92 protein-coding genes, 1 pseudogene and 2 riboswitches are annotated in these 89,762 nt (G+C 40.1%); of the genes and pseudogenes, 69 read left to right on the top strand and 24 right to left on the bottom strand.

What is annotated here, in order from left to right; all coding sequences use genetic code 11:
* From AC3WLU_RS20330 to AC3WLU_RS20300, 7 genes are all read right to left on the bottom strand, one after another.
* A protein-coding gene (locus tag AC3WLU_RS20330) for an IS3 family transposase (protein WP_492597804.1) occupies window positions 1-1,385 on the bottom strand; the annotation gives its coding sequence in 2 pieces (ribosomal slippage) (window positions 1-914 and window positions 914-1,385; 1,386 coding nt annotated over the 2 pieces). This gene is flagged as partial in the annotation.
* 202 nt (window positions 1,386-1,587) lie between these two features.
* Window positions 1,588-1,818 (bottom strand): twin-arginine translocase TatA/TatE family subunit, encoded by a 231-nt coding sequence (tatA, locus tag AC3WLU_RS20325; protein WP_214809697.1) that lies wholly within the window; start codon window positions 1,816-1,818, stop codon window positions 1,588-1,590.
* Window positions 1,819-1,877: 59 nt separating this feature from the next.
* Window positions 1,878-2,081 carry a helix-turn-helix domain-containing protein gene (locus tag AC3WLU_RS20320; protein ID WP_492597803.1) on the bottom strand — a complete coding sequence of 68 codons (204 nt, stop codon included), beginning with the start codon at window positions 2,079-2,081 and terminating at the stop codon, window positions 1,878-1,880.
* 121 nt (window positions 2,082-2,202) lie between these two features.
* The gene (locus AC3WLU_RS20315; RefSeq protein ID WP_492597802.1) at window positions 2,203-3,372 is read right to left on the bottom strand and encodes a ZIP family metal transporter; all 1,170 of its coding nucleotides are present in this window, start codon (window positions 3,370-3,372) and stop codon (window positions 2,203-2,205) included.
* Between the two features lie 16 nt (window positions 3,373-3,388).
* Window positions 3,389-4,405 carry a multicopper oxidase domain-containing protein gene (locus tag AC3WLU_RS20310; RefSeq protein ID WP_492597801.1) on the bottom strand — a complete coding sequence of 339 codons (1,017 nt, stop codon included), beginning with the start codon at window positions 4,403-4,405 and terminating at the stop codon, window positions 3,389-3,391.
* Window positions 4,406-4,871: 466 nt separating this feature from the next.
* Entirely contained in the window at window positions 4,872-7,559 is a 2,688-nt protein-coding gene (locus tag AC3WLU_RS20305) for a heavy metal translocating P-type ATPase (RefSeq protein ID WP_492597800.1), read from the bottom strand.
* An 11-nt stretch (window positions 7,560-7,570) separates the two neighbouring features.
* Window positions 7,571-7,891 carry an ArsR/SmtB family transcription factor gene (locus AC3WLU_RS20300; RefSeq protein WP_363928839.1) on the bottom strand — a complete coding sequence of 107 codons (321 nt, stop codon included), beginning with the start codon at window positions 7,889-7,891 and terminating at the stop codon, window positions 7,571-7,573.
* A gap of 114 nt (window positions 7,892-8,005) precedes the next feature.
* On the opposite strand from AC3WLU_RS20300, the gene AC3WLU_RS20295 reads away from it, so the two are divergent.
* The 6 genes from AC3WLU_RS20295 (at window position 8,006) to AC3WLU_RS20270 (ending at window position 14,406) form a co-directional block, all read left to right on the top strand.
* Entirely contained in the window at window positions 8,006-8,563 is a 558-nt protein-coding gene (locus AC3WLU_RS20295) for a copper resistance CopC family protein (protein ID WP_492597799.1), read from the top strand.
* A 3-nt stretch (window positions 8,564-8,566) separates the two neighbouring features.
* A complete protein-coding gene (locus AC3WLU_RS20290) occupies window positions 8,567-9,664 on the top strand; it encodes a copper resistance D family protein (protein WP_492597798.1) in 1,098 nt (365 codons plus the stop codon).
* 412 nt (window positions 9,665-10,076) lie between these two features.
* On the top strand, window positions 10,077-12,254 hold the full coding sequence (locus AC3WLU_RS20285) for a DNA topoisomerase III (protein WP_492597797.1): 2,178 nt from the start codon (window positions 10,077-10,079) through the stop codon (window positions 12,252-12,254).
* 102 nt (window positions 12,255-12,356) lie between these two features.
* Complete coding sequence (gene mntR / locus AC3WLU_RS20280; protein WP_048687667.1) at window positions 12,357-12,785, top strand: transcriptional regulator MntR; 429 nt, start codon at window positions 12,357-12,359, stop codon at window positions 12,783-12,785.
* Between the two features lie 230 nt (window positions 12,786-13,015).
* Window positions 13,016-13,711: a class I SAM-dependent methyltransferase gene (locus AC3WLU_RS20275; protein WP_492597796.1), complete on the top strand. Its 696-nt coding sequence runs from the start codon at window positions 13,016-13,018 to the stop codon at window positions 13,709-13,711.
* Window positions 13,711-14,406, top strand: a complete 696-nt coding sequence (locus AC3WLU_RS20270; protein ID WP_098864242.1) for an AIM24 family protein — start codon at window positions 13,711-13,713, stop codon at window positions 14,404-14,406. Before AC3WLU_RS20275 ends, AC3WLU_RS20270 begins: the two co-directional genes overlap by 1 nt.
* Before the next feature lie 108 nt (window positions 14,407-14,514).
* Here AC3WLU_RS20270 and metA read toward each other — a convergent pair whose 3' ends face one another.
* Window positions 14,515-15,423, bottom strand: coding sequence for a homoserine O-acetyltransferase MetA (gene metA / locus AC3WLU_RS20265; RefSeq protein ID WP_057277307.1), 909 nt, complete (start codon window positions 15,421-15,423; stop codon window positions 14,515-14,517).
* A 167-nt stretch (window positions 15,424-15,590) separates the two neighbouring features.
* Between metA and AC3WLU_RS20260 the strand changes: the two genes are divergently transcribed.
* From AC3WLU_RS20260 to AC3WLU_RS20220, 9 genes are all read left to right on the top strand, one after another.
* The gene (locus tag AC3WLU_RS20260; RefSeq protein WP_283928745.1) at window positions 15,591-16,124 is read left to right on the top strand and encodes a hypothetical protein; all 534 of its coding nucleotides are present in this window, start codon (window positions 15,591-15,593) and stop codon (window positions 16,122-16,124) included.
* 78 nt (window positions 16,125-16,202) lie between these two features.
* Window positions 16,203-16,679 (top strand): glutathione peroxidase, encoded by a 477-nt coding sequence (locus AC3WLU_RS20255; protein WP_268564077.1) that lies wholly within the window; start codon window positions 16,203-16,205, stop codon window positions 16,677-16,679.
* A gap of 140 nt (window positions 16,680-16,819) precedes the next feature.
* Window positions 16,820-17,665 carry a DegV family protein gene (locus AC3WLU_RS20250; RefSeq protein WP_492597795.1) on the top strand — a complete coding sequence of 282 codons (846 nt, stop codon included), beginning with the start codon at window positions 16,820-16,822 and terminating at the stop codon, window positions 17,663-17,665.
* A gap of 53 nt (window positions 17,666-17,718) precedes the next feature.
* A complete protein-coding gene (locus tag AC3WLU_RS20245) occupies window positions 17,719-18,363 on the top strand; it encodes an HD domain-containing protein (protein ID WP_145504780.1) in 645 nt (214 codons plus the stop codon).
* Window positions 18,360-20,237, top strand: coding sequence for an ABC-F family ATP-binding cassette domain-containing protein (locus AC3WLU_RS20240; protein WP_063575863.1), 1,878 nt, complete (start codon window positions 18,360-18,362; stop codon window positions 20,235-20,237). Before AC3WLU_RS20245 ends, AC3WLU_RS20240 begins: the two co-directional genes overlap by 4 nt.
* A gap of 130 nt (window positions 20,238-20,367) precedes the next feature.
* Entirely contained in the window at window positions 20,368-21,504 is a 1,137-nt protein-coding gene (locus AC3WLU_RS20235; protein WP_492597794.1) for a conserved virulence factor C family protein, read from the top strand.
* A gap of 284 nt (window positions 21,505-21,788) precedes the next feature.
* Window positions 21,789-23,459: a dihydroxy-acid dehydratase gene (gene ilvD, locus AC3WLU_RS20230; protein WP_034311212.1), complete on the top strand. Its 1,671-nt coding sequence runs from the start codon at window positions 21,789-21,791 to the stop codon at window positions 23,457-23,459.
* 173 nt (window positions 23,460-23,632) lie between these two features.
* Complete coding sequence (locus tag AC3WLU_RS20225) at window positions 23,633-24,061, top strand: BrxA/BrxB family bacilliredoxin (RefSeq protein ID WP_057277313.1); 429 nt, start codon at window positions 23,633-23,635, stop codon at window positions 24,059-24,061.
* A gap of 76 nt (window positions 24,062-24,137) precedes the next feature.
* Window positions 24,138-24,917 carry a class I SAM-dependent methyltransferase gene (locus AC3WLU_RS20220; RefSeq protein WP_187049644.1) on the top strand — a complete coding sequence of 260 codons (780 nt, stop codon included), beginning with the start codon at window positions 24,138-24,140 and terminating at the stop codon, window positions 24,915-24,917.
* Here the strand turns inward: AC3WLU_RS20220 and ggt are convergent, their stop codons facing one another.
* Entirely contained in the window at window positions 24,918-26,606 is a 1,689-nt protein-coding gene (ggt, locus tag AC3WLU_RS20215) for a gamma-glutamyltransferase (RefSeq protein ID WP_492597793.1), read from the bottom strand.
* A gap of 436 nt (window positions 26,607-27,042) precedes the next feature.
* Here ggt and AC3WLU_RS20210 point away from each other — a divergent pair, with 436 nt between their 5' ends.
* Entirely contained in the window at window positions 27,043-27,660 is a 618-nt protein-coding gene (locus tag AC3WLU_RS20210; protein ID WP_098864250.1) for a YpjP family protein, read from the top strand.
* 188 nt (window positions 27,661-27,848) lie between these two features.
* On the top strand, window positions 27,849-28,619 hold the full coding sequence (locus AC3WLU_RS20205) for a TerC family protein (RefSeq protein ID WP_492597792.1): 771 nt from the start codon (window positions 27,849-27,851) through the stop codon (window positions 28,617-28,619).
* A 1,121-nt stretch (window positions 28,620-29,740) separates the two neighbouring features.
* Here AC3WLU_RS20205 and AC3WLU_RS20200 read toward each other — a convergent pair.
* Window positions 29,741-29,983: a hypothetical protein gene (locus tag AC3WLU_RS20200; protein WP_048686776.1), complete on the bottom strand. Its 243-nt coding sequence runs from the start codon at window positions 29,981-29,983 to the stop codon at window positions 29,741-29,743.
* A gap of 224 nt (window positions 29,984-30,207) precedes the next feature.
* On the opposite strand from AC3WLU_RS20200, the gene AC3WLU_RS20195 reads away from it, so the two are divergent.
* From AC3WLU_RS20195 to AC3WLU_RS20145, 11 genes are all read left to right on the top strand, one after another.
* Window positions 30,208-30,921: an anthrax toxin lethal factor-related metalloendopeptidase gene (locus AC3WLU_RS20195; protein ID WP_187049642.1), complete on the top strand. Its 714-nt coding sequence runs from the start codon at window positions 30,208-30,210 to the stop codon at window positions 30,919-30,921.
* Between the two features lie 57 nt (window positions 30,922-30,978).
* The gene (locus AC3WLU_RS20190) at window positions 30,979-31,773 is read left to right on the top strand and encodes a thymidylate synthase (protein ID WP_098864252.1); all 795 of its coding nucleotides are present in this window, start codon (window positions 30,979-30,981) and stop codon (window positions 31,771-31,773) included.
* The gene (locus tag AC3WLU_RS20185; RefSeq protein ID WP_034307562.1) at window positions 31,770-32,255 is read left to right on the top strand and encodes a dihydrofolate reductase; all 486 of its coding nucleotides are present in this window, start codon (window positions 31,770-31,772) and stop codon (window positions 32,253-32,255) included. The genes AC3WLU_RS20190 and AC3WLU_RS20185 overlap by 4 nt, the downstream gene beginning before the upstream one ends.
* A 150-nt stretch (window positions 32,256-32,405) precedes the next feature.
* A complete protein-coding gene (gene ilvA / locus AC3WLU_RS20180; RefSeq protein ID WP_034307560.1) occupies window positions 32,406-33,674 on the top strand; it encodes a threonine ammonia-lyase IlvA in 1,269 nt (422 codons plus the stop codon).
* Window positions 33,675-33,867: 193 nt separating this feature from the next.
* Window positions 33,868-34,059 carry a twin-arginine translocase TatA/TatE family subunit gene (gene tatA, locus AC3WLU_RS20175; RefSeq protein ID WP_034307557.1) on the top strand — a complete coding sequence of 64 codons (192 nt, stop codon included), beginning with the start codon at window positions 33,868-33,870 and terminating at the stop codon, window positions 34,057-34,059.
* A gap of 85 nt (window positions 34,060-34,144) precedes the next feature.
* Entirely contained in the window at window positions 34,145-34,891 is a 747-nt protein-coding gene (gene tatC, locus AC3WLU_RS20170) for a twin-arginine translocase subunit TatC (protein WP_034307555.1), read from the top strand.
* A gap of 135 nt (window positions 34,892-35,026) precedes the next feature.
* The gene (locus AC3WLU_RS20165) at window positions 35,027-35,290 is read left to right on the top strand and encodes a DUF2535 family protein (RefSeq protein ID WP_306804680.1); all 264 of its coding nucleotides are present in this window, start codon (window positions 35,027-35,029) and stop codon (window positions 35,288-35,290) included.
* A gap of 226 nt (window positions 35,291-35,516) precedes the next feature.
* On the top strand, window positions 35,517-36,359 hold the full coding sequence (locus tag AC3WLU_RS20160) for a DegV family protein (protein WP_492597791.1): 843 nt from the start codon (window positions 35,517-35,519) through the stop codon (window positions 36,357-36,359).
* Window positions 36,360-36,512: 153 nt separating this feature from the next.
* On the top strand, window positions 36,513-37,103 hold the full coding sequence (locus tag AC3WLU_RS20155; RefSeq protein ID WP_268591209.1) for an SCO family protein: 591 nt from the start codon (window positions 36,513-36,515) through the stop codon (window positions 37,101-37,103).
* Window positions 37,104-37,381: 278 nt separating this feature from the next.
* Entirely contained in the window at window positions 37,382-38,224 is an 843-nt protein-coding gene (locus AC3WLU_RS20150; protein WP_413003513.1) for an SGNH/GDSL hydrolase family protein, read from the top strand.
* Window positions 38,221-38,805 carry a YpmS family protein gene (locus AC3WLU_RS20145; RefSeq protein ID WP_057277322.1) on the top strand — a complete coding sequence of 195 codons (585 nt, stop codon included), beginning with the start codon at window positions 38,221-38,223 and terminating at the stop codon, window positions 38,803-38,805. The genes AC3WLU_RS20150 and AC3WLU_RS20145 overlap by 4 nt, the downstream gene beginning before the upstream one ends.
* Before the next feature lie 54 nt (window positions 38,806-38,859).
* Here AC3WLU_RS20145 and AC3WLU_RS20140 read toward each other — a convergent pair whose 3' ends face one another.
* Complete coding sequence (locus AC3WLU_RS20140; protein WP_413003515.1) at window positions 38,860-39,600, bottom strand: DUF4397 domain-containing protein; 741 nt, start codon at window positions 39,598-39,600, stop codon at window positions 38,860-38,862.
* A 234-nt stretch (window positions 39,601-39,834) separates the two neighbouring features.
* Here AC3WLU_RS20140 and msrA point away from each other — a divergent pair, with 234 nt between their 5' ends.
* A complete protein-coding gene (msrA, locus tag AC3WLU_RS20135) occupies window positions 39,835-40,326 on the top strand; it encodes a peptide-methionine (S)-S-oxide reductase MsrA (RefSeq protein ID WP_371748535.1) in 492 nt (163 codons plus the stop codon).
* A complete protein-coding gene (gene msrB / locus AC3WLU_RS20130) occupies window positions 40,316-40,744 on the top strand; it encodes a peptide-methionine (R)-S-oxide reductase MsrB (protein WP_057277324.1) in 429 nt (142 codons plus the stop codon). The genes msrA and msrB overlap by 11 nt, the downstream gene beginning before the upstream one ends.
* Before the next feature lie 51 nt (window positions 40,745-40,795).
* Here msrB and AC3WLU_RS20125 read toward each other — a convergent pair whose 3' ends face one another.
* Window positions 40,796-41,884 carry an SGNH/GDSL hydrolase family protein gene (locus tag AC3WLU_RS20125; RefSeq protein WP_492597790.1) on the bottom strand — a complete coding sequence of 363 codons (1,089 nt, stop codon included), beginning with the start codon at window positions 41,882-41,884 and terminating at the stop codon, window positions 40,796-40,798.
* Window positions 41,885-42,178: 294 nt separating this feature from the next.
* On the opposite strand from AC3WLU_RS20125, the gene AC3WLU_RS20120 reads away from it, so the two are divergent.
* Window positions 42,179-42,346, top strand: a complete 168-nt coding sequence (locus AC3WLU_RS20120; protein ID WP_063575872.1) for a YjcZ family sporulation protein — start codon at window positions 42,179-42,181, stop codon at window positions 42,344-42,346.
* A 1-nt stretch (window position 42,347) separates the two neighbouring features.
* Here the strand turns inward: AC3WLU_RS20120 and AC3WLU_RS20115 are convergent, their stop codons facing one another.
* Entirely contained in the window at window positions 42,348-42,497 is a 150-nt protein-coding gene (locus tag AC3WLU_RS20115) for a hypothetical protein (RefSeq protein WP_230137084.1), read from the bottom strand.
* A 156-nt stretch (window positions 42,498-42,653) separates the two neighbouring features.
* Here AC3WLU_RS20115 and AC3WLU_RS20110 point away from each other — a divergent pair, with 156 nt between their 5' ends.
* The 21 genes from AC3WLU_RS20110 (at window position 42,654) to AC3WLU_RS20010 (ending at window position 64,901) form a co-directional block, all read left to right on the top strand.
* Complete coding sequence (locus AC3WLU_RS20110) at window positions 42,654-43,628, top strand: S66 peptidase family protein (protein WP_492597789.1); 975 nt, start codon at window positions 42,654-42,656, stop codon at window positions 43,626-43,628.
* A gap of 217 nt (window positions 43,629-43,845) precedes the next feature.
* Window positions 43,846-44,175, top strand: a complete 330-nt coding sequence (locus AC3WLU_RS20105) for a hypothetical protein (RefSeq protein ID WP_034307530.1) — start codon at window positions 43,846-43,848, stop codon at window positions 44,173-44,175.
* A 179-nt stretch (window positions 44,176-44,354) separates the two neighbouring features.
* Window positions 44,355-45,719: an aspartate aminotransferase family protein gene (locus AC3WLU_RS20100; protein WP_063575874.1), complete on the top strand. Its 1,365-nt coding sequence runs from the start codon at window positions 44,355-44,357 to the stop codon at window positions 45,717-45,719.
* 2 nt (window positions 45,720-45,721) lie between these two features.
* Entirely contained in the window at window positions 45,722-46,432 is a 711-nt protein-coding gene (locus AC3WLU_RS20095; protein WP_063577696.1) for a CoA transferase subunit A, read from the top strand.
* Window positions 46,399-47,064, top strand: a complete 666-nt coding sequence (locus tag AC3WLU_RS20090) for a 3-oxoacid CoA-transferase subunit B (protein WP_057277328.1) — start codon at window positions 46,399-46,401, stop codon at window positions 47,062-47,064. Before AC3WLU_RS20095 ends, AC3WLU_RS20090 begins: the two co-directional genes overlap by 34 nt.
* A gap of 9 nt (window positions 47,065-47,073) precedes the next feature.
* Window positions 47,074-48,345 carry a peptidase gene (locus AC3WLU_RS20085; protein WP_098864260.1) on the top strand — a complete coding sequence of 424 codons (1,272 nt, stop codon included), beginning with the start codon at window positions 47,074-47,076 and terminating at the stop codon, window positions 48,343-48,345.
* Window positions 48,346-48,422: 77 nt separating this feature from the next.
* Window positions 48,423-49,271, top strand: a complete 849-nt coding sequence (gene ablB / locus AC3WLU_RS20080) for a putative beta-lysine N-acetyltransferase (protein WP_492597788.1) — start codon at window positions 48,423-48,425, stop codon at window positions 49,269-49,271.
* A gap of 82 nt (window positions 49,272-49,353) precedes the next feature.
* A complete protein-coding gene (locus tag AC3WLU_RS20075; protein WP_063575876.1) occupies window positions 49,354-50,733 on the top strand; it encodes a sigma-54 interaction domain-containing protein in 1,380 nt (459 codons plus the stop codon).
* Window positions 50,734-50,851: 118 nt separating this feature from the next.
* Window positions 50,852-52,255 (top strand): lysine 2,3-aminomutase, encoded by a 1,404-nt coding sequence (kamA, locus tag AC3WLU_RS20070; protein WP_063575877.1) that lies wholly within the window; start codon window positions 50,852-50,854, stop codon window positions 52,253-52,255.
* 1 nt (window position 52,256) lies between these two features.
* Complete coding sequence (locus AC3WLU_RS20065) at window positions 52,257-52,538, top strand: YokU family protein (RefSeq protein WP_063575878.1); 282 nt, start codon at window positions 52,257-52,259, stop codon at window positions 52,536-52,538.
* Window positions 52,539-53,234: 696 nt separating this feature from the next.
* Complete coding sequence (qoxA, locus tag AC3WLU_RS20060) at window positions 53,235-54,176, top strand: cytochrome aa3 quinol oxidase subunit II (protein ID WP_413003525.1); 942 nt, start codon at window positions 53,235-53,237, stop codon at window positions 54,174-54,176.
* Between the two features lie 50 nt (window positions 54,177-54,226).
* On the top strand, window positions 54,227-56,182 hold the full coding sequence (gene qoxB / locus AC3WLU_RS20055) for a cytochrome aa3 quinol oxidase subunit I (protein ID WP_413003527.1): 1,956 nt from the start codon (window positions 54,227-54,229) through the stop codon (window positions 56,180-56,182).
* Window positions 56,173-56,769, top strand: coding sequence for a cytochrome aa3 quinol oxidase subunit III (qoxC, locus tag AC3WLU_RS20050; protein ID WP_413003529.1), 597 nt, complete (start codon window positions 56,173-56,175; stop codon window positions 56,767-56,769). Before qoxB ends, qoxC begins: the two co-directional genes overlap by 10 nt.
* A 2-nt stretch (window positions 56,770-56,771) precedes the next feature.
* Window positions 56,772-57,059 (top strand): cytochrome aa3 quinol oxidase subunit IV, encoded by a 288-nt coding sequence (gene qoxD / locus AC3WLU_RS20045; RefSeq protein WP_057277337.1) that lies wholly within the window; start codon window positions 56,772-56,774, stop codon window positions 57,057-57,059.
* Between the two features lie 941 nt (window positions 57,060-58,000).
* Window positions 58,001-58,243, top strand: a complete 243-nt coding sequence (locus AC3WLU_RS20040; RefSeq protein ID WP_413003531.1) for a YozE family protein — start codon at window positions 58,001-58,003, stop codon at window positions 58,241-58,243.
* A 14-nt stretch (window positions 58,244-58,257) separates the two neighbouring features.
* The gene (locus AC3WLU_RS20035) at window positions 58,258-60,024 is read left to right on the top strand and encodes an ATP-binding protein (RefSeq protein WP_413003533.1); all 1,767 of its coding nucleotides are present in this window, start codon (window positions 58,258-58,260) and stop codon (window positions 60,022-60,024) included.
* A gap of 150 nt (window positions 60,025-60,174) precedes the next feature.
* Complete coding sequence (yodN, locus tag AC3WLU_RS20030; protein WP_034307510.1) at window positions 60,175-60,882, top strand: germination protein YodN; 708 nt, start codon at window positions 60,175-60,177, stop codon at window positions 60,880-60,882.
* 171 nt (window positions 60,883-61,053) lie between these two features.
* Window positions 61,054-61,224, top strand: a complete 171-nt coding sequence (locus tag AC3WLU_RS20025) for a YozD family protein (protein ID WP_064505166.1) — start codon at window positions 61,054-61,056, stop codon at window positions 61,222-61,224.
* A 230-nt stretch (window positions 61,225-61,454) separates the two neighbouring features.
* Window positions 61,455-62,159: a purine-nucleoside phosphorylase gene (gene deoD, locus AC3WLU_RS20020; protein ID WP_034307509.1), complete on the top strand. Its 705-nt coding sequence runs from the start codon at window positions 61,455-61,457 to the stop codon at window positions 62,157-62,159.
* A gap of 280 nt (window positions 62,160-62,439) precedes the next feature.
* The gene (locus AC3WLU_RS20015; protein WP_492597787.1) at window positions 62,440-63,900 is read left to right on the top strand and encodes a lmo1851 family serine protease; all 1,461 of its coding nucleotides are present in this window, start codon (window positions 62,440-62,442) and stop codon (window positions 63,898-63,900) included.
* A gap of 113 nt (window positions 63,901-64,013) precedes the next feature.
* Window positions 64,014-64,901, top strand: coding sequence for an LCP family protein (locus AC3WLU_RS20010; RefSeq protein ID WP_413003535.1), 888 nt, complete (start codon window positions 64,014-64,016; stop codon window positions 64,899-64,901).
* 174 nt (window positions 64,902-65,075) lie between these two features.
* Here AC3WLU_RS20010 and mtnA read toward each other — a convergent pair whose 3' ends face one another.
* The 3 genes from mtnA to AC3WLU_RS19995 form a co-directional block, all read right to left on the bottom strand.
* A complete protein-coding gene (gene mtnA, locus AC3WLU_RS20005; protein WP_440439215.1) occupies window positions 65,076-66,122 on the bottom strand; it encodes an S-methyl-5-thioribose-1-phosphate isomerase in 1,047 nt (348 codons plus the stop codon).
* 14 nt (window positions 66,123-66,136) lie between these two features.
* Window positions 66,137-67,339, bottom strand: coding sequence for an S-methyl-5-thioribose kinase (gene mtnK / locus AC3WLU_RS20000; RefSeq protein ID WP_492597786.1), 1,203 nt, complete (start codon window positions 67,337-67,339; stop codon window positions 66,137-66,139).
* 78 nt (window positions 67,340-67,417) lie between these two features.
* Window positions 67,418-67,571: riboswitch (SAM riboswitch) on the bottom strand.
* A gap of 71 nt (window positions 67,572-67,642) precedes the next feature.
* Window positions 67,643-68,425: a carbon-nitrogen family hydrolase gene (locus AC3WLU_RS19995; RefSeq protein ID WP_369314914.1), complete on the bottom strand. Its 783-nt coding sequence runs from the start codon at window positions 68,423-68,425 to the stop codon at window positions 67,643-67,645.
* Between the two features lie 99 nt (window positions 68,426-68,524).
* On the opposite strand from AC3WLU_RS19995, the gene AC3WLU_RS19990 reads away from it, so the two are divergent.
* From AC3WLU_RS19990 to AC3WLU_RS19960, 7 genes and pseudogenes are all read left to right on the top strand, one after another.
* The gene (locus tag AC3WLU_RS19990) at window positions 68,525-69,697 is read left to right on the top strand and encodes a pyridoxal phosphate-dependent aminotransferase (protein WP_106027686.1); all 1,173 of its coding nucleotides are present in this window, start codon (window positions 68,525-68,527) and stop codon (window positions 69,695-69,697) included.
* 118 nt (window positions 69,698-69,815) lie between these two features.
* Window positions 69,816-69,969, top strand: a riboswitch (SAM riboswitch).
* A 108-nt stretch (window positions 69,970-70,077) separates the two neighbouring features.
* Window positions 70,078-71,310, top strand: coding sequence for a 2,3-diketo-5-methylthiopentyl-1-phosphate enolase (gene mtnW / locus AC3WLU_RS19985; RefSeq protein WP_413003542.1), 1,233 nt, complete (start codon window positions 70,078-70,080; stop codon window positions 71,308-71,310).
* Window positions 71,311-71,316: 6 nt separating this feature from the next.
* Entirely contained in the window at window positions 71,317-71,976 is a 660-nt protein-coding gene (locus AC3WLU_RS19980; RefSeq protein ID WP_057277346.1) for a 2-hydroxy-3-keto-5-methylthiopentenyl-1-phosphate phosphatase, read from the top strand.
* Window positions 71,973-72,602 carry a methylthioribulose 1-phosphate dehydratase gene (locus tag AC3WLU_RS19975; protein ID WP_098864272.1) on the top strand — a complete coding sequence of 210 codons (630 nt, stop codon included), beginning with the start codon at window positions 71,973-71,975 and terminating at the stop codon, window positions 72,600-72,602. Before AC3WLU_RS19980 ends, AC3WLU_RS19975 begins: the two co-directional genes overlap by 4 nt.
* A 24-nt stretch (window positions 72,603-72,626) precedes the next feature.
* Complete coding sequence (locus AC3WLU_RS19970) at window positions 72,627-73,160, top strand: cupin domain-containing protein (protein WP_098864273.1); 534 nt, start codon at window positions 72,627-72,629, stop codon at window positions 73,158-73,160.
* A 428-nt stretch (window positions 73,161-73,588) separates the two neighbouring features.
* Window positions 73,589-74,515, top strand: a complete 927-nt coding sequence (locus tag AC3WLU_RS19965) for a CobW family GTP-binding protein (RefSeq protein ID WP_034307482.1) — start codon at window positions 73,589-73,591, stop codon at window positions 74,513-74,515.
* A 66-nt stretch (window positions 74,516-74,581) separates the two neighbouring features.
* Window positions 74,582-74,728: pseudogene (locus AC3WLU_RS19960) on the top strand (DUF2188 domain-containing protein); the annotation flags it as partial.
* 57 nt (window positions 74,729-74,785) lie between these two features.
* On the opposite strand, the gene AC3WLU_RS19955 reads toward AC3WLU_RS19960, so the two are convergent.
* The gene (locus AC3WLU_RS19955; RefSeq protein ID WP_034307479.1) at window positions 74,786-75,028 is read right to left on the bottom strand and encodes a hypothetical protein; all 243 of its coding nucleotides are present in this window, start codon (window positions 75,026-75,028) and stop codon (window positions 74,786-74,788) included.
* Window positions 75,029-75,139: 111 nt separating this feature from the next.
* Here AC3WLU_RS19955 and yoyC point away from each other — a divergent pair, with 111 nt between their 5' ends.
* From yoyC to AC3WLU_RS19925, 6 genes are all read left to right on the top strand, one after another.
* Window positions 75,140-75,406 (top strand): protein YoyC, encoded by a 267-nt coding sequence (gene yoyC / locus AC3WLU_RS19950; RefSeq protein WP_106027689.1) that lies wholly within the window; start codon window positions 75,140-75,142, stop codon window positions 75,404-75,406.
* A 119-nt stretch (window positions 75,407-75,525) separates the two neighbouring features.
* A complete protein-coding gene (locus AC3WLU_RS19945; RefSeq protein WP_239858334.1) occupies window positions 75,526-76,488 on the top strand; it encodes a YncE family protein in 963 nt (320 codons plus the stop codon).
* Between the two features lies 1 nt (window position 76,489).
* Window positions 76,490-77,176, top strand: coding sequence for a response regulator transcription factor (locus AC3WLU_RS19940; protein WP_034307471.1), 687 nt, complete (start codon window positions 76,490-76,492; stop codon window positions 77,174-77,176).
* Window positions 77,173-78,588 carry a sensor histidine kinase gene (locus AC3WLU_RS19935; protein WP_098185850.1) on the top strand — a complete coding sequence of 472 codons (1,416 nt, stop codon included), beginning with the start codon at window positions 77,173-77,175 and terminating at the stop codon, window positions 78,586-78,588. Before AC3WLU_RS19940 ends, AC3WLU_RS19935 begins: the two co-directional genes overlap by 4 nt.
* 19 nt (window positions 78,589-78,607) lie before the next feature.
* Window positions 78,608-79,045: a FixH family protein gene (locus AC3WLU_RS19930; RefSeq protein ID WP_098185851.1), complete on the top strand. Its 438-nt coding sequence runs from the start codon at window positions 78,608-78,610 to the stop codon at window positions 79,043-79,045.
* Window positions 79,046-79,492: 447 nt separating this feature from the next.
* Entirely contained in the window at window positions 79,493-80,239 is a 747-nt protein-coding gene (locus tag AC3WLU_RS19925; protein ID WP_440439211.1) for a CAP domain-containing protein, read from the top strand.
* A gap of 187 nt (window positions 80,240-80,426) precedes the next feature.
* Here AC3WLU_RS19925 and AC3WLU_RS19920 read toward each other — a convergent pair whose 3' ends face one another.
* Window positions 80,427-80,894, bottom strand: coding sequence for an Hsp20/alpha crystallin family protein (locus AC3WLU_RS19920; RefSeq protein WP_413003550.1), 468 nt, complete (start codon window positions 80,892-80,894; stop codon window positions 80,427-80,429).
* A gap of 158 nt (window positions 80,895-81,052) precedes the next feature.
* Between AC3WLU_RS19920 and AC3WLU_RS19915 the strand changes: the two genes are divergently transcribed.
* Window positions 81,053-81,826 carry an SDR family oxidoreductase gene (locus AC3WLU_RS19915; protein WP_413003552.1) on the top strand — a complete coding sequence of 258 codons (774 nt, stop codon included), beginning with the start codon at window positions 81,053-81,055 and terminating at the stop codon, window positions 81,824-81,826.
* Between the two features lie 62 nt (window positions 81,827-81,888).
* Here the strand turns inward: AC3WLU_RS19915 and AC3WLU_RS19910 are convergent, their stop codons facing one another.
* Window positions 81,889-83,244 (bottom strand): MATE family efflux transporter, encoded by a 1,356-nt coding sequence (locus tag AC3WLU_RS19910; protein WP_063575898.1) that lies wholly within the window; start codon window positions 83,242-83,244, stop codon window positions 81,889-81,891.
* Window positions 83,245-83,542: 298 nt separating this feature from the next.
* The gene (locus AC3WLU_RS19905; RefSeq protein ID WP_194719478.1) at window positions 83,543-84,655 is read right to left on the bottom strand and encodes a mechanosensitive ion channel family protein; all 1,113 of its coding nucleotides are present in this window, start codon (window positions 84,653-84,655) and stop codon (window positions 83,543-83,545) included.
* 192 nt (window positions 84,656-84,847) lie between these two features.
* Between AC3WLU_RS19905 and murG the strand changes: the two genes are divergently transcribed.
* Both murG and AC3WLU_RS19895 read left to right on the top strand, forming a co-directional pair.
* On the top strand, window positions 84,848-85,936 hold the full coding sequence (gene murG, locus AC3WLU_RS19900; RefSeq protein ID WP_306804678.1) for an undecaprenyldiphospho-muramoylpentapeptide beta-N-acetylglucosaminyltransferase: 1,089 nt from the start codon (window positions 84,848-84,850) through the stop codon (window positions 85,934-85,936).
* 52 nt (window positions 85,937-85,988) lie between these two features.
* Window positions 85,989-86,132, top strand: a complete 144-nt coding sequence (locus AC3WLU_RS19895; RefSeq protein ID WP_082609322.1) for a DUF2639 domain-containing protein — start codon at window positions 85,989-85,991, stop codon at window positions 86,130-86,132.
* Between the two features lie 40 nt (window positions 86,133-86,172).
* Here the strand turns inward: AC3WLU_RS19895 and AC3WLU_RS19890 are convergent, their stop codons facing one another.
* The 4 genes from AC3WLU_RS19890 to AC3WLU_RS19875 form a co-directional block, all read right to left on the bottom strand.
* Window positions 86,173-86,856, bottom strand: a complete 684-nt coding sequence (locus tag AC3WLU_RS19890; protein ID WP_492597785.1) for an LrgB family protein — start codon at window positions 86,854-86,856, stop codon at window positions 86,173-86,175.
* Window positions 86,831-87,223 carry a CidA/LrgA family protein gene (locus tag AC3WLU_RS19885; protein ID WP_057277356.1) on the bottom strand — a complete coding sequence of 131 codons (393 nt, stop codon included), beginning with the start codon at window positions 87,221-87,223 and terminating at the stop codon, window positions 86,831-86,833. The genes AC3WLU_RS19890 and AC3WLU_RS19885 overlap by 26 nt, the downstream gene beginning before the upstream one ends.
* Window positions 87,224-87,428: 205 nt before the next feature.
* The gene (locus AC3WLU_RS19880) at window positions 87,429-87,983 is read right to left on the bottom strand and encodes a GNAT family N-acetyltransferase (RefSeq protein ID WP_057277357.1); all 555 of its coding nucleotides are present in this window, start codon (window positions 87,981-87,983) and stop codon (window positions 87,429-87,431) included.
* A 333-nt stretch (window positions 87,984-88,316) separates the two neighbouring features.
* Window positions 88,317-89,096: an undecaprenyl-diphosphate phosphatase gene (locus tag AC3WLU_RS19875; RefSeq protein ID WP_063577700.1), complete on the bottom strand. Its 780-nt coding sequence runs from the start codon at window positions 89,094-89,096 to the stop codon at window positions 88,317-88,319.
* Window positions 89,097-89,304: 208 nt separating this feature from the next.
* Between AC3WLU_RS19875 and AC3WLU_RS19870 the strand changes: the two genes are divergently transcribed.
* On the top strand, window positions 89,305-89,625 hold the full coding sequence (locus AC3WLU_RS19870; RefSeq protein ID WP_057277906.1) for a DUF4870 domain-containing protein: 321 nt from the start codon (window positions 89,305-89,307) through the stop codon (window positions 89,623-89,625).
* Window positions 89,626-89,762 lie beyond the last annotated feature (137 nt).

The raw sequence follows: 89,762 nt of genomic DNA, 5'->3' as shown, positions 1-89,762 counted from the left end.
TTCTTCATTTCTACTATATAAAAAATAGTAGTGTGGACCAATGCCTTGGTCCGCACTACTAACCTTAGTATGTTTTAATTTTGCCTTGATTCGTTTGTGATTATAGTATTCTATATATTTTGCTAGTTCTTGTTTAAAGTGTTCCACACTTTCAAATTCTTTTAGATAAAGAAGTTCCGATTTCATGATACCAAAGAAATTTTCCATAACAGCGTTATCGTAACAATTCCCTTTGCGAGACATACTTTGCGTAATGCCACGTTCCCTAAGGGCATCACGGAATTGTTTCATTTGATAATGCCAGCCTTGATCTGAATGAATAAGGAGAGTATCGTCGTCTGTTAAGCGTTCAAAAGCTTGATCTAACATCGTTGAAATGAGTGAGTAGGTTGGTCTTGAACCGATTGTATACGTAATGATTTCTCCATTAAATAAGTCCAATATCGGCGATACATATAGCTTTTCTCCAAATAATTTAAACTCTGTAATATCCGTAACCCATTTCTCATTTGGTTTTTCAGCTTTGAAATTGCGATCTAAAATATTTAGTGCAATCTTGCCCACAGTTCCTTTGTAAGAGCGATACTTTTTCATACGGACAAGACATTTTAGCCCTAGTTCTTTCATGATACGTTGTACCTTTTTGTGGTTTACTTTGTGTCCGCGATTTCTAAGTTCATCACGAATACGTCGGTAACCAAACCGACCTTCATGTTCATCGAAAACAGATTTAATCAATACTTTCAGTTCTGCATCTGGATCAGGACGACCGAAGTTTTTCACCCAATAGTAATACGTGCTACGCGGAATGTCTGCGAGCTGTATAAGTGCTTTCACCGAGAATGCATTCCTTAATTCATAGACTACTTGTGCTTTGTCTTGTTTGGTGATTTTTCCTTGTTTTGAACTAAGGCATTCAACTTTTTTAAATAGGCATTCTCCATACGTAAACGTTCATTCTCCGCCTGTAATGCCTCTATTGATCCTTCATCGGGTACTTGAGAATTTGATGTCTTATTATTTTTATTTTTCATGGATGGACGCCCCTTTTTCTTTGATTGTAGGGCATCAAATCCTCCTGTTTCATAAGCAATTTTCCATTTTCGAAGTGTTTCATAAGATGGAATATTAAAAATCGCCGCTGTTTCCCTGATAGACGTCCCGTGTTCGTTCATATAATTGAGTACATCTAGTTTAAACTGTGCGGGGTAGGGTGTATAGCGTTTTTCAAAAGCATCAACACCAAAAAGTTCAAATTGTTTAATCCACTGATGGAGTAAACTCGGATGAACACCAGTAGATTTAGCAATAGTTTTTCCTCCCTCATTACCATCCATATATTGTCTAACTGCCTGTATTTTTTCTTCTGAAGAAAATCTCGCCATAAAAAAGCTGCACCTCCAATTGTTAGTTGTGTCTAACAATTGGGGTGCAGTTCATGTAAAGGAGATCGACTTTTTATGTTGGAATTCTTTTAGCGTATAAAATTTTAGAAATAGGCTGTATAGTTTGCTAAGACCGTTTGTAAACGTAATACTTTTTTGTTGATATTTTTAAAAATCAAAAAGCAGGAACAATTTTTAATTCTTAGGCATCACCTGATTTATCCTGCTTCTTTTCAACAGTCGTTAACTCAGGATTTTCCCCTTCTCCTTCTCCTTTATCTTCGTCAGATACTAATCCCTTGGTTGCACCCTTGAATTCAGTTAAAGTACGTCCAAAAGCTCTACCGATTTCCGGCAGCTTTTTAGGTCCAAAAATAATCAAGGCAATGACAAGTATTAAAATTAAACCTGGTATACCTATACTTTGAAACATAATACTTCCCCCAAGTAATTAAATTTTGTAATTCCTTTTAGATCATTTTTAGAATAACTTCAGTAAAAAAACTCGTTTAAATCCATTAAGCCCTGATTTATTTTAATTACCGTTGAAATTTTTGGTCGATAGTTCGGATCGCTACATAATTTTGAAATTGTACCTCTACTTATATTTGATGCTCTTTCTAAATCTAATTCATTTAGGTCTTTTTGTTTATCCACCCATCTACCAAAATTACTTCTTTTTTTCCAAATTCTCATTACCAATTACGCTCCTTTTAATTAGTTTTAGCAGCGTTGGTTAATTTTTAATTCAACAATGTTGAATAGCTCTACCTAGTTCGGGAATTGTTTATGGGTCCAAACAAGATTAAGGCATCCCTTAAAATTTCACGAAAAATGCAGTAAAGTACATGATTAATAGTCCAATCGCGAAACCAGAAAGGTTTAACCATGAAACAGATGCTTCATTATGTTTTCTATGATCTTCAATGAGCATTTTTGTTATTACATAAATTACTTGAAGAATGGCCCCTGCTCCAATACCAAGGAATAAAGCTCCCCAAATTGGTGAGAAGATAAATCCGCCCACCCATGTACCCGCAATGGCGGGTGCACCTGCGATAACTCCAAGTAATAGAAAGTCTCTAAAACGAGGTGTGGCCTTTAATAAAGGAGCAGCGATTCCAATCCCTTCCGTGATGTTGTGAAGGGTAAACCCTACGATTAAAAAGGTTCCTAAAGCAGCTTCACCTAGTGCAAAGGAAGAACCAATTGCCAAACCTTCTCCAAAGTTATGAAGGCCAATTCCGGTAGCCATTAACAAAGCCAGACCAAAAGGGGAATATCCTTTCCTTTCTTGTTTTCTTTGTTGATACTGATCAAAGCCGATCAATAATAAAAAGGTTAAGGAAGCCCCAATTATGACAACCATATTCCCCTGAAAGACAGAAGGTGCTTCTGCACCAATTTCAAATCCATCAGCCAGAGTCCCGACAAATAAGAATAAAAGGAGCCCAACGGTAAGCGCAAGAATCCCATTTATAGATTTTCGTGAGAAACGTTTCATAAATGGATACCATAACAACCCCAATGTGATCGGGACAATTCCAACGTAAAATCCGATTAAGCCGTAATTAAGAAAGTTGCTCCAGGTGGTTTCTGGAGTGAGTGTGGCAGCTGCAATTTCACCTTCCGTGATAATGCCATTCTCTGTGATTAACTTAATGGTATGTGGATCACCTTCCACCCATGGGTAAGAGATGGTCACCTTTCCCTCATCAAATCGTTCAAGTTTTGCTTGAGGAGAGACATTATAATTCCACACGGAATCATTAACCATCACTTGAGAAATCGTTAAGGGTTTAGGTCCGGTATTACTAACAGATAATTCGAAACCGAATTTAGTTACCTTGATGCGTTCAATGTTCAAGACTTCTATCGGTGCTGCAGGATCTTTTTCTACACCTGCTCCATTCATTAGCACCCAACCTAGCACCCCTATAAGTAATACTAACGGTATTAAAACAGTAATTAGCCATTTTCCCTTCATAATTATCCCTCCTTTTTTATTCGACCTCAAAGAATCCCATCCAGCCTAACTCAGCAAATTCACTTACATGGGCATGGAACATATATGTTCCCTTGTATGGAAATCGAACTTCAATAATTCCACGTTCTCCCTGACATTGCATGATCGTATCAGTGAACTGAGAGGGGTTATCGTTTCTCCCGGTTGGATAATACGTAAAGTAATTCGCATGCAAGTGAAACGAATTTAATAAGTCGAATTCTGTTAAATTACTTAGATAGATCCTTACGAGTTGATCTTTTTTGATATTAATAGGGTGATTTATAAATGCGAAGGCATAGCCATTCACCGTATAAAACTCGTTTTCGCCGTCTAAATCCAAATCAAATCCATTCATAACCATGTTTAACTCTAATGCCGGCTCTCTTGGCTTCTTTGGATCAATAATAAAATTACCGTATAAGCCTTTATGAATATGGCGGGCTAGGGGGAGCACATGGCAATGGTAAATTTGTAATCCGTAAGGCTTCGCTTCAAATTCGTACGTGAATTTCTGTCCAGGATAAATAGAAGTTAAACCGTCCATCTCTGGAGGATGAATTCCATGAAAATGAATAGAGTGGGGATGGCTGCCCTGATTAATAAAGTGAAACCGCAAAAGGTCCCCCTCGGTACAACGAAAAGAAGGCCCTGGAATTGTTCCATTATAAGTCCAGCCTGGAAATTTAATTCCTTTGGCAATTTCGATTTCCTTATCAATTGCCACGACTTCATATTCCCGGAGTGTTTGACCGTTGGGCAGCTTGGTAACGTTTCCATAATCAAACTCAGTAAGGAGCCGTTCTGCCATTTTATAACCTGTGGTTTTTGTTTTATCACTCATATTTGCATGATTGGAATGATTGCCATTCTTGTGAGACGAATTATTGGATGCCTGAGCCATAGTTGGAAATTGTGCCATTTTATTTAAGTAATAAGATCCAGCTACTCCAAACGCACCTGCAGTCCCCATCTTTAAAATATCTCTGCGGGAAACCTTTTTCTCATCAGTCATTACTTGACCCCCTTCTAAAAAGTTTCCTTAAGGAAACTTTTTGTTGTATAAGCTATACTTTAAGGTGAGTACAAGTTTGATGTCAACTCTTTTTTCAGAATACTTCGTATACGATGATAAGCAAGTATGGATCTGGAAAGGTGGATGAACTAAGATCCATCCGGACGGTTACAGACGATATATTGCTGCAAAAAGGGTGGAATGGATCTAGCCTATTGTTTATGAGAACTAAACTTTACATCATCAAAAATAGAAAAGAGAGGATTTGTGCATCAATAATTGGTTGCTTCGGCAACCTTTATAAATAAAAGAATCCATTTTGGTCAATCTTTTTTCAAAATGGATTCTAATTTAAGTTAATATGGGGCTCGGGAGGAACTTTTGATCAATCTTTATTTCGAAGATAAAAATAGTATTTTTTATGAAAAAATGAGATGCTTCTTATCAAGAAGCATCTCATTAACATCTATTGTTTAAATTTTAACAATCTTAATGCATTTAAAATAACAATTAATGCAGCACCTGTATCACTTAATACAGCCATCCAAAGTGTAAGCCAGCCAGGGAAGATTAAGACTAATGCAATGACTTTAATAATTACGGAGAACCAAATATTTTGTTTAATAATAGTTAAAGCTTTTCTGCTTAACTTCATTGTATGAGGAAGTTTATCAAGGTTATCAGCCATTAAAACAATATCTGCTGTCTCCATTGCGGTGTCAGTCCCTGCACCGCCCATAGCAATACCTAAATCTGCTGTTGCAAGTGCTGGGGCATCATTAATACCATCTCCAACCATTGCTACCTTATGTCCTTCATTTTGTAATTTCTTTATGGCATCTACTTTATCCTCTGGTAATAAATTTGCAAAATAACGAGTAACATTAGCTTCTGAAGCAATCATTTTAGCAGATCCTTCATTATCCCCGGTCAACATTACTGTTTGGTTAACTCCACTTTGTTTTAATGCTATTAAAGTAGAAGCTGTTGTTTCACGGATGGTATCAGAAACTGCAATTATCCCGATTACTTGATGCTGTGTCCCGATTATAACTACAGTTTTTCCTTTATTTTGTATCTCTTGAACATGATTTTTTACATCATCTAAGGAAACATTCATTTCTTCAAATAGTTTTAAATTACCACCGTAATAAATATTACCATCAATAGTCGCTTGAACACCTTTTCCAACGATACTTCTGAATAGCTCGCCAATTTTAGGCTGAATTCCTTTTTCATTGGCATATCCAACAATTGCTTTGGCTATAGGATGTGTTGAATAATCTTCTAGTGTTAAGGCAATTGAAAGTAATTCATCTTCTGTTACGTGTAAAGTCCTGATTTCTGTGACTTTTGGCTTTCCTTCAGTCAAAGTCCCTGTTTTATCAAATGCAATGGCAGAAATGGCACCAGCTTTTTCTAAGAACGTACCACCTTTAATTAAGACACCGTTCTTCGCAGCGTTCCCAATGGCTGATACGATAGCAACAGGAGTAGAAATCACTAAAGCACAAGGACAAGCTACAACTAACAGTTCGAGTCCCTTATAAAACCAGTCTCCCCAGGTACCAAATCCAAGGAGTGGGGGCAGCAACATAATTGCCAATGCTAAAATAAATACAATAGGTGTATAAACACTTGCGAATTTATCTACAAATGCTTCTGTTGGCGCTTTTTGTTCCTGTGCTTCTTCAACCAAGTGAATAATTTTTGATATGGTGGTATCTTCAACTAACTTAGTCACTTTAATCTCAAGAGAACCATTTTCATTTATAGTTCCTGCGTATACTGTATCACCAATTTCCTTATCTACAGGAATGGACTCTCCGGTAATTGGAGCCTGATTGACGCTTGATTCACCTTGAATGATTTCACCATCTAAAGGAATCTTATCGCCTGGTTTAACAATGATAATGTCACCAATTGTTATTTCTTCAACTGATTTTTTAATTATCTCGGACCCAACTCTGACCCAAGCCTCAGGAGGAGCTAAATCCATAAGATTACGAATTGAATTCCTTGTACGTTCAATTGATTTTGTTTGTAGGAGGTTTCCAATTGCAAATAACCAAACAACGGTAGCTCCTTCAAGCCATTCACCTATTAGAGCAGCTCCAATAGCCGCAGCTGACATTAAAACATTCATATCCAGAGAACGACTTTTTATTGCATAGGATGCACTCTTGACTGGCTTAAATCCACTTATAACCATTGCAATTACATATAGCATAGTGGACATCAATGGAGAAATTCCATTAAATGAGCCGATAAACCCCAGAGCGATTAGTATTCCAGACAAGATTATTAAGCCATTTTCGTTACTTTTGTTAGTCTGTATCGATTTCTTATTTGACTGTAATGAAGCTTTAAAGCCAATTTTAGTAACCTCAGAAATAATATTTTCATCACTATCGGTATGTTCAATTTTCATTTTCCCGGTAGAGAAATTTACACGGACATTTTTAACTGTTGAGAGGGTATTCAAATGGTTTTCTATACTCTTAGCACAACTACCACAGTCCATTCCAGCAATTTCGAACGTTTTTGTATTCCCTTTTTGATCTAAAGGCTCAATAGAATATCCAAGCTTTTTGATTTCACTTTCAATTGGGACAAAAGCATCAAGGTGACTAGCAGCCACCTGCATTTTCGCGGTGCTGTAATTAACCTTTACCTCAGCGATATCCTTCAATATACTTAAACCTTTTTCAATGGTTTTTGCACAAGCCGGACAATCCATTCCGTGAACTCTGTAAGCCATTTTCTCCCCAGAAGGAAGAGAGTTCGAGATTGTCTGTTGTTCATTACTACTACAACAGCTTGTATTCACTAATGTTTCATCTTCTTTAATTGTTGTATTACTGCTACAGCAATTAGTGGTTTCTTGCTTTTTTTCACTTGGAAGGGAAGTGCTGCAACAGTTTATTTTCTCTAATTCTTTATCTTTTTCCTTTGATGTATTACTGCTACAACAACTAGTTTCTGTTTGTATAAAAATAGGTATTGAATTAAAGCTGTTTACTGAATCTTTGTTACTTGAACAACAACTTGTGTTTTCTTGTTTTATTTCTAACTTGGTGGAGCTGCAACAACTATCCGTCCTATTTTCTGTATTTTCGGCATCATTATTTGAATTACAACTTTTGTCAGCCATTTTATGCACTCCTAATCTATATGGCTTTCGCAGCATGCAACGTCATTTTGAACATCTTCCAGTACTACATCAAACATTGCTAATAAATCTCGTATATGCTGATTGCGTAAACTGTAATAGCAGTATTTTCCTTCATTCCTTCCGACAATAATTCCACAGCCCTTTAAGCAAGCAAGGTGTTGTGAAATATTAGACTGGTTCCCCTTAATTTCTTCTACAATTTGAGACACAGTTTTTTCCTGACTTTTTATACTTTCGAGGATTTGTATCCTTGTTTTATTAGAAAATCCATGAATTAGTTTAACCTTCATATCTATATCAGTAATTTGCATATATTTACCTCCTAACATATTAGACAGGACTAATATGTTTTGTTATCATCATATTAGCAGTAGCTAATATGTGTGTCAAATTGATGAATTAAATTTGTAAAAGGAGTATCTGGAATGATAAAAAAAGTATCTTTATTATTTTTATTACTTTTCATCTTATTTTCAAAGCAAGCACTAGCACACACTTCTCTGGAAGACTCAACACCTAAAGATGGTGAAGTAATTACAGAACCCATTCAGGAGTTAACTTTAATTTTTGCGACAAAAGTTGAACAGAACAGTAGAATTAGTGTTTCGAACTCAAACGGTGAATATGTTAAACTAGGAAACTTTGTGATCGAGGAGGAGGAGATGTGGGCTAATTTCCTTCAACCTTTAAAGAATGGAAATTATAAAGTGGACTGGGAGATCATTGGTGCAGATGGACACCCAATAGAAGGAAAGTTTTCTTTTTCAGTAGAGGTACCTAATAATAAAGAAACCGGTGAAACGAAGAGTGATACGGGAGAAGGAGAACCAAAACAAGTAGAAGATAATCAAGAAAACCCCATAAAAAAACCAAAACATGAAGTACAAAGTAACGAATCTTCTTATATAATCCCTTCCGTTATTGGTGCTTTATTTGTCATAGTTGCTGGGAGTTTTCTATGGCTAATGAGGAGGAAGAAATAATAAATGTTAATGATTGGAATCATCAGTGAACCATTATTATATCTTTGTTTTTCCCTATTAATGGGCAGTTTTATCCTTCAGCTTGTACCAAGTGCTTATAGACCAGATATTAACGTCCCTAAAGGTGTATTAATGCTAGCTACAGCCGGTATAGGAATCTTTTCATTTATACCCGTTTTACAAGTGATTTTATATCTTTATCAAGACATTGGGTTTGAGCAAACACTTAAATCGGTACTTTTTACATTTGAAGTGGGAAAAGCCTGGATTTTTACATATTTACTCTCAAATCTATTATTTATTTATATTGTTTGGTTTGATTATCGAAAGAGTCCGCTATATGCATCCATTGGTATTGTCATTACGTCCATATTAATTCTCGCACTAGGTTGGTCTAGTCATGCTAGTTCTATTGAGCAATGGAAAGGATTCCTTGTACACACTATTCATTTTCTAGCTGTATCAATTTGGGCAGGAATTTTATTCGTGGTTAGTTGGGCTTCAAAAGGTCACTTAAATTGGATGAAATTTTTAAGGTGGTTTACACCCGTTGCATTAATTTGTTTCTTTATGACGGTTATATCAGGAATTTTTTTAATGACTGTAGTGATCGATTATAAAGACTATGCAAAATCTTGGATCCTTCCTTATGGACAAGCACTTTTAATTAAACATCTGCTCATTATTCCATTATTGGCCTATGTCTTCATTAATAGCATTTTGATACGAAAAAAAATAAAAAATAGTGATAATTTTAACCCAAGACCTTGGACGAAAGCTGAGAGTTTAATTGTATTTCTAATTTTCTCTGCTACTGCTGTATTAGGGCAACAAGAGCCACCTCATGATATTGAAACAACAATTGGCTCATCAGGACCGTCCATATTATTCGATCTATTATATCAAGGAAATATAACACGCGATTTAGTAATAGTTTTTGGTTTTGAATTTAACAGTGCAATGTTATTAATGTTAGCTTTACCCTGCTTGGGATTAACAATATTGTCTTACATAAAAAGAGCACCTATTCTATTAGGTTTCACAATGAGTGTATTAAGTGTGGTAGCTTTTTATTTATCATTAATGGTAAGCATTCAATAAAATGAATTTAATATTTTATACGATGTGAAATGTGATGAAGAGTAAGAATTCAGGAATGAAATTTGCCGTTATACTCGCTTTTTTATTAATATCAAAAATTTTAAATTTTACATCTAAACAGTGAAAAGCTAGGGAGGGCATTTGTAACATCGCACTTGTTACTTTTATTTATACTCCGATTCCAAAAACTGTGGTGACCATCCATTAGTATTTTTTTGCATATTAATCTGCCTATATTTTTAGAAGGTTTTTATCAACTGACTGAAAACCTCACTCTTCACCGAAGGTAAGCAATCATTTCATGCTTTCTACTATCAGTCCGGTAAAAACGAAGTCATATCTAGCCGATTGTGATAATTAAGGTATAATGATAGGGGAAAGATATTTTGTAACGGATTAGGTGAAGATGATCATGAAGCTAATCATTGCGGAGAAACCAGATCAAGGTTCAACGCTAGCGGCTCAATTTAAAACGAAAAAACAGCAAGGCTATATAGAAATCATGCCGAATGAACTTTTCCCCGATGGAGCTTATGTAACTTGGGCCGTCGGACATTTATGTCAACTTGTTTCGCCGGAAACCTATCATTCAAAATGGAAAAAATGGTCTATGGAAACGTTGCCGATGATTCCTGAGAAATTTCAATATGAAGTGACCCGGCAAAAGGCAAAGCAATTCAATGTTGTGAAGACTTTGCTTAGGAAAACGGAAGTCGATGAAATCATTCATGCAGGTGATGCCGGGCGTGAAGGAGAATTGATTGTACGCAACATCGTTAACTTATGCAATGTCAATAAACCGATGAAACGTTTATGGATATCCTCTTTGACCCCGAAAGCGATTTATGAGGGATTTCAAAATTTGAAGAGCGAAGAAAAAACCAGGCCGCTTTATTATGAAGCGTATACGAGAGCTTGCGCGGACTGGGTTGTTGGAATGAATGCGTCGAGAGCGTATAGTATTTTGTTGAAACAAAGGGGCGTTTCGGATGTGTTTTCAGCTGGAAGGGTTCAGACACCGACTCTTGCTTTGATAGTGAAGCGGGAAATGGAAATTGAGCAATTCAAGTCTGAGCCGTTCTGGGAAGTGTTCGCTGACTTCAAGATGGATGGAAAGAAATATCAGGGAAAATGGCAGCAGAACAATGATCCGAGAATAAAGACTAAAGAAATGGCCGATAAAATTGCCGCCTTTTGCAAGGGTAAGGAAGCTGAAATAGCGGAAATGGATACTGAAAGGAAAGAATTTCAGCCGCCTTTGTTATTTAATCTATCGTCATTGCAAGCTACAGTGAACAAGATTTATAAATATTCACCGAAACAGACGCTTGATATAGTACAAAGTTTATATCAAAAAGGGATCGTTTCTTATCCACGTTCAGATTCCAATTATGTAACGGAGGGGGAAGCCGAAACATTTCCCGATATCTTGCAAAAACTAAGCGGATTTTCAGAATATGAAACCCTGTTTCCTTTGCCACAACCGAACATCATGAATAATAAAAGGTTTGTAAATGAAAAAAAAGTGACTGATCACTATGCCATTATTCCGACGGAGCAGGTAACCGACCCAAAGCGGCTTTCCGCTGAAGAACGGAATATATATGACTTGGTTGTTCGCCGGTTGATTGCGGCCCATTATGAGAAGGCCATTTTCGATTACACCACCATTAAAACGCTCGTCGATAAGCGGGCCGAATTCATTTCTAAAGGCAAGCAGCAGATCCAAGAGGGATGGCGCAAAGTGATTTTCCAAAATAATGACAAGGATGATGATGATATCATTTTGCCGTCCGTTTCCAAAGGGGATACTGGAAATGTCGCCAATATAAAGGTGAAAGAGGGAAAAACCCAACCTCCTAAGCGCTATACAGAGGGTCAGCTAATCACTTTGATGAAAACTGCCGGAAAGCATCTGGATAATGAAGAGTTAGAAAAAGTACTGATGAAAACCGAGGGTCTCGGAACCGAAGCAACTCGGGCTGGCATCATTACCATGCTCAAAGACCGTAAATACATCAATGTCAAAAAAAACCAGGTGTTTGCGACAGATAAAGGAAAAGTGCTGATTACTGCAATCGGGGAGAAAATCCTGGCTTCACCCGAGATGACAGCCAAATGGGAACAGCGTTTGAGGGAAATCGGTGAAGGGAAGGCTTCAGCTGGCGGCTTTATGGAAGCTGTTAAAAAGATGTCGGCAAAAATCATCAGTGATGCCGTGGAATCATCGGAAAACTGGGATTTTCAAGGGCTGGATACCGAGTCGATTCAACGGAGCGGCTCTAAAAAAAGAAGCTCGGCATCTGTGGGCAGCTGTAAACTATGCGGTTCTAAGATTGTCGATAAAGGGGAATTCTATGGATGTGTAAGTTATCAAAAAACAAAGTGTAACTTCACCATCTCCAAAAAAATCCTTAATAAGAAAATCAGTCAAGCAAATATAAAAAAGCTGTTGGCGAGCGGTGAAACGGATCTGATAAGCGGTTTTAAAAAAGGGGAAAAGACCTTTGATGCCATTCTATCGTGGTCCGATGCTGAAAAGAAGATCAGTTTTACTTTCCCGACAGAACAAAACGTCAAGCAAACTTAAGGAAAGACTTCATTAAAGGCGCCCCGAGACTTATATCTTCTTGTTTCGGGGTCGTATATATAGTAAAATTTTTAGATATGCGTTTGAATGGGAGGATTCCGAATGCCTACACCGAGCATGGAGGATTACATAGAACAAATTTATTTACTTATTGAAGAAAAAGGGTATGCAAGGGTTTCCGATATTGCTGAAAATCTTTCCGTCCACCCATCTTCTGTTACAAAAATGGTTCAAAAACTTGATCAGGAAAAGTACTTGATATATGAAAAGTACCGGGGTCTGGTCTTAACCGCAAATGGGAAAAAAGTTGGTAAAAGGCTCGTATACCGCCATGAACTTTTAGAACAGATGCTAAGGTTGATAGGGGTCAAGGAAGAAAATATTTATCAGGATGTAGAGGGGATTGAACACCACCTTAGTTGGAATGCCATCGATAGGATTGGAGACCTGGTTGAATTCTTTGAAGAATCTCCAGACCGTGTCGAGGATTTACGAAAGATACAAAAAAGAAATGAAGAAAATTCAAAATAAGCTGCCGCTGGCAGTTTTTTTTATGTTTTAATATCATCTGTCTTCTTGAGCCGGGCATGGTTCATTTTACAAATAAGGTCTAAAGGGGAGTAATGTTTTAAAAGAGGATTTTTTAATTATGAACAGAATAGCTATAAAGAGGCCCCGGTATTTTGATTCGGGAAAACGAAGTGTTTTTGTGTTTTTCAGTAACTTATTGATTAGGGGTTAAATGGGAGGGTGAATTTCTTATGAATATACATACATGGCATAAAGAGTCGGAAAAGGAATGGGATGTTTTTGCACCTATGTGGGTGAAGAATTCGCAAGAAATGTGGGAAACGGGGAGTCGGAAAAACATCATTCCCTTCTTTTCTGAATATGTGCCTTCGGGATTGAAGGTGGCTGACATAGGCTGTGGAGATGGAGTTGGTTCCTTGAAATTGGCCGAAGCGGGATATGAAGTAACTGGAGTTGATTTATCCAATGTGATGATTGAATTTGCAAAGGGGAAAACCGCTCAACAACCAGGACTTTCTTTCCTGCAAGGGGATTTTTATAATCTTCCATTCAAAGATGAAGAAATGGATGCAGCAATGGTCATTAATTCTTTGGAATATACGGGCGAACCATTAACGGTGATGAAGGAAATCCAACGGGTAATAAAGCCTGGAGGTTATGTCTGTTTTGGAATACTTGGTCCAACAGCTGAGCCGCGAAAAAAATTCAGCTTCCACCGGTTATTGGGAGATGAAGTCATCATGAATACCATGCAGCCGTGGGAATTTGAAAAAATGGCTTTAGAAACGGGATGGAAGGCAGTGGCTGATACCGGCGTTGCAAAGAGAGGGGTGGACTATGCAAAGCTGGGACATTTTTCAAAGGAATTAAAGCAAGCTGTATCGTTCATGTGGCTTTTCCTCCTGCAAAAAGAGGTGGGGAAGTGATGGGGAAGTATCAAATCGATCAATTCGTTGAAAAGACGAAGCAGCAGGATAAAGGGCAAGGATTATTCGAACTTGAAACGGAACGAATCTTGGAGATTAATTTGGAAAAGCAGATCTGGGCAAAAATGGGGACGATGGTTTCTTATCGAGGTCATGTTAAATTCGAGCGGGAAGGCATCTTGGAGCATGGTCTTGGTAAACTCTTTAAAAAAGCCTTAACTGGTGAGGGGGCATCCCTGATGAAAGCGACCGGAAGCGGCAAGCTATACGTCGCGGATCAAGGGAAGAAGATTTCCATTTTACAGTTAAATGGTGAATCGATCTGTGTTAACGGAAATGATTTACTCGCATTTGAGCCGGGGATTTCATGGGATATAAAAATGATGCGGCGCATTGCCGGGTTATTGGCGGGGGGATTGTTCAACGTAAGGCTCGAGGGGAGAGGCATGGTCGCATTCACTTCCCATTATGAGCCTCTTACTTTAATGGTGGAACCTGGGAATCCAGTTTATACCGACCCGAATGCCACAGTAGCATGGTCAGGGGAATTGCAGCCTGAATTCGTAACGGATGTTTCATTGAAGTCGTTTTTTGGAAGGGGAAGCGGCGAATCCGTTCAAATGAAATTCGAAGGACAAGGATTTGTGGTGGTCCAACCTTTTGAAGAGGTATATTTCGGTAATAAGGAATCATGAAACAAACAACCTGAGTCAGATACTCAGGTTGTTTCCCATGATGATCGGATGTGTCTGCCATAAAAAAGCGATTCATTTCAAAGTGAAAGCTTCTTTTTTCTTACCCTTTCAATCCCACTCATAAGGGGTTGATTGGTAGACATAATAGTTCAGCCAATTCGAGAACATCAGGCTGCAATGGCTCTTCCAGCGGTGAAGAGGTATCCTGGTCGGATCGTTATCAGGAAAGTAATTTTCAGGGAGTTGTGTATTGATCCCGCGTTCCCTATCGCGCTTGTATTCTTCACCGAGGGTATCGGCATCATACTCGAAATGGCCGGTAACCATAATTCTTTTTCCATCAACTGAAGCAGCCATCAATACACCAGCTTGATCGGACTGTGCGAGAACCTTCAATTCAGGATGGTTAACTAATTTTTGATAGTCAATATCCGTATAGCGTGAATGAGGGGCCATAAAATAATCATCGAATCCGCGGACTAGATTTTCATTCGGTTCAAGAACCTCATGAGTGTATACCCCAAAGCATTTCTCTGGAAGTTCGTATTTGCCTATTCCATAATGATGGTACAGTGCAGCTTGTGCCCCCCAACAGATATGTAGGGTGGAAGTGACATTTTCACTTGACCAGTTCATGATGCTCTGCAGTTCTTCCCAATAATTAACGTCTGAAAACTCCAGCTTTTCCACTGGAGCGCCTGTAATGATCAAGCCGTCATATTTCTTTGTGCGAATATCATTAAATGATTTATAAAACTGATCTAAATGAAATTTACTTGTGTTCTTTGATTCATGTGTACTTAAGCGCAGGAATGATATATTTACTTGAATGGGAGTATTGCCAAGAAAGCGCAATAACTGGGCCTCCGTTTTTTCTTTTTCTGGCATTAGGTTTAAAATTAATATATTCAATGGACGGATTTCCTGATTGGTAGCTCTTTGCTCATCCATTACGAAGATATTTTCCTGTTCTAAAATTTCCCTTGCTGGCAGTTGTTCCGGAATTCTGATTGGCATGATTAGCCTCCTTCTTCAAAAATCATAATATTTTAATTATATAGAAAATTATTGAATAGAAAAGCTATTTTAATAATTTCTTGTAAATCCCGAAGGAAATGGCCTGGGAATGGTAAAATGGGAAGATCGGAATACATTAACTATGAAGTTGGAGAGGTGTTTGGAGATTGTTTGATCCTACAGCATTTGAAAACATGAAAGTGGTATTGGAAGGAGCGGTTTACGATCGTGACTTCATTGGGGATATATTGGTCATAAACCGTGATGATATAGTGAATCTCTCAACCATGTCCAGATCATATAAGATCGAGATGGAATTGAAAAAAACAAACGCGCCCATTTCCATTAGCGGTGCCATTGAGCTACACGCTTCCCTACATAACCTAAGTTCGGAGTTACTCGATGCAGCTATTGATGATACGCATTCAGGCTGCACGGTCAATATATTCATTTCTTTTCCTAAAAAGCTTGATGATGTGAATGCTGAGCAATTTATGAGTGACCTGGAAAAAATCTGGGGAGATCAGAGAATCATATCAGTGACGACCAGCGAAACGGTCAGTAAAAAAATGCAACCCATTACTTCTTCTATATATAAAATTTCATTTGGAAGGCTTGTAAGAGAGGAGCAAATGGATGATTTGGAAGACATGGTAGAGTATTTGATTCAATCCATTCAAGCAGTGAAGATTCCTGGATGATAGGAAAAGGATTAAAGTTGGTAAACCTACCTTTAAATACGGTAAAATGAATCATCATACTAAAGGGAGAGATCATTCATGTCCATTTACGAATTTGAAGTCAATAAAATCAATGGCGATACCATCTCGCTTGAGGAATATAAAGGGAAAGTGATGATTATAGTGAATACCGCAAGCAAATGCGGTTTTTCGCCACAGTATGATGATTTGCAAAGTCTGTATGTGCAATATAAAGAGGATGGGGTAGTCGTGCTTGGTTTTCCGTGTAATCAGTTTTTGAATCAGGAGCCTGGTGATGATCTGGAAATCGATTCATATTGCAAATTGAATCATGGTGTAACCTTCCCGATGTTTGCAAAAGTGAATGTCAAAGGCAAGGAAGCCCACCCCTTATTCAGCTATCTGACTGAAAATGCTCCTGGAGTGATGGGGTCCAAATCGATAAAATGGAATTTTACAAAGTTCTTGATTGATCGTAATGGAAATATCGTCAGCCGGTTTGCACCTAAAACAAAACCTCTGGAAATGGAAGAAGATATAAAAAAATTAATATGAACTATGAAATCGAGTCCAACGAAAGTTTCTGTTGGGCTCTTTTCTTGAGGTGAGATATTTATTGCATGCATCCGTTTTTAAAAGGGGACAGATGGTTGGGATATTGAATATAATAGAAGACACAAATGAGGGGGGAAACCATGGAACGAATTGCATGGGTAACAGATAGTACGGGAACTTTAGATGAAGAATTATCATTGAATGAACATGTATACATCGTTCCGATGGTCGTCATCATCGATGGGAAGGAATATGAAGATGGCGTCGACCTATTACCTGAGGAATTATACCGGCGGATGAGTGAGGAAAAAATCACGGCAACCACGTCACAGCCCTCGGTCGGCCGATTCCAGGAATTATATAAGGAGCTTGAAAAACGCTATGATCGAATCATAGCCGTACATCTTTCCAGTGAATTGAGCGGGACGGTTTCTGCGAGCAGGCAAGCTGCACAAATGGTCACGATCCCTGTTGACGTTTTTGATACTTTACTTATTTCCTTTCCAATGCTATTAATCTTGAAACGGCTCATGCATTATATTGAAAATGGCGATTCCATCAATGAAGCATTCGTCAAAACGAGAATGTATGCGGATAACCATGAGACCTATGTAATGATAGGCACTTTAGATCAGCTGCATCGGAGCGGCAGGTTAACAAACGCACAGTATATTCTAGGAAGCCTATTGAGCTTTAAACCTATCATTTCAATTGAAAATGGTGTGCTCCATACTAAAGCTAAACCTCGGAACATTAAAAAAGCGGAAAAACAGATCTTCACTGATTTTCGCAGATCAGTCGAAGCGGGAACAGTAAAGGAATGCACCATATTATATGGTGGAGTGTCGGAGCAGGCACGAAAATGGAAAAAGATGATTTCCGAAGAATTCCCTCATGTGTTGATCCATGTATCCCCACTGGGGAGCGCCATCGGGGTGCATACCGGTGAACAGACGATTGGGCTCAGTTGGTTCAATGAAGATTAAAGAACACCATTATTGAGAACCATGGTAAAATAGAAAGGACATGGAGTGGTGAAATGAAACAAACGATGATTGAGTTAACGGAGAAGTATGTATATGACCAATTGAATTCTGATGCCAGCGGCCATGATTGGTTCCATATCGATCGTGTTCGTAAGCTGGCTTTACATATTGCAAAAGAAGAACGAGTAGGAAATGAGTTCATCATTGAAATGGCGGCTCTGCTTCATGATATCCCTGATGATAAACTAAACCAGGAAGCCGATGGGGGCTGGAAAAAGCTTGATGCTTGGTTTGATGAAATAAAGTTGGATATTGATAGTGTTGATGCCATCAAACAGATCATCAATACAATTTCATTTAGTGCAGGGCAGATGAGGCTACCTTCGATAGAGGCTGAAATTGTTCAGGATGCGGACCGCTTGGATGCAATTGGTGCCATTGGCATAGCCAGGACATTTGCATTTGGCGGAAAGAAGGGACAGCTTATGTATGATCCTTCATTGCCCATTAGGGAAAACATGACCAAGAAGGAATACAGGAATGGAAAAAGCTCTTCCATTCATCACTTTCATGAAAAATTATTGCGCTTGCAAGACATGCTTAATACTTGTACAGCCAAGAAGATTGCTAGTGAAAGGCATGAATATATGGTAGGATTTTTAGAGGAATTTAATAAGGAATGGGATGTACGATTATGAAAGTTTTTAGCATGGAACATGTAATGAAAACCCAGGGGGAAAAGCTGCTTTTTAAAGATGTCTCTTTTTCCATTACCGAAGGGGAAAAAATCGGGATCGTTGGGATAAACGGTACCGGTAAATCGACATTATTGAATATCATCGCAGGGCTGGAAGACAGTGATTTAGGAACGAAGGATCATCCGAATGATTATACGATTTCCTATCTGTCCCAAGATCCGCATTTTGATGAGAAATTGACGATCATGGAATATATGTATGAAAGTTCAACTCCTGTATTTTCGTTGATTAAAGAGTATGAAAAGACGCTCATTGAACTTCAAGTGGACCCGCAGAATAGCGCAATACAGGATCGTTTGTTAAAACAGCAGCAGGATATGGACACGCTAGGCGCCTGGGATACAAGTGCCAATGCCAGAACGATACTGACCAAGCTTGGACTTCCTGATCATTCAAGGAGACTGGGGGAACTGTCAGGCGGCCAAAAAAAACGTGCGGCCCTGGCAAAAACCTTGATTGAGACCCCTGATTTATTGATTTTGGATGAGCCTACGAACCATCTCGATTTTGAAAGCATCACTTGGCTTGAAGAATATTTAGGTAAATATCAAAAATCCGTTTTATTTGTAACCCATGATCGATATTTCCTTGATCGTGTGTCCAATAAGATTTGGGAAATCGCCCAGACCCAGCTTTTCGAATACAAAGGAAACTATGCGGATTATTTAGAATCAAAGGCCATTCGTGAAGAGAATGAATCGGCTGAAAGAACGAAAAAGGAAAGTCTATTCAAAAAAGAACTGGCCTGGATCCGTAAGGGTGCAAAGGCCCGGACAACGAAACAAAAGGCCAGGATCCAACGCTTCGAAACATTGGAATCAGGTGTAAAGGATAAGCAGAAAACCGAGAACCTGGAAATGGAATTAAGCGGTGCCCGTCTTGGGAAAAAAGTACTTGAGATGCAGGATGTATCTAAATCCTTCGGTGATCGAACCATCATCAACCATTTTTCCTTCCTCTTCAAACCAGGTGATCGAATTGGGATCGTCGGTAATAATGGCAGCGGAAAGTCAACCTTGTTGAATATCCTGGCAGGTAGGGAATCCATAGATGAAGGAAACCTGGAAAAAGGGCAAACCGTGAAAATAGGGTACTATACGCAAGAAAGCGTCGATATGGATGAGAATTTGCGCATGATAGAGTATATTCGGGAAACGGCGGATTCAATCGCCCTTAAAGATGGTAGTTTCATATCGGCTGCACAGATGCTTGAAAGGTTCTTATTTCCAATGGGATCGCATGGGACACCAATTCGTAAGCTGTCCGGTGGGGAGAAAAGGCGATTATATCTCCTTAACATATTGATGTCGGCACCTAATGTCCTGCTTTTGGATGAACCGACGAATGATTTGGACACGCAAACCTTGACCGTTCTTGAGGATTATTTAGAAACATTTTCAGGTGTAGTCATTACTGTCTCACATGATAGGTATTTCTTGGATAAAACGTGCCACCAGCTTCTTGTTTTCAAGAATAAAGGTGACATTGACTTTTATTACGGCTCATATTCAGAGTTCTTGGAAGACAAGACGGAAGAGGCTGTGCCAGTAAAAGCACCAGAGCCACAGATGAACCGGACCGAAAAGAAAAAGAAAAAACTGACCTATGCGGAAAGTAAGGAATGGGAAGAGATAGAAGGGAACATGGAGCGGGCCGAGCTGCGCTTGAAAGACATAACATCAGAAATGTCAGCAGCGGGAAGCGATTTTGAAAAAGTCCGCCTGCTTCTTGAAGAAGAAAAGGAACTAACGGATAAATTAGACCATTTGATGGAAAGATGGGCGTATTTAGCGGAAAAATTGGAAGAAGAATGAGCGTGGTGACTGGTCCAAGGATGTAAACTTGGATCAGTCTTTTTTTTGCCAATCTCAATTGCATGAGAATCTGTTTGCGATGTGATAATATCTAGTACATGGAAACGTCTTGTAAAAGGAGAGAAATGCATTGAAAATAAAGTCGATAGAACCTACACCAAGTCCGAATACAATGAAAATCAATTTAACAGAAGAGCTATTAGCTGGTAAAAGCAATAATTATAAGAAAGATCAAGCTGACCAGGCACCCAAGCTGATAAGGGATTTATTTACGATTGAGGGAGTGAAAGGGGTATATCATGTTGCGGACTTCTTAGCCGTTGAGCGAAACGCGAAATATGATTGGAAAGATATCTTGGTCCAAATCCGTCAGGTCTTTGGAGAAAAAACCGAGGAACAAAATCAACAAGGGGCATTAAATGAACATTACGGTGAAGTAACTGTTGCCATTCAACAATTCAAGGGCATTCCGATGCAAATTAAAGCAAGTGATAGTCAACACGAAAAACGTTTTGCCTTACCGGAATATTTCATAAAGGGCATTGCCGCTGCCCAAAAAGAAGATGATAATGTAGTCCTGCTTCGAAAATGGAAGGATTATGGTGTAAGATATGGTGATATGGAAGATATCGTGAAGGAAGTATCGGATGAACTGATCGCAGCTTATCCGGAAGATCGAATTAATCGGCTAGTTGCAGCTGCACAAGAAATGGTCGATACGAAAGAAGCAATTTTGAAACGTCCAAAAATTAAACTGACTGCAGAAATGCTGAATGATGAAAGTTGGGAAAAGCGTTATCAGGCTTTAGAACAAATGGAAGATCCTACGGTTGATGATATTCCAGTATTGGATATGGCACTCTCCGACAGTAAAGTCTCCATTCGAAGGCTCGCGGTAGTATACTTGGGTATGATTGAAGATAGAAAAGTGCTTCCGAGCTTGTATAAAGCCTTGAAAGATAAAAGCACGGCCGTAAGACGTACTGCTGGTGATTGTTTATCAGATCTTGGCTTTGAAGAAGCGATGGGAGAAATGTCTCAATCACTTTCGGATAAAAATAAATTGGTTAGATGGCGGGCCGCGATGTTTTTATACGAAGTGGGAAATGAAACGACCCTCCCTTATCTTAAACAAGCGGAACAGGATCCTGAATTCGAAGTTGCCCTGCAGGTCAAGATGGCCATAGACCGTATAGAAAATGGCGAAGAAGCAAAAGGTTCGGTTTGGAAGCAAATGACAGAATCAAGACAAGCGAATGACAAGTAATTTGAAATGACCCAGGAAAAAGGCATGCGGCTGATATAATCCGCATGCCTTATTATTTTTTTTAAGGATCATTTCCAATCGTTTGAAAGGGGTTCCCCTGAGGTCGAATCTATAAATTAGAACTCTATTATTTTAGTAAAATGATTTTTGTAGATATTTAGTGAAGAATGGTTGCATTTGTCTATAAATATGTTAGAATTTTTAGAGTATACTAAAAATTATATTATTCTGAATCATTAAACATTTAGCGGAAATTGGGGGTACAACAAATGTCTACATCAAATATGAGAAGTGACATGATTACAAAAGGGGTCGATCGAGCTCCACATAGAAGTCTGTTGCGGGCAGCAGGGGTTAAAGAAGAAGATTTCGGTAAACCGTTCATCGCGGTTTGTAATTCATACATCGATATCGTTCCAGGTCATGTCCACCTTCAGGAATTCGGGAAAATTGTGAAGGAAGCGATTCGCGAAGCGGGCGGTGTTCCTTTCGAATTTAATACGATCGGGGTAGACGATGGAATTGCAATGGGTCATATTGGTATGCGCTATTCCTTGCCAAGCCGTGAAATCATCGCAGATTCCGTGGAAACTGTTGTATCGGCACATTGGTTTGACGGTATGGTGTGCATTCCAAACTGTGACAAGATAACGCCGGGAATGATGATGGGAGCACTTCGTGTCAATATTCCTACAATATTCGTAAGCGGCGGACCCATGAAAGCAGGTAAAGATAAAAATGGTAAATCTCTTTCATTAACATCCGTTTTTGAAGGGGTGGGTGCTTATCAAGCAGGTAATATCAATGAAGAGGATTTGCAGGAGATCGAGCAAGTTGCATGCCCTACTTGCGGTTCTTGTTCAGGAATGTTCACAGCAAACTCCATGAACTGCCTGGCTGAAGGATTGGGACTTGCGCTACCGGGAAATGGAACGATTTTGGCGGTAGCCGAAGAACGTAAGGAATTCGTTAAGAAATCCGCTAAACAGTTGATGGAGATAATCAAACAGGATATCAAGCCTCGTGATATCGTGACGATTGATGCAATTGATAACGCATTTGCCTTGGATATGGCGATGGGCGGTTCGACGAACACCGTGCTTCATACGCTTGCATTGGCACATGAAGCAGGTTTTGAATATCCGATGGAACGCATAAATGAAATAGCTAACCGCGTACCGCATCTAGCGAAAATTGCACCGGCATCCGATTACCATATTGAAGATGTACATAATGCCGGTGGTGTAAGTGCCGTCATTAATGAGTTGCTCAAAAAACCAGGTGCGTTTAATGGAGATTGCCTTTCTGTCTCAGGTAAGACGCTCCGCGAAAATGTTGCCGGTTGTGAAATATTGGACAAGGATGTAATCCATCCATTGGATAATCCGCATTCTGAGCGTGGCGGGCTTGCGGTATTGTTCGGTAACCTTGCTCCTCAAGGCTCCATCGTAAAAGTGGGCGCCGTTGACGCATCAGTTGGTGGCTATCACAGGGGTCCGGCCATTTGTTTCGATTCCCAGGAAGATGCACTTTCCGGAATCATTACCGGAAAGGTTAAAGAAGGGGATGTAGTGGTCATTCGTTACGAAGGGCCTAAAGGTGGGCCGGGAATGCCGGAAATGTTGGCACCCACTTCCCAAATCGTCGGGAGGGGACTTGGAGCGAAAGTCGGTTTGATCACTGATGGCCGCTTTTCAGGAGCATCGCGAGGCATCAGCATTGGTCATATATCCCCCGAAGCAGCTGAGGGAGGCCCGATCGCCTTTGTTGAAGATGGAGATATCATCGAATTGGATTTGAATAATCGTAAAATCCAATTGGAAATTTCCGATGAAGAATTCGAAAAACGCAAAGCCAATTGGAAAGGCTTCGAGTCAAAGGTCAGGACTGGCTATTTAGCACGGTATTCCAAACTTGTGACGAATGCCAGCTCAGGCGGAGTGATGAAAGTTTAAGTTTAAAGGGAAGACTAAAACATGGTGGCAGAAGGAAACTGGATTTCTGTCACCATGTTTCTTTGTGAAGAAAAATGAAATTTTACAAAGCTTTAAGCGTCATTTTTGCATATGTACTGAAGAATATAGTATCATTATACTAATTGAAGAATTGTAACCAAGGAGGTTTTTTTATGTCGATGGCATATGATGAATATATGAAACAAATGGTGAAACCAATGCGTGCGGAACTGGTGCAGGCAGGTTTTGATGAGTTGGAATCCGCTGAAGCGGTTGAAAACTTTATGGAATCGGTGGAAGGTACGACACTTGTGGTCGTGAATTCAGTTTGCGGCTGTGCTGCCGGGTTAGCTCGTCCAGCTGCTACTCAAGCCGTACTCCAAGCGGACAATAAGCCAGATCATTTGGTAACTGTATTCGCAGGCCAAGATAAGGAAGCGACAGCTAAAATGCGCGAATACTTCGATGGAATAGAACCTTCTTCACCATCCATGGCTCTTTTAAAGGGCAAAGAGGTCGTACATTTCATTCCGCGCCATGATATAGAAGGACAGCCAATGGAAGCCATCATGGAAAATTTATTGGCAGCGTTCAGTAAGTAAATAAGTGATGAAGCGGAATGTCCTGGAAACAGGGCATTCTTTTCAAATTTTAAGAGAGTATGAAGGGGTAGGATTCATGTTTGTCACAACAGTAGGAAGAGCCGATAAAGAAACGATGATATTAGCCAAAAGGTTAGCTGAAGAATTGCAAATCCCCTTTATAGCAAGAAGAAAACGATCGGTGAGTGATATCCAAGCGGAACATAATGAAGATGATTGCCTTGTTTTTGGTAAAAAGCGGATGGAGTTATATCGATATCAGGAAAAAGAACCATTCTTTTTTCATCCGAACCTAGCGATGATCCGTATAAAAAGAATAATGCGCGGAGAGAGTGATCCATTTCTCATTGCCGGAGATATAAATGAAGGGAATACTGTGCTTGATTGTACCTTGGGATTGGGCTCTGATGCGATTGTCGCAAGTTTCGCGGTGGGTGAACATGGACGGGTTGTCGGATTGGAAGGAAATCAATATTTGGCCTTGCTCGTGGACCGTGGAATGAAAACATGGGAGGATGCAGAAGAAAAAATGATTTCTGCGATGAGAAGAATAGAGGTCAGGCAGGGTGACCATTACGAAATATTGAAAACATTGCCGGATAATCATTTTGATGTCGTATATTTCGATCCCATGTTTGAAGAAACGATTCAGGAATCGAATGGTATCAGGGGACTGACTCATTTTGCGGATGGTAAGGATCTATCGGTTGAAATAATGAAAGAAGCCAAGCGGGTTGCGCGCAATAGAGTCGTGTTGAAAGACCATTACCGCAGCTCCCGCTTTGAGGAATTTGGATTTGAGGTACTAAAAAGAAAAACATCCAAATTCCATTTTGGCTTCATTTCCATCCAGTGATCACGATTTATAATCTGTTTCTTCCAAACCCATTGCACAGCCTTCCCGGCTTGAATCGGCAGCACCATAGTTTGAGCCATCGGGGTTGATTTGAATCGCTTGGACATTCCCTATTGAGTGGGGAACTTCATTAAAGGCGAAGCCCATTGCTTCCAAGTGACCTTTGCTAGTCATATCCATTCCAGGCTCCCATTCAATATGAGGCCCCATCGGAGTGAAAATTCTAGGTTCTTCGATGGCTGCTTTCAAATCCATTTTTAAATCGAGTACATTAATAATCGTTTGTACGACTGAACTGATGATGGTTGGTCCTCCTGGTGACCCTAACGTCAAGATCGGCTCGCCGTCTTTAAAGATGATGGTCGGGCTTTTACAGCTGACTGGGCGTTTATTGGGCTGCACTTCATTCATGCCGCCAGGAATGGAATCAAAATCAGTCAGTTCGTTATTCAGCATGAAACCATAGTCGGAAACCATAATGCCTGACCCGAATGGATGTTCCACTGTAGAAGTGCATGCTGCGATATTACCCCATCTGTCACGGACAGTAAAGTGCGTCGTTTCACTGATCTCTTCTTCATTAGGTTGCGGAATGACTTCCCTTTGTTGCACGGAATCATAAATCCAAGGGTTTCCAAAGTCAATGGCATTATTTCTTGCCTTGAAATTAATGAATGAGCGGCGTTTAGCTATATACTCATCATGCATGAGACCCGCCAATGGCAATTCGGCAAATTCGGGATCAGCGAGAAATGCTTTTTTATCTGTAAATGCCAGACGCATCGCTTCTGCGATTAAATAATATTTTTCCCAAGAACGGGCGTCATATTGTTCAATTTGGAAGCTTTCCAAAATTTTCAGGATTTGAATGACCGTGAATCCGCCGGCACTTGGCGCATTTGATGAAGCAATTAAATAATCCTTATAAGTCCCATACATTGGTACATCGATAGTAGCTTTATAGCCCTTTAAATCAGAAAGCTCCATGAACCCTCCAAGTTCTTGTATGCAGGAAATGATGCCCTCTCCGATTTCACCTTCATAAAAAGCGGAAATTCCTTCACGTTGTAATATCCGATAGGTATTCGCCAATTTTTCTTTAATCAGCAAATCGCCATCCTGATAGGGTTTTCCGTTTGGTATGAAGAACTTGCGCGCTTCATCGCCCAATCGATATTCAAAGTTTTTAAGAGCATCGCATAGAACCCAATTGACGGGAACTCCTTTTTCAGCAAATTCAATGGATGGCTCGATAAGTTCTGCCAATGGCTTGCTGCCATTTTCGGCGAGTGCTTCATCCATAGCTTTCAGTATTCCAGGAATGCCAACCGCTGTTGCTTTGATAGATCTCTCTTTAAAAGGGATGACTTCCCCTTTTTCATCAAGAAACATGTCTCGATGTGCGGCTTTAGGTGCCCTTACATGGCCGTCGTATATTTTCGTTTCCTTATCTTTTGCATTATATACCATAAGAAAACCACTTCCGCCGATACCAGTCATCATTGGTTCAACAACATTTAGGGCAAATTGGATGGCGACGGCCGCATCGACAGCATTTCCACCTTCACGTAATATTTTTTCCCCTATTGAAGTTGCGACAGGATGAGCTGTAACGACCATTCCGGAGCTCCCTTTCGCAGTTTCCCTTTTGTAATCCTTATCTTTTATCTTCTCATTGTTGTTTTCCAAAATGATTCCTCCATTATTCAGTCCTTTTATCTGCCAAAAAGGTAAACTTATGTTTGAGTGAAAAGAAAACCTTGTCATTATAGAAAAATGACAAGGAGATTTTTCGTAGGTATTCATTTATTCTTAATCAGCAAATGATAAATATACGAAAAATGCTAATGTAACAAGACATAAAGCCACCATGGCAGTCGAAGCCATATAAGACCCCTCCTTAAAAAGACTTGAATCTAATTAATTTCTCCAAAAATCGTCAAAATCCTTCATTTAAATGTAAATTTATTGATATTTATTAAAAAGTTCGAGTTCATTAAACTTTATATAGGTATTTATCCTTTTTTTTGATTTTTAAAACATGGGTAACTATATATTCGTAATTACCAAAAAATAAAAGTATACTAAATATAAAGACAATACAAAAAAGGAGGGGGAGTGTGAGTTGAAAGCAGCGGTTTGGTTCAGGAAAAGTCTCGTCATTTTAGTATCCGTTTTGACGTTTGGTCTTGTCACTCCTTCAGATCTGGCGTGGTTAGCGGAAGCCGATTCGTTAAAGGATACTAAAAAGGGAATAGTGGAAGAAGAGGGATTAGCCTATCTTCCTTCGCAGAATTCAACTGAAATTGAGGAAGAATTCAACCGGGAAGAATTTTTATCGGACATCCTGAATAAGGCAGAGGAAAACGCATTTATGAAATTTGGCGATAAGATCAATCCAAAAATTGGCGATGAATTCAAAATGGTCATATTACCAAAAATGGAAGAAGCCATTACAGAAATGGCTGCACAATTTCCGGATGAAAAATTACAGCAATTGACCATCACTGAGCAGCCGAGTGCCGGCAGGGCCGAGAAGATATTCCATATTTATGATTCAATCAGCGGCAAGGATATCATCAGATTCCATGTAAGGCAGGAAAATCCCCCATTGGAAGGACATTGGTTCGATTTTCACTATCATACTCATCATGATTCATTTGCCACCCATTATAATATAGGGAAAATATATTGGGATAAAAATACGCCGCCAGAGTGGACGAGTAAACAAAAGCTCTCATAGTGGTGGATTTCGTTGATTTTATTTAAGTGGAAGAGTATGATGAAATGAAACTTAATAAGCATCGAATGATACGTTGTCCTGCAACGTATTTATTTTGTGTTAAAGTAAAGTTTTTATCATAACTGGGAACAATGTTATTTTAAAAGGTTTTCTAATTTTGCTGTTTTAGGAACAGAGGAGTCTTTATCATGTCAGAGTTGTTAAATAACATCGTGCAAACGTATGCTCAATTTTTTGACTGGCATATGTGGGTGGAGGTTTTATCCGACCCTGTGAGCTGGGGGTTGATAGGAACGCTCGTCTTAATGGAAGGATTGCTATCAGCGGATAACGCACTGGTATTAGCTGTGATGGTCAGGCACCTTCCTCAAAAACAACGGAAAAAAGCATTATTTTACGGTTTGTTTGGTGCTTATGCTTTTAGATTTATAGCGATTGGAATCGGTGTTTTCCTCATAAAGCTTTGGTGGGTGAAGGTGATTGGAGCCGCCTACCTTGGTTGGCTCTCGTTTAAATACTTTAGGGATAAAAGAAAAAAACAAGCTGGGATCGACGAAGATATCCAGGGAATGAGTAAAAACAGCATACTGATCCGAATGTTTGGTACTTTATGGGGAACGGTTGCGGCAGTGGAATTGATGGATATAGCATTTTCCGTCGATAGTGTCTTGGCCGCTTTCGGAGTGAGTGAAAAAGTCTGGGTCCTTTTGACAGGCGGAATGATTGGTGTCTTGATGATGCGGGGAGTGGCCGGAGTATTTCTAAAATTGATAGATAAGGTTCCAGAATTGGAAACTGCCGCTTATATCCTTATCGGATTCATAGCAATAAAAATGTTAATGGCAGTTGCAGGGATCGAAATCCCGCCTGTGATCTTTTTTGTCTTTATATTACTGATTTTCGGCACTACAATCGTGTATCATTTGAAGAAAGGGAAAAAGGTCAAGGAACATGGCTGAGCGCCATTTAAAAAGCTGTCATCAAAATGATGTCAGCTTTTTTTCGCCAAAGCTTCGGAATGGTCTCATCCCGAAGCCCTTTCCCGATTTTTCATAAAAAAGTTCATTGTTTAAGAATCAAATTAAATGAAGAATTATTCTTGTTAGTAATTGTATTTTCCCTTGAGGAAGTATCAATGGGATGACAAGATGGTTTAAATGAAGAAATATCAAGTTTATGTTCCGAGAGGGATCTGTAGATTGATGAAAAAACAATTCATTATATTAAAAAATAATCACTCTCTTCGCCCGCAGGAGTCTCGTACACCTCTTCCGATCAACTGGAACGTTTTTTTGAGGGTTAGTAAATCTGAGCGTTGATTTCCACTCCAGGCACTCGCTTTCCGCGGGCGGTCCGGGAGCCTCCTCGGCGCTCGCCTGCGGGGTCTCCCTTGGCCACGCTTTTCCCGCAGGAGTCTCGTACCTTACGTTCCAATCAACTGGAATGTTTTTTAAATGAAAACTACAGGGTAACTCGCTTTTCTTCTAAATTGTCATCAGTCTGGCGATTTGAATGGTCTCAATCCTAACCATAATTTTAAAACAAACTTTGTCTTGCTTTTTTATAGACGAAACCCTCATAGGATTGAAGAAATTTGCGACACTCCTGCCGAATAACTGACTAGCCGAGACCCCACAGACGCTTGCGTCGAGGAGGCTTGACAGTCAGTCGGCGGAAAGGGAGCGGATTTCTGAAATCAACTGAAATGTTAATACAAAGAAAAAATTGAAGGTGAAAGGCTTTTTCTTCGAATTCATCAGCTTTGCGGTTGTCTCAATCTGTCAATAAACTTGGTCCGAAAGGGTCCCACCCTAATATGATTTAAGAATTTTTCTTCATGTTTTTACTTTTTTATATGGACGAAACCCTCATAGAATTGAAGAAATTTGCGACACTCCTGCCGAAAAACTGGCTAGCCGAGACCCCACAGACGCTTGCGTCGAGGAGGCTTGGCAGTCAGTCGGCGGAAAGGGAGCGGATTTCTGAAATCAACCGAAATTTTAATACAAAGTAAAATTTGGAGGTGAAATGCTTTTTCTTCGAAATCACCTACAGTTTAAAGCTGACATCAAATATGATGTCAGCTTTTTTTATGGAAAATATCAAGTATTTGAAGAAGAGCGGTAAATGTAGTGAAAAAAAGCAAAGGCAATAAAAAGTTAAGCCATAGAGAAGATAGTAGCGGATGCAGCAGTATGCCAAAGAAAATGGAGAACAGAAAAAGGTCGAGAATGATAAACACTTTTAAACTGTAAATATCAAGGACTTCTTCAGCAAGTTCATGTTGCTCATTCAAGATGGCTTTTTTATTGTTGGTTTCCATGCGATCACCTTAAACCTTTTACGATTATATATATTTGATATATGAAAACCGCGGATCAATGGTTCTTCTCAGGATGAATGTGCAACCAAAATTACCAAAAAAACATAGAACTTTTACATTCAGGCAATATGTTATACTAATATAATAGTATGTAAGATTTAGAGATTTTAAATAACATATATTTTCTTAACGATACATGAAGAATGAAGAAAGGGGAGAAGAGTATGAAAAGGAAGAAATGGTGGTTATCCATATTAGCATTGTTTGTCTTTTTACTCTCAATGCTCTCCTATTCATTAGCCAAAGATGATGGGGTAAAATGGCGGAATTTACCCAAAGATAATCTTTTAAGACAAGCTGAACTTTTTAAGGGAAATAAAGAATTGCAAAGAATATTTTTATTTCCAGAAGAGGAGTACGATCAAGGGGAAGCACTGAAAATTGCTGGAACCATTAATAAATTGCCTCATTCACTTTTGTTGAAAACAGCGGAAAGTGGTGTGAGGATCAAACTATTCGATGGCGATATAACGGAAAATCAATCCGCGGCCAAATTAAAGGGGAAAACTCCGCGTGGTTATTTGAATAAAGAAACAACTTGGGATGATGTGCCTGGTATGGGCGGATCACATACGGTATTGGTTAAAATCGGGGCGAGTGACAAGGGCAACGGGCATGGCTCGGTTAATTTGGAACTGCATGAGCTGGGGCACTCCATTGATAATATAGTGTTTGATGGAATCCGTGATGACATGGATTATTTGAAGATTTGGGGTAAGGAAGTGGATGGGCTGTTTCCAGGGATTACGTATTTTTCCAACTACCCTGAGGAATATTTTGCAGAAACGTTCGCCATGTTTTATGTGAACCATGAACAAAATCAATTGCTTAGACAAAAAGCACCCGAGACTTATAATTTTATTAAACAATTAGATTAAACATTGGGCAATAATACGTTAAAATAAGGAGAATGAAAGTAGAAAAGGTGGTTTATCATGAAGCAATATTTAGATTTATGTAAGCATGTACTCGAAAATGGAACGCAAAAAGGTGATCGTACGGGGACAGGAACGATCAGTACCTTTGGATATCAAATGAGATTCAATTTAAAAGATGGATTCCCTGTACTTACAACGAAAAAGGTTAGTTTAAAAGCGATTATCCATGAACTATTATGGTTTTTGAAGGGTGATACAAACGTTGGGTACCTTCAGGAAAACAGTGTGCGCATCTGGAATGAATGGGCGGATGAACAGGGGGAATTAGGTCCGATTTATGGTCATCAATGGCGTTCCTGGGGAACGGCCGATGGAAGGCAAATCGACCAAATCAGTGAATTGATCGAACAAATCAAGACGAACCCAAATTCAAGAAGATTGATAGTCAGTGCTTGGAATGTTGGGGAACTGGATGAAATGGCCTTGCCGCCTTGCCATGCTTTCTTTCAATTCTATGTTGCTGATGGCAAGCTTTCATGTCAGCTATACCAACGTTCAGCGGACGTCTTCTTAGGTGTTCCTTTTAATATAGCTTCGTATGCGCTTTTAACGATGATGATCGCCCAGGTGTGTGATTTGGAAGTTGGCGAATTTGTACATACTTTCGGGGATGTCCACATCTACTCTAACCATCTTGAACAAGTGGAACTGCAGTTGACTCGTGACCCGAAACCATTGCCAATCATGAAAATCAATCCAGATGTGAAAAATATCTTTGATTTTAGCTTCGAGGACTTCGTTTTGGAAAATTACGAAGCCCATCCCCATATAAAAGGTGAGGTTAGCATATGATATCATTGATAGTGGCTATGGATCAAAATCGTGTGATAGGTAAAAACAATAAACTGCCATGGCATTTACCAGCAGATCTGCAGTACTTTAAAAAAGTGACGATGGGCCATCCAATCGTCATGGGGCGAAAAACATTTGAATCGATCGGCAGGGTCCTGCCTGGCCGCGAAAATGTCATCGTCACCCGCAATCAGGAATTTAAAGCGGAAGGCTGCGTAGTATTACATGATATTGCACAAATCAAAATGTTCGCAGATAACCATGAAGAGGAAGTCTTCGTAATTGGCGGAGCCGAAATCTTCAAGGAAATCCTTCCTTTTACCGACCGCCTGTATATTACGGAAATTCATGAAACTTTCGAAGGGGATACTTTCTTTCCCGAGATTGATGAAAATGAATGGGATGAAATTTCCTCAAACCCAGGCAACATCGATGAAAAAAATCGATTTGCACATGATTTTATTATTCTACAAAAAAAATAAAGTGCTAATCCGATTATGGGGAAATGACCATAATCGGATTTTTTTGGTATGGGACAACCAAAAGAAAGAATTTTTAGAAAAATCAATTACATTAATAACAGTAAAGTGCTATAATGATTGAATTCATCAGAAAGGAAATGAGGGATTGTTATGAATCAGACTGCATCTAAGAATAGGGGGATTCAATTGGAAGACATTCTAATTGCCTATAGAGAACTGAAAGAAATCGTTTTACATACACCTTTACAAAAAAATCAGAGGCTCTCTGAAAAATATGATTGTAATGTTTATTTAAAACGCGAGGACTTACAACACGTACGTTCCTTTAAATTAAGAGGGGCTTACTATAAAATGAAAAGCCTGACCGAGGAAGAGACGAAGAACGGAGTCGTTTGTGCCAGTGCAGGAAACCATGCACAGGGTGTTGCTTTTTCCTGCAGCCAATTGGGCATTCACGGGAAAATTTATATGCCTGCTACAACTCCAAGGCAAAAAGTCGATCAAGTTCAGCTATTCGGCAGGGATAATGTGGAGATCATCCTAATAGGGGATACATTCGATGATGCATTTGCCATGGCGATGGAATGCTGTGAAAAAGAAGAGCGTTCCTTTATCCATCCATTTGACGATGAAAAGGTAATCGCCGGGCAAGGTACAACGGCTGTAGAAATCCTGAACGATTGTGAAGATGGAATCGACTATGTATTTGCCGCTATGGGCGGCGGCGGGTTAATGGCCGGAGTATCGAGTTATTTCAAATCGGTTTCCCCAAATACGAAATGCATTGGAGTTGAGCCGCAAGGTGCTGCTTCGATGGAATACTCCTTCAAGGAAGGAAAAGTATCTGAACTCGAAAAAATAGATACATTCGTTGATGGAGCAGCTGTCAAGTGTGTGGGACAGTTAACATATCAGCTTTGTAAGGAAAACTTGGAAGATATCGTTGTCGTACCTTCAGGCCAAATCTGTACGACGATTCTCGATTTGTATAATCAGCATGCGATTGTCGCTGAACCGGCAGGTGCTATATCTGTAGCCGCGTTGGATTCATATAAAGAACAAATCAAAGGAAAAACGGTTGTTTGCATGGTCAGCGGAGGGAATAACGACATTGGGCGCATGCAGGAAATTAAAGAAAAATCCTTATTATATGAAGGGCTGCTTTATTATTTTATCGTGAATTTTCCACAACGTGCTGGCGCTTTAAGGGAATTCCTTGATGAAGTGTTAGGACCGAATGATGATATAAGCCGTTTTGAATATACGAAGAAAAATAATAAAGAAAGCGGGCCGGCCCTGGTTGGTATAGAGCTAAAAGATAAAAATGATTATGAAGGGCTCATCCAAAGGATGAACAAGAAAGGATTCTCTTTCGTAGAGGTCAATAAAGACAGTAATTTATTTCACTTGTTGATTTAAACATGGATAAAATGTTAAATTAGGATAGAATAATACCTATGTTTTTACATTTTATCTGCCGGCCCAGTCGTATATGGGCATACTGTCGATAATTGTTACCATTCTATGACGAATTGCCAGTTCCCTTTCAATTGGTTGGAAATGGTATTATAATCGGAGTAGGTCTAATTACAACACCAAAGGGGATGTATCCATGTCGAACATTGGAGTACCTGGTCTAATTCTAATCTTAATTTTGGCATTAATTATCTTTGGTCCGAAGAAACTTCCAGAAATTGGCCGTGCTTTTGGACAAACGCTTCGTGAGTTTAAAAAATCCACAAGTGATTTAACAAAAGGTGATTATGAAGAAGATAAGAAGCTACAACAAAAAAATCATGAATGATTGAATGCTGGGCGTAAGATGGAATCGTCTTGCGCCTTTACGCTGTAACAAAGATACGGATTTTCAGATGAAGGCGTGATCAACTTTGGAAGATAAGGAATTAAATATCATCGATCATCTCGATGAATTGAGAAAACGGCTCATCATTACAGCTGTTGCTTTTGTCATCTTTTTTATCGCCAGCTTTATTTATGTTGAGGAGATTTATAATTGGTTCGTGAAAGATCTCGATTTTGACCTGATGGTATTGGGACCGAGTGATATTATCTGGATTTACTTCATGCTTGCAGGTGTCGTAGCCATTGCGGCAACGATACCGGTAATTGCCCTGCAAATCTGGTTATTCGTTAAACCCGCTTTGATGCCAAATGAAGTGAGGGCGACCCTTGCCTATATTCCAGCACTTTTCCTGCTTTTTATCGGAGGGCTTGCTTTCGGTTATTTTGTCATCTTCCCGACCATTCTTCAATTTTTGATTGAATTGGGTGATGGGATGTTCATAACCAGTTTTACAGCTGATAAGTACTTTTCATTCGTATTTAATATGACGATACCTTTTGCTGTTTTATTCGAGCTTCCTGTCGTTACCATGTTTTTGACCTCCCTTGGCATAATAAATCCTTATGTGCTTCAAAAATTAAGGAAGTATGCATACTTTGTACTGGTTGTCATAGCGATATCGATTACGCCGCCTGACTTTATGTCAGACTTTATGGTGATGGTTCCATTGCTGTTATTATACGAAATCAGTATTTCATTATCTAAAGTCGTCTATAAACGAAGGGTGAGACGTGAAAGCTTGCGGGAAGACACCTACGAGGAAGGTTTATAAGAAGAAGCCCATAATGGCATTTTGCCCTTATGGGTCTTTTTTTTATGATTATCAATCTGATTTCTCTGTTTTTTTACACATTTGAATATTTATACTTTTGGATTTATTGTGTATAATGTAAGCAATCGGTTAAAAATGAGGATTGATATTTTGATGTTCAAATGCTTGGAATTCAAAGATTGTTTTGGACATAAGGTCACCATTTCAGAAATACCTGTCTTACTGCCTAGTGATCCGAATTTTTTTATGTTGACCGTGCGTTTGGAAGTATTTGTTAAGAAGGTTTTTGCCAATAAAGATCATAAAGAAAATTACTCATTTAAGCATTATTTAGCATCCGTACTCAAATGGCCCGTTTACAACAAGCTTTTTTTTGGAAGTTTACTCAATAATGCTTAATGCGGATTGTTCCATAGCTAACATCTCCGTTAAAAGAGATGACACGAATGCCATGCAATATCGAATGTATCGGCATGTGTTCAGGTTAGCTCATGGAACGGTCTTTTTTTGTGTAATCATTTCAAAAGATAAATATCACTTCAGTCGAAAAATGAAACCTTTGGTTTGAATGCTTACCTTGAATAGGTATAATACAATAGATATGTTAATTTAGGGATGTGTAATGATGAATAAAGTAAAGATAGTAACAGACTCGACAGTAGATATGACCCCAGAGGAACTGGAATTTTATGATATTACAATGGTCCCTTTATCGATCTTTATAGATGGGGAGACTTTTTTGGATAAGGTCGAAATCGAACAAGAAGAATTCCTGAAAAGGATGAACCAGTCAAAAGAACTGCCAAAAAGCTCACAACCGGCCGTAGGTACCTTTGTGGAGGTATATGATGAACTCGGAAAAGACGGCAGCGAGATTATTTCCATACATATGACAGGTGGCATGAGCGGTACTGTTCGTTCAGCGGAAAGCGCAGCTAGCATGTCTGAAACGAAGGTTACCGTTCTTGACTCGAAATTCATTTCAAAAGCGATGTCATTTCAGGTGATCGAGGCAGCGAAGATGGCGAAGGAAGGGAAATCCGTAGCCGAGATAATTGAACGATTGGAACATATTAAAAAGCAGTCAAGTTTAATCATTGTCATAGAAACACTTGATAACCTCGTTAAGGGTGGAAGGATTGGCAAAGTTTCTGCTTTTATCGGTTCATTTCTGCACATAAAGCCGATTGCACTTCTTGATGATGGTGTACTGAACCCTGTATCCAAAGCCAGGAGCCAGTCACAGGTCGTCAAGTTCATCATCAAGAAATTCAAAGAAGAGACTCAAGGCAAAAAGATTAGAGGCATCGGTTTTGTACATGCGAATGGCCTTGAAATAGCGGATAAGGTCCGCCAGGCCATTGCAGACTTGACAGGATATCAAGACATAAAGATAGAAGCAACGACTGCCGTTGTCAGTACCCATACAGGTGAAGGCGCCATGGCGATCATGTATTATTGGGACTGATAAGGATATACCATATGAAACTGCGTTTGGCGGCGGTTTCGTCACTTTTACAAGTGTCTTTAATTCGTAGAAATAGTTGCTGTCCTCATTCCGGATGGTCTGTTAGAATAAATGAAGTAACAGAATATTTTATACATAAAGGACGGGGTAGGGATGAGAAAGCTGCAATTGCTTATGGCAGCTATGGGAGCGTCAATTTTATTGCTGTTGACCGCATGCGGTTCCAATGGGGTACCTGATGCCAAAAATTGGGACCTTGAAGACTTCAGTTATATCGATCAGGAGGGGAAGCCTTTCTCAAAAAGCGATCTTAAAGGAAAGGTTTGGGTAGCGGATTTTATATTCACGAGCTGTGAGACGGTCTGTCTCCCTATGACTTCGAATATGACGAAGCTGCAGCAGCAATTGAAGGATGAAGGGATTAAGGATGTAGAGTTCGTTTCATTTTCCGTGGATCCGGAAATTGACAAACCTGATGTTTTAAAAAAATTTGGTGACCAATTTAATGTGGATTACGGCAACTGGCACTTTCTGACCGGTTATGGACAGGAAGAAATCGAGCAGTTTGCATTGGATAACTTTAAAACGATCGTCAAAAAACCAGAAGCGGAAGATCAGGTGATTCATGGGACCAGTTTTTTTCTGATGGATCAAGAAGGAAAGATCATCATGGATTATACAGGTCTGCAGGATATTCCGTTTGATGAAATCATTAAGCATATTAAAATTTTACAGAATTATTGAACAGGTTAAATGACCTGTTCTTTCTGTTTTCATCCTTCTTAATTACCGGGCTTTATCGATGGTGAAAATGAGCAATAAGTTTTTGAAGAAACAGCGGTAGTGAAGAATGATTTTACATGCTAAGTAACATGCTAATTTTTATAGGACTAGCTTTAATTCACAGCGTTTTTCATATTGTATAGTAAGTAATGCTCAATTTTGGAAGTACAATGAAGGTATATTGTTTGCAATTTTTCGTTTTCTGCATGATATAATATATGGGTAGGAAGGTGAGGGTCATGAGGAACAAAATCACCTGTCTTTTCATATGCCTAGTTTGGATTTCAGGCTGCAGTCAAAATGAAACAGCCTCAAATCAGCCATCTGTTCAGCAGAAAAGCATAGTTGAGCTGAGTAAAAAGGAAACCATTCCTGCCAGCTTTTTTCCGGACCCTGTGAAAATCGTGTCAATTGGCGACTCCTTGACTCAAGGTGTCGGTGATAGTAAAGATAATGGCGGGTATCTGCCTTATTTACAAAATAAGCTGGAAAAAGAACCATCGATTACTTCCGTTGAGATGATTAATCATGGCATACGTGGAAATAGGACCGACCAACTATTGAAAAGACTGGATAAGACTAGGATTAAAGAGGACATAAAGCAAGCTGACTCGATTGTCGTCACAATCGGTGGAAATGATATCATGAAGGTCTTTAAACAGAATTTCTCCAATCTGGAACTGAATCAGTTTGATTCGGCAAAAATAGGGTATGAAAAAAGATTAAGGCAGATACTTGATAAGGTTCGTTCCGAAAATGATTCTGCGCAAATATACCTTGTAGGCGTCTACAATCCATTTTCCAAATGGTTCGGAGATTTTTATGAACTTGATATGATCATGAATGATTGGAATGAAAGTGGAAAAGAGATCATTGAAGAATATGATTCAGCATATTTTATTGAAATAGCAGACATTTTCGAGAATCCCGAAGAAGATTTGCTTTATGCCGAGGATTATTTTCACCCAAATGACCGCGGATATGAATTAATCGCGACAAGAATCTATAATGATATGGATATTACCACTATCGGAAAGGACACATTGGAAGCGAGTGCCAAAGGAGATGATGACCAAGAATGACAAATGTCAAATGGAAGACTTTGTTTATTTCCCTATTAGCCTTAAACATCCTGGTCATCCTGTTTGTAACGATTTTAGTTAATCTGCCGACTAAAGATAAAGAGCTGATACCCAAAGTAAGCCGCGAAGAAGATATCCAATTTCAAATTCACACGAATCGGGAAGATTTGACAAGGTTAATCAACCAGTATCTGGATAAAGAGGGGTTAACGGGATCCATTCACTATGAAGTGTATTTAACGGATGAGGTGGAGCTATACGGAACAATGCCATTTTTCAACCGTGAAGTGGAAATGAAATTGACTTTTGAACCAATTGCCCAAAAGAATGGGGATTTGATTCTTAAGCAAAAATCAATTGCAGTCGGTAAAATGAACCTTCCTGTTTCATATGTAATGAATTTGATTAATGAGCGATATAATATGCCTGAATGGGTTAGCATAAGCCCCAATGATAAAAGTATTTATGTGTCATTACAGGATATGGAACTGAAAAGCGATATAAGGGTGAAGGCGAAAGAATTCGATCTGAAAAATGATGACATTTCATTTTTATTGACCATCCCATCATCATTACAGTGATCGTGAATAAATGGATAAAAAACCAGGATCGATGCATCCTGGTTTTTTATTCATTTATGGGGAGAGCGTTAGGGTTTCTAGTGAGGATGATTCCCGATTCGATCCGATTATATAAATGGTAGAGGAAGTATTTTCTTGAAATGCTTTGTTTGGCAAAGGGAGTGCGATTTCTTTTGTTCCAGCTTTCCTCACTTCGAAGTCAACTATCATGGGATGAATAGTGAGATATTCGCTTGCTTTCCTGAAATGGAGTTGATCAAAGACGACATCTCCGCCTTTGACCGCAATGTCCACCGAGGGTAATTCATGTGAAAGCTGGATGAATCGGACCTTTGCTTCATTTGGGGGAACAGATGGGTTATCCTCGAAAGGTAAAATTTTCAACGATTCGTTAGCCACGGTAGGTGCTAGAGCAATGGTATAGGAAGCTCCGATTTCGAGAGCCACTTTACAGCTTAATAGAGGTGAGGTGTTTTGCCCGCTGCGGTATATATCCAATTGGTACTTGCCGGGGGGCAGTGGTGAATAACCATTGCACTCTTTATACGAGAAATTTTTGAGGATACGCATTTCATTTACATGAATATCAAATGGGTGAGCTGTTGGGGCAGCATGTAAGAAGCGGACTTGTGCAGGCAGTAGGACAGTTATTTGTTCATTTCTGTATGTTGAATTTTCGAAACTTTTCAAATGTTTATGGTAATAATAATCATGAAATTCCGAATCGCTGTTTTTATAAGACGATAGTAAATCATATGTTTCCGATTTTTGTGGATATGATTGTTTATCGCTCATTTCCAACACCTCTCATTTTTCCATCATGTTGTTAACATATGTAATCATGCTTGGGCGTGTGTCTCCTTTTTAAAAAGAAAGGTAACATTTTCGTGAAAAGGCTCTCGGCATATTATTTTACAGGGGTATATAAAAACGTTAAAATGCATTCAATGGATGGTTTGTAAAAAAGGAGGATTTTCATTGACAAAGCAATTAGAGAAAGCAACATTCGCAGGTGGATGTTTCTGGTGCATGGTGAAACCGTTCGATGAACAGCCCGGCATCGAATCCGTTATCTCGGGCTATACAGGCGGGACTACGGAAAATCCCACGTACAAAGAGGTTTGTTCTGAAACCACGGGACATTATGAAGCTGTTCAGATCACCTTTGATCCAAACGTATATCCATATGAGAAGATAATTGAGTTATTTTGGCAGCAAATTGATCCGACAGATCCTGGCGGGCAATTTTATGACCGGGGAAGTTCTTATCAAACGGCCATTTTTTATCATGACGAAAACCAACGTGAAATTGCAGAAGCATCCAAAGCCAAGCTGCAGGCGAGCGGGAAGTTTTCCGGACCGATCGTAACCCCGATTATACCGGCCAAAACGTTTTATCCAGCCGAGACATACCACCAGCATTACTATAAAAAGCAACCTGAACATTATGAAAGATATTCGACTGGCTCAGGACGTAAAGCATTTATACAACATCACTGGGGGGAAAAAAATGAAAAGTAAAGAAGAATTAAAAAAGAAACTTACTCCGATTCAATATGAAGTCACGCAAAATAATGGAACGGAACCAGCCTTTAACAATGAATATTGGAATTTGAAGGAGGAAGGATTATATGTGGATATCGTTTCAGGCAATCCTCTTTTCACTTCAAAGGAAAAGTTCGATTCAGGCTGCGGTTGGCCAAGCTTCACTAAACCGCTTAAAGAAGAGGAAGTGGTGGAAAATCTCGATACGAGTTATGGTATGAGAAGGATCGAGGTCCGCTCAAAAACTGCCGATTCTCATCTGGGACATGTTTTCAATGACGGGCCGGGACCGTCAGGATTACGCTATTGCATCAATTCTGCATCATTAAGGTTCATCCCGCTCCAAGATCTTGAAAAAGAGGGATACGGGGAATATAAAAAGCTTTTTGAGTGATTGGAAAACCCCCTATCAGATTATGATAGGGGGTTATTTATTGAGTAATATTCAATCTGTGATGATTGACGCGATCCGGACATATGGAATGTCGGTCAGGTCCATTGCTTTAGTCCTGCCAGTCACCTCAAAACGGACAGTATGTGAACCGGGGCGAAGTCCATTAGTGACAAATAAATATCTTTCACGGGCAAATGGCCACCATGTATTCAAAGTCGTGATTTCATTTCCGTCAATCCATACATTCACTTCCCCGCCATCAGGACTTCTAAGCAGTTTCACACCAAGCATACTCCCTTTGAAGGTATATTGAATCACACTGCCCTTTTCACTACTAGTGAAATAGCCGCCCATTGGCCGGAAACCGCTCATTTTTTCATAGTGGTCAATTTCCGATAATTCAAAACCGGAACGGGCATGCAGCTTAGTTGGAAGAACCGCTACAGCCTTCTCTTGTTTGATGTTATCCAGGAACCGTTCATAAATGGCATCGGCATATAATTTATACCCCAGCCCATTTGGATGTACCAAATCTTTGGTCAGCTGTTTTTCCGTATATCCTGAATTTTTGAATATCGGCCGCATATCCACATTTGTAGCACCATAATGTTTGGATAAAAGTCCAATGGCTGACGCAAATTCCTCATATTTCAAGGAACTCTCTGTTATTGTGAATAACTCAGCATTAGGGTGGAGCCGTTTTGCCTTTCTCATTAACGCTTCATATGTCATGGTAAAATCATCGACATTCATATATTTGCGGTCATTTTCACCAAAAACGATGAAAATCAGATCTTTATGATCATGCTTCCTTCTTTGGGAAAGCTTGAATAGGCCCTCAAAAGCTGTTGATCCGCTTTGGACCACGTAGTCACCGTGTAACGGAATATCATTGGCATCATTCATCTTATTTTCTAGCTGTTTGAACCATGTTCGATTAGGATTTTCAGCTCCCGATCCTCTTCCGATACTGTCACCAATGACGAGATACTGAATGGGCTGGCCTGATTGGAATTTTTGATAAACATTTATCGAATCATCTGATCCATATGTTTTAGGAACTTTTTGAAGGATATAGCTGATAAGAAGGATCGTGGCGATTGCAGCGAAAGGGATGAAGGATTTTGCTTTCGTTTTCAATTATGTTCCCCCGTATTGCCTTTTATGTATCCATGTAGGTATGAGATAGCTTAAAGAGGCTAAGAATTGTTTTTTCCTTATTATATCCCAATTTTAAAGTAACACAATAAATTTGTGACAATTTTCATGGTTACTCGTAGGATTTCAGCCATTGAATGAATAACGCTTAAGATGGTGTTGATTGAAGTTTTTTCTTAAATCCAAAAAAATAGGCAAATGCACAGACCAAGGCGGGCGTATCGACATATGGTAAGGTGTAAAGAGAAAACAGAATTCTAAAAGGAGTGAAACTTAATGTACGGATATGGTGGAAATGGTGCAGGACCAGGGTACGGATATGGTGGCGGTGGATACGGCGGTGGTGGATACGGCGGCGGTAGCTGCGGATTTGGATCAGGCTTCGCTTTAATCGTTGTCTTGTTCATTCTATTGATTATCATCGGTGCTTCATTCTGCTGCTAATTCAATAACCCAAAGACCAGTTGATAAAGCTGGTCTTTTCTTTATGTATGGAAATTGGTGGTTTGACGGTGGACTTTTCCAATTCCATGGTTGCTGACTGAATCGTCATGGATAAATCTAGGTGATAATGGGACAGGCGATACACAGCCATTCCTTTTTTAAATCCTGATTTCTGTGCATCTGGAATGGCGTGAGAATTCAAAGAAACTAGCTCGGTGAATGTAATACGATAAAGGACTTAGTTTTCTTTGTAAATCATTTCTGCTAAAATAACGACAGAATGTAATTAATTTAGGGGGATAAAGATATGAAACCTTCCCGTTTACAAGCAGGGGATGAAATTCGCGTAATTGCTCCTTCTAGAAGCTTGGCGATTGTCAAAGGGGAACAACGCAGATTGGCAGAAGAAAGATTGACTGAGCTTGGTTTTAAAGTGACATATGGTAAAACGGTTTTGTTCCATGATGACTTTTTCTCTAATTCGATCGAAGACCGGATCAAGGATTTGCATGATGCGTTCAGGGATCCGAATGTTAAGGGGATTTTCACAAGCATAGGGGGGTATAACGCTAACCAATTGTTACGGTATATCGACTATGATTTGATTAAGGAAAATCCAAAAGTGTTGATGGGGTATAGTGATATAACCGCCATTTTATTGGCCATTTATAATAAAACAGGCTTAACTACATATTCAGGTCCCCATTTCTCGACGTTCGGGATGAAGGCTGGTCTGGAATATACGATGGAATATTTTAAAAAGGCTGTAATTGAAAGTGAAGGCTTTTATCTTGAACCAAGTGAAACGTGGAGTGATGATTCTTGGCATTTGGAACAGGATGACCGAACTTTCCACCCGAATGCTGGATACATGGTCATTCAGGAAGGTGAAGCTGCCGGGACAATCATTGGGGGAAATCTTTGTACACTCAATCTATTACAAGGTACAGAGTACATGCCATCTTTAAAGGACAGTATCCTTTTCATAGAAGATGACGAAGAAAGCCATCCATTCAGTTTTGACCGGGATTTACAATCCTTGCTCCATCAGCCAGGTGCAAGTGGCATTAAAGGAATAGTCATCGGCCGTTTCCAAAAGGATTCAGGAATGACTGAATATGCTTTGCAGGAAATCATCGCCGCCAAAAAGGAGATAAATGGCATACCCGTGATCGCTAATGCCAACTTTGGTCATGTTCATCCTTTTGTAACTGTGCCGGTTGGTTCAAAAGCAGTAATGAAAGTGAAGAACGGAAAAGCGACGATCCAGATCCATCCATGAACAGTTTGAAGACGCCGTTCAAAAAATGGACGGTGTTTTCATCTGTTAGGGGTATGTATATGGTTTTCATTATGGTGTATATTAGGAGTCTTTCCTCTTGTCAGTACTGGAAATTGTCCTATTTTACAAGCATTCTTAGGGAATATGAGTCTAATAGTTCAAATTCTTTATTTTTCTGATATAATACTAAGAGATTTAAAATAGAAAAGGTGATTATGTGTTATTAACAATTCCAGCATCCATTCGTTTAGAAGGGGCTTTGGCCGAGTATAATAAAAAAGGCCGTGTGAGCCATACATGTTCCGTTTGTAACGAAGACACTTCTAACGGGGATGCAAGTAACTTGAACTACTATAAGTTAGGAACTAAAAAAGTTTGTCATTCCTGCATGAAAAATGTTTTGCGTCATCCGTCTTTAAAAGAGTATGAATATGTACATACTTCAAATATCGATAAAACGGCTTTTTATAAAAATGTGTTGGCTGTTTTAAAGGATGAAAGTTTTTTGGAATCCATTCGTGAAGAAAAACTAAATAGCGTATTGTAAGAAAAAAGTGTATCTCTCGCGGATACACTTTTTTTGTCGCCATTTTTGGAAAATCTCCATGAAACCAAGAAATTATCCGTATACATGCTTAGGCCAATTTCCTTAGCAAGATTACCTTCATCTGGACATACACTTTATTATATGGCATTTGTTTTTAAAGAGAAGGAGTGTGCGGGCTTATGGAGCAGTCTTCATTGATTAAACCGGTCCTGGGAGGAGCCTACCCGACTATCAGTCATGGTCAGGGAGTGTTTTTATACGATAAAAATGGAAAGGATTATCTCGATGCTTCTTCCGGTGCCGTTACAGCCAATATTGGCCATGGAGTCCAGGAAATCATTGAGGCGATGGTAAAACAGGCTCAACAGGTTTCGTTTGTGTATCGTTCCCAATTTACCAGCGATGCTGCAGAGAAACTTGCCGGAAAAATTGCAGAATTGACCAAAGGGGAACTGACATACAGCTTTTTTGTAAACAGCGGCTCCGAGGCGACTGAAACGGCATTAAAAATTGCCATTCAGCATTGGCAGGAAAAAGGGAAGCCAAAGAAACAGAAAATCATATCGAGATGGATGAGCTACCATGGCATCACGATGGGAGCTCTTTCAATGTCTGGACATCCGATTCGCCGGGAACGCTTTACTCCTTTGCTTGAATCATATCCTTCTGTATCTCCTCCATATTGTTACCGATGTCCACTTCAACTTGACCAACATACTTGCGGAATGGCCTGTGCTTCGGAATTGGAAGCATCAATCCGGCGCATTGGCAGTGAAAATATAGCGGCGTTCATTGCAGAACCTGTTATCGGCGCAGCCGGAGGGGCCATTGTTCCTCCTGACGGTTATTTTCAAAAACTCAAGAAAATCTGCGAAGAGAATGATATTTTATTCATTGCGGATGAAGTAATGACCGGATTTGGACGTACCGGTAAGATGCTTGCTTCCGAATATTGGGATGTGGAACCTGATATCGTGACATTAGGTAAAGGTATGAGTGGGGGGTATACCCCAATAGCGGCGGCAGTAATGACCAAAAACGTGATGGAACCCATAATGAAAGGATCGAAGTCAATTATAGGAGGTCATACTTTAAGTGCAAATCCGTTATCGTGTGCGGTATCTTTGGCGGTTTTAGACTATGTCGAAAGGAATGAACTTGTCGAAAAATCAGCCGACAGGGGGAATTACCTGATTAGGGGCTTGAAAAAGTTGGCAGGGAAGTATTCCTTTATCGGTGATATACGCGGGAGAGGTTTATTGATTGGCATCGAATTTGTCCTGGATAAAGCAACGAAGGCCCCATTTCCGAAGGATGCAGATGTGACCAATGAAATCATTGAATTGGGAATGAGGAACGGAATCCTTCTTTATCCCGCAGCTGCAGGCCTTGACGGTGTAACCGGGGCAGCCCTCATCATCTCCCCGCCGCTAACGATATCGGAAGAGGAGTGTGCTGAATTGTTAATGAGGGTCGATATAACCTTTGGGCAATTTAATGAATCGATAGGTAAACGATCATCACAACAAGGAAGTGAGTCATAGTGGTGGAAAATACATTCCAGAAGATTTGTCGTTTGGAAGATGTCCGCCATCACTTTAAAGATAAACAGTCCATCCTATTTGGGGGATTCGGTGGCATAGGGACGCCTCCGGGATTGATCAATGTGATTTTGGAATCAGGTATTAAGGATTTAACCTTGATTGGGAACGATACAGGTTTCCCAAATATCGGAATCGGAAAACTGGTCACCCAGCGCCGAGCGAAAAAAGTCATCGTTTCCCATATCGGTTCCAATCCCAATGCAGGACTATTAATGAACAATGGTGAACTCGAAGTGGAGTTCTGTCCGCAAGGGACACTTGTCGAACGCATCCGGGCCGGAGGGATGGGACTCGGCGGAATATTGACCGATATTGGAATGGAAGCCGATATCGTCCGGGAAGGCAAGCAAACCGTAAAGCTAGGCAAGAAAAATTATCTGGTGGAATCGGCATTAACTGCAGATATCGCCATTGTTTACGCAGAAATGGCTGATCCTTATGGAAATCTTCTATTCGATAAAAGTGCCAGGAATACGAATCCAATCGTTGCTGCGGCCGGACAGATCACTATAGTCGAAGTCAGGCAAATCGTTCCGCTGGGCACTTTGGATCCAGAGAACATCATTGTACCGGGGGCCTTTGTGGATTATATCATTCCATCAAAAGGAGTCGATTGGAAATGGGTTTGGGAACAGGGGATAGAAACAGAATAGCGAAACGGGCAGCAGCAGAAATAAGCGATGGGATGCTGGTCAATTTGGGAATTGGCATTCCATCACTTGTACCGAATCATCTTTGGGATGATCATAAAGTGATGTTTCATGCAGAAAATGGCCTTGTGGGAATTGGCAGTACTCCTGAAACGGGGAAGGAAGATGCGCATCTTTGCAATGCTGGGGGATTGCCGATCACCATTAGAGCCGGGGCTTCTTACTGCGACAGTACCGTTGCATTTGGAATGATACGCCGCGGCAGGGTGGATATCACGATTCTAGGAGCACTTCAAGTAAGTCAAGCGGGGGATCTCGCTAATTGGATTGTTCCGGGAAAGCGGGTGCCAGGCATGGGCGGTGCAATGGAACTGGCTGCAAAGGCAAAAAAGGTCATTGTCTTGATGGAACATAACGATAAAGCGGGCATGTCTAAATTAGTCAAAACATGTACGTTGCCGTTAACAGCCCAAAAATGCGTACATATGATCATCACCGAATTAGGCGTGTTTTCCGTAACTTCGGAGGGCCTCCTATTAACTGATGTATTTGATACGTCCAGCATTGAGGAAATCAGGAATCGGACCGAAGCCTCGTTTACCGTCTCTGAAAATATCCAAAAATTAAAAGAATGAGAGAGGAGAATGGATATGTATGAGGAAAAAATAAGAACATGGCTGAATGAACATCGGATGAATGGGGTTCAGCTTTTGCAAAAACTGGTTCAGGAACCGAGCAAAAGGGGCCAAGAAGGAAGTGCACAAGCAATAGTGGTCGAGAAGTGCAGACAACTTGGTCTGGAAATAGACCTATGGGAAATCGGGGATGAACAATTAAGAAAACATCCCCATTTTTATTGCGACCGCAGGGATTTTAAAGGAAATCCGAACCTTGTGGCCATTAGAAGAGGAACAGGCAAGGGGAAATCCCTTATTTTAAACGGACATATTGATGTAGTTCCTGAAGGTGATCATGCAGCATGGCATGATGAACCCTATAGCGGCAAGTTGATGGACGGGAAAGTTTTCGGGCGGGGAACGACGGATATGAAAGGCGGCAATGTATCTTTATTGCTGGCCATTGAAGCGATCGTCGAATCTGGAATCCAATTGAAGGGGGATTTGATATTTCAGAGTGTGATTGAAGAGGAAAGCGGTGGTGCCGGCACACTTGCGGCAGTCATACGCGGGTATAAAGCTGATGGTGCAATCATTCCGGAACCTACAAATATGAAACTATTCCCATTACAGCAAGGTTCGATGTGGTTTCGACTGAGAATAAAAGGCAAGTCTGCACATGGAGGCACTAGGTATGAAGGAGTCAGTGCAATTGATAAAGCAGTTGTTGTAATGAAAGAAATCAAGATGCTTGAACAAGAACGGAATGAGTCACTCCGTCATTCACTCTATAAAAATGTCCCTATCCCCATTCCAATCAATATTGGTAGCATTCAAAGCGGGAATTGGCCTTCCTCCGTGCCGGATACAGCCGTCCTGGAAGGAAGATTCGGCATCGCCCCTACAGAAACCATGGAAGATGCACAAAAATCGCTGAAGGAGCGAATAGATGCTTTAAACGAGAGTGATGCATGGTTCAAAGAAAGACCTATTGAATTAGAATGGTTTGGGGCCAGGTGGCTGCCTGGCAATCTCGAAATCAATCACCCGCTCATGAAGACAATTGGCACATACTATGAAAAAGTGGTCGGCGAAGAACCGCTTGTCGAAGCTTCACCATGGGCGACGGATGGAGGGTATCTTTCATCAGTTGGTTCTACCCCCGTCGTTGTGTTTGGACCAGGGGAAACGAAGATGGCCCATGATTCGAACGAATATATAGAGGTTGATAAAATGTTGGAAGTTGCGGAAATCATCGCTTTGACCATTATTGAATGGTGTGGGGTGGACCAGGAATAATCATTTTTCCAAGGTCTGATCCGGGAAGGGTCAGGCCTTTCGCAACAATTTTCGAAGATGTGAAAGGAGCGGGACAAATGGAGGCTGGAATCATCGAAAAAAGAATTCGAAAGCCAATGTGCACCATACATATTACGATCGACCATTTTAATAAGCGAATCAGGGTTGATGATTATCTAGGGCATTTTCAAGAATGCGTGGAGGAAACCTTGAAGGTGGCTAAAAGCATATCAGCAGAAAAAATCATCTTCAAGTCCCGCAAGGAAAACGTTATGGCATTGCTTGCTCAGGGCTTCCTATATGAAGGAAGCATCGATAAATTCTTTTTGGGAAGCGATTGTTTCTTCCTTGTTAAATATAACCGGAATGAAAGGCGCAATAGTGCTGAATGGGAAAGGGAAGATCAAATCCTTACCGATGTTCAGATGCTGCCGGTTAAATCCGGACTGGATGAACCGCCGTCAGCCTATCAAGGACGTAAAGCTGAAGTGGCAGATGCACTTCAGCTGGCCCAACTGTATGGGAAGGTTTTCGAGGTGTATCCCACACCCATGAATGATCCGGTTTATGTGAAAAAGTGCATGGAAATGGGAACGGTTTTTTATATTTATGTCCATGAAGAGAGGATCGTCAGTGCTGCTTCCGCAGAAATTAATTCCTTTTACCATAATGCAGAAATCACTGACTGTGCGACATTGCCGGAACATCGGCAGTACGGCTTGATGAAACAATTGATTTCCGCGCTTGAGGACTATCTTATTTCACACGGCATTTATTGTATCTATTCGATTGCCCGGTCGCTCTCTTTCGGCATGAATGCTGCATTGCATCAGCATGGATACTCGTACCGCGGACGTTTGGCCAATAATTGTTATATCTTTGATAAGCTGGAAGATATGAATCTTTGGGTGAAAAACTTTAGTTGAATGCTCATTTTTAGGCGGTTCATGACAAGTTTTTGGCATTTCCTCATATACATCTAGCAAGAAGGTATTGAGGAGGGATAGCTTGCCTAGTGAATTTTTTAATACAAGTGAAGTGTTGGAAGCGATATTAGAAACCATTGATGAAGGCATTCATGTGATAGATCCAAAAGGACAGACCATCTTTTATAACGAAGTGGCCGCCAATCATGATGGGATGAAAAGAAGTGAAGTGCTCGGGAAACCGTTGCTTGAAGCGTTCCCTTCTTTGAATCACAAATCATCGACGTTACTCCGGGTCATTAAATATGAAAAACCAATCTATAACTATAGTCAATCGTATGTAAATGCTCATGGGCGTATCATTGAGACGCTAAATACTACTCTACCCATATATGTAGATGGGTTTATGATAGGTGCAATCGAGATTGCAAAGGATTATTCAAGCTTGAAGCAATTATCGGAAAGGTTAGCTGATCTGGAAAGCTCGCTCAAGACAATCAAAAGTCCTCAAAGGAAAACGACTGGGAACGGCGGATTGTATTCTTTCACTGAAATCCTGACAAGTGATAAGGGGTTTAAAAGTTTGATATCCCAAGGTAAAAAGGCTGCCCGCTCCACCTCATCGGTATTGGTTTATGGGGAAAGCGGTGTAGGAAAAGAGCTTTTTGTTCAAAGCATCCACCAGGAATCGAGCCGCAGTAATGAACCTTTCATCGCTCAAAATTGTGCGGCCTTACCAGAAAGTTTATTGGAATCGCTTCTATTCGGTACGGCAAAAGGAAGCTACACTGGTGCTGTGGAGCGACAGGGATTGTTTGAATTGGCCAACGGCGGAACCTTGTTTTTGGATGAATTGCAATCGATGCCGATTGACTTGCAGGCAAAGCTTCTGCGCGTGCTTGAAGATGGGTTCATCAGGAGGATAGGTGGCACAAAAAGTGTACAGGTGAATGTCAGGATCATGGCAGCGATGAATATTGATCCGAAAAAGGCCGTATCGGAAAATAGGCTAAGGCCGGATTTATTTTACCGATTGAACGTATTGAGCTACGAGCTGCCTCCGCTAAGGGAGCGGATTGATGATATAGAGCTTCTTTCTGAACATTTCATATCTATATTTAACAGTAAATTAGGACTATCCATAAAAGGCATGGATGAGAAGACAAAGGATTTTTTTCGGAAATATGACTGGCCTGGAAATGTAAGGGAACTTAAACATACGATAGAATTCATGATGAACCATACGGAGAATGATGTATTGAATCTTGAAGATTTGCCCCAGTTTTTAAAGAAGCGCAACCCATCCGAAAAAATACTTCCCCTTCGTGAGGCCATGATTGAGATGGAAACAAAATTGATTACCGAGGCCCTTCTTCAAACGAACGGTAACGTTTTCCAAGCATCGAAGCTATTGCAAATTCCAAGACAGACCTTGCAATATAAAATAAAAAAACATATTTGATGGAAAAAATCCGGATGCAGCCTGCAGTCCGGTTTTTTTTATGGGCATTCGAATTTTTGGGTCATTTTGGCATCCTTCTTGCATTTAATACTACTATCATAACTCAGGAGGTATAACCATGTTATTTGACTTATATAAGCCAGACCGCAATTGGAAAGATATAGAGCTATGGAAAGATGTAACCGAAGAACAATGGAACAACTGGCTGTGGCAGCTTACAAATACGATCCGAACAGTTGATGATTTGAAAAAAGTGATAAACCTGACTCCGGATGAAGAGGAAGGCGTGAGGATTTCCACGAAAACCATTCCATTGAATATCACCCCATACTATGCTTCGTTAATGAATAAAGATGACCCAAGGTGTCCAATCAGAATGCAATCGGTCCCAATCTCGGAAGAAATGCATAAAACCAAATATGACATGGAAGACCCCCTGCATGAGGATGAGGACTCCCCTGTACCGGGATTGACCCATAGATATCCTGATCGCGTTCTTTTTTTGGTGACGAATCAATGTTCCATGTACTGCCGTTATTGTACGCGAAGACGTTTTTCAGGCCAAATTGGCATGGGCGTGCCAAAAAAACAATTGGACGCAGCAATTGGTTATATACGTGACACACCGGCAGTTCGGGATGTCCTTATTTCCGGCGGGGACGGATTATTGATCAATGACACGATCCTTGAATATATCCTCAAAAACTTAAGGGAAATTCCTCATGTTGAAATAATCAGGATAGGTACACGGGCACCGGTTGTTTTTCCTCAAAGAATCACTGAAAATTTATGTGCCATTTTAAAAAAATATCACCCGGTTTGGCTGAATACTCATTTCAATACCTCGATAGAAATTACCGAAGAGTCAAAGAAAGCATGTGAGATGCTTGCCGATGCGGGTGTACCTGTAGGTAACCAGGCAGTTATTTTAGCGGGGATAAATGACAGTGTCGCAATCATGAAAAAGCTGATGCATGATCTTGTTAAGATCCGTGTCCGCCCTTACTATATCTATCAGTGCGACCTCTCGGAAGGAATCGGACATTTCAGGGCACCCATTTCAAAAGGAATTGAAATCATCGAAGGGCTCCGGGGCCATACATCCGGGTATGCAGTGCCTACCTTCGTCGTCGATGCACCAGGAGGGGGAGGGAAAATCACCCTGCAGCCGAATTATATCCTTTCACAATCTCCAACAAAAACAGTACTGCGCAATTTTGAAGGTGTGATAACCACATATCCTGAACCTGAGCAATATACACCAGGACTTGCAGATGATTATTTCAAAAGGGTATATCCTGATATGGAAGAAAAACAGTCAGATATAGGTGTATCTGGTTTAATGAACGACAAACAATTCAATTTAGTGCCTGAAGGGCTGAAGCGAATGAACCGACGGGAAAATTACGTGACCAACCCAGAGCATGCTTCATTGAAGAACAAACGTGAAAAGCGAGATTTGTTAAAAGAAAAGAAATTCCAGGCACAGCAAAAAAAGAGCACTCCTAAGGGGGATGAATAGCATGGAGACGTGTCCATGGTGTGAGGTCGGAACATTACAATCGGTAACCGATACAGTGTTTTGGGAGTTGCCAGATGGATCGAGAGCGGTTGAAATTGATGAAACGCCATCGTTCTATTGTGATAATTGCCATGCGCTATTTCAGAGTGATGAAACGACTAAAGAGATTGAAGACCAGCTGTTTTTAATTGATACGAAAGAGTTAGGGAAACAGACGACGTATGACGAGTTATTGAAGATGAAGCGGTTGTTAAAGCGGAATTATTTTGATTTTGGGAAATAAAAAATAATTAGAAGTTACCTCATCATCTACTTTTTTTGGTGAGGTTTTTCTGTGCGCCCGGCGGTGCGGTCGATAGGGTGCACATCTCGAACAGTGAAGGCATTATTAGTGACGCGGAATTCTGAAGGAAGCAAACGGTATATTGAGATATATTATTTTGGAAGCCTCTTTTGGAGAGGTCTTTTTAAATTTCTTCAAAGGGTATTAGGGTAGATGAAAAAGCACTGTTAAAACAACTAAATTTTATTTTCAAAATACGAAGAGCAGAAATAATAATGAAAGACCAATCGTACAAAATTAAAATCCCTGCGGCTGTTGTAAAGGAAAGGAAAATTGAAGGGCCTGTTATTTTATATCAATGGCCGGTCCAAGAAAAAATCCAGTACCAATAGTGCAGCCAACCCCTATCAAGGACAATTCTCAACCATTTTAAATCTTCATCTTCACTCCCGTACTTTGACCACTAGGAATAAAAAAATCCATGCAGTATCTTCTCCTCACATATTCAAATTTCTTTTCAAAGCAAGTAGGTATTTAGATTACCTGTTTCTCTGAACATTCCCCAAATGAATTCATATATATATCCCGCCTATAAGTATGATTGTGAGAAATTACCATTCTTAATAAGCATTTTTTGGGATAACTTCATTTTTTGTGGATAACTTAGAAATGAATCTTAAAAGAAAGGGTACATATATGAAAATAAAATGGGTTACATTAGCTATTCTTTCTACCATCGTCAATGTGCTTTCTGGCTGTGAATCATTAGCGGTCTTAGACCCTAAAGGACCTCAAGCCCAAACGCAGGCCAATGTGATTTGGCTATCAATTGCGATCATGGCGGTTATTGTTATAGTTGTTTGTGCTATTTTAGTCTTTGTGTTAACGAAATACCGTGACTCTAAACTACCTAAAGATTATGAACCACCCTACATTGAAGGGAATCATGTTGTTGAAACGATTATTGTTGGGGTCCCAATTTTAATCGTCATTTTCTTCTCCGTAGTTTCTGTAATTTCCAACAATAAAGTGGAAGCCACTCCGGAAGGGTACAAGGGTCAAGATCCATTAGTTATTTACGCTTCGTCATCAGACTGGAAGTGGCATTTTAGTTATCCAGAAAACGATATCGAGACAGTTAACTACTTGTATATTCCAACAAATCGACCACTTGAATTTAAACTTTATTCATTCGGGCCTATCACGAGTTTCTGGATTCCACAACTTGGCGGTCAAAAATATGCCATGTCTAACATGGTGACCACATTACACTTAGCAGCGGACGAATCAGGGGAAATGATGGGACGAAATGCAAACTTTAGTGGGAAAGGATTCGCTGAAAATATGTTCCACGTCGAAGCGATGTCTCAAGATAAGTTTGATGAATGGGTAAAGGAAGTTAAAGAAACTGCGAAACCCATTACTGAAGTAAGATTCAATGAATTATTAAAACCGGGTCATGAAGGACAGTTAACGTTTACTGGAACTCATTTAGACTTCTCACCAGCTCCAGAAGGTGAAAATGCTGGACATCATCATGGCGCAAGTGACTCTAACGCGAATTCAAAAGGCGAACATATGGAACATGATCATAAGTCAAGTAATAGTAAAGAAAAATCAGTACACAATCATGAATAATTGCTTAGTCTATCTCGAGAAAAATATTTTCAGAAAGGAAACACAAAAGTATGGGTTTTTTTTCTAGATTTCTTATACCTAATCCTAGTCCCGTCATTTACTCATCAATGGTGGCCATTGGTGTTACTGTTCTCTTGATCATTGTTGGTTTAACCCACTTTAAAAAATGGTTTTTTTTATGGAGTGGCTGGCTAACAACCGTCGATCATAAAAGAATAGGTATTATGTATCTAATATCTGCTTTGCTAATGCTATTTCGTGGCGGGGTAGATGCTGTGATGATGCGTGCGCAACTTGCCGTACCGGATAACAAATTATTAGATTCACAGCACTATAATGAAATTTTTTCAACACATGGGGTTGTGATGATTCTCTTTATGGCGATGCCGTACATTATGGCCTTAATGAATTTCGTAGTGCCATTACAAATTGGAGCCCGAGATGTAGCATTCCCACGTCTAAATGCCGTAAGTTTCTGGTTATTTTTTATGGGTGCGATGCTATTCAACATCTCTTTTGTAATTGGTGGTTCGCCTGATGCAGGGTGGACATCTTATTTCCCGCTTGCAGGTAATGAATTTAGCCCGCATGTTGGAACGAATTATTATATGATTGGTATTCAGATAGCCGGAATAGGTACATTAATGACGGGGATTAACTTTTTGACGACTATTGTTAAAATGAGAGCACCCGGTATGACATTAATGAAAATGCCAATGTTTACATGGTCTGCTTTAGTCACAAGCGTTATTATCATTTTCGCATTCCCTGTATTAACAGTGGCGCTGATCATGGGAACAATGGATCGACTATTCGCAACCAAGTTTTTCACAATGACTGATGGCGGTATGGATATGCTTTGGGCTAACCTGTTCTGGGTTTGGGGACATCCTGAAGTTTATATCTTAATTTTGCCTGCATTTGGTCTTTTTAGTGAGATTATCCCAACCTTTTCACGACGTAACCTATATGGATATCGATCAATGGTTGCTTCAATGGTATTTATCTCTATATATTCATTCTTCGTTTGGACGCACCATTTCTTTACAATGGGGCAAGCAGCATATGTTAATAGTATTTTCTCGATTACAACGATGGTAATCGCTATCCCGACTGGAATCAAGATCTTTAACTGGTTGTTCACGATGTGGAAAGGCAGAATCAGATTTACCGTACCTATGCTTTATTCAATAGGTTTCATACCTCTTTTCACAATCGGTGGAGTTACCGGGGTTATGCTTGCGATGTCAGCGGCGGATTATCAATACCATAATACAATGTTTTTAGTAGCTCACTTCCACAATGTCATTATTCCGGGTGTAGTATTTGCTGTGCTTGGTGCCGGAACTTACTACTGGCCGAAAATGTTTGGTTTCATGTTGAATGAAAGGATTGGGAAATGGGCGTTCTGGTTTCTAACCATTGGTTTTTGCTTAGCATTCTTCCCTATGTATATTACGGGTTTAGATGGTCAAGCACGTCGTATGTACACATACTCTGAATCGACTGGATTTGGACCATTGAATATGATTTCGTTTATCGGGGCAGCTTTAATGGCAATCAGCTTTGTATTAATCGTATATACGATTTACTATAGCATTCGCCATGCTCCAAGAAATGTTAGTGATGATCCGTGGGATGCACGTTCCCTTGAATGGGCTACTCATAATCCAGTACCAGAATATAACTTTGCTATTATTCCACAAGTGAACTCAAGGGAAACGTTTTGGGATGCTAAATATAATGGTCATGAATTATTCAAGGGTGACTATGAAAAAATTCATATGCCCAATAACAGCGGGGGACCGTTTATCCTGTCCTGTATCTTCTTTGTCTTTGGATTTGCGTTAGTATTCAGCATATGGTTTCTTGCGATTATTGGGTTAATCGGTATCTTTGTTTGCATGGCTCATCGTTCATTCGAAATTGATCATGGGCATTACATTTCTGTAGAAGAAATTAAAGAGACAGAAGCAAAATTCGGAGGTGTTAATAAATGGAAATAGATCACTCGCAACCTCTTGAATATAGTACAGAACAAAATCGTCTAAATATTTTAGGCTTCTGGATTTTCCTTGGAGCCGAAATTATGCTTTTTGCAACACTCTTTGCATCATATTTTACATTAGTTGATCGTACGGGTAATGGACCTGCAGGAGCAGAATTATTTGAAATCACTCCAGTACTTGCTGAAACATTCTTGCTCTTAACAAGCAGTTTTGTCATCGGGCTTGGAATTCATGCCATGCGAATTGGCAACAAGGAAGCTATGTTGACATTTTTCGTAATCACTCTCCTTCTTGGATTAGGATTTATAGGATTTGAAATTACTGAGTTCATTACCTATTATCGCGAAGGAGCTACACTGCAAACTAGTGCATTTACATCGATGCTTTTTACAACATTAGGGACACATGGAGCACATGTTACATTAGGGCTTTTCTGGGGGTTATTTATTATCCTTCAAGTGAAAAAACGCGGGTTGACACCTGAAACAGCCAATAAATCTTTCATTTTCTCTCTTTACTGGCATTTCTTAGATATCGTTTGGATCTTCATCTTCACCTTTATCTACATGAAAGGGATGACATGAACATGAAGGAATTATTCCCGGCTAAGCAAGTATGGGGTTTTGTATTTTCATTGATTTTGACGTTTGTAGCTATTTTGGTTTACTTCTTCAATATGTCAAAAGCAACAGGCATGACGATTTTTATATTGACAGCATTCATACAAGCAGCTGTTCAACTAGTTGTGTTTATGCATGCTCGTGAAACTGATGATAGCAAATCAATTTTTATGACATTATATTGCGCTATATTCCTAGCTCTAATTACTGTCTTCGGTACAATACTATGTATGATCTGGGGTTGGAGTTATTGATATGATACAGCTTGGGAACAGAAGGCGTATGATGAGTAATTGAAGTTGAAATAGGGACAATGAGCTATGAATAGGGAAAAGCTTATAATGCCCTATCACAATATAACTGCTGATAAATTCCAATTTTAAAAAGCGACCTTCATTTAAGGGATACGTCTATTGAAATTCCCTTTTAAGGTTATTTCCAATCCCAATGAGAATGGGGGAAATAGCCATTGATCGTGCGGATTCAGATAGCCATCTAAAAAAATGTTTTATAAACTATTAGGGAAAAGTAATAGCAAGGTGTTTGATGGCTGGGAAGAGTACCGAAAAGAAATTCCCTATTTCTCCAGATGCAATGAAAGCATATCATTATCAAGAACTTCATCGTGAAAATCCTACTCGTGAGTAATATGTTCTTCATACTATTCGTAAGAGGTGTAAGGCGATAGTGAAAAGACTGGATTTTTTACAGCAAACAAAAGCAATAAATTGTTCCATATATGAATGAATAAATCCCCTCATTTTAGACAGAACAGTGTAAACCACTATTTCTATCGATGAAGGGGATTTGATTTTTCCTTTCAGAAAACTATAGCCTGCGGGAAATTGAAGATTTTTGAAGTCATTCCGTCATCCTTCATGCGGAATGACAGTCCGTGCCCCGCATGTTTATTATAGGACTTGGGCATTGATTGATACCAGTTGAAGAACTTCGTCTCCTTTATCGAACATATTTAGAACGATATCGTAAAAATAAAAAAAATTCCGTTTTAAGGAAAGAGACGATATTTTAGTGTAATTCCGTAATAAAACGAATGCGTTTTGTGTTGAAAAATCGTGGATTTCATAAAATGAGGAAGAAAAAACCAAATTGTTTTTTAAAAAAGTGGACGGAAGCGAAAGTTTCCGATATATTAAAGCAGAAATCATAGTTATTTTAGGGGGGGCTCGACATCATGAGACCATTTTATTTATATTTAATGAAATTTCGACAACCAAAGGAAATTGATGCAATCACTAAATTTGCCAATTATGCCTATGAGGATCATGGCTTCCCAAAACAATCGACTGATTATAATGAACTGAGCAGTTATTTAGAATTGAATGTAGATTATCTCGAAAGTATGTCAGTCTTCGATCAAGCGTGGGAACAGTATGTCCAAATAGAAGAAGGGCTCATATTGGGAGATCAGGAATAGGGAGGATCGGAAGGATGTTAAAAAGCCTTCAAACCCGAATTTTGCTTTATTCTTTACTTATTGCAAGTGTTCCTCTTCTGATTTTGGGAATCATATCCTATGGGTCACAACGCTCCCTTCTGGAGAAGGAAGCAAAAAATGCCCTGAATGCAGGTTCACTGAATATTGTAAATGAAACATACAGCTATTTGAACGAACGGATCAGTGATGTGAAATTAATGAGTGCAAATTCTGCAATCATCAATCCTGGCCACTCAAAAGAAGAGAAGTCAGATGAACTAAAAAAGTTTATCGATGCAAAAGGAAATTATTACGGAGTTATGCATTTGGATATGGAAGGCAATGTCATTGCAGATACATCCAATAAAATGATCGGGGATAACCTCGCGAAGAGAATATGGTTCAAAGAGGCAATAGAAGGTCATGAGTTCCTTTCAGACGTATATAAAACCCGGGCTTTCTCAGAACCGATTATAGCTCTGAGTACGCCGGTATATGATCATGCAGGGGAAATGATCGGAGTCGTATCCACAGCTTTCCGTTTGGAAGGGTTGTGGGAGATGATGGAAAAAAAAGCTGATGAAATTAGTGATAAATACCCAGTGAACTTTTTCATGATCAACCAGGAAGGCATCATGATTTCGAAAAAAGACCCACATGGCATTATGCAGGATTCTGCCTTGAGAGAAATGGGATTAACAAAAGATAAGCTGATGGAAGCTTCGTTATCGGATGATTTGTACAGTGCAGAGAATGGGGAAAAAATATATTCCATCAAGCCTGTCCATACGATAGCCCAAACAGAGAATAAATGGTTTGTTGTTGTGGGTGCTGATAAGAAGCAGGTGTTTCAGCCTTTGAATGACCTATTGACACGGTACCTGACCATCTACAGCATCGTTTTTGTTTCTATCATTCTGGCTGTCTATTTACTAACAAAGAGCCTCGTTCGGCCAGTTCAAGAACTTGTCGAAGCGACAGAGGATTTCATAGGTGGAAAGGAATTCATCATTTCCGATAAAAGAAGCTTCGAGGAAATGGAAAAATTGAACCTTGCCTTTTTAAGAATGATGGAAACGATAGAAGATCGTGAGAAGGAAATCGTCCGTACGGAAAAATTGAAATATGTAGGCCAGCTAGCTGCCGGTGTCGCCCATGAAATCAGGAACCCATTGACGACAATAAAGGGTTTTTTCCAATTATTGAAGAGCCAGGATCATGATAAATCATTGATAGAAAAATATAGCGATGTCATGCTTCATGAAGTGGATCGGGTCAATGTATTTGTAACTCAACTTCTTGATTTGGCAAAACCGCATCAACTGGAATGGGAGAAAATCGATTTAAAGGATTTCCTTGATGAAATTATGGATACCTATACTCCCTCAATTCCGAGTTCTCATGTAAGAATAATTAATGGCATGACACAATCCGTCATTGTTTATTCAGACAGGAACCGGTTAAGGCAGGTTCTCTTGAATGTCTTGAATAATGCATGTGAAGCCATCGAAGCAAGGGGGCAGATTGAACTGAATCACGATTCCATCTCCCAATATATAAGATTAGTGATCAGTGATGATGGAAAAGGTATAAGTCCCGAGAATTTAAAAAATATCGGTATGCCCTTTTATACCACCAAACCGGATGGAAACGGATTAGGTGTAGCGACATGCATTCAGATAATGGAGGAATTAAAAGGAAAATTCCAAATTGAGAGCGTCCCCGACGAAGGAACGAAAGTGACGCTCACTATCCCCACTACGAACCGTCTCATTAAATGAGGCGGTTTTTGGTTGCAGTGCCCTTAAATAAATGGGCCGGTTAATTAGCTAAATGAGCAAAATGCCCGCTTAATTCCATTAACCTCCATGTTTGTTTGTGCATATAATTTACTAATCAAACGATAAGGACCATATTGGGGGATGTCTCTTATGGGCAAAAAAAAACAGCCGAAATTTAAATTAGGCGATACAGTCGTAATAACAATGTATGGGACAGTCGGGAATATAACCGATGTAAAATTTCTCGATGGTGCTTATGTGTATGAAGTGAACTATAGTGAAGGTCTTTATATCGAAAAAACATTGCAATCGATAAATGAATATGAAGGAGAAATCCTTTATCCGAAAGAGCAAATCGATATTGAATATAAATTTTTATTAGGTGACTTGGTCCAAGTGGATGGATATGAACAGGATTATTTCAAGATTATCGGCTATCGAACGGAAATTTGGCGCTATAAGGAAAATGCCTGGGAGGATGTAATCTATGAGTTATCAAGAATCTCTGATGGTGAATGGCTTGAAGCGCATGAAGAAGAACTGACTTTGATTGCCGATGCTAAACGTGCAGATGGAATCATTAAAAAGTTGGGTCTGCTCCTTCCTCAAAAGAAAAATGAGCTTGCTATCATTGCTAAACAAAACAACCCTGGTAAAGGTGAGCGAGAAATGACAATGACAAAAGATGAAAAAAAGGAAATGATTGATGGCCTGTTGGATTTATATAATGATTATTGTAAGCTCTACGAACATTTTGGCGATGATGAATATCGTCACATCATGAAAATCGCCCTTGCTAAAATAGAAAAGGCGGCAGAGGAAATTTATCCAGATCATAAAAAGAAGCAAACGAAGTGAAAGATACCTATAAAGGGCAATTTCCAGATTCCCTATAGAAGTATCCATTCAAATTGAACACGAATGGAACTTGATAACGATAGACCCTTCATATGTTTTTCCATTAAGGGATGCCTTACTGGTATATTTGTCTCTACACATTCATAGACCTTTAAATAAGGGGGCGATGATTTGCGAGAAATTGAGGTTTTTATTGATACAGAAGAGATAGCGGAATTCTTTTTTCAAGAATTGATAAGACGGGGCTATCTTCCAACAGAAGCTGAAGTTGAAGATCTTGCTGACATCACATTCGAATATCTTCTTGAAAAATGCATAATTGATGAAGAAGTCGATGAGTAACCTGTCTTAAGACGGTTAGCAGCTTCCTTTCCCTTAATTTTATTAACCATTAAAAAAAAGACGGCGGACCTCCGCCGTTTTGTTTGCGATTTAGGAAGGGTGCCAAAAGTCGTTTCGTGATTTCCATTTTTCAAGTTCCAGATAAGGTTCGATTTTCCTAACTTGTGGTTGATATGGTATAGTAGTTTTTGAATATCATTTCAACCACAAGTTAAGGAGGACATAGTCGTATGAGCGTACATATTGGTGCAAAAGAGAATGAAATTGCGGAAACGGTCTTACTTCCTGGGGACCCGTTGCGTGCAAAATATATTGCTGAAACATTTTTAGAGGATGCTAAACTTTATAATGAAGTTCGTAACATGTTTGGATATACAGGGACATATAAAGGAAAACGAATTTCTGTACAAGGTACAGGCATGGGTGTCCCATCCATTTCGATTTACGTGAATGAATTGATGAATAGCTATAATGTCCAGAAGTTGATTCGTGTGGGAACTGCAGGAGCGATTCAAAAAGATGTAAAAGTCAGGGATGTGATCCTTGCCATGAGTGCCTCCACTGATTCCCAAATGAATCGTATGACTTTCGGCGGGGTGGACTTTGCTCCGACCGCAGATTTCGAATTACTAAGAAAAGCTTATGACGCCGGCACGGCAAAGGGCTTGCAATTGAAGGTCGGTAATGTATTTACGGCCGATCAGTTTTATAACGATAATAGTGAATTGGAAAAATGGGCAAAATACCAAATACTTGCGATAGAAATGGAATCAGCGGCCCTTTACACGCTTGCTGCTAAATTTGGACGCCAAGCTTTATCTGTATTGACCATTTCCGATCACATTTTAACTGGTGAGGAAACGTCGGCGGATGAGCGCCAGTCAACTTTTAACGAAATGGTTGAAGTGGCATTGGAAGCAGCTATCCAGGACTGATAATTGGATGTAAATGACAGGCGGGTGACCAGGAATAAGTGATGCTGTATAATGGCAGTTTGGATACAGGCTCATTTGTTCCAGGTATCCGCATTTTTGTAATATCAGGAGATGCCTGTTGTCCTTGGAGCATTCTCCATGATTTGAAGTTTATTAAAAAATACATATGGCTATAAGTTGTTATTTTTGATAACTATTATTTTTCGATTGGCATGAAAGCTGATAAAATAGGAATGAAATCGTTTATATCGTCATGAAGAATGAAAGTGGTGAGGCTTCAGTGGAAGAAGAAAATCAAAAACAGCCAAAAGAGGCAGGGAAATTCATTAAAATGAAGAAGTTTACGTTCATTATGGGGATTTTCTTAGTCATATTTCTAACTGCAGGGATTACTACAATAGCCTTGACCTTTGGAGATGAAAAAGTAGAGTCATTAGCACCGGATAAGCATGCGGAATTTGAAAAGCTGTATTCTACATACGATAAGATAAAAGATGACTATTATGAAGAGGTTGATGAAGAAAAACTTGTTGACGGCGCAATTAATGGAATGATCAAATCATTGGATGATCCCTATTCTGCTTATATGGATAAAAAGCAAGCATCGAGTTTCCATGAGAGCATCTCTTCATCTTTTGAAGGAATCGGTGCTGAGATTCAGGAGCAGGATGGACAAATCATGGTCGTCTCACCGATAAAAGGGTCCCCAGCAGAAAAAGCAGGGGTAAAACCGAATGATATCATATTAAGTGTGGACGGTAAAAGTGTTGAAGGACTCAGCTCTTCTGAAGCTGTCCTGAAAATCAGGGGCGAGAAGGGTACGAAAGTTGATCTATCCATCTCAAGAGCTGGTGAGTCGGAACCGATTAAGCTCACCATTAAACGGGATACAATTCCGATTGAAACGGTATATGCGGAAATGCTTGATGATGGAGTTGCAAAAATTCAAGTGACCAGTTTTTCCGAACATACAGTCCAAGAGTTGAAAACGGCGCTTGAAGAAATGTCGAAGAAGGATATGAAGGGTCTCGTATTGGATTTGCGGGGAAACCCAGGAGGACTGCTTGATCAAGCAATAAAAATGGCAAGCCTGTTCATACCTAATGGGAAAGTGGTCCTTCAAGTTGAGGATCGCAGCGGGAAAAAAGATGTATATAAATCGGAGAATGATGGAGAACTGAAAATCCCGGTAGTCGTGCTGATTGATGATGGAAGTGCCAGTGCTTCTGAAATCGTTGCAGCGGCTGTCAGTGAGTCTGCGGACATTCCATTGATCGGTGTCAAGTCATTTGGGAAAGGGACAGTGCAGACTGCCCAAGACTTCGAAGATGGATCTAACTTCAAATATACGGCAGCTAAATGGTTGACTCCTGAAGGCAATTGGATTCATAAAAAAGGGATCAAGCCGGATATTACTGTGAAGCTTCCTGATTATGCCAGCCTTCCGTACATTTCGCCTGATAAGGAATTGAAAGCATCCGATTCTTCTAGTGAAGTGAAGGCGGCTGAAGAGATGCTGAAGGAAGCAGGACATGATCCAGGTAAAATAGATGGATTCTTCGATGAAGCAACCAAGAATGCGGTCATAGCATTCCAAAGGGAACAAAAAATTAAAGAAACCGGCACCATTAAGGATGATACTACCGTGAAATTGATGCAGGTCATCCGCGAGAAAATCCTTAAAAACGACACACAAGTGAAAAAGGCAGTAGAAGTATTAAAGAAAGAAATCAATAAATGATTTTGATTGAAAAGCCTGTCAGCGGATATCGTTGGTAGGCTTTTTTTTCGTTTCATGCATAGAATTCCAAAATTAGGCAGAGAATAGGGGTAATTTTCCGATGAGGTGAGGTAATGAAAGAAAAGGTATTGTTCATATATCTATTGGTCTTGATTCTGGCAGGCTGCACCTATGCCCCTTTACCCAAACAAAATGGAAATGAAGGTACGGAAAAAAAACTAACCAATGAAGATAACCAGGAAAACGATAAAACTTTTCTGTTAATTGGTGTTGACACAAGGGGAGAGCAAAAATCTCGATCAGATGCGATTATCCTTGCAAAATACTTTCCTGAGCAGGAGAAACTGAAGCTGGCTTCCATTATGCGTGATAGTTATGTGAAAATCCCCGGGAATAAATCAGGATATAACAAAATAAATGCTGCTTATTATTATGGTGGAAGGGAATTGCTCAAGAAAACCATACAGGAAAACTTCGATGTCAAGATCGACCATGTAGCGGTAATCGACTTTAAGGGATTTGTGAAGATGGTGGATTTACTTGCCCCTGAGGGGGTGGCGGTGAATGTGGATCAGGAAATCATAGATGATATGAGCATCCAAGCAAGCGTCGGTAAAAATGTTTTACATGGTGAGGAATTATTGAAATATGTCCGTTTTAGACATGACGATGAAAGTGATTTTGGCAGGGTTGAGCGTCAACAAGAAGTAATGGTTCAATTAAAAACAGCGTTTATAAATCAAATCTCATCCTTCGAAGGTATGGCAGCCCTTCCTAGTATAATCGAACAAGGACTCTCGTACTTGGATACGGATATTGGACTGAAAACAATAATGGAAATGGGTCCCAAAGCCGTCTTCCATACACCGGACACGGTCGAGACCTTAAGGGTTCCAGTGAAAGGAAGCTTTAAAGATGAAATATATCCCCAGTCCGGAGCCGTTTTGGAAATGGACTGTACCGAAAATAAAAAGGCACTTCAGGAGTTCTTTTCAAAATAATAAGAATGTCCTATGCTCTTTTATTATCGAAGACATCCTAATATTAACTGAAGATGTTCAAATTTAAATATTGTATTATAGACCTCGCAAGAATAATCTTAATACGATCACCTTTAAAAAACGAGAGGGATAAAAAATCCTTCTCGTTTTTTAACACCATAAAAGGAACCTGGATCAATTAACAAAATGCGGAATGTTTTTGAAGAAATCCGGTGTTATGATGCCGTTTTCGGTAATGATGCTTGTAATTAGATGATTCGGTGTAACGTCGAAGGCTGGATTGAAAGTCTTCACGTTTTCCGGAGCGATCCTTACACCTTGAATGAAGGTGATTTCCGTTCCATTCCGTTCTTCGATCGGGATGGATGTGCCGGATTCGATAGAAAGGTCGAATGTGCTTGATGGTGCGGCCACATAAAAGGGGATACCAAAGTGCTTGGCTAATATGGCCAATCCCAACGTCCCGATTTTATTGGCAGTATCTCCATTTGCCGCAATCCTGTCGGCCCCGACGATAATTCCCTTTATTCCTTTCTGGTGAATCGTATGGGCAGCCATATTATCAGAAATTAAGGTGACGTCAACTCCCGCTTGCATCAATTCCCAAGCCGTCAAACGCGCCCCTTGCAGGACAGGCCTTGTTTCACATGCGTACACTTTTAGCGGAAAGTCCCTTTCTTTAGCCAGGTGGAAGGGAGCCAAGGCTGTGCCATACCGAGCCGTGGCGATTCCGCCAGCGTTGCAATGAGTAAGAATGGAATCTCCTCTATTGAATAGGGATAAACCATGTTCCCCGATTTTCCTGCACATTTCTTCATCTTCAGCAAAGATGGCTTTAGCCTCCGCTACAAGTGCTTCCTTGGCAGTTGAAATGCTTTGCGCAGCCTGCAAGGTGTTCTCCATCCTCCTTAACGCCCAAAAAAGGTTGACTGCAGTAGGCCGTGAAGAGGCGAGTTTTTCAATATGCCTCGTTACATTTTTCTTGAATTCCCCTAATTCAGCGGTTGTTTCCTGCTTGGCGCCAAGTGCAACACCAAATGCTGCCGTCAGCCCAATTGCTGGGGCACCGCGAACTTTTAAGGACAAAATGCTGTCATACACATCATCAACAGAATGAAGTTCAATAAATTCAGTTATGGAAGGAAGGGCTTGTTGATTTAATAATGTAATATGGGTATCATCCCAATGTACCGAATATGGTAAGGGTGCTAGTGTAGTCATGTGCAGGTCTCCTTTTAAATGGTTGAGTAAGATGGCAGTGTCCGTTGCTTCAACGCTTCAATGACGGCTGGAACATCCAATTCTCCCCGTTTTTTAATTAAAAAAGTACCGATTTCCAATGTTGCCGTTTTAGCTGCGATCCTTGTTTCTTTATCTTCAATGACGTTTAAATCGGCTACATGGGAAAGGCCAATGGTTCGCCGAATCAGTTCGCAGCCGGCAAAGCCGAAAGCATCTTTTTTGAATTTTGTCAGTAAATAAGGCAGATAACCCTTCACATGGCGGAATGGACTTTTATTTTGGACCTCCCATAATTCGGTATAAGTTTCTTCAAAGGCATTCCAAAATTCATGAAGGAGCGTGAAAATCTCTTCCTTTCCAGCGCCATTTCGTGTAATTGCCTGAAAGAGAAGGTTGGCGGTGTATTGACCAAGGTCAAAACCAACTGGCCCATAAAAAGCGAATTCCGGGTCAATAACCTTTGTTTCAGTTTTACTTGCAAATATACTTCCAGTATGTAAATCTCCATGAAGCAAGGCTTCCTGCTCGGTTTCAAAGCTTTGCTTCAGCTTGGCGACCTCAAGTATCACTTCTTGATCATTCCATATTTTTTGGGAGGCATCTTTCAATTCCACCTCGAAATCTCCAGGGAGTTCCTCAAAAAATGGATCCGTGAAAATAAAGACCTCAGTGATTTTGCAGAGTTCGGGATTCGTGAAATGTCGGGCCACTTCCTTTTTCGAAGAGGGTTCTAAATGATAATCGGATGTATAAAATGCCGTCTTCGCAACATACTCACCAATATGCTGTGAAAGCAATGGATATGAATCGCCATCGATCAATCCTGTTCTAACGATTTTCAAGTGCGATAAATCCTCCATGACTGTGATGGCAAGCTGTTCATCCGAATAGTAGACTTGCGGTACGAATTCGGGGCAATAACTTCTGAAATGAATCAGCGCATTCGCTTCAATGGCTGCCCTTTTCAATGTCAGCGGCCAGCTTTCACCAAGTACCTTGGCATAAGGGACCGCTTGTTTGATTATTAGACCTTTGTTTGTGACCGTGTCTGTAATATGAAAAACATAATTTAAGTTTCCATCGCCGATTTCATTACATTTCAAACTTGCATCCGCATTGACCAACCCAAGTTTTTTTGCAAGAGTTATAGCTGTTTCGTTTGTCAATCTCTTAAAATTTGAATGGTTTTGAGTCATTCTTTTCCCCTCCAGATTCAAAATAAGAATAAAAAAGCCTCTTTCATATAGAAAGAGGCAGAAGTTTTGGCTTCGGACCTCTTATCTTCCAGAAAATGAATTCTGGTGGAATTAGCACCGTGCTCTGTGGATTCAATAATCCGGCGGAAGATCCGCCCCATTTCACAATGGTATTACAGTCGGTTGCTGGGCTTCATAGGGCCTTTATCCCTCAGCCTGCTCTTGATAAGAGTAAATGTTTTCTGAAATTTTAATCTTCGGGAAAATAATATCAACTTTTTAAATAGTTTGTCAATGGGTAAATTAATAAAAATCAGGACGGCGATCTTCGAATACAGGTATTTTGTTACGTGCTTCCGTAACTTTGTTGAAGTCCAAGGTGCCTGTCAATAGTTCGTTTCCTTCTCCGGCTTCACTTATGATATTCCCCCATGGATCAATAATTAAGGAATGGCCCGCAAATATATTATTGACATCCGAACCTGTACGATTAACGGCTACAACATAGGCTTGGTTCTCGATGGCACGGCTTATCAATAAAGCTCTCCAGTGATCTAGTCTCGGCTTTGGCCATTCAGCCGTAACGAATAGAACTTCCGCGCCTTGAACGGTATGGGCTCGCTGCCATTCTGGGAAACGAATGTCATAACAAACGAACCCGGCACATATTTTTTCATCAAGAGTAAATAAACCATCTTTTTCACCTGGCTGCAGGAAATGATGTTCATCCATTAATTGAAATAAGTGAAGCTTATCATATTCTTTAATGAGCTTTCCGTGTTTATCGATGATGATCATGGTGTTATAGATTCCCTTGCTTGTTTTTTTCGCAATGGAACCGCCGATGATGTGAAACTGGTGTTTCTGTGCCTGTGTTCTAAGAAATTCAATCGTTTTTTCTGCCTCTTGATCAGCAATATCATTCAGCCTGGTCAAGTCGTATCCGGTTGTCCAAAGCTCTGGTAATATGACGATATCGGGTTCGGACCGAGCTGCTTTTTCCATCCATTGTTCTGCAACCTGAAAATTGATATCTGGTTGCCCGAAAGCTATATCCATTTGAATACAAGCTATTTTCCACTTCATCGTTTAAACCCCCCACATGTAAAAAATGCTTTACAAGACTACGATAAACATATATCATTTGTGACTAGAATTTCAAGAAATTTCAGAGAAGGTGTATAAATGGTGCAATTCGAAAAATCCGGACTGCTTCAGGACCTGCCCAAGCAGTTTTTTGCTTCACTGGTCGCAAAAGTCAATGCAATCACGGAGCAAGGACATGATGTCATTAATTTAGGCCAGGGGAACCCTGATCAGCCGACGCCGGAACATATCGTCAAAAGTTTGCAAACTGCCGCTGAAAAAACAATTAATCATAAATATTCGCCATTCCGGGGACATCAATATTTAAAAGATGCTGCTGCCGTCTTTTATGAACGGGAATACGGTGTCAAGCTGGATCCGAATAGTGAAGTGGCGATTCTCTTCGGGGGAAAGGCAGGTCTTGTCGAACTTCCGCAGTGTTTATTGAATCCAGGTGATACGATCCTTGTTCCAGATCCCGGCTATCCGGATTATCTTTCCGGTGTTGTTTTAGCCCAGGCAAAGACCGAACTGATGCCCTTGACAGAAGAAAATGATTTTCTTCCGAAATACGATGACATACATAAAGAAGTTCTTGATAAAGCCAAAATGATGTTCTTGAATTATCCGAATAATCCCACAGGCGCTTCTGCAACTGAAAGTTTCTTTGATGAAACCGTCTCCTTTGCAAAAGAACATTCAATTTGTGTGGTCCATGATTTCGCCTATGGGGCGATCGGATTCGACGGAAAAAAACCGATAAGCTTTCTCCAGGCGGAGGGAGCGAAGGATGTAGGAGTTGAAATATACACTCTATCGAAAACATACAATATGGCAGGGTGGAGAGTCGGCTTCGCAGTGGGCAATAAGAGTGTAATAGAAGCTCTTGAACTTTTACAAGACCATCTTTATGTGAGTCTCTTCCCGGCGATACAAGAAGCTGCGGCAAGCGCTTTGCTTGACTCACAGACCTGTGTAGAGCAGTTAGTGCAAATGTACGAGGGGCGAAGGAATGTTTTCATTGAGGGATTGAGGTCCATCGGATGGGAAGTCAAAGCTCCAGCGGCATCGTTTTTTGCCTGGCTCAAGGTACCTGGAGGTTTTACGTCCGAGAGTTTTGCGGACTATTTATTAACGCATGCCCATGTAGCTGTTGCCGCAGGGAATGGGTTCGGTGAATTTGGCGAAGGTTATGTCAGGGTAGGGCTACTGACTTCGGAAGAACGGCTGCAAGAGGCTGTGGAACGAATACGGACATTAAACTTATTTTAATGCAATAAGGTTCACCTTTAAATAGTTAAAACTTATTGACAAAGTAGGAATTACCTGTCAGAATACAAAATAAATTCTTAATCTTTCGATACTTGGATGCAACTTATATATCAGCGTTTTCTTATTTTGAGCAGGTGGAGGGACTAGCCCGATGAAGCCCAGCAACCGACTGTAATTCCATTGTAAAATGGGGCGGAATCCTTCCGCCGGATTTTTTTGAAATCCACAAGGCACGGTGCTAATTCTTGCAGCCGATGGCTGGGAGATAAGAAGATGGCTTTTTAAAGCCTCTTCTTTATGAAGGGGCTTTTGCCATTTTGAGACCATCTCAGACCAATAGTGACATCGAGAGTTTACTAACGTGTTATAGGAGTGATCAGATGAGCGAGATAGTCGCTACTTATTTAATTCATGACCTTATTGGAAATCATGAGAAAAAAGCAGAGAGCATTGCCTTGGGTCTGACTGTCGGGACATGGACGGACTTGCCGCATTTGGTACAGAAACAACTGGAAAAACATAAGGGACGCGTCGTATCGGTGACCCCCCTATCTGAAGAAGAGAGGGCAAACAGCTACTTTAATCGGAAAGTATACCGTTCGCTGATTAAAATTGCCTATCCGGCAAGGAATTTCTCCAATGATTTACCTGCAATCCTTACGACGGTCTTCGGCAAACTTTCATTGGACGGTGAAATAAAACTGATAGACTTGGATTTTGTCGGTGATATTCAAAAAGCTTTTCCCGGGCCGCAATTTGGCATTGAAGGCATAAGGGAAAAGCTTGGCGTATTTAACCGGCCCTTGGTGATGAGCATCTTTAAAGGCGTATTGGGAAGAGACCTAACATTTCATAATGAGCAACTGAAGCAACAAGCATTGGGAGGTGTCGACCTAGTTAAGGATGATGAGATCCTCTTCGACCAGGAACTGACTCCATTTTTCGATAGAATAAAAACGGGTAAAAGAATATTGAATGAAGTCTATGAAACTACTGGCCACCGTACTTTATATGCTGTCAATCTATCTGGGAAAACTTTTGAATTATTGGATAAGGCAGAGCAAGCGGCTGAAGCAGGGGCAGATGCTTTATTGTTCAACGTTCATACATATGGTTTGGATGTATTGCAGGCCTTGAGTGAACATGATCGTATAAAGCTGCCGATCATGGCGCACCCCGCATATAGCGGGGCATTGGCATCTTCATCATTTTATGGTATCGGCTATCCATTATTGCTTGGTAAATTAGTAAGATTATCAGGTGCGGATTTATCCTTGTTCCCTTCCCCTTATGGAAATGTCGCACTTGAAAAAACGGAGACCTTAGCGATTGCTGAAGCTCTGACAAGAGATGAACTTTCATGGAAAAAAGCCTTCCCTGTTCCTTCTGCAGGCATTCATCCGGGCATGGTTCCGGACCTGATCAAGGATTTCGGGCTTGATAGTGTGATTAATGCCGGAGGCGGAATTCACGGGCACCCTGACGGAGCAGAGGGCGGTGCCAAGGCATTCCGTTCTGCTGTGGAAGCCGTTCTGGCAGGAAAGGAACTTTCTGAAGCGGCGGATGAGGAAGAAACCCTAAAAAAAGCTCTTGTGTTGTGGGGAGGCCTTTAAGAAATAATGAAACCGATCATCTTTTGTGATTTTGACGGAACGATCACCAACACAGATAATATCATTTCAATTATGAAGAAATTTGCGCCTCCGGAATGGGAAGCGTTGAAAGACGGTGTCCTTCAGCAAAAAATCAGTATATCTTCAGGAGTTGGGGATATGTTTTCCCTGCTTGATAGTGGCTTGAAGGATGACATCATCCAATATGTAAGAAAAACCGCCGGCATTCGACCAGGGTTTTATGAATTCGTTGAGTATACGAAACAAGCCAATATCCCTTTATATATTGTAAGCGGGGGCATGGATTTTTTCATTTCACCCCTTTTGAATGATATCTTGCCAACAGAGTCCGTTTATTGCAACCATGCATTTTTTGATAAGGAAAAGATTTATATTGAGTGGCCACATGCTTGTGATGAGCAATGTAATAATGATTGCGGTTGCTGCAAGCCATCCATTATGAGGGAAATTGCGGGTCCGGAAGATTTTAAACTCGTTATTGGAGATTCAGTTACGGATTTTGAAGCGGCAAAACAGGCCGATTTTGTCATAGCCCGTGACATATTGCTTGAAAAATGCGGTAGGGAAGGAATTCCACATCAAGGATTCGAAACATTTTTTGATGTAATTGACATTATAAAGCAGCAGGAGGTGGTTAAAGCGTGAACACTCATTCTAAAGAATGGCTTGAGTTGGCAGATATTAAAGCTGAACTGGCCGAAAGGGATTGGTTTATGGGAACAAGCGGGAATTTGTCCATCCGCGAACCCAAAAGCCCTTTCTTTTATATTACCGCAAGCGGTAAGGATAAAAGGAAGCAATCGGATACGGACTTTTTACTGGTGGATTTAAAAGGAAAACCAGTTGAAGATACGAACCTAAGACCATCGGCCGAAACTTTACTTCATACAGACATTTACCGAAAAACCAATGCGAACTGTGTACTCCATGTCCATACAGTTGAAAATAATGTGATTTCGGAATTGTACGGAGATGAAGGCCAAGTTTCCTTTCGTAATCATGAAATCATTAAAGCGACCGGTCGGTGGGATGAAGATTCGGAGCTTCGGATTCCAATCATATATAATCACGCTGACATACCGTTGCTATCCGATAAGTTCAAGCCGCATGTCGAAGAAGACTCTGGCGCTGTGCTGATACGCAATCATGGCATTACGGTTTGGGGCAAAAGCGGATTCGAGGCAAAAAGAATACTTGAAGCCTGCGAATTTTTATTTCAATATCAACTGTTACTTAATCAACAAAAGGCGTTTGCAGGTTCTATAAGATAAATACTCATAGAGGAGGAATGAATGATGGCGACGATCAGATTCCATGAAACAAACGAGGTTATTGAAAACGGTGAACAGGTAAAAGGTTTTTTAGAAACACACGGGGTAATTTATGAGCAATGGGACATTTCTAAATTACCTGCACATCTTGTAGAAAAATACGATCTAACAGATGCTGACAAGGAGGAAATCCTTGTAACGTTCCAATCAGAGATAGCGGAAATCTCTGAAAGAAGAGGCTATAAAGCCCATGATATCATCACATTATCCGATGCAAATCCGAACTTGGATCAAATGCTTGAAAACTTTAAGCAGGAACACCATCACGAAGATGATGAAGTGCGTTTCATAGCAGGTGGAACGAGTATCTTTGCCATTGAAGGCAATGATAAACAGTGGTTTGATGTACGGCTTAATCCAGGAGATCTTATTAGTGTACCAGAATCAACAAGACATTATTTCACGCTCGCGGAAGATAGGAAAACTGTTGCTGTCCGGATTTTCGTAACAGCTGCAGGATGGGTGCCGATTTACGAAAAAGACGAAGTTCAAGCATGAATCAATGTTGAAAAGCCAGCTTATGGGCTGGTTTTTATTTGTAGAAAAAAGGGAAGTCGGAATGATCTCATCTCGAACCATGATTTTAAAACAAGACCAGATTATCCTTAATGGTTTTTTCCTGTAATCCCCCTTGGATTGAAGAAATTTGCGACACTCCTGCCGAATAACTGGCTAGCCGAGACCCCACAGGCGCTTGCGTCGAGGAGGCTTGGCAGACAGTCGGCGGAAAGGGAGCGGATTTCTGAAATCGACTGGATGTTTTTAAATAAAAAACTGCAGTCGAACTCGCTTTTCTTCGAAAATGTCTAGTCTAAAACCAGCTTACGGGCTGGTTTTTTTATGTGAATCCGGCAAGTGCTTTAGTAAGCTAGTTATGATAAAATTTAACGGAATCGAATTTAACCGGATTATAGGAGCAGATAAGAATGAAAACGACCGAAGTGTACATATTGGGCGGCTTTCTCGGCAGCGGGAAAACGACGCTTCTTCGAAATATTTTAAAACAGGAAAGTGAAGCAGGCAGAAAAGTGGCAGTGCTTTTAAATGAGCTCGGCAGTGTATCGGTTGACAGCGGACTCATTGGTGATGGAGTGCCTCTGAAGGAGTTGTTTGACGGGTGCATTTGCTGCACAATTCAAGATAAACTGGAGGTTCAGCTTCATGAGTTACTAACCGAAAATGAACTGGATGCGGTTTATATTGAAACGACGGGTGCAGCTCATCCAGTTGAAGTATTGGATGGCATAATGTCGCCGATTTTCGCCAAAAAGCTGGAGTATAAAGGGATCATCACGGTCGTCGATTTATTAAGGTGGCGCGATCGGGAGGAACTGTCTCCGCAGCTTCGACAGTTGCTTGCAGAGCAAATCCATCATGCCGATTTCATTTTATTGAATAAAGCGGATATGGTAAGTGAGATGGAGGCCGCACAGCTAATATATACGATACAGGCGCTGAATACGGATGCTGTATGTTTATTGACGGAGTATGCAGCCGTTTCCTTGGCATCATTGCAGCAAATGCAAAGAAAAAGGCATAATGGACATCAAAAGCTTGATGTACATGACCATTTGCACTTAACTGCAATCGTTCATACATTTGAAGGTGCTGTGGCACAAACCGACTTTGAAGAGTGGCTTAGGGCCCTTCCGGAAACGGTCTATCGAATGAAAGGATATATTTCCTTTACACATTCACAATACCCGCATTTATTCCAATACTCCTACGGAATGCCGATGTACATGAATGAAATGATGAAAATGCCATTGAATATCGTCATGATCGGGGAAAAGTTGGATAAGGAAATGTTGATCGGTCAGTTGAAAGCTTTGGAAGCGAAAGCGGCCCGATAAACGTTTACCGCCCATTAAAGAAGGGAAACATGAAAAGAAGACTTTCTTATTAAGGAGGCGGTATCAGTGCCATGGAATAAGAACGATTACCCAAACTCGATGAAGAATCTAGATAAAGATGTCAGGGAAAAGGCTATAGAAATCGCGAATGCTTTATTGGATGAAGGATATGAGGATGGAAAAGCCATTCCAATTGCCATAGACCGGGCTAAGATGTCAGTAGGAAATGATTAAGAAAATGGTCAGACCCACATAGGGGTCTGACCATTTTTATTGTTGCATTCCAAAGGCGGCAAATGTCTTTTCGTCTTCTATCAATCCACAGGCAGCGCACTGAACCCGAACTTCAGGACCATTATATGCTAGATGGAATGGCAGAAGGGAGTCGTTCGAATATTGTTCAACAATCTCACCGGATTGGGGATCCTTTTTAATGGGTGTTGCTACTTGCTGAATGAGATTGAAGCGAGATTTATTTGTCCGGCAATTCGGACAGCGGTATACTTGAGACATTGTACTCACTCCTTTTTTGGATTTTAAAAAGCATGATATCTTATTATTAAGATAGTCTTTACAAACTTGAACATTAATATGTATAAATTAGTAATGGATGGAAGGGATACTATGAAAGAAAATGTCAGGCAAGAAGAATTACTGGTGGCTTATTTAAGCATATGGAACAATCGTAAGGTGAACGATGGAGGGGGAAGGGAAGTGTTGCCGGAACTCATCAGACGAGAGCTTTTGGATGAAAATGCCCATCCCCGCGCCCGAAAACCAGTATTGGAGAAATTTTACCTTTCTATTAAACGCGTGATGGAATCTTCGCTTTCGGAAGAAATGAAAAATGAGATTGTAATGGCCTATATCACTGAATTGGAAAGATTATGATTTTTTGAGTGTGTACGGATGCTTGTTAGCAAATATTCTTTTATGCTTCATACTTTTTTCACAAATCATTGTTAAAATTTTTAAAAAATAGATATTTAATGAATAAGGAGCTTAAAATTATGAAGTGGGGCGGGCTTTTTCTTGCCATCGTACTGCTTACGGGGTGTAATAGCGGTAATGCATTTACTAAAATCAATAAAAGTCAATCTTTCCTGGCAACTGTCAATATCAAGGATACCTCACTGACTTTCATAGACGAAAACTATCATGCTTTTGCAAAATGGGATATTTCAGAACCATTTACCGGAGCCCTGCTCCTGGCAGACAAAGATACTATCCTGCTTTATGGAAAAGAGATGGAGAAAGTCCAAGTGTACTCTTTATCTGCAGGAAAACTGATAAACAGTTGGGAAATTGGAAAAGGTATCGTCAATATGCAGTTGTTACGTGATGGAAAAAGCATTGTGGCGGTCAATCAATCGAATCACTCCATTTATTTTTTAAATGCTGAGGGGGAGGAACAAGATATTGTCAAGGTTGGTAAAAGCCCCTTGACCGTTCTTCAAGGAGAGCAAGCGAATCGATTGTATGTTATTAATTTTGGTGATACCAAATGTTCAGTGATAAATCTTGAAACGAAAAAGGTCGATTTCGAATTTCCTGTACATAGTGCCAGCACAGGCACATTATTAAGGGAAGAAAAGGATGAAATATGGATTGGAGGACATGGTGATGGGGATCAAGTGGAAGAAGATCTTTATATTTATTCGGCAAAAACGGGAGAGTTGAAGAAAAAGCTTAAGGCTCCAACCATGCCGATAAAGTTCCTGGAAAATGAGGAAGGGATATTTGTCCTTAGTCATGGGACTAGCTCCTTATATAAATTGAATGATCAATATGAGGAAGTCAAAAGCAAAGTGGTCGGCGTCAACCCCTTTGAAATGGCGAACTTTAATGAAGATGTGGTCGTGGCGGGATATGATAGTGATGAAGTGTATGTAATGGATGCTGAAACAGTCGATGTTAAAAAAACAATCAAAGTCGGCGAAGGTCCATTCCAATTGATGTTGAGGAGTAGATGACATGCATGTTTACACCATTTTAGTCGTGGATGATGAAGAAGATATGCGTAATCTAGTTGAAATGTATTTGCTGAACTCAGGTTATCGATGCCTTCAAGCTGCGAATGGAAAAGAAGCTATAAGTATGGTTGAAACAGAGGAAGTGGATTTAATCCTATTGGATATCATGATGCCAGGTATGGACGGTTTCTCCGTTTGTGAAGAAATTCGTGAAATTGGGGAGATCCCTGTGATATTCGTCAGTGCGAAAGGTGAAGAATGGGATAAGGTGAAAGGGCTGAAGCTTGGCGGCGACGATTATATCGTCAAACCTTTCAATCCAGGAGAATTGGTCGCAAGGGTCGAAGCGGTATTGCGAAGGACAGGAAAATTATCATTGAATGAAGAGAATCAAAACCATGTCCGATTCGGTAAAATTAGCTTGAACTTACAATCCAGAACGGTTTTAGTGGAAGGGAAGCCAATCAATTTAACCTTGAAAGAATTCGAATTGCTTTTATTCCTCATGCGTCATAAAAGCCAGGCACTCAGCCGTGAACAACTGCTTGAAAATGTATGGAGCGGTGAGTATGGAGGATCTTTACGTACTGTGGATACCCATATTAAAACGTTACGAATGAAATTAAGAGCGGCCGATTACATTCAAACCGTCTGGGGAATCGGTTATAAGATAGAGGAAAAGAAATGATCTATGAATGGCGAACCCTTTCTTTTAAATTATGGCTCACCATTATCTCCGCCATCATCCTATCCGTGCTGTTCGCTTACTCCCTTTCTCAATATTATTATAAAAATCTATATGTGGAGAAGCTTAAAACGGATTTAGTCAATGAAGCATCATTGCTAGGGGCGGATTATTCCGGCGGTGAAATCAGCGAGGACTTTAAGCAAAAAGTTGAATGGTTTAACAGTAAGAACGACAGCGAAGTCTTTGTCGTCAATAATCCCAGGGAATTGAGTGCTTGTCTGCCTTTTGAAATCAATTACGATACCCTTATTTCTGAAGAAGAACGGCAAATGCTTTTAGATGGGAAAGCCGTAGAAAAAGAAGGATATGAGAAAAGGTTTGAAAAGAACATCGTAGCGGCCATCATACCTCTGATTGACGAAAATCGCCTCGAAGGTATCATCTATACATATATTCCTGTAGATTCCATTACGGTCTTATTTAAGGAATTTGCTGCAAAATGGTTGGCGGCGGTTCTATTATTTTTGATTGTCGCGATTTTGTTTACTACTAAATGGTTGAAAAAGCTAGTCAGTCCGATTAAGGAAATCGAGACTGCGGCCCATCGTGTCTCAGAGGGGGATTATGACATACAGGTCGAGGTAAGGAGTCATGATGAGATAGGTAAACTGGCAATAGCCTTTAATGATATGGCCAATTCCATCCATTTGGAAGAAGAAAGAAAAAAAGAATTTCTAGAAAATGTTGCACATGAGCTCAGAACCCCGCTTAGTTACGTAAAGGGATATACGCAGGCCATATTGGATGGTGTCGTGAAAAATGATGAAGAGCAACGGAAATACCTTCACCTCATTTCAAGGGAGGCTCTTAGGCTGCAGCGGCTTGTGGGAGATCTTATGGACTTATCAAAAATGGAAAGTGCTCCATTCTTGTTAAATAAAACCCCGATTGCCTATGCGCAATTCATTGAAGACGTACTTGTGAAATATGAACCGATAATAAAGGAAAAACAATTGGACTTGAAGCTAGACCTGGATCCAGACCCGATTATTTTTGGGGATGAAGGAAGGATGGAACAGATTCTACATAACATTTTTGATAATGCCATTCAGTATACGGATTCCGGAGGGGCGATTCATATTACCCTAATTCAGCATAAAGATGATTGCGAACTGCTGGTAACTGACACGGGCAACGGGATTCCGGAAGCGGATCTGCCGTATATCATGAATCGTTTTTACCGTGTGAACAAAGCACGCAGCCGATTTGATGGCGGTTCAGGGCTTGGACTGTCCATTGTCAAAAAATTGGTGGAATTACAAAATGGTAAAATTGAAATAGAAAGTAAGGAAAAAAGGGGAACAACAGTCAGGGTCATCCTGCCGAATATAAAAGAAGAATGGAATTCATAAAAAGGGGATACGTTCAAAAATGAAAAAAATCATGTTATTTTGCATGGCGTTAATTTTTTTGGCTGGATGCGGCAAGAAAGAGGAGATTCCAAAAATGTTAAATGTCGATTTAGCTGTCGATCCAACTCAGGGTAAAGTGAATGAGCCTGTGAAATTTCAGGCAAAAGTAACATATGGGGACGAAGCCGTGACAGATGCGGATGATGTCAGTTTTGAAATTTGGCTTGCGAATAGCGATGACCATGACAAGATAGCAGTAAAACATAAAGGGAACGGTATATATGAACTGGAAAAGGCTTTTGATGAAGAAGGTACCTATTATGTATATGCCCACGTAACGGCAAGGGACATGCACAACATGCCAAAGAAAGAATTCGTAATAGGCAAACCAAGCACTCCCGAACAAAATGGCGGAAAAAAAGAAATGGACGAGATGAATGATGAAGAACTGAAATGATGAATGTACCATCAAAATCAAAACAATTCGGGCTTAAATCCGGATTGTTTTTTTATTTGGAAAAATGTTCAAGACGATAGGGGGAAAATGAGGAAATGTCGAAGTGAAACCGAAAAATTTGTAACATAAAAGTAAAGAAAGTCATAATAATTCGGTTAGTAACGATATGTCAACTAAAAGTTATTAGTATTCCATGGAAATGGTTCTATGTAACTACCATTGACAAATAATTACTGGAAAAATATGAGTATTAATACTATTGGCAGAAACATAGATAGTTAAAGGATTTCTGCTTGTTTTCTCTGAAACTTGGATTATAAGTATATTTTCATTCGCATCCTGTGAATTTGATGGAAATTGATGGTGCCTTTATTACAAAAAGTGCATGTTATGATAATTCCAGAAGCAAAGCACAACAAAAAATGAACATCACAGGAGGAAATACGAATGAAAAAGAAAATGATTATGTCAGCAGCAGCGGCTGCAGCTATTATATTCACAGGAGTAGGAGCTAACCAAGCTGAAGCAGCCAACTGTGATACAGTGAAACAAGTAACTTATAAAACTACGAATAAAGAGGATATGCAAAAAGTCCTTAACCAATACCTAGCTAAATACAATATCACTATTCCTGCAGCGCAGGCACAACAACAACCAGTTCAACAACCAGTTCAACAACCAGTTCAAAAACCAGTTCAACAACCAGCTCAACAAGAAGTTGGAACAACGAACCAATCAAAACCAGCAGCAAAACCTGCAGCACCAGAAGTAACACCTGATAAATCAACTGATAAAAAACCAGAGACAAGCTCTGAATTAAGTGCTTTTGAACAAGAAGTTGTTAAATTAACGAATGCAGAACGTGAAAAACAAGGTTTGGCAGCTCTTAAAATCGACACTGAGTTGAGCAAAGTTGCACGTATCAAGTCTCAAGACATGAAAGATAAAAACTATTTTGACCACAATAGCCCGACTTACGGCTCACCTTTCGATATGATGAAACAATTCGGAATCAGCTATAAAACAGCTGGCGAGAACATCGCACAAGGTCAACAAACACCAGAAGAAGTGGTACAAGCTTGGATGAATAGCCAAGGACACCGTGAAAACATCATGAATCCTAGCTTTACTCATATTGGAGTAGGTTACGTAGAATCTGGTAACTACTGGACTCAACAATTCATCGGAAAATAATAGATTAATAGAAAAGTGCATCCCATTAACATGGGGTGCGCTTTTTTTTCGAGAATGGTTCCATTCCATGGAAAAAAATCAATTGTACCATTTATTCGCTCTCTATAATGTACCCAAATCTAAAAAAATTGAACCAAGAAATAACTGGAACCGCACCTTAACATCAGTGAGGTCCCGGTGAAGCCACTTAAATTTCCGATACATCGATTTCTGAATACTGTGTATTGAAACTTTTTTGAAGCCGTATTTCCAATGTTGATTCTTTATATTGGGCTGATGCTCCTTTTTTCTTTACAGGTGCGGGGAGTGTTAAGACATGACGATCTGACTCTTCGGGAATCCCCTCGATGATGGATTGGTTAGATGTATGGTAAAGTTTCATTTTCTTTAGCCAAGATTCATCTTGTATTGGAATTCTTACGAAGACATATAAGTGGGTTTCAAATACTTCGGCATGTAAAGGATGTTCAGATCTGGCATTTACTTTTTGTGAGCCGCCATCATTTTGGTTCATCATACCTTGCATATTGTCAGGGATCACTTGTGAAAATACCTTTTCAATGAACGATTGAACATCACTTTGCTGCATATTTTTCATGAATTCCTTTTGGTTAGGGTTATTCTTAAAAGAAAAAAGTGAATTCCAGGGAAACATATTGAATTCCTCTCTCCTGTTTATGGTCTGACAGGTTTATTTGTTATATTTTATGCAGCTAAAGCCCAGAGGTTCTTTTTTATAATTACTAAATTATAGAAAATGGAATAAACTTATGTATAATTAAGTAAAATCCATTAGATAAAGAGGGTAAGCCTGTGGATGAAAAAGTAGCTTTTATTACTGGTGGAGCAACGGGTATCGGCAAAAGGATGGCATTTTCACTCGCGGATAATGGAATGTCCATTATCATTACTTATCGAAAAAGTAACAAGGCAGCTTTAGCATTAGTGGATGAATTACAGGAAATGTACCATGTTAAGGCAATTGCGATTCAAGGTGATTCGTCAAGTGAGGAAGATTGCCGGAATATATTGCAAAAGATTTCGGAGACATTTGGCCATGTTGATATCTTCATTCATAACGCAGGGCCATATATGCATGATCGTAAACCGATGACTGAATATGGCGGCGATGAATGGAAGTACATCATGGACGGGAATTTAAATGGTTTTTTCTATTTTGCGAAGGAACTTATTCCACAAATGCGCAGCAGAAACTGGGGCAGAGTCATTACCTTAGGGTTTGAACGGTGTGAAACTGCACCAGGTTGGATTTATCGTTCTGCTTTTGCCGCTGCAAAGAGCGGCTTGACCTCCTTGACAAGAACCTTGGCTGCGGAAGAAGCTACTCATGGAATCACCGTGAATATGGTTTGTCCTGGTGATATCATAGGGGATTGGAAAGAGAAGGAAATAAGGATCGCGAGAGCAGAAAAGGATGATACGGTTCCAGTCGGCAGACCGGGGACGGGGGAAGATATAGCGAGGGTCATCACGTTCCTTTGTGATGAAAAATCGGATTTCATTACCGGGAGCATCATACCGGTAACAGGCGGTATGGATGTTCTTGGGAAAATATATAAAGCCTAGTGATTTAGAATTTAATTCAGAATGAATAAAAGTGAGGCCGGTGTAATCCAGCCCCACTTTTTTTATGCTATTTTTTTATATTTTACTTGCTGAATGAACCGTAAGCGAGCAGCCAAGCCTATAGCCCCAAGAGCCAAGCCGGAAATTAAGCCGATCCAATACCCAAAGGCTCCCATATCAGTAAACTTTGCAAAGAAATAGCCAATTGGAAGCCCGAGAATCCAGTAGGAGACCAGTGACATGGCAAATGTAACATTTACATCTTTATATCCACGCAAAATGCCCTGAATAGGTGCCTGCAGGGCGTCCGATATCTGAAAGAAGATGGCATATATTAAAAAATGTGATGTCAGCATCATTACTTCGTGATCCTTAGTGTATAAAAATGCCACAGGTTCACGGAAGAGGAAGAGGATGGTCGACAAAACGAGTGACATCGTCAAGGCCAGCGAAATGCCAATCCAGCTATACTCTTTGGCATCTTTATAACGGGCTGCCCCGATTTCAAATCCAATGACGATCGTCAATGCCATGGAAATACTTAGCGGTATCATATAAAGCAGTGACGCAAAATTCATGGCAATCTGGTGTGACGCAATCGTAACGGTATCATACTTACTCATCAAAAGGGTGACAGCCGAAAAAATGCTTGTCTCAAAGAAAATAGCGAGCCCGATGGGTACCCCAATCAATAATAAGGCCTTCCATTCTTTCCATGAAACCCGGAAAAATTCAGTGAAAACCTGATATGTCGAAAATGGGTTTATTTTTATCACGACCAGTATGGCCACCAGGGCAATTAACCAATAGGTAATGGCAGTGGCGTACCCGGAACCGACACCGCCAAGTTCAGGGAATCCAAACTTCCCGTATATTAACAAGTAATTAAAAAGGACGTTTACCGGGAGCGCACATAAGGTAATGATCATGGAAATCCTGGTTTGCCCCAGAGCATCGATGAAAGCCCTCAACGCATTATAAATGAATAAAGGAATGATACCGAGTGAAAGGGCGATCAAATAATCATGAGCCACCATGTGGACACTATCTTCAAGGTCCATGGCATTCAATACGGGGTTCAAAGAAAATGCTCCAATGATTAAAATGATCAAGGCTAAAGCCACAGCTAAATAAATGGCCTGCATCACGGAATAGGAAACGGATTTGGACTGCCTGGAACCGACCAGCTGTGAAACCACCGGTGTTAAGGCAATCAATATCCCGCTCAGCCCCGTGTACACGGGTGTCCATAGCGAACTGCCGATGGAGACGCCAGCAACGTCCTGGGTGCTGTATTGCCCCGACATCATCACATCAAAAAAAGTCATGGCATACATGCTGATTTGGGTGATCAGAATAGGTATCAATATATAAAATAACAGGCGGATCTTTTGAGATTTAGTATAAGTCTGATTCATCAAAGTACCTCAATATCAATATTTGGAATTTTCAACACAATGGAAGAATTATATCACATAAGCATGTGATATTTTAAGAATTTTTATTGGATGCAAAAAAGACTTGCCGTTTAGGGCAAGTCTCAGTTTGTAGACAAATTCGATATTTAATTAAGATTGCCTACATTTTTTTTAGGCAGTGTAAAATATGAACGTTGATTTCCACTACAGGCACTCGCTTTCCGCGGGCGTTCCCGCAGGATTCTCGGACACCCGCTCCAATCAACTTTGTTTAAAAATTCAGATGGAACCCCTTTTGTCAGTCACGCATGGATTCAAAATCATTCATGGCTTCCGTATCTGAGTCTTTTTGAAGAATGAATGCCTGTGAAGGAATGGCAATTTGTACTCCTTCCTGTTCCAATATCTCCATTATTTTAAAGTTCACATCTTCTTTGATTGATAAATATCCTCCAAAGTCCGTGGCTTTCGTGAAGAAATATAGGTAAAGGTTGAAACCGGAATGACTGAACTCATCAAATTTAACCAAAATTGTTTCTGGATGTACTTCAGGATGATCAATAAGCATTCTTTCAATGTCTTTAATGACATTTTCCAATTTTTCTTTTGGTGTTGTGACATTAACACCCAAATGGAAGGCGATCTGTCTTTTTCCCATCTTGGACCAGTTGATGATCGGTTCATTCGAAAGGGTCGCATTTGGGACTGTAACTAAAGCTTGGGCAAAAGTCCGAACTTTAGTGCTTCGGAATGTGATGTCTTCAATGGTTCCCTCCACGCTTGGAGTTTTGACCCAATCTCCTATGGTAAAAGGTTTTTCGGTAACGATGACGATACCCCCGAAGAAATTGCTGACGGTATCTTTAGCGGCAAGTGCAAAAGCCAATCCACCCAAGCCAAGCCCAGCAACAAATCCATCGACATTGAATCCCCATTCTTCTGCGATGATGGAGGCACCAAAAGCAATGATGATTATGTTGGTGATTTTCGTAAAGAACGGCATGACGATTTGATCGACTTCAAGTCCGAATTTACTTACTAATTTCGGAAATAAAATGGTTAAGATCGAACTGATGTTGAAAATCGTCCAAAAGAATAAGAAGACAAAAAACGATCTGTATATTTTCGATCTGAGTTCAATCGAAGGTGAGTCGATTGGAAAGTAGTGCAGTGAAATGATAACCCCAATCAAAACGATAAGCCATCTTACTGGCTGTTCTATTGCGAGCATTAAGTTGGCGGCAAATTCAACTTTACGTTTTTCTGCAATCCGTAGAAAGAACTTGAATATATATGTAGTAAATACTTTCCGAAGCAAAAGGAAGATTAGGAAAATGCCTATGGAAATTCCTAATTTGGTCCAGGCTTCGATTCCATCAAATTGATTGAGTGATTCAGAAACTTCTTGCAATGTATTACTCCTCCATTGTATCTTGTAGTATTGTAGAATACTAAGATTATAATATATTCATGCTGAAAAAGGAAAAATAATCGATGATTACATACATCATAGGGGATTTCGGTTCACTGAATACTTTTTCAAGTTATTAATGGCAAGGATATATGGTAATATGGATGCAAAGTGATTTTTTAAGTTTGGAAGGTGGAAATATTGACTAAGAAAATAGTATTTACCGGAGGCGGTTCTGCCGGTCATGTATCTGTTAATGCAGCAATCATCCCGGAATTTTTAAAGCATGATTGGGATGTTACTTATATTGGTTCAAAAAAAGGCATTGAAAAAAATATCATCGAAACGGAATTTCCCGAGGTCCGTTATGAAACGATTTCCGTTGGGAAATTCCGACGTTACCTATCTGTTGAAAATATGAAAGATCCTTTCCGGGTCATAAAAGGGATTTTTGATGCACGAAAAATATTAAAAAAGACCAAGCCTGATTTCATTTTTTCTAAAGGTGGTTTCGTTTCGGTTCCAGTCGTTTTGGCAGGCAGGATGCTTAGGATTCCGATTGCCATACATGAATCGGATTATACGCCTGGTCTGGCTAATAAGATCGCGATGCCACTTGCATCGAAAATTTTCACTACCTTCCAAGAAACGGAAAAAGAACTTCCGAAAGAGAAGGCCATGTATCTTGGCGCTGTATTACGCGATGGCATTTTTACGGGAAACGCTTCTGCTGGTAAAGCATTTTGTGGATTCACGAAAAACAAACCGGTGTTACTCGTTATGGGCGGAAGCCTTGGGGCCGTTAAAATCAATAATTTAATTACAGATAACCTTGATGCCTTATTAAAGGATTATCAGATTATACACATTTGCGGGAAGGGAAATGTGAAAACCGAATTGAAACAAAGGGGATATGCTCCTTTTGAATTCGTGCACGAAGAATTATTCGATCTTTTGGCGGCTGCCGATGTCGTTGTGTCAAGGGCTGGTTCAAATTCTATCTTTGAATTCCTTGGTTTGCAAAAGCCGATGCTGCTTATCCCTCTAAGTGCCAATGCATCCCGGGGAGATCAAATCCTGAATGCGTCAAGTTTTGAAAAACAGGGTTTTTGTAAAGTCCTCCAAGAAGAAGAGCTGAATGATCGGGTTTTTAATGCTACATTAGCGGATTTATTGAAAAAATCGGATGAATATCAAGAGAAGATGCGTCAAAAACGCCCATTCAAAACGGCAGCTGAAATGTATGAATTACTGCTTAAAGTAATGGCTGCAAAAAAATAAGTATCATTCCCCTCTATGCAGCATATCTTTTTCGAACAGAGGAGGGGGTAGAATGGCTTATGAGTATTCCAAAGGATGGTTCATTCAGCAGCTAAAAGCCGCAGGGATTAGCTATCATCCAATTGAAAAAAGAAAGCTGGAGCTGTATAAGACTTATATTCTAAGGCGTTTATACGAGGATCTGCAAAAAAAATAATCACAAAAAGAACCGCAACGCGTTGACGTTGCGGTTCTTTTTATAGGAAATTACTTATAAAAGGAAAGAAACAGGAAATGAGGATACCTGCGATAGCCATTGCCGCACCTGCGACAGCCCCGGTAAACTCACTTTCCTGGGCAGCTTGAGCCGTTCCGAGTCCATGAGCGATCGTACCATAGGCGATACCACGTGCGAAGGGCATTGTAATGTTTAGTTTATCCATCATTTTTGGAGCGATCATCGTACCCAGCACCCCTGTCAAAATGACGAAGGCAGCTGATATATTGGAATTCCCGCCATAAAGTTCCGTGATTTCAACCGCGATTGGCACTGTAATGGATTTAACCGCCAATCCTTGGAATATGAATGGTGGAAGTGAAAATGCTTTAGCGATGGCGAAGGCAATGATCAATGTGACAAGGAGACCAAAAATCATCCCGCTAATAGCCGGCATTGCATATTTAACGATTACTTTTCTGTTTTTATAAAGTGGTACGGCCAGAGCAACGGTAGCTGGTCCCAGGAAATAGGTAATGATGTCTTTTCCAGGTGAATAATCCTCGAAGTCCAAACCGCTGATCAGCAGTACGAGAATAATTGTAACTGTACTGAAAAATACGGGCGTCGTAAAAGGGGATGGGTGTTTAGCATATATTTTTCTTCCGATGAAATAGGCAAGGATGGTTATCAAGATGCTATATGTTGTGATGAACGCTGTCATGCTGTTTAACCTCTCCTCTGTTGGATAGCTTCTGAACGGTCCATGCTGAAACGATGAATCCAAATATCAGGCTTATACCTAAGGTAAGTGCCAAAGGCAAACCGAATTCAATGAAAAGCCATCCCATTGTCATTAAGCTGATTGAAATGGGAATGAAGAAAAAGGCTAGGTGCTTTACCAAAAACCCTGATGTAAGTTCAATCCATTCGACTTTTATGACCTTCGTCTGTAATAAACCGAATAACAGAATCATGCCGATGACGTTGCCTGGTATAGGTAAGTGAAGTAAATTGGCTAAATAATAGCCAAGCTTGCAAATGATGAGCAGGAAGATAAGCTGCACGATAAAAGCAAATATTTTTTTCATGAGTAAGTCCTTTCAATGATGCTTTGAATATATTATTGAATTGGTCAATTGTATTCATTATAAAAAAATATCCCTAAAAAGAATAGGGATTTGCAGCAATCTATGTTTAACATCCTGTGAAACTGAAAAAAAGAGCTTTCCAGGTATGGAAGCTCCGGCCATTATATGAAAGGATAAACAAAGCATAATTGAAATGTTCTTCGCCCTATGCTTCAAGTAACTGCTGTTCGTCATCATCATGCTGTCTAAGGATATGAAAGGTGTATAAATCTTTAGGGATTTCATACAGATCGTAGATATCTCCTTCATGATTGATCTGATCATAAAGGGATTTTCTTGTTTCGTTGGCAATGACGGCATAGGGAAGCTTTTCTGCGGCTTTTATGGAGCGGATATTTTTTTTGCGAATTCGCATGAAGACCGTTTCCAAACCGAGCTCGAAAAAAAGCTCTTTGAAGAAAGCGTCTTTTGCGATGGCATTATACCCTTTTCCATGATAAGGCTTGCCAAGCCATGTGCCTAAGAAACCTGCACCATTTTCAATATCGTATAAAGAAATACAACCGATGGGATTTTCCCATTCATCCAAGATTGTTCGTGAAATGAGTTGCCCAGCATCTTCGGCTTCGATCGTTTGCTTAGTAATGAAAACATATTCTTCATATGAATCTACCTTATGGCGCACGAAAGGGAAGACATCTGGATGCGTCATTTGTTCATAAAGAGAAAAACAATCTGTGAAATCTCTCTTTTTTAACATTTCCGTCCCTCCGTTTGAGGGCAGTTCTTATGCGTAGTCGCTGCCCACCCTCGAAATTTTTTAAGTCGTTCATCAAAAAATTTCGGGGTGGGAATCGAACCCACTAGAACCGGAAACCGGTGGCGCACCATTTGCCTTCCCTATTTTTATTGTCAGAAAGTATGCAAATCTAAAGAACCTTACGAAGGTATAATACTAAAAAAAAAACGGTTTGGGAATAGGTTTTTTGCCTTTTTTTTTCGTCAAATTTCAACTTTTTCTTGAAGGGTGAAATCTTTAGGCAAACGTCTGCATTCTTCCATGAAAAACTGATTGTTTCGCCCGTTTTTTTCTTTAAAATTTACCTGTAAATTGCATGAATAAAATGATTGCGCCAAGGGCCCATACATAGATGGAGAATATTTTGAGTGAACGCTTTTTTAAGAAATCGATCATCCATACTACAGCTATATAACCAAAGATTGCTGCTGACAGGGTCCCGACGAAAAGCGCAGTGAGTGGAAGCCGTTCAACTTCTCCTGTAAAAATCGGTTTCATCTGAAATACGATGCCCCCCGTAATGGCAGGAATGGAAAGCAAAAAGGAAAAATAGGCTGCAGTGGCCCTATCCAGCCTGCAGAAGAGGCCAGCTGCTATCGTTAAGCCGGAGCGCGAAAGAGCGGGCATGATGGCAGCAGCTTGGAAAGTACCGATGATCAGCGCGTCTTTAATCGAAATTTCATTAAGGGATTTGCCGCCTTTTCTTACACCGTCGGCTACCCATAAAATCAGACCGGTCGCTAAAAATTCCCAGCCTATGGTCACACCTGTTTTTGAAAGGCCGTCAAACCAATCACCAAGTAAAATGCCAACAATCACGGCAGGAATCGTCCCAGCAATGAGAAGCAGAGTCATTTTGGAGAAAGGATTTTTCAAAATGGCAATTATGTCCTTCTTATAAACGACCAATAATGCCAGCAAGGTTCCGATGTGGAGCATGGTATCCAGAAAAATGCCCGCCTCGTCAAGGTGGAAAATATGCCGACCTAAATATAAATGTCCAGTGCTTGAAATAGGTAAAAACTCAGTCAAGCCTTGAATGATCCCAAGGATGAAGGCTTGAAATTCATTCAGCAAAAAAACATCACTCCATTCTAGAAGGTATAGGACAATCCATTATTTAAACTGTATGCACAAGACGGATGAACATGTCCGGATTTTAGTGGTGATATCAAGAAAAGGCAGTCCAGATTTACCTTCTTTCGAATATAATGAGAGGAAAAATGAAACTATTTTTCATTTGATTCGTAAATATTTATATGAGAAAGGAGGAGAAGACACTATGCCTAGTAAAGATGAAAGAGTGTTTGCTGCCCTTATTTATGTGATCAGCTTTTTTACAGCATTTATCGGTCCTTTGGTGATTTGGTTATTGAAGAAGGACTCGTCACAATTTGTGGATTACCACGGAAGGGAATATTTGAATTTTTTCATTTCCTACACCGTGTATTCAATAGTCGCAGGGATACTCACTATAGTATTGGTTGGATTCTTGCTATTGCCGGTAATCGGGATAGCTTTAGTCGTATTCACCATCATTGCTGCTGTTAGGGCTTACGAAGGAACGGATTATCGATTCCCGTTGATCTTCAGGATATTATAGAATGATGTAAAAGGATTCCGTTCATTCGGAGTCCTTTAGACTGCAGGCAAACTCGAAGAAAAGCGAGTTGAACTGCCCCGTAAATGTTAGACACCAAACTAACATTTACGGGGTGTTTTTTATGGCTAATTTTTCTG

The sequence above is a fragment of the Peribacillus sp. FW305-BF15 genome (assembly GCF_058783805.1).
Note: the sequence above shows the minus strand (reverse complement) of the source record. Positions and strands in the feature narration are given on the sequence as shown.

Excerpts from the sequence above, each read along its gene's own strand:
- tatA (WP_214809697.1), bottom strand. The coding sequence starts at position 1,818 with ATGTTTCAAAGTATAGGTATACCAGGTTTAATTTTAATACTTGTCATT.
- AC3WLU_RS20320 (WP_492597803.1), bottom strand. The coding sequence starts at position 2,081 with ATGAGAATTTGGAAAAAAAGAAGTAATTTTGGTAGATGGGTGGATAAA.
- AC3WLU_RS20315 (WP_492597802.1), bottom strand. The coding sequence starts at position 3,372 with ATGAAGGGAAAATGGCTAATTACTGTTTTAATACCGTTAGTATTACTT.
- AC3WLU_RS20310 (WP_492597801.1), bottom strand. The coding sequence starts at position 4,405 with ATGACTGATGAGAAAAAGGTTTCCCGCAGAGATATTTTAAAGATGGGG.
- AC3WLU_RS20305 (WP_492597800.1), bottom strand. The coding sequence starts at position 7,559 with ATGGCTGACAAAAGTTGTAATTCAAATAATGATGCCGAAAATACAGAA.
- AC3WLU_RS20300 (WP_363928839.1), bottom strand. The coding sequence starts at position 7,891 with ATGCAAATTACTGATATAGATATGAAGGTTAAACTAATTCATGGATTT.
- AC3WLU_RS20295 (WP_492597799.1), top strand. The coding sequence starts at position 8,006 with ATGATAAAAAAAGTATCTTTATTATTTTTATTACTTTTCATCTTATTT.
- AC3WLU_RS20290 (WP_492597798.1), top strand. The coding sequence starts at position 8,567 with ATGTTAATGATTGGAATCATCAGTGAACCATTATTATATCTTTGTTTT.
- AC3WLU_RS20285 (WP_492597797.1), top strand. The coding sequence starts at position 10,077 with ATGAAGCTAATCATTGCGGAGAAACCAGATCAAGGTTCAACGCTAGCG.
- mntR (WP_048687667.1), top strand. The coding sequence starts at position 12,357 with ATGCCTACACCGAGCATGGAGGATTACATAGAACAAATTTATTTACTT.
- AC3WLU_RS20275 (WP_492597796.1), top strand. The coding sequence starts at position 13,016 with ATGAATATACATACATGGCATAAAGAGTCGGAAAAGGAATGGGATGTT.
- AC3WLU_RS20270 (WP_098864242.1), top strand. The coding sequence starts at position 13,711 with ATGGGGAAGTATCAAATCGATCAATTCGTTGAAAAGACGAAGCAGCAG.
- metA (WP_057277307.1), bottom strand. The coding sequence starts at position 15,423 with ATGCCAATCAGAATTCCGGAACAACTGCCAGCAAGGGAAATTTTAGAA.
- AC3WLU_RS20255 (WP_268564077.1), top strand. The coding sequence starts at position 16,203 with ATGTCCATTTACGAATTTGAAGTCAATAAAATCAATGGCGATACCATC.
- AC3WLU_RS20250 (WP_492597795.1), top strand. The coding sequence starts at position 16,820 with ATGGAACGAATTGCATGGGTAACAGATAGTACGGGAACTTTAGATGAA.
- AC3WLU_RS20245 (WP_145504780.1), top strand. The coding sequence starts at position 17,719 with ATGAAACAAACGATGATTGAGTTAACGGAGAAGTATGTATATGACCAA.
- AC3WLU_RS20240 (WP_063575863.1), top strand. The coding sequence starts at position 18,360 with ATGAAAGTTTTTAGCATGGAACATGTAATGAAAACCCAGGGGGAAAAG.
- ilvD (WP_034311212.1), top strand. The coding sequence starts at position 21,789 with ATGAGAAGTGACATGATTACAAAAGGGGTCGATCGAGCTCCACATAGA.
- AC3WLU_RS20225 (WP_057277313.1), top strand. The coding sequence starts at position 23,633 with ATGTCGATGGCATATGATGAATATATGAAACAAATGGTGAAACCAATG.
- AC3WLU_RS20220 (WP_187049644.1), top strand. The coding sequence starts at position 24,138 with ATGTTTGTCACAACAGTAGGAAGAGCCGATAAAGAAACGATGATATTA.
- AC3WLU_RS20205 (WP_492597792.1), top strand. The coding sequence starts at position 27,849 with ATGTCAGAGTTGTTAAATAACATCGTGCAAACGTATGCTCAATTTTTT.
- AC3WLU_RS20200 (WP_048686776.1), bottom strand. The coding sequence starts at position 29,983 with ATGGAAACCAACAATAAAAAAGCCATCTTGAATGAGCAACATGAACTT.
- AC3WLU_RS20195 (WP_187049642.1), top strand. The coding sequence starts at position 30,208 with ATGAAAAGGAAGAAATGGTGGTTATCCATATTAGCATTGTTTGTCTTT.
- AC3WLU_RS20190 (WP_098864252.1), top strand. The coding sequence starts at position 30,979 with ATGAAGCAATATTTAGATTTATGTAAGCATGTACTCGAAAATGGAACG.
- AC3WLU_RS20185 (WP_034307562.1), top strand. The coding sequence starts at position 31,770 with ATGATATCATTGATAGTGGCTATGGATCAAAATCGTGTGATAGGTAAA.
- ilvA (WP_034307560.1), top strand. The coding sequence starts at position 32,406 with ATGAATCAGACTGCATCTAAGAATAGGGGGATTCAATTGGAAGACATT.
- tatA (WP_034307557.1), top strand. The coding sequence starts at position 33,868 with ATGTCGAACATTGGAGTACCTGGTCTAATTCTAATCTTAATTTTGGCA.
- AC3WLU_RS20165 (WP_306804680.1), top strand. The coding sequence starts at position 35,027 with ATGAGGATTGATATTTTGATGTTCAAATGCTTGGAATTCAAAGATTGT.
- AC3WLU_RS20160 (WP_492597791.1), top strand. The coding sequence starts at position 35,517 with ATGAATAAAGTAAAGATAGTAACAGACTCGACAGTAGATATGACCCCA.
- AC3WLU_RS20155 (WP_268591209.1), top strand. The coding sequence starts at position 36,513 with ATGAGAAAGCTGCAATTGCTTATGGCAGCTATGGGAGCGTCAATTTTA.
- AC3WLU_RS20150 (WP_413003513.1), top strand. The coding sequence starts at position 37,382 with ATGAGGAACAAAATCACCTGTCTTTTCATATGCCTAGTTTGGATTTCA.
- AC3WLU_RS20145 (WP_057277322.1), top strand. The coding sequence starts at position 38,221 with ATGACAAATGTCAAATGGAAGACTTTGTTTATTTCCCTATTAGCCTTA.
- AC3WLU_RS20140 (WP_413003515.1), bottom strand. The coding sequence starts at position 39,600 with ATGAGCGATAAACAATCATATCCACAAAAATCGGAAACATATGATTTA.
- msrA (WP_371748535.1), top strand. The coding sequence starts at position 39,835 with ATGGTGAAACCGTTCGATGAACAGCCCGGCATCGAATCCGTTATCTCG.
- msrB (WP_057277324.1), top strand. The coding sequence starts at position 40,316 with ATGAAAAGTAAAGAAGAATTAAAAAAGAAACTTACTCCGATTCAATAT.
- AC3WLU_RS20120 (WP_063575872.1), top strand. The coding sequence starts at position 42,179 with ATGTACGGATATGGTGGAAATGGTGCAGGACCAGGGTACGGATATGGT.
- AC3WLU_RS20115 (WP_230137084.1), bottom strand. The coding sequence starts at position 42,497 with ATGGCTGTGTATCGCCTGTCCCATTATCACCTAGATTTATCCATGACG.
- AC3WLU_RS20110 (WP_492597789.1), top strand. The coding sequence starts at position 42,654 with ATGAAACCTTCCCGTTTACAAGCAGGGGATGAAATTCGCGTAATTGCT.
- AC3WLU_RS20100 (WP_063575874.1), top strand. The coding sequence starts at position 44,355 with ATGGAGCAGTCTTCATTGATTAAACCGGTCCTGGGAGGAGCCTACCCG.
- AC3WLU_RS20090 (WP_057277328.1), top strand. The coding sequence starts at position 46,399 with ATGGGTTTGGGAACAGGGGATAGAAACAGAATAGCGAAACGGGCAGCA.
- AC3WLU_RS20085 (WP_098864260.1), top strand. The coding sequence starts at position 47,074 with ATGGATATGTATGAGGAAAAAATAAGAACATGGCTGAATGAACATCGG.
- ablB (WP_492597788.1), top strand. The coding sequence starts at position 48,423 with ATGGAGGCTGGAATCATCGAAAAAAGAATTCGAAAGCCAATGTGCACC.
- kamA (WP_063575877.1), top strand. The coding sequence starts at position 50,852 with ATGTTATTTGACTTATATAAGCCAGACCGCAATTGGAAAGATATAGAG.
- AC3WLU_RS20065 (WP_063575878.1), top strand. The coding sequence starts at position 52,257 with ATGGAGACGTGTCCATGGTGTGAGGTCGGAACATTACAATCGGTAACC.
- qoxA (WP_413003525.1), top strand. The coding sequence starts at position 53,235 with ATGAAAATAAAATGGGTTACATTAGCTATTCTTTCTACCATCGTCAAT.
- qoxB (WP_413003527.1), top strand. The coding sequence starts at position 54,227 with ATGGGTTTTTTTTCTAGATTTCTTATACCTAATCCTAGTCCCGTCATT.
- qoxC (WP_413003529.1), top strand. The coding sequence starts at position 56,173 with ATGGAAATAGATCACTCGCAACCTCTTGAATATAGTACAGAACAAAAT.
- qoxD (WP_057277337.1), top strand. The coding sequence starts at position 56,772 with ATGAAGGAATTATTCCCGGCTAAGCAAGTATGGGGTTTTGTATTTTCA.
- AC3WLU_RS20040 (WP_413003531.1), top strand. The coding sequence starts at position 58,001 with ATGAGACCATTTTATTTATATTTAATGAAATTTCGACAACCAAAGGAA.
- AC3WLU_RS20035 (WP_413003533.1), top strand. The coding sequence starts at position 58,258 with ATGTTAAAAAGCCTTCAAACCCGAATTTTGCTTTATTCTTTACTTATT.
- yodN (WP_034307510.1), top strand. The coding sequence starts at position 60,175 with ATGGGCAAAAAAAAACAGCCGAAATTTAAATTAGGCGATACAGTCGTA.
- deoD (WP_034307509.1), top strand. The coding sequence starts at position 61,455 with ATGAGCGTACATATTGGTGCAAAAGAGAATGAAATTGCGGAAACGGTC.
- AC3WLU_RS20010 (WP_413003535.1), top strand. The coding sequence starts at position 64,014 with ATGAAAGAAAAGGTATTGTTCATATATCTATTGGTCTTGATTCTGGCA.
- mtnA (WP_440439215.1), bottom strand. The coding sequence starts at position 66,122 with ATGACTACACTAGCACCCTTACCATATTCGGTACATTGGGATGATACC.
- mtnK (WP_492597786.1), bottom strand. The coding sequence starts at position 67,339 with ATGACTCAAAACCATTCAAATTTTAAGAGATTGACAAACGAAACAGCT.
- AC3WLU_RS19995 (WP_369314914.1), bottom strand. The coding sequence starts at position 68,425 with ATGAAGTGGAAAATAGCTTGTATTCAAATGGATATAGCTTTCGGGCAA.
- AC3WLU_RS19990 (WP_106027686.1), top strand. The coding sequence starts at position 68,525 with ATGGTGCAATTCGAAAAATCCGGACTGCTTCAGGACCTGCCCAAGCAG.
- mtnW (WP_413003542.1), top strand. The coding sequence starts at position 70,078 with ATGAGCGAGATAGTCGCTACTTATTTAATTCATGACCTTATTGGAAAT.
- AC3WLU_RS19980 (WP_057277346.1), top strand. The coding sequence starts at position 71,317 with ATGAAACCGATCATCTTTTGTGATTTTGACGGAACGATCACCAACACA.
- AC3WLU_RS19970 (WP_098864273.1), top strand. The coding sequence starts at position 72,627 with ATGGCGACGATCAGATTCCATGAAACAAACGAGGTTATTGAAAACGGT.
- AC3WLU_RS19965 (WP_034307482.1), top strand. The coding sequence starts at position 73,589 with ATGAAAACGACCGAAGTGTACATATTGGGCGGCTTTCTCGGCAGCGGG.
- AC3WLU_RS19955 (WP_034307479.1), bottom strand. The coding sequence starts at position 75,028 with ATGTCTCAAGTATACCGCTGTCCGAATTGCCGGACAAATAAATCTCGC.
- yoyC (WP_106027689.1), top strand. The coding sequence starts at position 75,140 with ATGAAAGAAAATGTCAGGCAAGAAGAATTACTGGTGGCTTATTTAAGC.
- AC3WLU_RS19945 (WP_239858334.1), top strand. The coding sequence starts at position 75,526 with ATGAAGTGGGGCGGGCTTTTTCTTGCCATCGTACTGCTTACGGGGTGT.
- AC3WLU_RS19940 (WP_034307471.1), top strand. The coding sequence starts at position 76,490 with ATGCATGTTTACACCATTTTAGTCGTGGATGATGAAGAAGATATGCGT.
- AC3WLU_RS19935 (WP_098185850.1), top strand. The coding sequence starts at position 77,173 with ATGATCTATGAATGGCGAACCCTTTCTTTTAAATTATGGCTCACCATT.
- AC3WLU_RS19930 (WP_098185851.1), top strand. The coding sequence starts at position 78,608 with ATGAAAAAAATCATGTTATTTTGCATGGCGTTAATTTTTTTGGCTGGA.
- AC3WLU_RS19925 (WP_440439211.1), top strand. The coding sequence starts at position 79,493 with ATGAAAAAGAAAATGATTATGTCAGCAGCAGCGGCTGCAGCTATTATA.
- AC3WLU_RS19920 (WP_413003550.1), bottom strand. The coding sequence starts at position 80,894 with ATGTTTCCCTGGAATTCACTTTTTTCTTTTAAGAATAACCCTAACCAA.
- AC3WLU_RS19910 (WP_063575898.1), bottom strand. The coding sequence starts at position 83,244 with ATGAATCAGACTTATACTAAATCTCAAAAGATCCGCCTGTTATTTTAT.
- AC3WLU_RS19895 (WP_082609322.1), top strand. The coding sequence starts at position 85,989 with ATGGCTTATGAGTATTCCAAAGGATGGTTCATTCAGCAGCTAAAAGCC.
- AC3WLU_RS19890 (WP_492597785.1), bottom strand. The coding sequence starts at position 86,856 with ATGACAGCGTTCATCACAACATATAGCATCTTGATAACCATCCTTGCC.
- AC3WLU_RS19885 (WP_057277356.1), bottom strand. The coding sequence starts at position 87,223 with ATGAAAAAAATATTTGCTTTTATCGTGCAGCTTATCTTCCTGCTCATC.
- AC3WLU_RS19880 (WP_057277357.1), bottom strand. The coding sequence starts at position 87,983 with ATGTTAAAAAAGAGAGATTTCACAGATTGTTTTTCTCTTTATGAACAA.
- AC3WLU_RS19870 (WP_057277906.1), top strand. The coding sequence starts at position 89,305 with ATGCCTAGTAAAGATGAAAGAGTGTTTGCTGCCCTTATTTATGTGATC.